Raw genomic sequence first — 111,056 nt, 5'->3', positions numbered from 1 at the left:
CAGCTGTGGACCGTGCTGCCGGAGTCCGACCGGCACGCGGAGCCGCACTTCGAGCACCACGGCGACCTGCCCGTGGCGACGACCGGCGGCGCGCGCGTGCAGGTCTTCATGGGCGCGCTCGGCGTCGCGGGAGAGCGGCTCGCGTCGCCGGCCCGCACGTACACGCCGCTGGTCGGCGCCCAGCTCGACCTGCCCGTCGGCGGGAGCGTCACCCTGGAGACCGACCCGACGTTCGAGCACGCCCTGCTCGTCGACGCCGGGGACGCGACGCTCGAGGGCGAGGTCGTGCCGCCCGCCGGGCTCGGCTACGTCGCCCCCGGCCGCGACCGGCTCGTCGTGACGGCGGGCGCCTCGCCCGTGCGCGCCGTCCTCATCGGCGGCGAGCCGTTCACCGAGGACGTGGTCATGTGGTGGAACTTCGTGGGCCGAACGCACGACGACGTCGCGCTGGCACGCGCCGACTGGATGGCGCAGGTCGCGGACGACCCTTCGACTGGCTCAGGGGCGTCCGGCGAGGCCACCCCGACCCGGTACGCCGCCGGGGCCGCCGCACGGCGGTTCGGCGAGGTGCACGGGTACGCGAGCGGGCCGCTGCGCGCGCCGGTGCTGCCCGACGTGCGGCTGCGCCCGCGCACCCGGCCCTGAGGGGCGTACGTCAGGCGTCAGGTCCGGGGGAAGGTCACACGCACCGTGGCGACACCGTCGCCGGCGGACTGCACGGTGAGCCGCAGCGCGCCCGAGCGGGTGGTGAACGACGAGCCCCGGCTGAGGTTCGAGTGCCGCCGGGACTCCTTGCCCATCGGCACGATCAGGTGCTCGCCGGGGTACGCCCACGTCGAGCCGACCCGTCCCAACCGGCTCACCGTGACCCCGTAGGCGACGGTGTAGTCGCTCGCCGCCCGCCACGGGATGCCGCCGAGCGACGGGTAGCGCGCGCCCGACGGGCGGCGGAACTCCACGTAGTAGTACTGCCCGGTCTTCGGGTCGACGGCGCGCAGCAGCCGGGGTCGGCTGTTGGCCACGTGCCGCTCGGAGATCCGCACCGTGCGCGCGCCGCCCTTCTTCGTCACGGTCACGACGTCGGAGGCCGGCAGCACGCCCAGGCGCTTCTTCTGCGCGCCGGACAGGGGCGCCGTGCCGACGGCGGCGAAGTCGGCGCCCATGAGGTCCATCGGGTCGAGCCCCTCGACCGCGCCGCAGCGTGAAGACGTGAACGGGCGGTCCGGGACGCTGCCGGTGCACCAGCCCACGCCGGAGTGCTCCAGGCCCATGTTGTGGCCGAGCTCGTGCGCCAGCGTCGACACCGCCGTCGCGTACTGGGGGTGCGTGAAGCGCGAGCTACGGGTCTCGCCGTTCGGTCCGCCGAACAACGAGAAGGACCAGCCGCCGGGGTTGTCGCGGCTCGCCTTGCTCGGCAGGGAGCCGAGGCCGAGCGTGCCGCCGCACGTGTCGGTCTCCCGCGGCCCGCCGGGGTAGTCGCCGCGCAGGTACGGGAACAGGACCACCAGGTGCTCCCGCTTGCCGGGCCCGCGCGTGCTCGACGTGAACCAGTCCGCGCCGTAGTGCGCGCGCCCGCCCCGCTTCACCTGCGTGAGGATGCGGCTCGTCGTCGTGCACGACCCGTCGCCCGTGTCGACGCGCTCGATGTCCGAGCTGCGCACGAACCGCACGCGGCCGCCCGACTGCTTGACCAGTACGCCGACACCTTCGCCAGCAGCGCGTCGACGTCGGCGTCGCGGACCAGCTGCCCGGCGCGGGTCCGGGACATCCAGTGCGGCGTCGCGACCGCGACGTCCACCCGGTGCACGCTCCGGTCCGTCTGGGCGCGCACCCCGGCGCGCGAGAGGTCCGGGCCGGGCACGGCGGACTGCCAGCGCACGACGTCGTCGACGGCGGAGTCCTCCACCGCCCTGCCGTCGAGGACGGGGTCGCGGGGGCCGGCGGCGACGCCCGCCGAGGTGGCGGCCGTGGCCGGCGCCGCGAGGGCGGGGGCTCCGACGGCCGCGAGCGGCTCCGCCAGCAGCGCGGTGGTGACGAGGGCGACGACGGTGACCGCGCGTGCCTGCATGATTCCCCCTGGAGCTCCGGATGCGCGCCAGGAGGGCGCGATCGGCCCGAGAAGCGTACGCACCAGCCCCGCTGCGCCGCCCCCCGGGGCGGGGGTGACGCGGGTCGGTCAGCGGGTGAAATCGTCGCCCAGGGCGCTCACCCCAGCCGCAGCTCGACCACCGGCACCACGCGCAGCCAGTCCGCCTCGCCCTGCTCGCGCGCGAGGGGCTCGGCCCACTCGGCGAGGACGGGTCCCAGCTGGGCCCACGGGCCGGGGTGCTCGCCGGTGTACGCGCGCAGGGTCGCGGCGCCCTCGTCCGGGGCCAGGACGACGGCGCGGGACGGCACCTCGCGCCGCGAGCCGATCGACACCAGCACGCGCGGGTCGGCCTGTACGTTGCGGAACCACTGGGACCGCGGGCCGAGCCCGGCGACCACGACGGCGCGGTCCGGCGCCGGTCGCGCGACGACCTCGAGCACCACGTACCGTCGCTGCCCGCTGCTGCGCCCGCGGTGCTGCATCATCAGCAGCCGCCCGCCCGCGAGGAAGCCGAGGCCCGCCCGGAACAGGCCGATCGGGGCGCGGACGAACCAGCGGGTGTGCAGCATGCGGGCGGCAAGGCTCATGCCCGCGAAGCTACCTTCGCCCGAGGCGACCTGCGCGGCTCCGCGCGTGGACGCGGGCGGGAGGAGCGGCGGACGGGTCGTCCACCCGGCCGATCGCGCGCCGCACGAGTACGTTCGTGCCTGTGAGACCGTCAGCGAACGGTGGGTCTGCGTCCCTCGACCGCTCCGACTACTGGTGGTACCGCACCCGCGCGCACCTGCTCCGGACCGTGCTGGGTGCGTACGCCGACGATGCGGCCGACGTCCTGGACGTGGGGAGCGCGGACGGGCCCAGCGTGGGGTGGCTGCAGGGGCAGCGCCACCACGTCACCCTGGACATCGATCCGCGGGGCCTCGCGTCCGGCTCGGGGGTGTGCGGGTCGGCGACGGCGCTCCCCTTCGAGGACTCCGTGTTCGACGTCGTCGGCGCCTTCGACGTCGTCGAGCACTGCGACCCCGAGGCCGTCGTCCTCGCCGAGGTCCGGCGGGTCCTCCGGCCCGGCGGGTGCTTCCTCCTGACCGTGCCCGCCTACCAGTGGCTGTGGAGCGACTTCGACGTCCGGAACGGGCACGTCCGGCGCTACACGCGCGGGCGCGCCGTGGCGGCCCTGGAGGGCGGCGGGTTCGAGGTGCTCCGTGCGACCTACGCGTTCGCCTCGACGTTCCCGGCCTTCGTCGTCGAACGGCTCGCGCGGCGCGCCCGCGGCCTGGTGCGGCGGGACGGCGGGCACGCCGCGGACATCGTCCGCCTCCCGCGGACGTCCCCCGTGGTCGACCGGGTCCTCACCGCGCTCGGGACCGTCGACGACCGGGTGCTGGCGCGGCGGGACCTGCCGTTCGGGTCATCGGTCGTCGTCGCCGCCCGCCGGCCCCTGTCCTGATCCCGGGTCCTGCTCGCGCGCGAGCGCGTCCGGGGGGCGTCGGAACGAGAAGTACAGGTGGGCGAAGTAGCTGGCGACCACCGTCAGAGCCAGGGCGAGCACCTGCGCCGGGAGCACGGGGAGGTGCGCGAGCTCGACGAAGGCCGGGAGGAGCGCGGCGTTGACCGCGAGCGCGCCGAGCTGCACGCCCACGAACCGGACGAGGTCGAGCCAGACGCCGCCCCGCACCTTGAACACGAAGCGGCGGTGCAGCGTGAAGCCGACCGCGATCCCCACGGCGTAGGCCAGCACGAGTGCGCCCAGGTACCCGATCACGTCGCCGAGGAGCCGCTCGAGGACGGCGAACGCCACCAGGCCGACCAGCGTGTTGATCGCGCCGACGACGAGGTACGCCGACTCGCGCCGGCGCAGGATCGCCACGATCCTTCCCCACCACGAGGGGCCGGTCACGGGCTGGGCCATGGTCGTCGGGTCTCCGTCCGGGTCAGCCGGCCACGAGGAACAGGGCGCCGACCACCACGACCCAGCCGACGGCGAGGGCCACCTGGGTCCGGCGGAGCGTCGTGCTCGACCTCGCGAGGTCGGCGGGCGCCAGCAGGCCGGCGATCGCGATCCCGAGCAACGGGGCGAAGACCGGCCAGTACCGCCCGCTGGAGACGTGGACGAACGGCTGGGACATGAGGAGCGCGAGCAGCAACGAGGCCACGATCACCATGACCTGGGCGTCCGTCCGCACGCGTCTCGCGGCCACGACCGCGACCGCGGCGACGCCGAGGGCGACGAGGTACGTCCAGAGGGTCACGGCGATGTTCAGCGTGTCGGGGGCCAGCTCGGGAGGATCCTGCGCCCGGGTGGCCCCGGGCCGGAACACGTGGTCGTACGAGGCGGGGGAGAAGGCGTACCGGCTGAAGTTGTCGAGCACCCCGGCGGCGTACCCCGACGGCGTGACGTCCCGCATCGCGTAGTCGCGCATCTGCCGCCGCACCTCCAGGGGGTTCTCCCCGGTCTGCTCGCCCACCGTCCTGGCGTAGCGGGCCATGTTCGTCCAGATGTTCCCCTCGACGCAGGGGCCGAAGCAGAGCTCGTCGCGGTCGCCGAAGGCATAGGCGACGGACAGTGACATCGTGGTGGTCGTCGTGACCCGTTCGCCGAAGGTGCGGCTCATGATCGCGGACCAGGGGGCCAGCAGCGCCACGACCACGGCCGCCGCGACGGCGCACGCGGCCAGCGAGCGGGCGAGCGCCCGGCCGCGCGTCCGTAGGAGGACCACCACGACCAGCAGGACGAGGACCGCCACCACCAGCGGGAGCGTGCTGGAGCGCAGGTACAGGACGACGACCAGGGCGAGCCCGAGCAGGGCTGCGTCGCGGAGGCGGACGGCGCCGTCGGAGTCGAGCCGGCGCCACATGACGACGAGCAGGGGGACCGTCGCCAGGATCACGAGCCCGGCCCAGACGTCGCCCCATGCGCTGAAGCCGAACAGGGCCCACATCGGGATGAGCCCCGGCACCACCAGCAGCACGGCCGCCGTGCGGAGCCCGAGCGTCCTGGCGACGACCGCCACGACGGCGAGGAAGACCGTCGTCGAGAGCACGCCGAGGTAGAAGCGGACGGTGAAGTCGCCGGCCGTCGGGTCCAGGAGGAAGAGCGGGGCGATCAGCAAGGGCATCCCGGGCATGAACCACCCGTTGCCGACGAGGCGTGCCTGGAGCTCGTCCGTCGGGACCTCGCCGCCCTGCAGCAGGGCGCGGACGGCGTCCGCGAGGACGCGCGCGCCGGTGGTGTAGGCGACCTCGTCGCCCGCGAGCGGGGCCGGCAGCGCCTTGTGCGCCATGACGACCCGGAGCCCCAGGTTCACGAGGGCCAGCGTGCCGACGACGATCAGGGGCAGGAGGGGCCGGCGCCAGCGCGTCCCGGACGGAGGCGTCGCCGATCCCTCGTGGTCTGCTGCGGTGCCGGACGACGGTGCGGACGCGGCGCCGGGCACCCGCTCGGAGTCGGTGTCGGTCACGACGCCTCTCCCATGACCGTCGCTCCCTCGGCCGGCGGGTCGACCTTCTGGATCGGCGTGCAGCCCGCCGTCGTCCGGGGGCGGGCTGCGTCCCGCGGGAGGTCCAGCCGGAAGGTGCCCTGGACCAGGGTCTCGGGCGTGGCGTCCTCGAGCGCGGTGACGTCGAACGCCACGGCGCCGTAGCCGGGGGCCTCGAAGCGGTGCCACCCGTCCTCGGCGCCCCGAGGGGTGAACCCGCCGTCGACCAGGCTCTCGGTGAGGCTCGCGGTGAAGTCGTCCGGGCTCAGCCGGTCCCACTGGGCGACCAGCACCCAGCGGTCGCCCACGACGTACTGCTGCATGACCTGGTAGCCGACATCTACGGTGACGGCGTCGGGCAGCGGCCAGCACGGACCGGCGAGCGGCGGGTCGAGCGCCGCGGGGCCCTGGTAGCCCGCCGACAGGTCGGCGCACGACGAGGTCCCGGCGACGCTCGCCACGACGCCCGTCACGGTGGCTGCCAGCGCGCACGCGCGGCGGAGCGGACGCCGCCCGCCGCGCGTCATCGAGGCCCTCCGGGGCGCCGCAGGGAGCGGGCGACGTCCGCGAACGTGGCCCCGATACCGCTCGCCAGGGTGGTGGTGGCGAGACGGTCGACCTCGGGCCATACGGTCGACCGGAAGCGGAGGTCGCGGGTCTGGAACGGGGTGCTCGCAGAGGTGCCCAGCACGATGGGCGCGCGACGCTTGGTGATGCGGGAGAGCTCGCCGACGATCGTCGCGAGGGTCACCGCGGTCTGCGAGGCGAGGATCTTGACGACGGCGGCGCCCGGCCCGACGTCGGAGAGCCGGTCCATCCCGGCCAGCACCATGCGCGCGGCGTCGCGCACGTAGACGTAGTCCCGGGCGGTGTCCAGGGACACGTAGATCAGCAGGGGAGAGCGCTGCACCTCGGCGCGGCAGAGCTGGGTGATCAGGCCCTGCGGCTTGGCCAGGTTCTGACCTGGCCCGTACAGGTTGGCGATCCGCCCGACCAGGACGGTGGCGCCGCAGCCCGTCAGGCGTCGCACCGCCGACTCGGCCGCCAGCTTCGCCGTGCCGTACGGCGACAGCGGCGACGGTGGCGTGGCCTCGGTGAAGGGCGGGTCCGCCGACCCTGCGTAGACCCCGCCCGCGGACGAGGCCAGGAACGCGCGGACGGTCGTCCCGGGGTGCCGGCCGCACGCGGCGAGCAGCTCGTCGACGACGGCACCGAGGACGGACACCTCACCGTCGAGCGCCTCCTGGCCGGTCGCGACGACGCCGGCCCCGGCGGCCCAGAGGAGGTCGACGGAACCGAACGCGCCCAGCAGCCGCTCGGCGTCGCGGGCGAGGGTCGACACGGCGGCGGCGGGGTCGTGCCAGGGCACCTTGCTGGCGTGGACGGTGTGGCCCGCCGCCGTCGCACCGGCGACGAGCTGCCCGCCCAGCAGGCCGCCCCCGCCGACCACCCAGGTCACAGCCCCGTCATGTGCCACGTCCGCTCCTGCCGAGGGGCCCGGCGTGGGGGTCGCTCATGATGAGGTACGGGGGTTTGCCCATCGCCATGTTGACCGCGACGCCGATGTACTCGGCGACGATCCCGAGGGCGTACAGGATGATGCCCGAGCACAGCAGGACGATGACGACGGTCGAGGTCCACCCCTCCGGGACGTTGCCGCCCGCGAGCCGGTCGACGGCCAGGACCACGGCGAGGGCGACGCCGAAGGTGGCGAAGGTGGCGCCGATGAGGCTGACGACCCGCAGGCCGCGGGTGCCGCTCGTCATGACCATCCGCCAGAAGTGGGAGACGAGGGTGCGCACGGAGTAGCCGGAGACGCGCTCGCCCTCCGAGCGCATCGACACCGGGCAGGTGGTCACCCGGTCGGCGACCCAGCTCAGCGCGACGTCGAGGTAGACCCCCTGGCCGGCGTAGGCCGCCACGCTCCGACCGATCTCGCCGAGCATGAGGCGGAAGCTGTGGAATTTCGTCGCGTCGGCGTCCCCGCCCGAGAGCATGTTGATGAGCAGCTTGGCGGCTCGTGAGGTCGTGTTGCGGAACGCGGTGTGCGGGGTCTCGTTCCTCGGCGCGGCATAGACGAGCGCCGACCGTTCCCGCAGAGCGGTATCGAGGAGCGCGCCGATGTCGGCCGGGTCGTGCTGTCCGTCCTCGTCCATCGTCACGACCCAGTCGCCGGACGAGCTCGCGATGCCGGCGATGGTCGCAGCATGCTGTCCGAAGTTCCGGCTGAGCCAGACCGGCCGCACCCAGGGGAGCGCCGCCGCGAGGTCGCGCATCACCCGGGCGGAGTCGTCGGGGCCGCAGTCGTTGACGAGGATCACCTCGGTCACGCGGTACAGGTGGCCGGCCGGGGAGCGCTGCGGCTCGGTGAGGGGGACGATCTCGTCGACGAGCCCGGGCAGATGACGCTCGCCCCGGTAGACGGGGATGACGACCGAGAGCGTGTGCTCCTGGTCGGCGCCTGGTCGGGTGGGCTCCGCCATGCCTCATCACTCTAGGGCGCGCGGGTCAGGGCGGCGAGGCCACGGGCCGTCGCTCGTGCGCAGCCCGGCGGCGATAATCGCCCGGGTGGACATGGAGAACGGGTGCCGGGCGTTCGTCGCGGTGAGCGAGCGGGGGAGCTTCACCGGCGCAGCCGCGGCGCTCGGCGTCCCGCAGCCGGTGATCAGCCGGCGGGTCGCCGGGCTCGAGGCACACCTCGGCGGGAGCCTGTTCGACCGCACGACGCGCGAGGTCTTCCTGACGCCACTGGGCCGGCGGCTGCTTCCCGTGGCGGCGCGGCTGGTCGGGTCGGCGGACGACCTCCGTGCCGCGGCGGCCATGCGCGAGACCGCTCTGGTGCGGCTGGCGGTACCGGAGGACATGTCGCCCTCGGCCGCGGCCACGCTGATCGCTGACGCCCAGGAGGTGGGGGTCAGGCTGCGCACGGAGCCCGTGCCGGCGGGCGGCAGGGTGGAGATGGTCCGGGACTCGCGCGCCGACGCCGCCCTCGTCGGCGCCGCGAGCGGCGCGGCGCGGTGGTCCGCGCCGCTCGGGGTGGGCACCTGCGGCCCCGTGGGAGGGGAACGGACCTTTCTCGACGAGCTGGCTCCGCGTCGGGGTGACGACGCACCGGGCCGTCGCGTCTGGGTCACGCCGGAGGACGACAACGCCGGCGTCGGGGACGTGCTGACCCGGCACCTGGTCGCGGCGGGCTGCCTCCCCCGGCAGGTGGAGGTCGCAGCCCTGGTGCCGGCGCTGGTGGCCGTGACGACGAGCACGGACCTGCTGCTGTGCACCCGGGCCCAGGCGCGCGAGCTCGGGCTCGCCTGGTCGCGCCTCGGCGGGGTCGACCTGGTCCGCACCCATCGGGTCGAGCTGCGAGCGGGCGACCCGGGCGGGGTCGGTGCGGCCATGGGTGCGCTGTCCGGCGCCGTCGCGCACGCGCTGGGGGCCACGGAGGTGGCCGGATGACCCCGCCGGCGCTGCCCGTCGGTGCGGCCGTCGCCCAGGAGGTCCGGGAGGTTCGGACCATGCTGGGCGACGCCGGGCTCTCCGCAGGCATCCTGGTGCGTGACCTGGCGTCCGGCCACGAGGCCGGGATCGACCCCGACCTGGAGATGCCCGCTGCCTCGCTGGTGAAGGTTCCCGTGGCCCTCGCCACGCTGGAGCGCATCCGCCGGGGAGAGCTCGACCCCGCGTCGCCGGTGGTGGTCGACCCGGGGCGGCTCGCCGGCAGCGGACCGCCGGGGATCACGCGGTTCCGGCACCCGGCGTCCGTGGCGCTGGAGGACCTCCTCTACCTGGCCGTGTCGCTCAGTGACAGCAGCGCGTGCGACGCGTTGCTCGCCCTGACCCCACCCGCTCAGGTCGGGCGCCTGCTCCGGGAGCTCGGTGTGCCCGAGGTCGAGGTCCGCCACGGGCTGGGCGAGCTGGGCAACACCCCGGCGGAGGCGCTGGAGCACCTGCACCCCGGTCTCGGCCACGTGTTCGCCGCGACGGCGACGACCGCCCACGGCGGCAGCGCCATCCGATCGCTCGACGTGTCGGTGACGACGACGGTGTCGGCGCGGGTCCTCGCCGACCTGCTGGGCGCTGTCTGGGGTAGCGGGCGGATCGGCCCCGAGGTGTCGGCCCGGCTACGCGAGCTCCTCGCCGCCAACGTGCACCGGCAGCGGTTGGCGCCGGAGTTCGAGCGCGACTCCAGCACGTGGTCGTCCAAGACCGGAACGGTGCTCAACCTCCGCCACGAGGCCGGGGTCGTGGAGCATGCCGACGGGGGCCGGGTCGTCGTGGTCGTGCTCAGCCGGTCCAGCGTGCCTGCCGGCGTCCAGCCCGCGGCGGAGATCGCGCTGGGGCGAGCCGCACGCCGGCTGCACGACGTCGTCCGACGGACCGCTCCCTCGCCGCGCGCCCTCTTCAGAGCAGGGTGAGCGTCCTCCGGTAGTCCGGCATGACGACCCGGGCATGCGGCGCCACCCTGTGGACGGTGGCGACCATGGACCGCAGCTGCTCGGCCGTCGCGTCGTCCTGCACGGTGGGCGGGGTCGTGGGCGGGGTCTCGAAGTGGTCCCAGTGCACGGGCACGACGACGCGCGGGCTGTCGAGGACGTCGAGGAGCCGCTCGACGTAGTCGTTCGTGACGTCGTTCGCCGGGACCGGCATGGTGACGACGTCCGGGCGCAGGCCTCGCAACGACGTGTCGTCGAAGTCGCTCGCACCCAGCAGCAGCACGCTCCTGCCCGTCGGCGCGCGGAGCAGGAAGGCGAGCGTGTCGCCCTCGGGCAGGTCGGCGATCGTCGCCGGTCGCCGCGGTACCTCGTGGCGGACGCCCGGGAACAGCACCCCGCCGTTCCGGGCGCGGCTGTGCAACGACCGGACGGCGCGGACCACGAGGTCGCCCACGACGATCTCCTCGCCGCCCTTCAGCACGGCGACCTGGGTGTCGTCCACGCCGAGCGACCGGGCGAGGTGGTACCCCGTCAGGGTCGTGAAGACCGTGCCGCCCCGGGTGGTGGCGATGTGCGGGACGTCGCCGAAGTGGTCCCAGTGGGTGTGGGTGACCAGGGTGGCGGTGACCCGGCCGGACTCGTCCGAACGCCCGAGCGCGTCGTCGACCGCGACGGGGTCCACCGTGAGACCTGTGGTGGGGCTGAAGCGGCCCTTCGCCAGGCCGGTGTCGAACCGCGTCAGATAGGGGTCCACCAGCAGGTGGGACCGCGGGGTGCGGATCTGCCAGCCTGCCACGCCCAGCCAACGGAACGTCGCGAAGCCGGTCGCCCCCGGTCCCGACACCGACCCCGGTGTGGCGGAGGACGGGGGAGCGGGGCGCGCCAGAGCTCCGGCGGCTGCGGTCCCCGCCGCGGCGAGAAGAGTCCGGCGGCGGACTGGGTGGGTCATGATCTCTCCCTGGGGTCGTCGTGGAGATGACCGTGCCAGGAGCAGATCGATGCGCACCAAGACGCCGGGCGCCGCACTCATGCGGACGGCGCATGAGTGGTCCCGACTCCTGCACGCCCGGCGCGAGGGGCCAGGGACGACGAAAGGCCCGGACCGAACGGTCCGGGCCTCGCGGTGGAGCGGGTGACGGGAATCGAACCCGCGCTATCAGCTTGGGAATCTCGTTGGACGCTGAATCTGACGATTGACGGGCCAGCGCAAATACCGCGTTGACCAGCGTCGATGATAGCGGACTCGTCGGTCCTGGCCGGTCCTTGTCGGTCGCTGTCGGTCCTCGTCGGCCGAACTTAGGTCACGTTAGGTCACGCCAAGGGGCAGCGACGGCGCACGAATCGCATCCCGGTCGGGAAGGTGGCTAGATGGATCACGGGTCGCTCCCGACCCAGCCCGTGCCCGCACAGGGGCAGGGCGGGAGCGGCCCGCGAGCCACGCTTCCGTGCAACGACGTTGACGTGTCGTTTTGGCGAGCCTAGGTCGTAGTTTCGGCCGGAAGGTCCGCGACCAAGATGATTTTTCGTGGGCTCGGTACTGGGTGCAGAAGGTCGTTACCTGAAGCTTCTACCTCGCGTCGGACTTGTTCAATAGCTTCGCGCCGATTCTGCACTGCGCCACTCTCCCAGGTGCGCGGAGAGGAGTTTGCGAATGTCGAACTACTCGACTTCGGGCCCACGGCGGCTAGTGCTTTGGGCATCTCAGCAAGGACATTGTATAGCGCGGTCTCATAATCGAAGAGATCGAGATGTGTGTCGCGAAAAAAGAGCACACCCATGTCCGGTGCGAACTGGCGTAACGGCACATGTCGAAGTGTGGAACCGGTTGCGTCTACGTCGTCGCCGTGGTGGTCTGCGAACCGTCCACCCACCACTACCCCGAAATCACTAACCGATGCGACATTGCCAGCCGCAACTAGCTCGTCGATCCGCTCGTCGAGATGCTCGATGGAATCCCGGACCTTGCGAATTGTTATCAACGGGGAGTCCTTGGCGACGTCTAGTAGCGTGCGCAATTGCACCGCTCGCCGTTCGCCGGCGTTCTTACGGGCTATTTGTGCGTCCCGCTGCGCCTTGCTCGCCTTCCTGGGGGGTCCCGGAATCTTAGGGTCGAACATTCTTGCGAGGATGATTCCAGCAAACATTGCACCTTGAAGGTGTGACCACACTTCGCTCTCGTCAAATCGATCGCGGTGAGCCCAGAAGTCGACGTTAGGAAGCGCGCCTTCCATCCTCCAGATGTTCAGTAAATGGCGGAGTCCAATGCGCGCCTGTTCAGAAATAGTGTCCAGGTAGAATTCTAATGGTGGCGAATGGACACTGGCGCCGGAGGTATCGGCGATCGAAGTCATCGGAAGGATGAGGCGTCGTTGCCCGCTGGATTCCTGCACGGCTCGGCTCCTGCGAAGGTCGGTTCGTGGTGCTGGATACCCAGCGTCGCGCGCAAATCGGTCCGCAGCCAGGCGAAGACTGGGAATTCACCCGTTCTTCGGAGGTGGGCTCTCGGGGGTTGGTGGTATCCCCTCATCGGGGAAGAGGGTTGCTTGAACTGGCGGAATTGCGGGCTTTCGAAGCTCTCGGCCACACTGCCAGGCGCGGTCGACTCGCGCGTGACATGACGCGCATCGCGACTCGTACCGGGCGACGTCGAGCGAATAGGTGGCGGGCCCGAAGTAGCGATGCTCGACCAGCTCGGCAGGGTCCGTGTGGTCATAGGACCAGTGCATTGCGGGTAGGCCGCAGTCAACGCACAGGTGCGCGCGGGCGGGCCCGCGTTCCCGCTTGACGCGCCAGTGCGCGTCGGCGTAAGTCACGACGGGCTGCCGGCGATGTTCCCACCGGTCGCCACACGTCAGCGTGCGGCCGGTGGTGAGCCCGGATCGGTCGAGCTCAACGGTGCGCCCGCAGTCGCAGCGGCACCGCACGGAGCGCAGGCCGGGCGCGGGGACGTCGTCAAGCACGACGACGGTGCCGAACCGCTGCCCGGTGAGATCTCGCCGGCGCATCGGGCAGCGGTTCGAGGTGTTGGCGGGCTGTCAGCGCTGGTGCAGGATGCCGGCGCCGACGTGCTCGCCGGGGTACACCACGAGCGGGATGCCGTTGTCCTGTGGGATGACGACGGGCTCGGGCGCGGCGGGCGCGGGGCGGTCTGGCAGCCCGAGCAGTGACCGGGCGTGCTCGGGGCTCATTCCGGCCGCGAGAGCTTGCGCGAACGTCTGCACCCGTCGGTGATCGGCGACGAGCCGGTCGATGTTGCCGGCGGTGCTCGCGCTGGCGGCGGCGAGATCGTCGAGCCGGCCGCCGAGCGCGCCGGCGAGCATGCGCCGCTGGTGCTCATCGTGGTCGTCGTGGGTGACGGTGTGCGCGGTGGGCCAGGGGGTGTATCCGGTGCTCATGAGCTCTTCCCTTCCAGGGTGCGCAGGTGGTCGGTGACGAGTTCGCGCCGGGGCCGGCCGTCGACGGTCTCGGCGTCGAGCAAGATCCGTTCGGCGTGCGCGCGGCACAGCGTGCACAGCCGGGCACGGGCCGCGACGGGGCCCGGGGCAGCGACGGGCAGGAGCTCGATTTCGTCGAGCTGGCCGCAGCTCGGACAGGTGTGCTCGCGTGTCCAGCGCTCGACTTCCGCGCGCCGGTGCGCCTCGCGCTCGGCGTCGGCGAGCCGGCGCCGCCGGGCGCGTGTGGCGAGCTCTAGCCGCTCGCCGTGCATCCATTCGGCGAACCCGTCGGGGCCGGTGACGCGCTCGCGCACCGTGAAGCTGCGTCCCCACTCGGGGCCGGCGACGAGCCCGCGCGGCAGCGGGTCTCCCTCGTCGCCGCCGGTCGGCCCGACAGACGACGACCCGTCGGCGGCGCTGACGACCTTTCGGTACAGCGGTGCGCCGTAGTTCCCGGTCCGAATCTGTGCGGCTTCCGATCCGGTGATGTGTCCGTGGTCGTGGGCCCACGCGACCATTTCGGCCCATCCGAACGTGTGCTCCCGTACGGCGCCCGAGCGCCAGTAAGCCTCGCGGAGATCGGCCGGTGGGATCGCCGCGGCGTAGTCGTCGCGCAGCTCGGGCGGAACGTGGAACGGGTCGGCGGTGTCGTCGGTCCAGTCGCGGTGTGGGTAGTGCGCCGGCGGGAACGGTGCCCCGTCGACGTCGACGGCCGGCTCGTCAACGTCGGGCCCGTCGACGTCGTGCTCGGTGGGCGGTGCGGGGTACGTCGTCGTCATGGGGTCGTCTCTCCCTCGGGGGTCGTGGTCGACGTCGGCGCGAGCTGGCGTTCGCGGCGCTTTCGGTAGAGCCGGGCGCGAGAGCGCTCGGCCCGTAGCTGGCTGGCGAGCTGGGCACGTTCGGCCGGGGTGCCGGGGTCCGGGGAACGTTCCAGCACGCCGAGCAACGCACGGTGCGGGTCGTCCAGCCACGGCGGCAGCAGCGCCGCCAGGGGGTCGCGGGCCCCGCGTGCTCCGTTCGGGGTGCGGTCGAGCTCGGCGAGCACGTCGGCCGGCCGAACGAACCACCGGCCGGCGCGGCGGCGTGCCGACGGCCACCGGCCGGTGCTCATGTGCCGGCGCACGGTGCGGTGCGGGGTGTCGGTCTGTTCTGCCACGTCGGCACTCGACCACCACCCGCCGGCGCCCGGCAATGGATCGTGGCCGCTACCGGCCATCCGGGCGAGCCGCTCGGCGTCGTGCAGCGCCGCGCGAGCTTGCGACCCGGCATCACGACGCGCACGCCAGCTTGGGTCGACGAGCCGGTCGACGAGCCACTCGACGACGACGGCGTGCACGCGGGCGGCGGTCTCGACGTCGAGTTCGACGCCGGCCCCGGGCTCGACGCCGGCGCTCACCACGACACCCCGTCTGGTCGACGTCCTCGTGTCCGAGCAGGTCGGACACACACCCCGACACAGGGGCCGGCCGGCACCCCGTCGCGCGGACGGGGATGCCGGCGCCGCGCGTCACCCCTTGAGACGCGCTGTGCGGCCCTCTCCCGGCCGCTCACTCGTTCCCAGACCGGAGGTACCAGACCGGTTGTCCGCCTGGCGCTGGCCGTCGAGCTCGTCGAGCCGGCGAGCCGCCCTCGGTTCTGGTGGGCCCGGGTCGTGTCGGGTCGCGCTCGGGCCCGCCGGTCAATCCCTACGAAATCGGCATGATTCTGCGGTTTTGTTGGGGCTTCCGGGAAAAACGAGAGAGCCGCAGGGTTGGCGTAGCCAGCCCGCGCCCCACAAAGAATCGGGGTCCCGGTCTCGCACGCGCCGATCACGATTCACGCTCTGACCACGCCGGTTCGCTCTCGCGCTCGGGGTCGCGCCCGTCGTCGAGCTTGGCACCGCCGGCCGGTCGAGCTGGTCGACCGCGTGAGCTGGCCGCGCGCTCGTCGCGCGCCCGACTCTCGGCGGCGCCGGGGAGCTGGTCGAGGTAGGCCAGGCGGCCGCCCGGACAGTGCGGGCAGCTCGCCACCGCGTAGCCGTGCACGCACGCCGGCGGGCGCCCCCGCTCGGCAGTAGCACGGCAGGCAGCACACCCCCCGGGGGATGCACCGTGCACGCAACCCCCGGGGGGTCCGTCGGGACCGGTGCCGGGGGGCGACATCACGACCACCCCCGGGGGGCGTCGAGCCCGGCGGGGCTGGGCCCGTCTTCGAGGTAGGCGAGGCGCCCGCCCGGACAGTGCGGGCACGTTTCGGAGTCGCGCCCGTGCGCGCACGGGCGCGCGTGCGTCTTCTGTTCTGTTCTGTTTAGTTCGGTGCGGGATATCCCGCGAGGTTCCCCGCGAGGTTCCCCGCGAGGTTCCCCGCGAGGTTCCCCGCGAGGTTGAGATGGCGAGCCTTGCGGGGTATCCCGCGAGACTCGATCGATGGGGAGCTCTTCGGTACGGCTCGGGCCGATCAACCGTTCGGCCGCTCGGCCTGATCGTTTCGCGCCGACGACGACGACGTGCCCGCTCGCTTCAAGTAGGTCGAGGGCGTTGCGCACGTCCCTCGTGGTGAGCGAGCACGCCTCGGCGACGGTGCGCGGCGACACGTTCGTTATGCCGCGCCAGTCCGCAAACGTCGCCAGCGCGGCGAGGACGACCTTGACGTTCCCGGCGCCGATGCGGCGGTCACTCGGTAGGTCGTTCTGCCGGAATGCCCAGTACACGACCGCATCGTTGAAGACGCGCGCGTCGGGATCGCGCCGGGTCTCGTGCCGGTCGCGTGTCCCGCGGCCGGCGTCGTTGGTGCCCGGCGGCGGGGTGGCGCGGCGTCGGTTGGTGAACACGGATGCCGCGGCCCCGATCCTCGTCGGCTCGGTGGTCACGACCGATCACCTCCACCGAGCCATGTCGACCGGCATACTGGTCCGGTCGTCGTGCCCGTTGGTAGCGGCCGAATTGACGTTGGCGGCGGTCCCGGTGCCCTCGGGACCGCCGCGCCCCGTTTCCGGGTGTGGCGGCCCGGTGTCGACGAGTTCGTACCCGGCGGCGAGGTAGCCGCGTAGCTGTTCGCCGGTCGGGGCGGGGTGCACCACCCACACGGTTACGTCGTCGTGCAGGTGCTCGGCTCGCTTCCGGGCGGCGTGCAGCGCCGCCAGCGCCACGAGGCGACCCGGGCCGGGCGTGCCGCCGACGGCGGCGTGCACGGCGTCGAGGTCGAGCACGACGTCGCCGGGCGCCCGTCGACGGGTGACGACAGCCGCAGCGTGTGCGCCCGTGACGAGCACTCGGTGTTGCCGGCAGGGCGGTTCGGAGGGGTTAGGGCGCGTCGTCGTCGCGCTCATCCGGCGTCCCGGACGGCGGGGATCGTCTGGGCGTCGATAAACGTGTCGAGATCCTGGCGGCGTAGCCGGTGAGCCCGCCCGAGCTTGACCACGGGTATCCGGCGATCCTTGATGAGCTCTCGCAGCGTGTCGACGTGTATGCCGATGTAGGCGGCGCCCTCTTCGACGCGCCACAGTCGGTCGTGCTCGCCGCACGCGGGACACGTCGGCGGCGGTGTCGGGGTGTTCGTCTTGTGGGTCGGGAGCTTGTCGCTCATGGATGGTGCCTCTCGGCTCGTCGGAGCCGGCCCTACGAAAATGGGGCAGGGCACAAGCGGGCGGCGGCGCGCGTGGGCGGGCCGGTCGTCGCTCAGGCAGCAATAGGTGCCGCCGCTCGCGCCCGGGGGCTCGGGGGAGCGGCGGTGAGTACGCAATCGGTGAGAACGGCCAGGTGCCGCGGGGGCGGGTCGGGCTCCCGCCACGGCTCGCCGTGGTCGAGCTCGTCGCGCCGGGCGTCGTCATGCTCGACAGCCGCGAGCGCGACCGCGAGCAGCGCGAGCAGCCGGCCGCGGGCGGCATCGTCGGCGGCAGCGACCGCGACGAGCAGCAGCGCCACGACGAGCAGCGCTCGCGCGTAGGCGGCGCTCTGGTCGGGCACGTTCACGGTCTCGTCCGGGCCGGCGCTCTCGCGCGCCGCGACGAGCTCGGCAAAAATAGTGTCGTTGAGCGCGTCGAGGTCTGCGGGGAACCGCCAAGGAAAGAGTCGGCTTGCCACCGCCCGCAGGTGGCCGGAATGGTGCCCGCGGCGCTCCTGCACGAGGTACGCGCGCGCGGCACGGGCGAGCGCGCCGGGCTCGCGTAGCGGCCCGGGCGCGAGCGGCGAGAGCACGGCATCGATCACGGCTACCGAAACCGCGGCGCTGGGGTCGTCGGCGAGCGGCCCGGCGAGGTTTGCCACCACGACCCCACGTGCGCACAACAGGTCGTCGCGCTCGTCGAGCTGCCTCAGCGCACCGATTAGCTCGCCGCAGTCGAGTTCTTCGAGGGGCAGCACGTCCCGCCCCGCTGCCGCGGCACCGTTGAGGATTGCGTCGAGCTGCCCGCCGAGCACGCGGCGAGCCCCCGCGGCATCCGTGACGGGCGACGTGCTCATGCGCTCGATCCTAGGGTCGTCGGGGTGGTGTCGTCTTGGCGCGCGGCATAGGCCGCCGGGGGTACACGCCGGTTCTCGTCCGGCGCCATGGGTCCTCATGCCGGCAGTCGGTAGACGTTCGAGGCGTCGGTCTCGCGGGTCGTCATCGCGGCCATGCGCTCGGCGAGACGGCGGTCGGCGTCGTCGCTGGCGTGCTGGTAGACCAGCGCCGCGGCGATGGTCGAGTGCCCGAGCCGGTTCTGTAGCTCGCGCAGCGTGGCGCCGGCTTCCGCGGCGCGGGTCGCTCCGGTGTGCCGCAGGTCGTGCCAGCGCAGGTCGTCGCGCCCGGCAGCTCGACGAGCTCGGGCGAACATCTGCGTGCGCTGGCTGGCGCGCACCGGCCGACCGCTCTCGGTGGCGAACACGAGCGCGTGTGCGCCCGGGCCGGTGAACGTGCGCAGGTGGTCCAACAGCGCCGCCGCGGCCGGACCGTGCACGTTCACCGTGCGCCGGCCGGCGTCGGACTTGGGCGGGCCGAACGTGACCGGCTGACCGGCGACGTCGACGAGCGCTTGCTCGACGCGCAGCCGCACCCCGCCGCCGGGCACCCGCTCGACGTGCCGCCGTTCGAGCGCGAACAGCTCACCGGCCCGCAGCGCCGACCACGCGGCCGCGACGACCGCGGCGCGGTAGCGCTCGGGCATCGCGGCGGCGATGGTGTCGACTTCCTCGGGCGTCGCCGGCACGCGCTCGGCCGGCTTCACCTGCCCGGCTCGGCGTACCTGGCACGGCGAGGCGTCGATGAGCCGTTCACGTACCGCGGCGTTACACACCGTGCGCAGCAGCCGGTACGCCTGAGCGGCTTGGGTGCGGCCGGCGTCCGGCGACGGGGCGGCGCCGGTCGCCGCGGCGGGCCGGCCCGCAGTCCGCCAGCCGGCGACGACCGCGGCCGGCAGCCGTCCGCTCGCACCGACGCTCATGCCCTGGGCCCGCGCCCACGCGCGGGCGTGCTGGGCGTCGGTCGCGCCGGCGGCACGCTCGGCCCGCGCGGTCGCCGACGCGCGCGCCGCACCGCTGACGGCGGCGAACCACTCGGCGACGCCGGTCGGGGTGAGCGCGCGCAGCTCGACCCGGCCTAGGTCGATCCGCGAGCTCGACCCGACGACGGGCAGCTCGGCCAGCACCCATCGGTCGAGCAGCCGGGCGTACAGGTCGACGGTGCGGGGGCGCAGCTCGGTTTGCTGGGCGAGCCACCGGCGGGCGTACGTCGCCAGCGTGACCGCGCCCCTCTCGGGCGCCCGGTAGGTGCCGCGGTAGACGTCGGAGAGCACCCCGGCGAGCGCGGCGTCGGCCTCGCCGCGGGTGGGGTAGGTGCCGATGGTGCGCCGCTTGCCGTCCGGGCCGGTGTAGCGGGCGCGCCAGCGCCCCGACGGGAGCTGGTTGACGTTCCCGTACCCGCGGCGCGTCTGGCGGCGCGCAGCGCGCCGCACGGGCCGGCCGGCGGGGAGCTCCCCCGGAGCGGCGAGCGGCACGGGGTGCGCGCCGGCGTCGAGCTCGACGGGGTGCTCGGGGGTGGGGGAGAGGGGTGCTGACGACACGTGGGCCTCGCTTCCGGCTGGGCCGACCCCCGAGAGGATCGGTCACGTTAGGTCACGCCAGACGAGATTTCCGGTGTGACCAGAGCCGGGCGGTACATGCCCATACGTGCTCTGACCTGCATGTTCAAGCTTGGAGCGGGTGACGGGAATCGAACCCGCGCTATCAGCTTGGGAAGCTGAAGTTCTACCATTGAACTACACCCGCGCAGCAGCACCGTGATGGTGTGCGCGCCCCGATCATACCCAACCAGGTCGGATGCTCCGAACCGGCCGGGTGTCCCGGGACAAACCGGTCGCCTGCACGCCGCGTGCGCGGCGTGCAGGCGCAGGCGTCAGAGCGGGCGGATGTTCGAGGCCTGCATGCCCTTGGGGCCCTGCGTGACCTCGAACTCGACCTGCTGGCCCTCGGCGAGGGAGCGGAAGCCGTCCGCGACGATCGCGCTGTAGTGCGCGAACACGTCGGCGGTGCCGTCGGAGGGGGCGATGAAGCCGAACCCCTTCTCCTCGTTGAACCACTTCACAGTTCCGGTGGTCATGGTGTCTTCTCTCGTTGATGCGACGGACCCGCGAACGTGGGTCCGGTCGTCGCACCCGGCCGGGTGCGGACGGTGTGGACGCGCGCTCGACGAGCGCGCGTGGTGCCGTGGCGGGACGGGGCGTGGAGCCTCGTCGCCTCGGCAAGGGTGGGGGCGACGGCGACCGGCTGTGTGAAGCGGTCGTGGACGTGAAAGCCGTCGGGACGTCGGGTGATCATGCCCCCGTACTCGCCGTCGACCGTCGCGACCCACAGGTCGTCGTCGGCCCGGCGCCACACAGGGGTCGGTCGTGAGCTGCCCGTGACCGCAGGTGCGGACGTGGGCCTTGCGATGGTGGAAGAAGTGATGCTCTCTGCTCTCGCTCCGCGCACTGTGGGCGGAGATCGTCGTGGACAGCGGGGCTGTCGTCTGCGCGCGGACCTGGCTTCGATGCGAGGTACCGAAGAGTGCCGGGGTCGGATCCCGCGGCGTGCGCGGCCTCTAGGGTACACGAGGATCCGCCGCGCCCCGCAACCGGGTCGGCGGAGCGCCCGCCCGCCGACCCGACTACCGTGTCCCCGTGCTGCTCTCCGACCGCGACATCCGGGCCGAGCTCGACGCCGGACGGGTCGTCCTCGACCCGTACGAGCCGTCGATGCTCCAGCCGTCCAGCATCGACGTCCGCCTCGACCGGTACTTCAGGCTCTTCGACAACCACAAGTACCCGTTCATCGACCCGTCGCAGGAGCAGCCCGAGCTGACGCGGCTCGTCGAGGTCTCCCCGGAGGAGCCGTTCGTGCTGCACCCGGGCGAGTTCGTGCTCGGCTCCACGTTCGAGTCCGTCACGCTGCCCGACGACGTCGCCGCGCGGCTCGAGGGCAAGTCGTCGCTCGGGCGGCTGGGGCTGCTCACGCACAGCACGGCCGGGTTCATCGACCCCGGGTTCTCGGGGCACGTGACGCTCGAGCTGAGCAACGTCGCGACGCTGCCGATCACGCTGTGGCCCGGTATGAAGATCGGCCAGATGTGCTTCTTCCGTCTCTCCTCCCCGGCGGAGCACCCGTACGGCTCGGACGCATACGGCTCGCGCTACCAGGGGCAGCGCGGCCCGACGGCCAGCCGGTCGTGGCAGTCGTTCCATCGGAGCGAGGTCTGAGCGCCGCGCGGCGCAGCGCCGGCGCGGGGGCCGACGGGCCGTTCCGCGGGGGGTCGGGACGTCGCTACGCTCGGTCCCGCCGCGCCGGCACCGGTGCGGGGCGCGGTGCGCCCAGGTCCCGGAAGGAGCTCCGCGAAGTGGCCCAGAACCGTTCGGCGCAGAACCAGCCCGCCCTGCCGCCGTTGCCTCGGGTGTCGGCGCAGGGGCACCAGGCGCGTCACCTGCTGGGGGTGCCTTCGGACGTCGTGGTCGACGAGATCGAGGTCCTCGCCCTGTCGCGCTTCGTGGGCACGCGCTGGGACGTGGTCCCCGCCGACCTGCCGGGAGCCGACGTCCCCGTGGGCCGGATGGCGAACCCGGGCGAGCCGGGCGTGCTGCGGCTGTCGCGGCACAGCGCCGTCTCCGGCCCGTACGCGCCGTCCGGCAACGGGATCGAGGCGGGCCTGCCCGCCGGCACCGCGATGGTGTTCGACGTCGTGTGCCCGCGCGAGCGGTGGGACGACGCGACCCGCTTCGGCGGTGACCGGGACGGCGTGGGGCGTGCCTTCCCGGCGGCGATGCCGAACCGTGAGGAGGAGCGCGTCGTCTCGTGGCTGGTGCAGGCGGCCCGCCGGCTGGGCGGCTCGGTGCGGCTCGACGTCGCCGGCACGTGGGACGACGCCGACGGCGGCCGCCGCGCGGCGGGGCCGGGCGCGGTCCTGACCCCGGACCCGGACCGGGCCGTGGACCTCACGGTGTACTCCGACATCTGGCTGGACCCGCAGGCCGCGTTCCGCGTGCTGCAGGCCGTGCACCCGCGCGTCGTGCTCGCGACGGAGGGCAAGCCGTACCAGGGCCCGCCCGCGGGCATCGCCGACCGCCCCCTGTACCCGGGCGAACCGCTGGACCCCGAGGTCCGCAAGGCGATCCACGAGCGCGCCGACGACGTCGACATCGACGCCCTGCAGGCGCCGATGGTGCTCGACGCCTACGGCCTGGCCACCGACCTGGGGCTCGACGGTTCCGTCACCGTCGAGGTGATCGGCGACGAGACCCTGCCGCTGCTGGTGCGCGAGCTGCCCTGGGCCGCGGCGGGCGCCGTCTGCTACCACGTGCGCTGGGACCCGCCGGACCTGTACGAGGCCAACCAGGAGTTCCCGCAGGCCGCCCACGTCGTCGCGCGACGGCGTGCGGCCGATCTCGTGGGGAAGATGGCGGTCGCGATCCACACGGCGGTGGGCGGCGAGATCGCGGACGAGGCGGACTTCCTGCTCGCCCCCGAAGACCTCTAGGAGGAGGCCGGCGAGCGAGCCAGGTCACACCCCCGTGTCATCTCGTCATCGCCGGACCATCGGTCGTTGCCGGTAAGGTAAAGCCGACGCCCCGCCCCTCGACCGGACGGAGTGCTGTGCTCTCAGTGCTGCTCTTCACCTTCCTGCTGGCCCTCGTGGCGCCGGCTCTGGTGGCATGGCTCGGCAGGCGGGCATTCTGGATCCTGGCGCTCGGCCCGGCCTCGGCCGCCGCGTACGCGCTGGCGATGACGCCCCGGGTGACGGCAGGCGACTTCCCGACCCAGGAGATCCCGTGGGTGCCCGGCCTGCACCTGTCGATCACCTTCCAGCTCGACACCCTCGCGTGGTTCATGCTGCTCGTGGTCGGCGGTGTCGGCGCCCTCGTGCTGCTCTACTGCTCGGCCTACTTCGCGCGGGACGCGTTCGGCCTGGGGCGGTTCGCCGCCGTGCTCACGGCGTTCGCCGCCGCGATGGTCGGCCTCGTCGCCGCCGACGACCTGCTGCTCCTGTTCGTGTTCTGGGAGCTCACCACCGTCTTCTCCTACCTGCTCATCGGCCACTACGCCGACCGCAAGGCGTCCCGGCGCGCGGCGATGCAGGCGATCGTCGTGACCACGGGGGGCGGCCTCGCGATGCTGGTGGGGCTCATCATCCTCGGCGTCGTCGGCGACACCTGGCGCGTCTCCGAGCTGGTCGCCGACCCGCCGTCGGGCACCGCGGTCACGTGGGCGGCGGTGTGCCTGCTCGCGGGCGCCGCGACCAAGTCCGCGCTCATCCCGTTCCACTTCTGGCTCCCCGCGGCGATGGCGGCCCCGACGCCCGTGTCCGCCTACCTGCACGCCGCGGCCATGGTCAAGGCCGGCGTCTACCTCGTGGCGCGCTTCGCCCCGGCGTTCGCGGACCTGCCCGTGTGGCGCTGGCTGGTGCTGGTCCTGGGGGGCGGCACCCTCCTGCTCGGCGGCTACCAGGCGCTGCGGCAGCACGACCTCAAGCTCGTCCTCGCGTTCGGCACCGTGTCCCAGCTCGGCCTGATCGTGCTGCTCCTGGGGCTCGGCAGCAGGGCCCTGGCGCTGGCCGGCCTGGCGATGCTGGGGGCGCACGCCATGTTCAAGGCGGCGCTGTTCCTGGTCGTCGGTGCCGTCGACGTCGCGACCGGCACCCGTGACCTGCGCAAGCTGTCGGGGCTGTGGCGCACCATGCCGTTCACCACCGTCGCCGGCGTCCTGGCGACCGCCTCGATGATCGGCTTCCCGCCGTTCGCCGGGTACGTCGCCAAGGAGGCCGCGCTCGAGGGCCTGTGGCACGACGTCACGCACGGCGCCGGGGCCGTCGAGTGGATCGCGCTGCTCGCCGTGGCCGTCGGCTCGGCGCTCACCGTGGCCTACGGCCTGCGCTTCGCGTGGGGTGCGTTCGGCACCAAGCGGCGCCCCGGCGTGGCCGCGGCGGGCGCCCCGGCGACGACGCGCGACGCCGGCGCGGAGCCCGCGCCCGCGACGCCGGTGCGCCGCCAGCCCTGGCTGCTCGTCACCCCGCCGCTCGTGCTCGCGGTGCTGGGCCTGGCCGTGGCGCTCGTCCCCGCGACGGGGGATCGGCTGCTGGCCCCGTACGCCGACACCTACCCCGCCGGGGAGCCCGGCCACCTCGTGCTCTGGGGCGGCTTCACGCCGGTCCTCGCGATCACCGTCCTGGTGCTGCTCGCCGGCTTCGTCCTCTTCTGGCAGCGCGCCCGGGTGGAGAAGGCCCAGGACTTCCTCTGGTCGCCGCGCTCGGCGGAGGTCACCTACCGCCGCACCATGCGCCGGCTCGACGACCTCGCGGCCGACGTCACTGCCGCCACCCAGCGTGGTTCCCTGCCGGTCTACCTCGGCATGATCCTCGTCGTGCTCGCCGTCGCGCCGGGCATGGTGATCGCCTCCGCGCTGATCAGCGGCACCCCGAAGCTCGCCGTCGTGCCCTGGGACCGGCCCGCGGACGCCGCGGTGGTCGCGATCGTCGTCATCTCCTGCGTGCTCGCCGCTCGCGCCCGGCGGCGCCTCAAGGCCGTCGTGCTCGTCGGGGTCGCCGGATACGCGAACGCGACGCTCTTCATGCTGCACGGCGCGCCCGACCTCGCGCTCACCCAGGTGCTGTGCGAGACGATCACGCTCGTCATCATGATGCTGGTGCTGCGGCGGATGCCGCCGTACTTCACCGACCGACCGCTGGCCGCCAGCCGCTGGCTGCGGCTCGTGCTGGGCGTGGTGACCGGCGTCGTCATGATGGCGTTCACCGTCGCCGCGCCGCTCGTGCGGGTGGCCGACCCCATCAGCACGCACTTCCCCGACGAGGCGGTCGAGTGGGGCGGCGGCAAGAACATCGTCAACGTGACGCTCGTCGACATCCGCGCCTGGGACACCGTCGGCGAGATCTCGGTGCTGCTCGTCGCCGCCACCGGCGTCGCGTCGTTGATCTTCCTGCGGCAGCGCAGCGGCGAGGTGCTGCGGCTCTCCCGGGTGAAGGACGACGTCAGCCAGTCCGACCCGCACACCCGCCGGGTGTGGCTCGCGGCCGGCAGCACGCTGGAGCCCGAGCGTCGCTCCGTCCTGTTCGAGGTCATCACCCGCGTCGTCTTCCACGCCATGATCGTGTTCGGGCTGTTCCTGCTGTTCAGCGGCCACAACGCGCCCGGCGGCGGGTTCGCCGCGGGCCTCGTGGTGGGCATCGCGTTCGCCGTGCGCTACCTCGCGGGCGGCCGGTACGAGCTCGGGGAGGCCGCGCCGATCAACCCCGGCGTGCTGCTCGGCACCGGCCTGTTCCTCTCCGCGGGCGTGGGCCTCGCGACCCTCGTCGCCGGCCAGGAGGTGCTGCAGAGCACGATCCTGCACTGGTACGCCGTCCCCGTGCTCGGCGACGTGCACCTCGTGACCTCGCTGTTCTTCGACATCGGCGTGATGCTCGTCGTCGTGGGCCTGGTGCTCGACCTGCTCCGGACGCTCGGTGCCGAGATCGACCGCCAGGACCCGCGGCCCGCGCGCACCGTGGTCGGCGAGGTGCGCACCCCCGACGGCTCTGCCGGCCGAGCGGAGAACCGGCGCGAGGAGGTGGCCCCATGACCGTGCTCGAGAACACCCCCTCGGCCGTGCTGGTCCTGGCCATCGGCGTGCTGTTCGCGACCGGCGTCTATCTGCTGCTGGAGCGCCCGCTCACCCGGGTGCTGCTCGGGTTCGTCCTCATCGGCAACGGCGTCAACCTCATGCTGCTCGTCATGGGCGGCCGCTCCGGCGCCTCGCCCATCGTCGGCAACGCCCCCGAGGGCGTGCGCATGAGCGACCCGCTCGCGCAGGCGATGGTGCTCACCTCGATCGTCATCACCCTGGCGCTCGTCGCGTTCGTGCTCGCCATGGCCTATCGCTCGTGGCAGCTGCACGGGCACGACGAGGTGGCCGACGACGTCGAGGACCGGCGTGTCGCCCGGCACGCCGCGCTCAACGCGCCCGCCTTCGAGGACGCGGACGCCGGTGGGCTCGACCAGACCCTCGACGAGGAAGCGGCCGACGTGCACGACGACGTCGACGACAGCGACGACGACGGCCCTTCCCGCAGCCACGACCGGGGCCACCACCGCCACGGTGAGGCGCGGACCGACGCCCGCACCGACCCCGAGGAGCGCCCGTGATCCCCTGGGACGCCGAGACGTTGGTGCCGCTGCCCGTCATGCTGCCGCTGTTCGCGGCCGGGCTGACGCTCGCCCTGCACCGGTACGCCCGCGTGCAGCGCATCATCAGCGTCACCGCGCTGGCCGCCGCCCTCGCGGCGTCCGTCGGGCTCCTGGTCGCCGCCGACGGCGGGCCGATCGTCGTCGAGGTCGGCAGCTGGGCGGTGCCCGTCGGCATCGACCTGGTCGCCGACCGCATCTCCGCGGTGATGCTCACGGTCTCGTTCGTGATGCTGCTGTGCGTGCTCCTGTACTCCCTGGGCCAGGGCGTGCCCGAGGGGGAGGACGAGCCGGGCACCACGCGCGGCGACATGATCCCCGTCGCGATCTTCCACCCGACCTTCCTCATCCTGGCTGCGGGCGTGGCGAACGCGTTCCTCACCGGCGACCTGTTCAACCTCTACGTCGGGTTCGAGATCCTGCTCGCGTCGTCCGCGGTGCTGCTCACCCTGGGTGGCACGGCCGAGCGCATCCGCGCCGGGTCGGTGTACATCATCGTCACGCTGGTGTCGTCGTTGCTGTTCCTCACGGCGATCGCGCTCATCTACGGCGCGACCGGCACGGTGAACATGGCGCAGCTCGCGGAGCGGCTGCCGGAGATCGACCCGACCGTGCGCACGGCGCTGCAGCTCCTGCTGCTGCTCGCGTTCGGCATCAAGGCCGCCATCTTCCCGCTGTCCGCGTGGCTGCCCGACTCCTACCCGACGGCGCCGGCGCCGGTCACCGCCGTGTTCGCGGGCCTGCTCACCAAGGTCGGCGTGTACTCCATCCTGCGCACCCAGACGCTGCTGTTCCCGGACAACCCCACCGTGGACCAGGTGCTCATGGTGCTCGCGCTGCTCACCATGGTCATCGGGATCCTGGGCGCCGTGGCGCAGAACGACGTCAAACGTCTGCTGTCGTTCACCCTGGTCAGCCACATCGGCTACATGATCTTCGGCATCGCGCTCGCCACCGAGGCGGGCACCGCCGCGGCCATCTACTACGTGGTGCACCACATCTCCGTCCAGACGGCCCTGTTCCTCGTGGTGGGTCTCGTCGAGTGGCGGGGCGGGTCGACGTCGCTCGACCGGCTGGGCGGCCTGGCCAAGCTCGCGCCAGGGCTGGCCGTGCTGTTCTTCGTGCCCGCGCTCAACCTGGCCGGCATCCCGCCGCTGTCCGGCTTCCTCGGCAAGGTCGGCCTGCTCACCGAGGGCGCGAGCGTGGGGACCGGGCTGGCGTGGGTGCTCGTCGTCGGGTCGGTCGTGACGTCGCTGCTCACCCTGTACGCCGTGGTCAAGACGTGGAACAAGGCCTTCTGGCAGGCGCCGGCGGAGGAGATCGAGTCCGACGTGCCGCTGCCGCGCGGCATGGTGCTGCCCACCGGCGCGCTCGTCGCGTTCGGGCTGCTCCTCACCGTGGCCGCCGGCCCGCTGTACGGCTACGCCGAGCGCGCCGCCACCGCGTCGATGGACGGCCACACCTACGTGGACGCCGTCTTCCCCGACGGGGCGGACCGGGGCCGGGGCGAGTCGGTCGTCGTGGGCGACGACGCCGACGCGCAGGAAGGTGGGCACGGATGAGCCCGCAGTCGCGCCGTCCCGCCCACCAGCTGCGCCGGCTGGGCTCGCAGTGGCACGCCCTCGCGCTCCTCACCCTGATCTGGGTGCTGCTGTGGGGTGACCTGTCGTGGGCCAACGTCATCGCGGGAGCCGTGATCGCCGTCGCGGTGGTCACGATGTTCCCGCTGCCGGCCATCGACATGCACGGCACGGTGCGGCCGTGGCCGGCCGTGGTCCTCGGGGCGCGGTTCGTGGCCGACCTGTTCGTCGCGTCCTTCGAGGTGGCATGGAAGGCGATCCGGCCGGGGCCGGTGCCGCACGGCGCCATCGTCGCGGTCCGGCTGCGCAACCCCGAGGACGCGTACCTCACCATCACGGCCGTGATGTCGTCGCTCGTGCCGGGGTCGCTGGTCGTCGAGGCGCGCCGCAGCACCGGCGTCGTCTACCTGCACGTGCTGGACATCGACGGTTCCGGCGGGCCGGAGGCCGTGCGTCGCGACACGCTCGCGCTCGAGGAGCGGGTGCTGCGGGCGTTCGCCAGCAACACCGTCCTGGCCCGGTGCGGCCTGGTTCCCGGCGACGCCGGCACGGCGCTCGACGCCGGCTCGACGCCGCCGTCCGGACGAGGGGAGGGGGACGCATGATGCTCGCCGCCGTGATGGCGGCCGCCGTGCTGGTGGCCGTCGCCGCGCTGCTCGCGCTCGTCCGGGTGGAGCGCGGGCCGTCGATGCTCGACCGGGCCGTCGCGCTGGACACCCTGACCGTCACGCTGGTGTGCGCCATCGCGATCGAGGCCATCTGGTCGCGGCGCACCGAGACCATCCCGATCCTCGTGGCGCTGTCGATGGTCGGCTTCGTCGGCTCGGTGACGATGGCCCGCTTCGCCGGCAAGGAACCCGAGGACGAGGGTCGCGTGCGCACCCCGGAGGAGGTCGCCGCCCAGGCGCGCGCCGCCGACGTGCCGCGCGGCGAGCAGCGCGACGGGGTGCGCGCGATCGATGCCGAGGACGACGCCGAGAGCGCGGGGGGTGCCCAGCGATGACCCACGTCGACCCGGGGCTGTGGACCACGATCGCCGACACCGTCGCCGCGGTGTTCCTGCTCGCCGGCGCGTTCCTCACGCTCGGCGCCGGCGTGGGCCTCCTGCGCTTCCCGTCCCTGCTCGCCCGCATGCACACCGTCACCAAGCCGCAGGTGCTGGGCCTCATCCTCCTGCTCACCGCGCTCGCGCTGCGGGTGCGCAGCTGGTCGGCCGTCGGGATGCTCGTGCTGGTGGTCGCGTTCCAGCTGGTCACGTCGCCCGTCGCCGCACACATGGTGGGCCGCGCCGGGTTCCGCACCGGCAAGGTCGACCCCGACGACCTGCGGCCGAACGAGTTCGGCGAGCCCGACTGACCCGCGGCTGGTAGACCGGGCGCATGGCACCTGCCGAGCCCGGACCCTCCCGCGAGCCGGACCCGACCACCGCACCCGACCCGTTCGAGGCGTTCACGCACCCTGCCGAGGCCGAGCCGGGGGCACCGCCGCCGCAGCCCGGCGTCAGCCCGCGCGTCGTGCAGGACACGCACGGCGGCGAGAGCACGGTCACGGTGATCATCGCGTTCGCCGCCAACGCGTTCGTCGCCGTCGCGAAGTCCGGGGCCGCGGTCGTCACCGGGTCGGCGTCGATGCTCGCGGAGGCCGTGCACTCGTGGGCGGACACCGGGAACGAGATCTTCCTGCTCGTCGCCGACCGGCGCTCGCGCCGCCCCGCCGACCGGGAGCACCCCCTCGGCTTCGGCCGGGAGGCATACGTCTGGTCGATGTTCGCCGCCATCGGGCTGTTCGCCGTCGGCGCCGGGGTGTCCATCACGCACGGCATCCAGGAGCTGGTGCACCCCGAGCCCGCGAGCGACTTCGGGGTCGCGTACGCGGTGCTCGGCCTCGCGCTCGTGCTCGAGGGTTTCTCGTTCCTGCAGGCCTCGCGGCAGGCGCGCGCCGAGGCGAAGAAGGCGGAGCACGACGTGCTGCACCACGTGCTGGTCACCTCCGACCCCACCCTGCGCGCCGTCTTCGCCGAGGACGCCGCGGCCCTGGTCGGCCTCGTGGTCGCCTTCTCGGGGGTGCTCGCGCACCAGCTCACGGGCTCGCCCGTGCCCGACGCCGTCGGGTCGATCGTCGTGGGCGTCGTGCTGGCCGTGGTGTCCCTCGTCCTCGTCGACCGCAACCGCCGCTTCCTCGTCGGCGAGGCGGCCCGGCCCGAGACGCGGGCCGCCGTGCTCGCGCACCTCGTGAGCATGCCGCAGGTCGAGCGTGTCACCTACCTGCGGCTCGAGTACGTCGGGCCGCGGTCGCTGTACCTCGTCGCCAGCGTCGACCTGAGCGGCAACGAGCCGGAGGAGACGGTCGCGCGGCGGCTCGACGACCTCGAGCGGACCGCCACGCGGGTGCCCGCCGTCGCGGGGGCGGTGTTCACGGTCTCGACGCCGGAGGAGCCGTCGCTCTGACCGCCGCCGGTCGCTCCGGGCTCAGTCCGTGTGGCGCGCCTCGTGCGCGAGGAGGCTGCGCTTGACGTCGAGGCCGTAGCGGAAGCCGCCGAGGCTGCCGTCGGTGCGCAGCACGCGGTGGCACGGCACGAACAGGGCGGCCGCGTTCATCGCGCAGGCGCCGGCGGCCGCGCGGACGGCGGCAGACCGGCCGGAGAGCTCCGCGTAACGGGTGTAGGTGACGGGTTCGCCCGCCTCGACGGTGCGCAGCACGTCCCACGCGTGGGCGCGGTACGGGCCGGAGACCTGGCGCACCGGCACGTCGTCGATCGCGTGCACGTCACCCCCGTAGTAGGCGCGCACGGCCGCGACGGCGGTCGTGACGGCGGGGTCGTCGTCGGGCACCGGGGTCGTGGCGGCCGGCCGGAGGTCGGGGTGGGTGAGGCCGACGAGGGCATCCGCGTCGGTCGTCCAGCCGGAGGCGAGCACCGTGCCGTCCGGGTCGACGACGACGGTGAACGGGCCGTCCGGCGTGGGGACGGTGGTGGTGCGGGCGGTCGTGGCGGTCGTGGTGGTCGTCGCGGTCATCGGAACCTCCGGGGGTGTCGGGTCGGGTGCCGAGCAGGCAGTTGCGCTCGGAAGGCGGGCGGAGAGCGAGCGCTACTGCATGCTCGGCGGGAGGGCGGCGCGCCACAGGTGCATCGCGGCGTACGAGCGCCACGGCGCCCAGCGCTCCGCGCGGGCGGCGAGGGCGCGGGACCGGGCGGCGCGGGAGGCGTCGTCGGGCAGGCCGGGGAGGCCGACGCCTGCCGCCGCGGCGCCCGCGAGGAGGGCGACGTCGCCGTCGAGCCAGGAGTCCGGGTCGCGCAGCACGCGCATCGCGACGTAGGCGGCGGTCCACGGCCCGATGCCCCGCCGGGCGACGAGCGCGGCGCGCAGCGCGTCGCCGTCGTCGCCCACCCCGACGCTCAGGGTGCCGTCGGCCAGCGCGCCGGCGGTGTCGACGACCGTCGCGACGGACCGGGCCGGCAGGCGCAGGTGGTCCGCCGCCGAGGTCGCGATCTGCGCGGGCGTGGGGAACAGCCGGGTCAGGCCGGGCACGGCCGACTCGTACGGCGTGCCCACGCCGGCGGCGAGGCGGCTCAGGTGCGTGCGGGCGGCGGCCACGCTGATCTGCTGCCCGACGATCGCGCGCACCACGATCTCGTGGGGGTCCACCGTGCCGGGCACCCGCAGGCCGGGGGCGCGTGCGACCAGCGGCGCGAGCGCCGGGTCGTCCGCGAGGGCGGTGTCGACGGCGGCCGGGTCGGCGTCCAGGTCGAGCAGCCGGCGCAGGCGGGCGACGGCGACCGAGACGTCGGTGGCCGACGCGAGCTCGAGCCGCACGGCGACCCGGCCGGGTCCCACGCCCGGCCCGGCCACGACCTCCGCAGCGCCCGGCCCGTGGGGGAGCAGCAGCGTGCGGGCGTACCGCACGTCGTCGCCGTCGAGGTCGGCGACCTCGACCCCGTCGACGGCGCGCGCCGCGAGGAACGCCACCACGCCGCGGGCGTCGAACGGCTCGCGCACCGGCAGCTCGAGGTCGAGGCGCACCCGTGCGACGTCGCAGCCACCATCGGCTGCCAGCACGCGGTCCCGCGCGTCGAGGGGCCACGGGACGGGGGAGGCCCCGCGCCGGACGGCGGCCTCGGGGCGGCCGCGACGGCGGGCGCGGGCGCGCAGGTCGCTCGGCGCCGTGTCGAACACCCCGGTCATCGTGTCGTTGAACTGGCGGATGGAGCCGAAGCCGGCCGCGAACGCGACGTCCGACAGCGGCAGGTCCGTGCCGACGACCAGGCTGCGCGCCGTCTGGGCCCGCTGCGCGCGGGCGAGGGCGAGCGGCCCGGCGCCGAGCTCCGTCGTCAGCAGCCGGTGCACGTGCCGGGTGCTGTAGCCGAGGCGGGCCGCGAGCCCGTCCGTGCCCTCGCGGTCGACGACGCCGTCCGCGATGAGGCGCATCGCGCGGCCGGCGAGGTCGTGCCGCAGGTCCCACGCGGGTGTGCCGGGCGCGGCCTCGGGCAGGCACCGCTTGCAGGCGCGGTAGCCGGCCTCGTGCGCCGCGGCCGAGGTGAGGTAGAAGGTGACGTTCTCCGGCTTGGGGGTGCGCGCCGGGCAGGACGGGCGGCAGTAGATGCCGGTGGACCGCACGGCCGTGAAGAACTGTCCGTCGAACCGGGTGTCCCGCGCCGCGATGGCGCGGTAGCGCTCGTCGAAGTCCCGCGCGTCGGGGGCGCTCGGGGCCGGGACGTCGGGCCGGGCTGTCGTCGTCATGCCCTCATCCTCGCGCGCGCCACCGACGGCGGCTAGCGGGAATCGGACACGACCGTGGGGCGCCTGTTCGGCACTAGGGCAGGGCCTCGATCCAGTCGAGGACGGCGGTGAGGTACGCGTCGCGGGCGGGGCGCGGGGACAGGGCGAGGTCGTGCGTGCCGCCCGCGACGGTGCGGACGGTGACGTCGTCGCCGAGCCGCCGTGCCCGGGCACGCATGTGCGCGACGTCGAGCACGGTGTCGGTGGTGAGGTGCTGGTCGGCGGTGGAGCGGTCCGACGTGAGCACGAGCACGGGGATGTCCAGCGCCAGCCCGCGGGCGAGTCGGCGCTGGGCCCGCAGCACCGACCGCAGCCAGGCGGCCCGGACAGGGAACGGCTCGTGCGGCTTCCACGCCGGGTCGAAGTCCCACTCGCCGTCGTGGGTGCGGTGCAGGGCGCGCGCGTACCCGTCGTCGAGGTGGTTCACGACGGCGCGGGGCGCGACGACGCCGAGCGCCTCGACGAGCGCCGTGGCCGCCAACCGCACGGGGCCCGGCTTGTTGAGCTGGACCCACGGGCTGTTGAGCGCCAGCGCGTCCGCCCGGCCGGGGCGGGCCGCCGCCCACAGGGGAGCCACGAGCCCGCCGGTGGAGTGGCCGAGGACGACGAGGCGCTCGTGCCCGACAGCCCGGACGGCGGCGGCCGCGGCGTCGAGGTCCTGCGCGTACACGGCGATGTCGCGGACCTGGTTCGGGTCGCCCCCGGCGGTCACCTGCGCGTCCCAGGCGCGCCCGTGCCCGCGCAGGTCGACGGCGTAGAAGGCGAGCCCGCGACCGGCGACGGCCGCCGCGAGGTGCGGGTGGAAGAAGTAGTCCGCGAAGCCGTGCACGTACAGCACGGCGGTGCGCGCCGGCGTGCCGCCTTCGCCGGGCGTGGACGGCACGTGGCGCACCAGCACCGCCTCCGCGCCGCGGGGCAGCGGCAGGGTGCGCGCCTGGAAGTCCGGACCGAGGACGTCCTCGCGCCATGCCCCGGCGTCGGGGCGTGGCGCGGCCGGCGCGTCAGGCACCCTGCGTCGGGCCGGACGGGCGGTCCTCGTCGCCGGGCTCGGCCTGGGGTGCGGCCTCGGGCTCGGGCGCGGCGGGAGGAGCGGCCTCGGGCTCCGGTGCGGCCGGGGGAGCGGCGTCCTGGACGGGCTCCTGGCGGAGCGTGTCCTCCGCACCCGGGCGCTCGGGCTCGAGGGGCTCCGCGACGGGGCCTGTCGTCGGGCCGGCCGGCGGTGCGGTCTCGGGCGCGGCCTCCGGCTCGAGCGGCTCGGCCACGGGGCCGGTCGTGGGCTCGCCGGCGTGCGGCGCGCCGAAGACCTGCTCCTCGGGCGTCGGCCCGGCGGCGGGCACGGATCCGGGTGCCGCCTGCGCGGCGAAGGTGGCGTCGCCCGCCGAGGTGCCGGTGACGGCGGCCGGACGACGGTTGTTCCGCACCACGAACCACACCACGAGGCCGATGACGACCAGCCCGACGACGAGCCCGACGATCCACCAGGGGAAGCCTCCCGCACCCTCTTCGGCCGCGCCGACGGCGTGGATCTCCGTGTCCTCGCCGACCTTCGGGGTCCAGGTGACGGTGTTGCCGTCGATGGTGCCGGTGGCGTCGCTGACGGGCCCGGGGAAGGTGATGGCGAGCCGCACGTCGAAGGCGTCCTGCACGTTCTGCGGCAGGGACTCGAGCTGGTCCGCGCCCTCGGAGAGGTTCATGGTGCCGTCGACGACGTAGTCGTCGCCGTCGCGGGTGATCGTGAGGTCCTCGCCGCCCTCCCCGGAGATCTGGCTGATCGGCGCGTCGGTGAAGGTGTACTTGGTGCCCGTGTACTCGTCGTCGGAGTACGGCTCCTGGGTGGCGCCCTCGGGCAGGTTCTGCGACAGCTCCCCGCCGGCCTGGTTCCACAGCTCGCCGGGTTCCATCCCCATGGTCTCGGCGAGGCTGTTGGAGACGGCCATGACGATCGTGCCGGAGACGGTGTCGTCCTCGGAGAGCGTCATGTCCATGTCGACCTTCATGCACCCGGCGAGGGCGAGGAGGCCGACGGCGGCCAGGGCCGCCGCGATCGCGGTGCGGAGGCGGCGCACGGGGCCGCGGGCTGGAGTGGTCACCGCCCCAGCATCCCGCAGCCGCCGTCGGGCAGCCACCCGGCACCCGGGGCGGCTTGCGATCAAAGTTGAGCGGAATAGACTCAACTTTGGCGACGTTCCCCCCGACAGACGTTCTACCCGTGTCATCGCACGTCATCCCGGAGGTCCCATGGACATCAAGCTCACGACCATGTCGCAGCAGGCCCTCGGCGACGCCGTCCAGTCGGCGGCCGCCGCGGGCAACCCCCAGCTCGAGCCGGTGCACCTGCTGCAGGCGATGCTCCAGCAGACCGGCGGCGTCGCCGTCGGTCTGCTCGACGCCGTCGGCGCCAACGCCCAGCAGATCGGCCAGCGCACCCGCGCGGCCCTCGTCGCCCTGCCGCAGGCGAGCGGTTCCGCCGTCGCCCAGCCCTCGCCGTCGCGCGCCATGAGCGCCGTCCTGGAGAACGCGGGCAAGGAGGCCGAGGCCCTCGGCGACGAGTACGTCTCGACCGAGCACCTGCTCATCGCGCTCGCCGCCGGGCAGTCCGCCGCCGCGCAGGCGCTCACCGAGGCGGGTGCCACCGCCGACGCCCTGCGCGCCGCGCTGCCCGCCGTCCGCGGGTCGAGCCGCGTCACCAGCCCCAACCCCGAGGGCACGTACAAGGCGCTGGAGCAGTACGGCACCGACCTCACGCAGGCCGCCCGCGACGGCAAGCTCGACCCGGTCATCGGGCGCGACGCCGAGATCCGCCGCGTCGTGCAGGTGCTGAGCCGCCGCACCAAGAACAACCCCGTGCTCATCGGCGAGCCCGGCGTCGGCAAGACCGCCGTCGTCGAGGGGCTGGCCCAGCGCATCGTCGCGGGCGACGTCCCGACCTCGCTGCAGGGCAAGCGCCTCGTCGCGCTCGACCTGGCCGCGATGGTCGCGGGCGCCAAGTACCGCGGCGAGTTCGAGGAGCGGCTCAAGGCCGTGCTCGAGGAGATCACCGCGTCCGACGGCGAGGTCATCACCTTCATCGACGAGCTGCACACCGTGGTCGGTGCGGGCGCCGGCGGCGAGGGCGCCATGGATGCCGGCAACATGCTCAAGCCGATGCTCGCCCGCGGCGAGCTGCGCCTGGTCGGCGCCACGACGCTCGACGAGTACCGCGAGCACATCGAGAAGGACCCGGCCCTCGAGCGTCGCTTCCAGCAGGTGTTCGTCGGCGAGCCGTCCGTGGAGGACACCGTCGCCATCCTGCGCGGGCTCAAGGAGCGGTACGAGGCGCACCACAAGGTGACGATCGCGGACTCCGCGCTCGTCGCCGCCGCCGCGCTGTCCGACCGGTACATCTCCGGACGCCAGCTCCCCGACAAGGCGATCGACCTGGTCGACGAGGCGGCGTCGCGCCTGCGCATGGAGATGGACTCATCGCCCGTCGAGATCGACGAGCTGCAGCGCGCGGTCACCCGCCTCGAGATGGAGGAGGTCGTGCTCAAGGAGTCCGACGACGCGGGGTCGAAGGACCGCCTGGAGCGGCTGCGCGCCGACCTCGCGGACACCCGCGAGCAGCTGGCCGCGCTCACCGCGCGGTGGGAGTCGGAGAAGGCCGGCCACAACCGCGTCGGCGACCTGCGTGCCCGCATCGACGAGCTGCGCACCGAGTCCGACCGCCTGCAGCGCGAGGGCGACCTCGAGGCCGCCGCCCGCCTGCTGTACGGGGAGATCCCGCAGGTCGAGCGCCAGCTCGTCGAGGCCGAGCAGGCCGAGGCGTCGCAGGATGCCGACGGCACCGCGACGGCGCACGAGGCGCCGATGATCGCCGACAAGGTGGGCTCGGACGAGATCGCCGAGGTGGTCTCCGCCTGGACGGGCATCCCGGCCGGGCGCCTGCTGCAGGGCGAGTCCGAGAAGCTTCTGCACATGGAGGACGTGCTCGGCGAGCGCCTCATCGGTCAGACGACGGCGGTGCGCGCGGTCTCCGACGCCGTCCGGCGCTCGCGGGCCGGTGTGGCCGACCCCGACCGCCCGACCGGGTCGTTCCTCTTCCTCGGCCCGACCGGCGTCGGCAAGACGGAGCTGGCCAAGTCGCTCGCGGACTTCCTCTTCGACGACGAGCGCGCCATGGTGCGCATCGACATGTCGGAGTACGCGGAGAAGCACTCCGTGTCGCGGCTCGTCGGCGCCCCTCCGGGCTACGTCGGCTACGAGGAGGGCGGCCAGCTCACGGAGGCCGTGCGGCGGCGCCCGTACTCCGTCGTCCTGCTGGACGAGGTGGAGAAGGCGCACCCCGAGGTCTTCGACATCCTGCTGCAGGTGCTCGACGACGGCCGCCTCACCGACGGCCAGGGCCGCACGGTGGACTTCCGCAACGTCATCCTGGTGCTGACGTCGAACCTGGGGTCGCAGTTCCTCGTGGACCCGGCGCTCGACGACGCCGCCCGCCGCGAGGCCGTCATGGCGGCCGTGCGCGCGTCGTTCAAGCCGGAGTTCCTCAACCGGCTCGACGACGTGGTGGTCTTCGACGCCCTCAGCGTCGAGGAGCTCGGCGAGATCGTCGACCTGCAGGTCGCGGCGTTCGCCGCCCGGCTGGCCGACCGGCGCATCGGGGTCGACGTCACGCCCGCCGCGCGCGAGTGGCTGGCGCTCGAGGGCTTCGACCCCGCGTACGGCGCCCGCCCCTTGCGTCGCCTGGTGCAGCGCGAGATCGGCGACCGTCTCGCCAGGGAGCTGCTGTCGGGGGCGGTGACCGACGGCGACACCGTCGTCGTCGACCTCGGCCCCGACGCCGCGGGGCTGGTCGTGACGCGGCAGGCATGACGTCGAGGTAGCTCGAAGGGGGCGGCCCGCATCAGATGCGGACCGCCCCCTCGAACTACCTCGGCGATTCTCGAACTACCTCGGCAGGAGTCAGACGGCCTTGCTGCTGACCCGGATGAAGGTCGGGTTCGACTGCCAGATGTTGCGCTTGACGACACCGACGCCCGGGCGGCCGGCGTCGATCTGCTTGCCGTTGCCGATGTAGATGGCGACGTGGCCGGGGGTCCAGATCAGGTCGCCGGGCTTGGCGTTGGCGCGCGAGACGCGCTTGCCCACGTGCTTCTGCGCGGACGAGGTGCGCGGCATGGTCTTGCCGATCGCCTTCTTGTACACGTACGACGTGAAGCCCGAGCAGTCGAACGCGTTCGGGCCGGTGGCGCCGTGCACGTAGCGGGCGCCGACCTTGGAGCTGGCGATCCGCACGACGGGCGAGCCGGGCTTCTTCGCGGTGACGCCGGTGGTGCGCGACGACTTGTTCGCGAGGTTGTCCGAAGTCGGCGCCACGAGGATGCGGACCTTGTTCTTGCCGACCTTGTACTGGCCCCAGACCGGCTTGAAGGTGGCCTTGCCGGAGTGCAGGCGCTTGGTCGAGACGACCTTGCCGTTCATGACGAGCTTGGCGCGGCCGGAGATCGCCTTGCCGGAGTGCGTGGCCTTCATGGTGAACGCCGGGCGGTGCCGGCCGGAGTTCTTCACCATCGTGTGCTTGGACGCGCTGAAGACGGTGCGGGGCTTGACCTTGCCCTTGGCCGCGTGGACGGCGACGGTGCTCACGCCCGCGGACGTGGAGCCGGTCGAGGCGGAGGCGTGGGGGGCGACGGCGATGAGCGTGCCGCCGGTGAGGGCGCCGGCGACGGCGAGGGCGATGATCGCCCGGCGGGGCCGGCGGGCGGCCACGGCGGCGGTGCCGGGGCGCGCGGGAGCGTGGGACGTGGGCATGGACGTGACCTCCAGCCTGCGAGATGAGCTGTCGGGTGAGGCCGAGATCGTTGGCCCGCCACCAAGGTGGCTGAACCCCAAGGCCGGGAGCGTCCGGGCGGTGTGCCCGGGCGGCCGGCCGGAAGTGGGTCTCCCGCTGCTGCCGTCGGTGTCGTGGTCACCGGGACGCCGGCAGCACTCGGCTGCGTCCCGGTCGGCCGGCACCCGTGCTGGGTGCGGTCGAGGGACGCTAACCCTCGCGAGCCCCGCAGGTCACGCTGAGATAACGACGACGGCGTGTCGGCCGAGCAACCGTCGGGGTGCGTCGGTGCTGGACGAGTCGGGGCATCCCAGTCCGAACCGGGCGTGCTCGCGTGATACCGAATGTGACGAAGGTCACTGTAGGAATCCACCCGTGGGTGGATCCGGCGGCCGTGCCCTGCGTCGGGCCGCGAGCCGATCAGCGCAGCAGGTCGACCGACCCGGGGGAGACCGTCGTCGCGAGGCACAGCCCGGTGCGGTCGCCGGACTCCCAGCCGGCCTCGGACGGGGTCAGGACGACGAAGGTCACGCCCTCGGCATCGCGGCTCGCGGCGCCCAGCAGCTCCGGCCCGCAGGTGGCGGACACCGTGCGGACCAGCGCGTCCTGGCCGGGCCAGACGGCGCCGGCGGCGGAGTCGGTGCGGCCCACCACCTGGGCCGCGTGCTCGTCGTCGCACGGCACGACCGTCACCCGGCCGACGTCGCCCGCCGGCAGGTCGCGCAGGCAGGAGCCCAGCACGAGCTGGACCGCGTTCACCTCCTGCGGGCCGGGCACCGCGGCCGGGACGGGGGTGCGGGCCCGGTCGCGCGCCGCCGTGACCCCGAGCGCGACCGCGCCGCCGACGACGGCGACGGCGATGATCCCCACGCCCGTGCGGACCGCGAGACGCCGCGAGCGGGCACGGTCCGCGCCCGTCGGGCGAGCGCCCGTCCCGGCACCGCCCGGGCGAGCCGGCCCCTCGGGCGGCGGCGCCGTGCCGGGCAGCCCCAGGTCGGCCAGGCCCTCGGCGGGCAGCGCGCCCCGCGGCGTGGGCGCCGCGAAGACGGGCTCCGACGGCGGTGCCGTGGCCGGCTCGGGTCGTGCCGGCTCGGGTCGTGCCGGGTCGGTGCCCGGGGGCGTGGCGGGGTGGTCGCTGCCGTTCGGCTCGGTGGTCACGACGTGCTCCTCGCCCGCCGTCAGGCCGGGTCGGCGAGGTCGAGGATGACCGGGACGTGGTCGCTGGCGCCTTTGCCCTTGCGCTCGTCGCGGTCGATGACGACGCCGGTGATGCGCTCGCGCACCGCGGGGGAGGTGTACGCGAAGTCGATGCGCAGGCCCTTGTTCCGCGGGAACGCGAGCTGCTGGTAGTCCCAGTACGTGTAGGTGTGCTCGGCGGGCAGGTGCTCGCGAGTCACCTCCGTGTACCCGGCGGTGGCGAACGCGGTGAACGCCTGCCGCTCCGCCGGGGTGACGTGCGTGTGCCCGGCGAACGCGGCCGGGTCGTAGACGTCCGTGTCGAGGGGGATGACGTTCCAGTCCCCGACGAGCGCGACCTGCGTGCGCGGGTCGTCGTCGAGCCAGCCGGCCGCGGCGTCGTGCAGCGCGCCCAGCCAGGCGAGCTTGTAGGCGTAGTGCGGGTCGTCGACGGCGCGACCGTGCGGCACGTACAGCGACCAGACCCGCACGCCGGCGCAGGTGGCGCCGAGCGCCCGAGCCTCGACGGGCGGCGGCACCTCCAGCAGGGTGGCCGGTGCCTCGTCGGGGGACGCGTCGGGGGCTTCGGCGGGCGCGTCGTCGGCGGGCGCCGGAGCGGCCGGCTTGGCGAAGCCGGGCTGGCCGGGGAACGACGTCTCCACGTCCGCGATCCCGACCCGCGACGCGATCGCGACGCCGTTCCACGCGGAGTGCCCGACGTGCGCCACCTCGTAACCCGCGGCCTCGAACGCCGCGACGGGGAACTGCTCGTCGCGGCACTTGGTCTCCTGGATCGCGAGGACGTCGGTCTGGGACCGCTCCAGGAAGGCGATCACCCGGTCGACGCGGGCACGGACGGAGTTGACGTTCCAGGTGGCGAGACGCACGGGCGACAGGCTACCTGCGGACCCGGTCGGGACGGCGGGGCGTCGTCACTCCCAGGTGGCGGTGGCCGGGTCGACGCCGTGCGCGCGGGCGTTCGCGTCGACGACCTCCCGCAGCCACGCGGTCAGGCCGGGCCGGTAGGCGTCGTGGTTGGCGGCGAAGTCGGCTTCGGACGCGTACATCCGCGCGATGACGACGTGCATCGCGTGCGTGACGTCGAAGTACGCGCCGAGCGACGCCCGGTGCCGCTCGGCGAGCGTGTCCGCCTCGTCGCTGCCCGGGCGTACGCCGCGGCCCATCGCGTCGGCGAGCGCGGCGAGGACGGCCTCGGCTTCCGTCGCGACGGCCTGCCACTGCTCGGGGGTGCGCTCGGCCGCCCGCTCGGCGAACTGGGCCCACTGGTCGGTGTCGCCCCACCGCTCGCGGGCCCCGGCGGCCCAGGTCGGCTGCCAGCGGTCGCCGAACAGGGCGACCTGCTCCTCGGGGGGCAGCAGGACGCCGCGTTCGCGGGCCTCGACCAGCCGGTCAAGGGCGTCGGCCGCGTGCCCCAGCCGGCGCTGCCGCTCGCGCACCAGGTCGCGCTGGCGGCGGAGGGAGGCGTCCGCGCCCTCGGGGGCGTCGAGCAGCGCGCGGATCTCCTCGAGCGGCACGTCGAGCTCGCGGTAGAGGGCCACGCGGTGCACGCGGGCGAGGTCCGACGCCGTGTACACGCGGTAGCCCGCGGGCGTGCGCGCCGACGGGCGGACCAGCCCCACCGCGTCCCAGTGGTGCAGGGTGCGGACGGTGATGCCCGCGGCCCGCGCCGTGGCTCCGACGGTGAGGCCGTCGGCGTCGGGCGCGGGTACGGGTCGGGAAGCCATGGCGCCCAGTCTGCCCCGGTGACGTCGCGGTTCCTTCTCGTCCTGGCGCGGGACGACGAGGAGTCGCGACGTCACCGCGCTGTCGGGCTGCCGGGCGCGCCCTCGGCGCCGAAGCCCAGCTCGTCGCGGACGTGCTGGGCCTCCGGGCTGGTCGGGTCCCACGGCCGTGCCGCGGTCATGACGACGCGCGTCCGCTCGGGTGTCACGACCTCCAGGTCGAGCGTGCCCCACGGCTGCACCCGCGGGCCGGTGGTCGAGCCGGGGGCCACGCGCTCGCAGGCCGCCGCGATCGCCTCGATCTCGCCCTGCACGCACGAGAAGCTCACGCTCAGCGGGCCGGCCCCCGCGGCGGGCTCTGCAGGCACGAGCAGCACGTCCTGGAACGCCCACCGGCGCAGGTGCACCACGGTGCCCGGGGCGGCGAAGAACTCGAAGAAGCCGAGGCCGTTCACCCAGAAGTCGGTGGAGGCCTCGAGGTCGTCGGTCGGGACGTTGACGAACATCGGCATGCCGTAGATGCCGCGGAACAGCTCGGGCGGCTGCACGCCGGCGCCGGGCTGCGGGACGGGGCTGATGCTGAACGCGGGAAAGGTGTCGTCGGTCATGCGGCCAGCCTGGAGCCTGACGTCGCGTGAGGGTCAAGCCCGGGCGCGCCGAGGGCCGACGGCGGCCGGGCCGTCCTCCGGACGCTCTAGGCTGCCCCCATGGGTACCGCGCTCGTCACCGGCGCCACCGCCGGCCTCGGCCTGGAGTTCGTCTGGCAGCTCGCCACCGCGCGACACGACGTGGTCGTCGTCGCGCGCGACGCCGACCGCCTGGAGCAGCTCGCCGCGCAGGTGCGCGCGGCGGCCGGCGTCCGGGTGGAGGTGCTGCCTGCGGACCTGTCCGTCCCCGCGGAGCTGGAGCGCGTCGCCGCCCGGCTCGCCGTCACGGGCGAGGAGGCCGGCGACGACCGGCGCCCCGTGGGCCTGCTCGTCAACAACGCCGGCTTCGCCACCGCGCAGTCGTTCGTGCGCGGGGAGCTCGCCGTCGAGCTGTCGGCCCTGGACGTCATGGTGCGCGCGGTGCTCGTGCTCTCCCACGCCGCCGCGGGACAGATGACCTCCCGCGGGCGTGGCGCGATCCTCAACGTGGCGTCGGTCGCCGCGCTCACGGCGGGCGGCACGTACGCCGCGGCGAAGGCGTACGTGCGGTCGTTCACCGAGGGTCTGGCCGTCGAGCTCCGGGGCACGGGCGTCACCGCCACCGTGCTCTGCCCCGGGTTCGTGCACACCGAGTTCCACGACCGGGCGGGCGTCGACATGACCAGCGTCCCGGAGATCGGCTGGCTGGACGCCCCGACCGTCGTCGCCGAGGCGCTCGCGGAGGTGCGCCGGGGGGTCGTCATCTCCACCCCGTCCGTCCGGTACAAGGCGGCGTCGGCGCTGCTGCGGCTCGCCCCCCGCTTCGCGGTCCGGGCGGTCGGCAAGTACCGCTGACGGACCGTCGTCCCGGCGGGTCGCGCCCCGTACCCTGGTGCCCGTGACGACCACCGACCCCGCCTTCGGCCCGACGCCCCGCGAGCAGCTCCGGGACCTGATCACCGAGCTCGCCGTCGTGCACGGCAAGGTGACGCTGTCCTCCGGCAAGGAGGCCGACTACTACGTCGACCTGCGCCGTATCACGCTGCACCACCGCGCGGCCCCTCTGGTGGGCCACGTGCTGCTCGACCACCTCGAGGAGGTCGGCCTGGGCACCGCAGAGGTGGACGCCGTCGGCGGGCTGACGCTCGGCGCGGACCCCATCGCCGACGCCCTCCTGCACGCCGCGGCGTCGCGGGGCCAGGACCTCGACGCGTTCGTCGTCCGCAAGTCCGCGAAGACGCACGGCATGCAGCGCCAGATCGAGGGCCCGGAGGTCGCGGGCCGCAAGGTGGTCGTCCTCGAGGACACGACGACGACCGGCGGGTCGCCGATCACTGCCATCGAGGCGCTGCGCGCCGCCGGGGCCGAGGTGGTCGGCTGCGCCACGATCGTCGACCGCGCCACCGGTGCGGGCGAGAAGATCGAGGCGCTCGGCGTGCCCTATCACTACCTCTACGACCTGGCGGACCTGGGCCTGGCGTGAGCCGCCCGGCCGCGCCGCGGCCGAGCCTCGCGATCCTGGCCGTCCCGATGGCGTTCGTGGTCGCGGCGGCACTGCTGGCGGGCTTCGGGGTGATCGACCTGTGGGTCGTGTACGTGCTCGTGCCCGTGGCCGCCGTCGTCGGCGGGCTGGGCTTCGTCCGGGCCCAGCGCCGCTTCGTCGTGCAGCGGGGCGAGGACGTCGACCGGCTCGTCGCGGCCGGGCAGTGGACGGCGTACGGCGGCGCCGGGAACCCCGAGGCGCCGCGGGACGCGCGGTCGTTCCCGAAGCGCAAGCCGTTCGAGAGCGCCGTCGGGCACACGTTCGGCGAGGTGCTGCGCACGCGGGTGGACGGGCGCGACGTGTGGTCGCTCGAGCTGGGCGTGCAGTACCGCTCCGCCGGCACGGTCACGGAGACGGGGGCCCGGGAGTCCGGCCCGGCGACGCTGTCCGACCCGTTCCACGTCGTCCTCACGCGCCTCGACCACCGTCACGGGCAGGTGGAGGTGGCGGTCGCGGGCGTCGCCGACGCGCTGCGGGGCGACGTCGAGGTCGGGGTCGCGGACTTCGATCGCGCGTTCCGCGTGACCACCGAGAGCGAGCGCACCGCCCGCGCGTGGCTCGGCGACGGGTGCGGCGCGGACCTGGCCCGGCAGGGCACGGAGGCGCTGCGCGGCGGCCGGTTACGGCTCGACGGCGACACGCTGCTGTGGTGGCGCAAGGGTCACCAGGACCTGGACGTCGCCGACGACGTCGCCCGCCTCGTCGCGCGGGCCGCGGCGTTCGCGCCGCGCTGAGCAGGCGGCGGGTCAGCCTCGGCGGCGGCCGAGCAGGAACCCGCCGCCCAGGCCGACGAGCGTCGCGCCGACGCCGATCAGGGCGGGCGGGACCCAGAAGTTCGGTATGCGGGGATGGAACGTCGTGTCGGACAGCGGCGCATAGGCGAACCAGCCGAACGCGAAGCTCCAGGTGGACGCCTGGTACACCCCGAGGACCACCAGGACTGCACCGACGATGATCGCCGTCCACATGAGACGGCGCTCCCGGCGCGTCATACCCGGCCGACGAGGTCCGCGATCGAGTCGACCACGTGCGACGGGCGGAACGGGTACGTGTCCACCTCGGCGGCGGTGGTGGAGCCGGTCATGACGAGGAACGTCTCCAGCCCGGCCTCGATGCCGGCGACCACGTCGGTGTCCATGCGGTCGCCGATCATCGCCGTCACCTCGGAGTGGGCGTCGATCCGGTTGAGCGCGGAGCGGAACATCATCGGGTTCGGCTTGCCCACGTAGTACGGGGAGCGGCCGGTCGCGGCCTGGATCATCGCGGCGACGGCGCCCGTCGCGGGGAGCGGCCCCTCGGCGGACGGGCCGGTGGTGTCCGGGTTGGTGGCGATGAACCGGGCGCCGTCGCGCACGAGCCGGATCGCCTTGGTGATGGCGGTGAACGAGTAGGTGCGGGTCTCGCCGAGCACCACGTAGTCCGGGTTCGACTCGGTGAGCGTGTATCCCGCCTCGTAGAGCGCGGTCGTGAGGCCGGCCTCGCCGATCACGTAGGCCGAGCCGTGGGGGATCTGGTCGGCGAGGAACTGCCCGGTCGCGAGAGCGGACGTCCAGATCGCCTCCTCCGGCACGTCGATGCCGGACGTCGCGAGGCGGGCGCGCAGGTCGCGCGGCGTGAAGATCGAGTTGTTCGTGAGGACGAGGAACGGGCGTTCCGCGTCGCGCAGGGCGCGGATGAACTCCGGTGCCCCGGGGATGGCCTGCCCCTCGTGCACGAGGACGCCGTCCATGTCGGTCAGCCAGCTCTCGATCCGTCGTTCGCTCACGCGGCTCACCCTAGTGCGCGGGCCGGCACCCCGCGTGCGCCAGGATGAGCGCATGGGCTCGACGATCGCGGTGGTGGGCGGCACCGGTCAGGCGGGGCGCGCCGTGGTGCGCGAGGCGGTGGCGCGTGGGCACGCGGTGCGCGTCGTCTCGCGCCGCCGGCCCGGGGACCTCGAACCCAGCCCGGCCGGCGTGGCGCACCATGCCGCGGACCTCCTGGCCGACGACGAGGCGCAGGTCGCGGACGCGCTCGCGGCGGCCTTCGACGGCGCCCACGCCGTGGTCGACACGAGCAACGGGATGACGCCGGGCGCGCGGGCCACACAGTTCCACGAGTTCCTCGACCTCTTCTTCGGCCGTGACAGCCGGCTCGGCGCGTGGTCGCGGCTCGGGCTGCTGCCCTACCCGCGCCGCTGCCGCTTCCAGACGATCGACCTGCGCGACGTCGCCCGCGCGCTCGTGGACGCGGCCGAGGGCGTCGACCCGCTCGGCGTCGTGCCGGTCCCCGGGCCGTCGGACGCGCTGACGGCGACCGTCGGCGGGCCGCAGGTGCTCGCCGCGCGGGACACGGCGCGCGCGTGGCGGCGGTCGCACGACTCGCACCGGCTGCCCGTCGGGGTGGTGCTTCCGGGCGCGCTGGGCGAGTTCTTCCGCGCCGGCCGCAACCTGGTACCCGACGCCGCGGTCGGCACGATCACGTACGACCAGTGGCTGGCCGAGCAGTGAGCGGGGACGAGGCACGCGACGAGGTCGGCGTCGGGCCCTGGCCGGGCGGTCCGGCCGCCTGGCCGCGCCTGCCCGACGGCGCACCGGACCCTCGCTACGACCCCGAGCTGCTGGCGCACGGCGACCGGCGCAACGTCGTCGACCGCTATCGCTACCGGACGGTCGAGGCCGTCGTCGCCGACCTCGACGCCCGCCGCCCGGCCGGCCGACAGCTGCACGTCGCCATCGAGAACTGGGCGCACGACCTCAACATCGGCTCCGTGGTGCGCACGGCCAACGCGTTCAACGCGGCGGGCGTGCACGTCGTGGGGCGGCGGCGCTGGAACCGGCGCGGGGCGATGGTCACCGACCGCTACCTGCACGTCCACCACCACCCGGACGCGGCGGCGCTCGTGGCCTGGGCGGCAGGGGTACCGGCGGTCGAGCCGGTCGAGACCCCGGCCACCGGCATCCCCGTGATCGGGATCGACAACGTGCCCGGGTCGGTGCCGCTGGAGGCCTACGACCTGCCCGCCCGCTGCGTGCTGCTGTTCGGCCAGGAGTCCACAGGCTTGACGCCGGAGGCGCAGGAGGCCTGCGCGGACGTCCTGCACATCACGCAGCACGGCTCCACGCGGTCGCTCAACGCGGGCGCCGCGGGCGCGATCGCGATGCACGCGTGGGCGTCGCGCTGGCTCTCTCCGACGACGTCCTGAGGACCCCCGCCGTCTCACGGAGCCGACGGAGGTGACTCCGATGACCCGGACGTGAGAAAATCTGGTTGCATGCGGGTCGCACGGCGCCCGTCGCGACGAAGCATCCCGCTGCATCCTCGTACGCCCCGTCATTGGAGTACCGCAGATGCCTATCGCAACCCCCGAGGTCTACGCCGAGATGATCGACCGGGCGAAGGCCGGCAAGTTCGCCTACCCCGCCGTCAACATCACGTCGTCGCAGACCGTGACCGCCGCGCTCCAGGGCTTCGCCGAGGCCGAGTCGGACGGCATCATCCAGGTCTCGGTGGGTGGCGCCGAGTACGCCTCGGGCTCCACCGTGAAGGACCGCGTCGTGGGCTCGCTCGCCCTGGCGGCCTACGCGACCGAGGTCGCGAAGAACTACTCGGTGAACATCGCGATCCACACCGACCACTGCGTCAAGAAGAACCTCGACTCCTGGGTCCGCCCGCTGCTCGCCCTCGAGGCGGAGCAGGTCAAGGCCGGCAAGAACCCGACCTTCCAGTCGCACATGTTCGACGGCTCGGACATCCCGCTGGACGAGAACCTCGTCATCGCCGCGGAGCTGCTCGAGCTGTCGCAGGCCGCGCGCACCATCCTCGAGATCGAGGTCGGCGTCGTGGGTGGCGAGGAGGACGGCCACGAGGCCGAGATCAACGAGAAGCTCTACACGACGGCCGAGGACGGCCTCGCCACCGTGCGCGCGCTGGGCGCCGGCGAGAAGGGCCGCTACCTCACGGCCCTCACCTTCGGCAACGTGCACGGCGTGTACAAGCCGGGTGCGGTGAAGCTGCGCCCGTCGATCCTCGCGGACATCCAGAAGTCCGTCGGCGCCGAGATCGGCCAGGAGAACCCGTTCGACCTCGTGTTCCACGGCGGCTCGGGCTCCACGGCCGCGGAGATCGCCGAGGCGGTCGACAACGGCGTCATCAAGATGAACATCGACACCGACACGCAGTACGCGTTCACGCGCCCCGTCGTGGAGCACATGTTCAAGAACTACGACGGCGTCCTGAAGATCGACGGCGAGGTGGGCAACAAGAAGGCCTACGACCCGCGCGCCTGGGGCAAGCAGGCCGAGGCCGGCATGGCCGCCCGCATCGTCGAGGCCGCGCAGCAGCTGCGCTCCGCCGGCCACAAGATGTGACCCTGTCGCCGAGATAGAGCGCGCGCCCTGCCGAGATAGAGCGCGTGTCTCCTCGAGATAGAGAGGGACGGACCGCACCCGGTGCGGTCCGTCCCTCTCTATCTCGAGGAGACACGCGCTCTATCCCGGCATTCCTGCCTACTTCGGCGAGTCTCGAACTACCTCGGCACTAGCGGGGCGCGGGGGTCTCGAGGTCGAAGCCGGGGTCGACGTCCACGATCTCCAGCAGCTCACCGATGCGCGTGACCTCGAGGAGGAACCGGACGGTGGGCGGGGCGCGCAGCACCCGCACGCGGTGCGGGCTGCGCGAGGCGAGCCGAGCGAGGAACGCCACACCCGAGGAGTCCATGAAGGTGACGTGGTGGGCGTCGATCTCGACGGGGAGGCCGGAGCCCTCGGCGTCGGAGATGGCCTCGCCCAGCTCGGCACCGATGTCGGCGTCGATCTCGCCGGACAGCACGACACGGGCGCGGGACGCGCCCACGATGACATGCACGCTCGCGGGGTCTCCCAGCTCAGGCACCGCGTCTGCCTCCTTCACGTCCGCACGCCGCAGATCACGTGGGGTCGTGTTCGATCCATCGTGCACGGTGCTCCTTCCACGCGCGGGGCGTTCACCTCGAGTCTCGGCGGACACCAATCTACGGTTGAATGACCAGCAAGAACACCAACCAGGGCGGGGAATCTCGGCAGTGGAGGCATTATGACCGAATCATCCGGTCCTGTGCCGCCCCTCCCCTCCGGATTCCTCGACGCGGCGATCGCTGTCGCCGTGGTCCCGGCGTTCGTCACCGGGGCATGGGGCGACGGGATGCCGGTGCTGTGGGTCAACGACGCCTTCGCCCGCGAGTCGGGGATCGGCGTCAACGACCTCGCCGTGCTCGGCAAGCACCCGCTGCTGGAGCTCGTGGACGACGACGCCGAGCGGGAACGCAGCCAGACCGACCTGCGCTCCGGGCGCCCCACCACGCGCATGGTCAGCGGTCGTCTGCTCGACGGCCGGGACACCTGGTGGCAGGTCACGATGACGCCGGTGCCGGGCGACGAGGGCCCGGCGCAGCGCTGGTTCGGCACCGCCACCGACGTCTCGACGCACGTCGAGCGGCAGGCCAACCAGCTCGCCTCCCTCGAGGTGGAGCGCCGCGAGCGCGCCGACCTCGACCTCATCGCGCAGACCACGGAGCTGCTGGGCGACCTGGAGTACCCGTACGCGTTGCGCGACATCGCCGACCTGCTGCGCGCGCTCGTGCCCTGGGCCGGCTTCTACGTCAACGACGACGGTCTCCTCTTCGCCGACGGCGTCGACGTCGCGTCGCCGCCGAGCGGGCGCGGCCGGCGGCACGCGCGCTACGTGCCGGAGCCGCCGGAGGACGCCGCGGGGGAGCGGCCCGTCGCGCAGGAGACCCGCGAGCCCGCCCGCGACGAGATCCAGGACCTGCTCGAGGGCGTCGTCGAGGGTCCGGTCATGCTGCGGCTCGACGCGGGTTTCCCGGCGCACTCCGCCTCCGGCTGGCTCCGCCGCGACCTGTTGCGGCGCGTGGTCGAGGAGACCGGGGCGCTGCCGCGCGCCGTCGTCGTGCACGCCGTGGCCGGGCGCCGGCGGGTGCTCGGGCTGCTCGCCACCTGGCACGGCGTGGGGGTGGCCGCCGACGGCACCGTCACCCAGGAGGTGCGGCCCGCCCCCGGCGAGCCGCAGCACGTGCACACCGTGATCGAGGTGGTGGCGCGCCGGGCCGGCACCGCCATCGACAACGCGCGCCTGTACGCCCGCGAGCACCGGCTCGCCGAGGCGCTGCAGCGCGCGATGCTGCCCGAGCAGGCCGACGTCTCCGGGCTCGACGTGTGGACCTACTACGCGCCCAACGCCGAGCACGCCCAGGTGGGCGGCGACTGGTACGACGTGCTGCAGATCAAGGACGGCACCGTCGGGCTCGTGGTGGGGGACGTCGTCGGGCACGACGTCGAGGCCGCGGCGGCCATGGGCCAGCTGCGGTCGGTGGTGCGGTCGTACGCGTTCGAGCTCGCCACGCCGGGGATCGTCGTGGACCGCGTCGACCAGCTCGTCACCGGCATGCGCATCCCGCGCTCCGCGTCGATGGTCTACGCCACGCTGAAGCATCAGCAGGACGGCGACGCCTGGACCGTGCAGTACACGCGCGCCGGCCACCTGCCGCCGCTGCTGCTGCGCGACGGCACCGTCACCCAGCTCGCCGGCGGTGCCGGCTCGCTCATCGGGTTCGGGTCGAAGCCGCGCACCACCGGGCAGGCGGAGCTGCGCCGCGGCGACGTGCTCCTCTTCTACACCGACGGCCTCATCGAGCGCCGCGACCGGTCGCTCAAGGTCGGGCTCGACGCCCTCGTGGAGGCGTCCGCCCGCATCACCGCGCGCGACGCCGCCGGGGTGGGGGAGGAGCTGCTGTCCCGGCTCGCCGACGCCCCCGAGGACGACGTCGCGCTCGTCGTCGTGCGCGTGCCCGACCCGGTCGCGGACGCGGAGATCCAGCCGCTCAGCCCTCGGTCGCGGCGCTGGCTGCTGCCCAGCGAGCCCGCGTCGATCGGCCGTGCCCGGCACGCCGTGCTGCGCACCTGCCAGGCGTGGGGGCTGCCCGAGTCGGCGTCGGCCGAGCTCGTCGTCTCGGAGCTGGTGGCCAACGGCGTGCTGCACGGCTGGGGCAACATCGCGCTGCGGCTCTTCGACACGGGTGACGGGCTGCGCATCGAGGTGGAGGACTCCAACCCGGCGCCGCCCGTCACCACCGACGGCCACCCCAACCGGGTCGGCGGGTTCGGGATGCAGATCGTCGAGCGGCTCGCCGACTGGGGGTGGCGACCCGCCGGCTCCGGCAAGCTCGTGTGGGCCAAGCTGCACGCGACGGCCGTCGGCTGACGCCCTCGTCGGTCGAGCCTTGTCGAGGCCACGAACCGGTTTCGACGGGCTCGACCAGCGGGTGCGGGCCAGGCTCAACCGGCGAGCGTGCGCACCTCGTCGGCCGACGTGCCGGAGTCGCGCAGGAAGGCCTCGCAGCGCTCCGCCTCCTCGGTCTCGCCGATCTGCGCGGCCGCCGTCGCGAGGGCGGTGAGGGCACGGAGGAAGCCCTGGTTCGGCACGTGGTCGGCGGGGATCGCGCCCTGGCCGCGCCACCCCGCCCGCCGCAGCGCGTCGAGGCCGCGGTGGTAGCCGGTCCGCGCGTAGGCGTACGCCGTCACGGAGCGGGCCGCGCTGGGCTCGGCGCCGCCGGCGTCCAGCGTCGCCTCCGCGAGCACCGCCCACGGGAGCGACGAGGCGGGGTGGTCGGCGGCCAGCCGGGCCGGGTCCTCGCCGGCGTCCAGGCCGTCGCGCACCTGGGGGTGGTCGTCGGGCAGGCGGGTCGGGGGCGGGCCGGCGAGCAGGTCGTCCACGGGGGAGGTCATGGCCCCATTCTGGCCCGGCCGGGTGAACGGCGCCTCGAGCGTCGCGCGCGGCCCGTCGCGGGTACGCTCGCACCATGATCGAGATCGCGACGTCTTCGACGACGACGACGCTCGTGATCGCCGGTGACCTCGACCTCGCGGAGCGCGACCAGTTCCCGGAGATCGCCACCCGGGTGGTCGGGCTGCGGCGGCAGCTGCTGGTGATCGACATGTGCCGCGTCACGTTCATGGACTCCACCGGTGCCGCATTCCTCATCTCCCTCGCCGACGCCGGCCGCAAGCGCGGCGGTGCCACCGTGCTGCGCGGCGCGGACGAGCGCGACCTGTTCGTCCTGGAGGTGTGCGGGGCGCTCGACCTGTTCCGCATCGACCGCGACCACCGGTGCGAGTCGGCGCCGGCGCCGTCCGCCCCCGCCTCGCACCACCCCGGCTGAGGTCGCGCGGGCCCGCGGGTTGAGCCTGTCGAGACCATGCCGAGGGGTTCCGGCAGGCTCTACCAGCTTCCGGACCACGGGCAGGTAAACTCGGGCGCGGCCCGGCCCAGGAGGCCCGCCCGTTCGGGCGACGTGGGTGACACGCCGGGCCTCGTCGACGCGAGGAGATTTCATGCCAGCCGTGGTGCTCGTCGGTGCCCAGTGGGGCGATGAGGGCAAGGGGAAGGCGACGGACCTGCTCGGGTCCCGGGTCGACTACGTCGTGAAGTTCAACGGCGGCAACAATGCGGGTCACACCGTCGTCATCGGCGACGAGAAGTACGCGCTGCACCTGCTGCCGTCCGGCATCCTCTCGCCCGGCGTCGTCCCCGTCATCGGCAACGGCGTGGTCGTCGACATCGACGTGCTCTTCGAGGAGCTCGACGACCTGATCGCCCGCGGTGTGGACGTCTCGCGACTGCTGGTCTCGAGCCAGGCGCACGTCATCGCCGGGTACCACCGCACGCTCGACAAGGTCACCGAGCGCTTCCTCGGCAAGCGCCGCATCGGCACCACCGGGCGCGGCATCGGGCCGGCGTACGCGGACAAGATCAACCGTGTCGGCATCCGCATCGCCGACCTGTTCGACCCCAAGATCCTGCGGGAGAAGGTCGAGGGCTCCCTCGACCAGAAGAACCACCTGCTGGTGAAGGTCTACAACCGCCGTGCCGTCGAGATCGACGAGACCGTGGACGAGCTGCTCGCCCACGCGGAGCGGCTGCGCCCCATGGTCGCGAACACGCCGCTGGTCCTGAACGAGGCGCTCGACGCCGGCAAGAACGTCCTCTTCGAGGCCGGCCAGGCCACGATGCTCGACATCGACCACGGCACGTACCCGTTCGTCACGTCGTCCAGCGCCACCGCGGGCGGCGCGGTGACCGGTTCCGGCATCGGGCCCACCCGCGTGGACTCCGTCATCGGCGTCATCAAGGCGTACACGACGCGCGTCGGCGAGGGCCCGTTCCCCACCGAGCTCTTCGACGACATGGGCGAGTACCTGCTCAAGACCGGCGGCGAGTACGGCGTCACCACGGGCCGCGCGCGCCGTTGCGGCTGGTACGACTCGGTCATCGCGCGCTACGCGGCCCGCATCAACGGCCTCACGGACCTGGTGGTCACCAAGCTGGACGTGCTGACCGGGCTGGAGAAGGTGCCCGTCTGCGTGGCGTACGACGTGGACGGCACGCGGTACGACGAGATGCCCGACGACCAGTCGGCCTTCCACCACGCGAAGCCGATCTACGAGGAGATGCCCGGGTGGTGGGAGGACATCTCCCACGCGCGCACCATCGAGGACCTGCCCGCCAACGCGCAGGCCTACCTCGCCCGCCTCGAGGAGCTCTCCGGCTGCCGCATCTCCGCGGTGGGCGTGGGCCCGCGTCGCGACGAGATCATCCCGGTGCACGACCTCATCCACACGCGCTGACGCCGCGATGACGACGCCGGCTCCCGTGCCCCCCGAGGTCGTCGCCGCGCTCGCCCCCCAGGGCGTGCTCCACGCGGTGATCAACCTCGGCAACCCCGTGCTCGCGCAGGGCACGCCGGACGCCCCGTCGGGCGTGACGGCGGACCTCGCCCGGGAGCTGGCGCGTCGGCTCGGCGTGCCCGTCGGGCTGGAGTGCGTGGACGCCGCGCGGCTGTCGTTCGCGGCCGTCGCCGAGGGCCGGGTCGACGTCGGCTTCCTCGCCGTCGAGCCGGAGCGGGCCGCGCAGGTGGCGTTCACCGAGCCCTACGTGCTCATCGAGGGCGTGTTCGCCGTCCCCGAGGGCTCGCCGGTGCGCGCGGCCGACGACGTCGACCGGGCGGGCGTGCGGGTCGGGGTGAAGCAGGGCTCGGCCTACGACCTGTTCCTCACCCGCACGCTGACTCACGCCGAGGTCGTCCGCGGCGCCGACGGCACGCAGGCGTTCGAGGAGCACGGGCTCGAGGTCGCGGCCGGCATTCGGCAGCCGCTCACCCGCTACGTGGCCGAGCACCCGGGCCTGCGCGTCGTCGAGCCGCGCTTCACCGAGATCCGCCAGGCGGTCGCGACCGGCCGCGACCGCGACCCCGCCGCCGTCGCCTGGCTGCGCGACGTCGTCGCGACACTCACGGCGGACGGCTTCGTCGCGGCATCGCTCGCACGCTCCGGGCAGGACGCGTCCGTCCCCGGGGGAACAACGGTCTGACCTGGCGAGTTGTCCCGGCATGACGACGTCGAGGACGACCGAGAGGGACGACCGGCCGGCGCTGCTCGCGCTGGTGGCGGACGGCAACAAGGGGGTCCTCACGACCCTGCGGCGGGCCGGGCGACCCCAGCTGTCCAACGTGCTCTACGCGTGGGACGAGGAGTCGCGGACGGCGCGCGTGTCGGTCACGGCCGACCGCGCGAAGACCCGCAACGCGGCGCGCGACCCGCGCGTGTCGCTGCACGTGAGCGCCCCCGACTTCTGGAGCTACGCCGTCCTCGACGGCACGGCGGAGCTGAGCGACGTGGCGGACGACCCCCACGACGCCGCCGCCGACGAGCTGGTCAAGACGTTCCGTACCGCGGCCCGGCAGGAGCACCCCGACTGGGAGGAGTTCCGGCGGGCGATGGTGGCCGAGCGACGCCAGGTGCTGCGCCTGCGCGTCGACCGCGTGTACGGGATGGCACGCCTGCCGCAGCCCTGAGCAGGTCGGACGCCGGGCCGCGCGGACGTCGGGCCGACGTGGCCGTCGGGGTCGTTAGCATGGTCGCCCGTGAAGATCCTCGTCGTCGGGACCGGTGCCCGCGAGCACGCCATCGTCCACGCCCTCGCGTCGGAGGAGCCGGCGCACGAGCTGCACGCGGCCCCCGGCAACCCGGGCATGGCCGCGCAGGCCGCGCTGCACCTCGTCGACCCGATGGACGGCCGCGCCGTCGCCGCGCTCGCGCGGTCGCTCGGCGTCGACCTGGTGGTCGTGGGACCGGAGGCACCGCTCGTGGCGGGGGTCGCCGACGTCGTGCACGAGGCCGGGATCCCGTGCTTCGGCCCGTCCGCGGAGGCCGCCCGCCTCGAGGGCTCGAAGGCCTTCGCCAAGGACGTCATGGCCGCGGCGAACGTGCCGACCGCGATGGCGCACGTGTGCACCTCCGTCGAGCAGGTCGCCGACGCGCTGGACGCCTTCGGCGCGCCCCACGTCGTGAAGGACGACGGGCTGGCCGCCGGCAAGGGCGTCGTCGTGACGTCGGACCGCGAGGCCGCCCTCGCCCACGCCCGCGAGGCGCTCGAGGCGCGCGGCTCCGACGGCCGGGTGGTCGTCGAGGAGTACCTCGACGGCCCCGAGGTCTCGGTGTTCTGCGTGTGCGACGGCGTCACGGTGGTGCCGATGGTGCCGGCCCAGGACTTCAAGCGGGTGGGCGACGACGACGCGGGCCCCAACACCGGCGGCATGGGCGCGTACACCCCGCTCGACTGGGCGCCGTCCGGCCTGGTCGCCGAGGTGGTCGACCGGATCGCGCAGCCCACCGTGGACGAGATGGCCCGCCGCGGCACCCCGTTCTCCGGCGTGCTGTACGTGGGGCTGGCGCTGACCAGCCGCGGCACGCGCGTGGTCGAGTTCAACGCCCGCTTCGGCGACCCGGAGATCCAGGCCGTGCTCGCGCGGCTGCGCACGCCGCTGTCCGGCGTGCTGCTCGCCGCCGCGACCGGCCGCCTCGACGGCATCGAGCCGCTGCGCTGGTCGGACGACGCCGTGGTGAACGTCGTCGTCGCGTCGCAGGGCTACCCCGAGTCGCCGCGCAAGGGCGACCCGATCACCGGCATCGCCGCCGCCGAGGCGCTGGACGGCGTGCACGTGCTGCACGCCGGCACCGCGGTGGCAGACGACGGCACCCTCGTGTCCGCGGGCGGGCGCGTGCTGTCCGTCGTGGGCCGGGGCACGGACCTGGCCGCCGCGCGGGCGGCGTCGTACGCCGGGATCGCCGAGATCGGGCTGGACGGCTCGCACCACCGCAGCGACATCGCCCTCAAGGCCGAGCGCGGCGAGGTCGCCGTCCCCTGACGCCGCAGTCGGTTCGGCGGCTCGGCCTCGATTCGGCAGTCCTGACTGCCGAATCGAGGCCGAACTGCCGAACCGGGCGTGAGCGTCAGCCGACCAGGAGCTCCTCGCGGACGTCGCGGATCTCGCGCGGGCTGAGGCCCAGGCCCTGTCGGAGGTAGCCGCCGAACGAGCGGTACTCGTCGCGGACCTCGTCGAAGCCCGCGGCCAGGTACTCCGGCCGCACGTCCATGAGGGGCTTGTAGATCGCGGCCTGCTCCGCCGGCATCGAGGCCAGCGCGGCGGCGTTCGCCTCGGCGCGGTAGTCGTTGCTCAGCAGGTAGTCGTCCTCGACGACGTCGCGCGGCACGCCCGCGGTGGTGAGTAGCGCGGCGGCCGCCCACCCGGTGCGGTCCTTGCCCGCGGTGCAGTGGAAGAGGACGGCACCCTTGTCGTCGACGGCGTCGAACAGCGTCTCGTAGGCCGCGCGGCCGGTGTCGCTGGACACCATGGAGCGCTCGCCGTCGACCATCATCTGGGCCGCCGCCTCGGGCGTGGAGAGGTCGGGCACGGTCGCGCCGCCGCCGCCGATCACGTCCGCCACCTCGTAGCGGGCGCCCTCGGGCACGCGGTCGGGCGCGGTGGTGCGCTCGGACTCGGTGCGCAGGTCGACGACCGTGCGCACGTCGAGGGCCTCGAGGGCGTCGAGGTCGTCCTCGCTCAGCCTGTCGAGCGCGTCGGACCGGTAGGCCTCGCCCATCGCGACCCACTGGCCGGTGACCGTGCGGTAGCCGCCCATGTCACGGAGGTTCACGGTGCCGTCCAGCTGCACGAGGCGGTCGGCGAGGGTCAGGCCCTGCCCGCGCTCCGGCACGAGGCGGAACCAGCGGCGGTCGGCGTCCTGCAGGCCGCGCACCGTGACCGTGCCCGAGCTGTCGCCGCGCGCGACGACGTGGCGGGTGTCGATGCGGTCCCGGGACGTGCCGGTGTAGAGGCGGACGTCGCCGGCGCCGCGGGGGGCGGACCAGGTGACGGTGAACGAGCCGTCGTCCTCGGCGGTGACCGTCGCGGCGGTGAACGGGATGGCGCCGTGGGCGGCGACGGCGTGGCGGCCGGTCGTGGCGGCGGTGGTGTGGGGCGCCGCGATGGACGCGGCGACGGGGGCGGCGGCGAGCCCGGCGACCAGCACGGACGTGGCGACACAGCGGGTGAGGCGATTCATGAGGTGCACGGTGGACGCCGCACACGAACCCCGGGTGAACGGACAGGGTTGTCCGGTGAGGCGGGCGCTGAACTCTCGTCGCGCCGGGGGAGCGCCCGCGGTCAGGGGGCGTCGACGGGGAGCAGGCCGCGCTCGGCGAAGACCTTCTTGGCGACGAACGTGGCGTTGAGCGCCTTCGGCATCCCGCAGTAGACCGCGGAGTGGAGCAGGGCCTCCGCGATCTCGGCGGGCGTGAGCCCCACGTTCAGCGCCGCGTTGACGTGCACCTCCAGCTGCGGCTCGCACCCGCCGAGGGCGGTCAGCATGCCCAGCGTCACGAGCTGGCGGTCGCGCGGCGGCAGGCCCGGTCGGTCGTAGACCTCCCCGAACGCCCATGCGACCACCTGGTGGCCCAGCTCCGGGCTGACGTCGGCGAGCGAGTCGATCACACGGCGGCCGCCCTCGCCGTCGACGCGGGAGAGCACCTCCATGCCCCGGTCGAAGCGCTCCTGACGGGACTCGGCGGAGGTGCTGGTGCTCATGCGTGGTCCGTCCCGGGCTGCGTGGACAGCAGCCCTTCGTAGTGGGTGATCTTGTCGTGCAGCGCGTCCTCGTGGTCGCGGAGCCGGCGGATGCGGGCGGCGAGGTCGTCGCGGTGCTCGCGCAGCAGGGTGAGCCGCTCGCCCAGGGTGGCGTCCCCCTCGGCCCGCAGCCGGGCGTACCGCTGCATGCCGCTGATCGGCATTCCGGTCTCGCGCAGCCGCAGGAGGAACTCCAGCCACACGAGATCGGCCGCCGAGTACCGGCGCTGGTTGCCGGTGCTGCGCCCCACCCGCTCGATGAGGCACGCGCGCTCGTAGTAGCGGAGCGTGTCGGCGGTGAGCCCGGTCCGGTCCGCGACCTGGGCGATCGTGAGGCCGGGCTCGTGCTCGGGAACGGGGTCGGCGTCGCGCATGGCACGACCCTAGAACTTGGAGTGCGCTCCAGGTCAAGGGCGCCGCGATGTCACGCCGGACGAGGGCGACGCGCCGCCGCGCACGGATGGGACACTGGGCGCCGTGACCGAGACGCGCGACGCCGACCAGCCCGACGCCTTCGCCGGAGGACCGCTCGACCTGCGGGGGTGGCGACACGTGTACTCCGGCAAGGTCCGCGACCTGTACGAGCCGGACCTGCCGGCCCTGGGCGGCGTGCACCCGCTGGGCGACGTCGTCCTCGTCGTCGCGTCGGACCGCGTCTCCGCGTACGACCACGCGCTCGCCCCCGGCATCCCCGACAAGGGCGTGGTGCTCACCCAGCTCAGCCTGTGGTGGTTCGACCAGCTCGCGGACCTCGTGCCGAACCACGTCGTGTCCACGGAGGCCAGCGCCGAGCCGGGCGACGGCCTCGTCCCCGACGTCGTCGCGGGCCGCGCGATGATCTGCCGCCGGCTCGAGATGTTCCCGGTCGAGTGCGTGGCGCGCGGCTACCTCACCGGCTCCGGGCTGGCCGAGTATCGCGAGTCCGGGGAGGTCACGGGCATCCCGCTGCCCTCAGGCCTGGTCGACGGCTCGCGTCTGCCGGAGCCGATCTTCACGCCCGCCACCAAGGCCGAGGCCGGCGAGCACGACGAGAACGTGCCGTTCGCGGAGGTGGCCCGCCGGATCGGCGACGACGCCGCGGCCCGGTTGCGCGACCTCACGCTCGCCGTCTACTCCCGCGCCGAGCAGGTCGCCCGCGAGCGTGGCGTGATCCTCGCGGACACCAAGCTGGAGTTCGGCGTCGACCCGGTCACCGGGGTCACGGTGCTGGGCGACGAGGTGCTCACGCCCGACTCGTCGCGGTTCTGGCCCGCCGCGGAGTGGGAGCCGGGCCACGCGCAGCCGAGCTTCGACAAGCAGTTCGTGCGCGACTGGCTGACGTCCCCGGAGTCGGGGTGGGACCGCGCTTCCGACGTGCCGCCGCCCGCGCTGCCGGCCGACGTCGTCGAGCGCACCCGCGAGCGCTACCTCGAGGCGTACGAGCGGTTGACGGGGGCGACCCTGCGCTGAGACGCCCCCGCCGTCCGGGGCGGAGGTCTCAGAGCCCGGAGCCCTGGACGCTGCCCTCGAGGGGGGAGCCGTCCGGGTTCTGCGCCCAGCACAGGAGGCGCCGGTCGCCGAACGTCCAGGACGCCTGGGTGGGGTAGAGGTACATCATGTCGAGGCCGGAGGAGTCGTAGTCGGTCCCGACATAGTCGGCGAACTGCGCGTAGCAGAACTCCTGTGTGGTGGCCACGACCGAGTCCTCGCCGGGGTACTCGGTGTCCGTGAGCTCGTCGACGCCCACCAGCTCGGCACCGTGCGCGGACGCGCAGTCGATGGCGACGATACCGGTGAGGTCGGTGGAGTCCGCGGGCAGCTCGAAGCAGTCGCCGAGCTGGAGGTTCGCGCCCGTCTGGTCGGCGAACGACTCCTGGAAGCCCTCGCTGAAGCCCTCCTGGAGGTCTTCGCTCGTCATGGCCAGCACGACCAGGCCGGCGAAGATCAGCCCGCCCAGGATGCCCAGCGCGCCCAGCACGATGCCCGCGATCGCGAGGCCCTGGCCGTCGCGACCGGTACGGCGCGTGCGGCGCAGCCCCGCGATGCCGAAGCCCAGGGCGACGGGGCCGATGCCGAGGATCCCGGTGACCAGGGCGGTGATCGAGAAGCCGTCCGTGCCCGGCGGCCGCTGGGCGTAGGGGTACGCGCCCTGCGCGTCGTACGGGGTGGGCTGCGCGTACGGAGTGGCCGGGCCGCCGTGCGGGCCCTGGGCGTCAGGGCCCTGGTCGTACGGGGTGGCCGGGCCGGGCGCCTGGGCGTACGGCGCCGGCGGGTCGGTCGGCGCCGGGCCGGGCCGGGGCGTCGCGCCGGCGTCAGGGGAGGCGTAGGGGTCGGGCGTGCCGCCGGCGGGCGGAGGGGTGGCTGCGGACATGCTTCCTCGGGGTGGTTGCGGTGGTGGACGGCGCGGCGTCGGCGGCGCCGTCGTCCGGCTGCGCTCCGCGGCGTCAGAAGGCTAGCGCGCGGGCGGTAGACTCGTCGCGGAATCCCGCCGTCGTGCTCCCGCCCTCACGCGCGCGCCCCCCGCGGCGCCGCCCGTGCCGGGATCCCGGAGCGGCGGCCGCTGGACCACCCGGCCAGCTACCGGTCACGATCCAAGGAGCACCCGTGGGACGCGTCGTCGTCGAGGTCATGCCCAAGCCCGAGATCCTGGACCCCCAGGGCAAGGCCGTCGTCGGGGCCCTGCCCCGCCTCGGCTTCACCCAGTTCAGCGGGGTGCGCCAGGGCAAGCGGTTCGAGCTCGAGGTGGACGGTGACGTCACCCCCGAGGTGCTCGCCGCCGCCCAGCAGGCCGCGGAGACGCTGCTGTCGAACCCGGTCATCGAGGACGTCGTGCGGGTCGCGGACGCCGCGACCGACGCCGCCGGGACGATCACCGCCGAGGGCGTCGCCTGATGACCGCCGGCACCCTCGCGTCGGCGCGGATCGGCGTCATCACGTTCCCCGGCACGCTGGACGACCGCGACGCCGCCCGCGCGGTGCGCCTCGCGGGCGGCGAGCCCGTGTCGCTCTGGCACGCCGACGGCGACCTGCGCGGCGTGGACGCCGTCGTCCTGCCCGGCGGGTTCTCCTACGGCGACTACCTCCGGGCCGGTGCCATCTCGCGCTTCGCGCCCGCGATGGATGCCGTCGTGGACGCCGCGAAGGGCGGGATGCCGGTGCTCGGCATCTGCAACGGGTTCCAGGTGCTGACCGAGGCGCACCTGCTGCCCGGCTCCATGGTGAAGAACGACCACCTGCACTTCGTGTGCCGCGAGCAGGTCCTGGCGGTCGAGAGCACGTCGACGGCGTGGACCAACCAGTACCTGGCCGGTCAGCACATCACCATCCCGCTGAAGAACCAGGACGGCCAGTTCGTGGCCGACGACCGCATCCTCGACGAGCTCGAGGGCGAGGGCCGCGTCGTGTTCCGCTACCAGGGCTGGAACCCGAACGGCTCGCGTCGCGACATCGCGGGCATCTCCAACGAGCGCGGCAACGTGGTCGGCCTCATGCCGCACCCCGAGCACGCCGTCGAGGCCGGATTCGGCCCCGACGGGGAGCACGGACCGCGCACCGGCACGGACGGGCTCGGCTTCTTCACGTCGGTGCTGGCGTCGCTCGTCTCGGCATGACCGCCACCGCCACCCTGCCGGCGCCGACCGGGCCCGAGGGTCTGACGGTCGACGCCGTCGCGTGGGACGACCCCGTCGCCGCGGGGCTGCGCGCCGCCCAGGAGGCGGAGATGGCGATGCGGTACGGCGGCGTCGACGAGGCGCCGGCGATCGACCCGCGGTCGATCGTCGTCACGCTCGTCGCACGGCTGGACGGCCGTCCGGTGGGCAGCGTCGCCGTGCGCGACGTCTCCGGCACCGACGACCGGCGCGGTCGCGGCACGACGCACCCGGCGGCGACCGGCGAGGTCAAGCGCCTGTACGTGGACGGCGACGCCCGTGGCCGCGGCGTCGCACGACGCCTGATGGGGGAGCTGGAACGCTCCGCCCGCCAGGTCGGCTTCCGACGGTTCGTCCTCGAGACCGGCACTGCGCAGCCCGAGGCGATCGCCCTGTACGAGGCCATCGGCTACGAGCCGATCGAGTCCTTCGGCGACCACACCGGGTTCGAGCAGCAGCGCTGCTACGGCAAGCGGATCTGACCTCTCCCGTCGGTCGAGCCTGTCGAGACCACGGCGCGGGTCTCGGCAGGCTCAACCACCGGCGCCCGCGGACCACGCGGGCAGCTGCTGCAGCGTCCACGCGTTGCCGTCCGGGTCGGCGAACGTGACGAACCGGCCCCACGGCTGCTCGTCCACGCCCTGCGCCTCCACGCCCGCGCTCCGCAGGTGCGCCAGCGCCTCGTCGGCATCGGGCACCACCACCTGGATGGTGTCCTGCTGCCCCGGCTGCAGGCTGCCGCCGACGCCGGTGCCGAACGCGATGGAGCACGCGGAGCCGGGCGGCGTCATCTGGACGAACCGCAGGTCGTCGTTCACCTGCTGGTCATGGTCGGCGTGGAAGCCGACCCGCTCGTAGAACTCCTTCGCCCGGTCCACGTCGCTCACCGGCACGTGGATCAGCTCGATCTTCCAGTCCATGGTCTGCTCCTCGGTCTACCTCGGGTGGTCCAGGGTCATGCCTGGTCGAGCAGCGGCCGCACCTCGCGACCGAGCAGCTCGACGAACCCGGCCAGGTCGGGCTCGTCGGCGGTGGGCTGCACGGCGACGGCGGAGGCCCCGGCGGCGGCCAGGCGCAGCACGCCGTCCGCGATGGCGCGGGCGTCCCCGGCCGCGCCGATGCCGCGACCAGGCTCAGCGCCCCACAGCGGCAGCTCGGCGTCGAGCCGCTGCTGCGCGTCGTCGCCGGTCGCGGCGATGAGCGTGGCGTACACGCCGGGCGCCGGCCGACCCGCGGCCTGCGCGGCGCCGCCGGCCGTCTCCGCCGCCGCGCGGACGTCGTCGGGCGTGAGCGCGTTGGCGAGGATGACGCCGTCGCCCAGCTCCCCCGCCAGGGCGAGGGAACGAGGGCCGACGCCGCCCAGCACCAGGGGGACCTGCGGGGCCGGCCAGTCGAGGCGGACGTGGTCGAGGGTCACGTAGCGGCCCGACGTCGTCACCTCCTCGCCCGCGAGCAGCCGCCGCAGCGCGTCGGCGTGCTCGCGCAGCAGGGTGAGCGGCGACTTCACCCGCACGCCCGCCTGCTCCATCCACTCCTGCACGCCGTGGCCCACGGCCGGCACGAACCGGCCCGGGAACATCCGCGCGACGGTGGCGAGCTCCATCGCCGTCCCGGCGGTGCTGCGCAGCGGCGCGGGCATGAGGCCGAGGCCCACGCGGATCCGTGCTGTCCAGGCGAGCGCGGCGGTGGCCGAGGCGACGCCGCTCTGCTTGAAGCAGTCCTCCCACACCCACAGGTCGTCGAGGCCGGCTGCCTCCGCGGCGGTGGCCAGGGAGCGCAGGGACTCCGGCGCCATCGTGGGGACGAAGGCGATGCCGAGGCGGACGGCGGGGCGGGCTTCCGGGCGTGGGGCAGGGGTGACCGTCATCACGCCATCGTGCCGCGGGACACCGACACCCGCCCGCGTCAGATCAGGCGGGCTCGTCGCGCAGGTACGCGAGCTGGGCGACGACGGACTGCCGTGCCGCGCGGCGCACGGACGGGTCGACGTCCGCATAGACGTGCGCGACGACGGCGTCGGCGTCCGCGGCGGGACCGAGCGCGGCCAGCGCCTCCCGGACCTGCGCCAGGCGCTCCAGGCGGTGGGTGCGGTACGCACGGACGGCGTCGCCGAGGTCGTCGAGCGCCGGGCCGTGCGCGGGCAGCCCGACCCGCCCGTCGCCCACGCGCTCCAGCATGTCCAGGCTGGCGAGATAGTCGCGCAGCGACCCGTCCGGCTCGGCGATGACGGTGGTGCCACGGCCGAGCACGGTGTCGCCCGTGAGTACGACGGGTGCCTCGCCCGGCGCTGTCACGACGAACGACACGGAGTCGGCGGTGTGCCCCGGCGTGGCCAGGACGTCGACCCGCACGCCGGCGGCGTCGATCCGCTCGCCGCCGCGCAGCGGCTCGCCGCCGTGGCAGTGCTCCGGGTCGACGGCGCGCACCGGGGCGCCGGTGAGTGCGCGCAGCCGGGCCGAGCCCGCCGTGTGGTCGGCGTGGCGGTGCGTGATCAGCACCAGCCCGACGGGGCCCTCCGCGGCGAGCGTGGCGAGGTGCCGCTCGTCGTCGGGGCCCGGGTCCACGACCACGCTCGACGGCGAACCCGGCGCACGCAGCACGTACGAGCGCGTGCCGTCGAGCGTCATCGGGCCGGGGTTGTCGGCGCGGACGACGGTGACCTGGGGCATCGGGTGGTGCTCCTCTCGGGCCGCACTCAGCTGCGGCGGGCGACGTGGCGGATCGGTCCCTGGTAGGTGGCGATCGTGGCATCGCTCGTGAGCAGGGTCGAGCCGGTCATGATCGCCTGGGCGATCAGCATCCGGTCGAAGGGGTCGCGGTGGACCGCGGGGAGTCGGTTCGCCGCGACGGCGTGGGCACCGTCGACGGCGAGCTCGACGAAACCCAGGGCCAGGGTGGTCGCACGGGCGACGTGCGGGTCGAGGTCGAACTCGGGGCGGCCGAGGGCGGACTTGACGCCGATCTCCCAGATGTTGACGGCACTGAACCAGATCTCGGGCTCGGGGTCCGCGAGGATCTCCGCGACGTCGTCGGGCAGCCGCTCGGGGAACCCGAGCGTCCAGACGAGGACGTTCGTGTCGAGCAGGTACCTCACCGGTGACCGTCCGCGCGGTCGCCCTCGAACAAGGCCACCACCTCGTCCTGCGCCCAGTGGTCGAGGTCGTCGGGCACCGTGAACCCGCCGCGCAGAGGGCCGAGCTCCCGCCGTGGCCGGGTCGTGGGCCCGGTGCCTACCAGGCGGGCGACCGGCCGGCCGGCACGGGCGATGACGATCTCCTCGCCCTCCTCGACCGCCGCGAGAAGGCGGGAAAGGTGGGTCTTGGCGTCGTGGACGTTCACGGTCCGCACGGCGACCTCCTGGACCAGGGTGGACTAAGTCGAGGTTAGTCCCCGCACGCCGGGCGGCAACGGCGGCGGACCGCCCCTGGGGTGCGACGCGCACCAGCGTCGTCAGGCGGCGAGCGCCTCGGCGAGCAGCTCGAGGGTGCGGATGCGGCCGGGGGTCGCGTCCAGCGGCTCGGACTCGTAGGAGCCCGCGACCGGCACGACCATGACCTCGTCCACGCCGTGCCGGGTGGCGAGGTCGCGGAGCTGGGCCGCGGCCTGGTGCGGCTCACCGATCACCCAGCGCGAACGCATGTCCTCGATGATCTGCTGCGCCATGCCGTCCAGCGGGGTGGCGAGGGACTCCTCGACCGTCTCGGCCCGGCCCATCGGCTTGCCGGTGCGCAGCCGGGCCATCGAGCGCAGCTGGGGCAGGGCCCGCTCGTGCGCCTCGGCGGCGGTGGGCGCGACGACGACGTTCGCCGTGAGGAAGGTCTGCGGCTCCGGGTGTCCGGGGCTGGGCCGGTAGCCGTCGCGGTACAGGGCGAGCACCTGGTCGATGCCCGCGCCCGAGAAGTGGTTCGCGAACACGTACGGCAGGCCCAGCTCCGCTGCGAGCCGGGCGGAGTAGTCGCTGGAGCCCAGCAGCCACACGGTCGGGGTGCCGTCGGCGGCGGGGGTGGCGTGCACGTCGTAGAGGTTGCCGTCGCCGAGGCGGAGGGAGGCGCCGTCGGGGCTCATCAGGGCGAGGATGTCGCGCACGTGCTGCGGGAACCGCTCGACGTCCGACGTCGGGCCCGACTGTCGCAGGAGGGCCGTGACCACGGGGTCGGAGCCGGGGGCGCGACCGATGCCGAGGTCGACGCGGCCGGGCGCGAGCGCCTCGAGGGCGGCAAACTGCTCCGCGACCACGAGGGGCGCGTGGTTGGGGAGCATGACGCCGCCCGACCCCACGCGGATGCGCTCGGTGGCCGCAGTCGCCGCCGCGATCATCACCGGCGGCGTCGACGCCGCCACGGCGGGCATGTTGTGGTGCTCCGCGAACCAGTACCGCTCGAAGCCGAGCTCGTCCGCCCGGCGCACCAGGGCGAGAGAGGCGGCCAGCGCCTGGGGGCTGGACTGTCCCGTGCGGACCGGGACGAGGTCCAGCACGGACAGGCGGGGGGAGGTGGGCGCGGGGGTGGAGGCGTCGGCGTTCATCGCCTGGGACAACCCGCGGGGGCGTTGTGCCTATTCCTCGGGGTCTCCGGCCCGGGCTGTGGCGTCTCCGAGGGACGCGAGCGCGTCGGCCAGCCGGAGGCCCGGGGTCCAGTGGACGGCATGCCACCCCGCCTCCCGGGCCGTCTCGACGTTGCCGGGGCTGTCGTCGATCAGGCAGTGCGACCTGGGTGCCATACCGGTGCGCGTCTCGACGGCGCGGTAGAACTCGGGCTCGCCCTTGCGGTGTCCGATGTCCGCCGCGTAGTGGATCGCGGAGAAGCGACCGCGCAGCCCCAGGTCGTGCCACAGGTAGCGGGCCCGGTGGTGCTCCTGCACGGTCGCGAGCTGGAGATCGATCCCCCGCGTCCGTAGCTCCGCGAGGTCGTCGAGAAGCACGGTGTCGAGTGTGGCGTCGTGGGTGAACCAGTAGTCGACGAGCTCCTGCGAGGTCACAGGCCCGAGCCCAGGCAGCACCTGGTCCAGGCGCTCGAACAAGTCCGCGCGTCCCGCGAGGACGTCGTCGAAGTGCGCGCGGAAGAACACGTCCTGGAGATCGGCAGGGTCGATCCCCAGGTCGGCGAGGAGGTCTGCGTCCCAGCGGCGCCCGTCGGGGCGGCGAACGAGCACGCCGTCGACGTCGACCATCAGCGCGCGCACCGTCATGACGGCCCTCCTGGCAGCGGCTCGCGCAGCCCGCTCGCGCGGCGGACCGGGTGGGCCACGGCGGCGCGGACGGCGTCGGCGCTGCCCACGACGCGTACGAACTCCTGTGCGCGGGTGACGGCCGTGTACAGCAGCTCGCGGGTGAGCAGCGGCGAGATCGGCGGCGGCAGCACCAGGGAGACGCGGCGGAACTGGCTGCCCTGCGCGCGGTGCACGGTCATGGCGTGCACCGTCTCGACCGGCGGCAGCCGGTGGGTGCGTACCCGGAGCGGGGCGCGCGGGTCGCCGAAGACCGCGACGACCGCCCCGTCGGCGAGGTCTCCCTCCGCGACGAGCACGCCGGTGTCGCCGTTGTAGAGGCCGACATCGGCGTCGTTGCTCGTGACGAGCAGCGGCCGACCCACGACCCACGGCGACCCCGGGACGGAGGGGGTGACGGATCCGTCGGCAGCGGCGTCCTCCACCCATGCCTCGACCTGCGCGGCCCAGCGGGCCACGCCGACCGGCCCTCGCCGGTGCGCGACCATGACGCGGTGCTCGGAGAGGGCCTCCAGGGCTCCCGCCGCGTCGCCCGCGCGGGCCGCGGCCACGAGCCGCCGGCCGGCGTCGACCGCGTCGTCGTGCAGTCCCCGCACGGCGTGCTCGTCCAGGCGCTCCGTGTCCGCCTCGACCAGCTCGACACCACCGGTGCCGGCGCGCAGCACGTCGAGCACGGCGTCCGCGTCGCCGTCCCGGATCGCCGCGGCGAGCGGCAGGATCGCAGAGTCCTCGTCCTGGCGGTGCACCGTCACGAGCCGCACCACGCCATTGGCGAGCGCTGCGCGCTCGGCACCGTCGTTGGTCGAGCCCGTCGAAGCCCGGGACGTGGCCTCGACAGGCTCGACCGACGGGACCGAGGCCTCGAACGTCGCGACCGGCGGCCGCGCGACGAGATCGCCCAGGACGGCCCCCGCCTCGACCGACGCGAGCTGGTCCGGGTCGCCCACGAGCACGAGCCGGGCCTCGGGCCGCAGCGCCTCCAGCAGGCGCGCCATCAGCGACAACGGCACCATCGACGTCTCGTCGACCACGACGACGTCGTGCGGCAGGTGGTGGCCCGCGTGGTGCCGGAACCGGGTGGCGCTGCGGTAGCCCAGCAGGCGGTGCACGGTCGTCGCCTCCGGCCGGCCGGTGCGCTCGCGGTCCTCGGGCGCGAGGGAGCCGACCACGTCGCGCACCGCCTCCTGCAGCCGGGCGGCGGCCTTGCCCGTCGGTGCGGCGAGCGCCACCCGCAGCCCGGGCCCGGCCGCCTGCGTCCCGGTGTCGGCGACGTCCTGCAGCACGGCGAGCAGCCGCGCGACCGTCGTCGTCTTGCCCGTGCCCGGCCCGCCGGTGAGCACCGTGAGCCGGCGGCCCGCGGCGTGCGCGGCCGCGAGCCGCTGACGGACGTCGCCCGCCGCGGGGAACAGCCGGGACAGCGTCGCCTCCAGCCGGTCCGCTCCCGCCGGCTCGAGCGGGGGCGCCTGCAGCCGGGCGTCGACCAGCCGCCGCACGGTGAGCTCGTCGCGCCAGTACCGGTCCAGGTACAGGCGGCCGCCGACCCAACGGGCGGGGCGGTCGTCGGGACCGCCCGCGCCCAGAGCCACGAGCGGGCTCGCCTCGATCGCCCGCACCCACGCTGCGTGCTCCGGCCACGGCGGGGGAGTGGCCTCGGCGCCCCCGTCGCCGAGGGGGTCGCCCCGGTCGGCGTCCTCGGGCAGGGAGAGCGCCGCGAGCTCCACCTCGTCGTCGAGCCGCACGCACACCGACCCGCCGCGCAGCGCCCGGACGGTGAGCGCGACGGCGAGCAGCACCGTCGGGTCCTCCTCCCCGGTGAGCCGGCCGAGCCGGTCGGCGACGTGCACGTCCGTCGCGGCGACCAGGCCTGCGGCGTTGAACTCCCGCAGCAGGTCGGGGCCCGCGACGGCGAGGCGGACGTCGCCGTCGCTGGTCGAGCCCGTCGAGAGCCGGGTCCCGGCAGTCCCGGCCGACGAGGTCGTCCCGGCGGGCCCTGTCTGCGAGGTGGTCATGCGTCGCCTCCGTCCAGCAGCGCGGACAGTGCAGGGACGAGCCCGCGCGGCGGGGTCCACGACACGACGCCGTACGGGGCGCCGTCGGGCCCCGTCGGCGTGGCCGGGCCGCACATGCCGCGCACGAACAGGTACAGGCCGCCGCCGAGGTGCACGTCCGGGTCGTAGCCGGGCAGCCGCCACGCCAGGTAGCGGTGCAGCGCCACGAGGTAGAGCACGAGCTGCAGGGGATAGTGCGCGTGCAGCATCGCCTCGACCGTGGCCTCGGGCCGGTAGTCGTGCGCCGTCAGGGGCGTGTCGAACGTGCCGAGACGGTTGGACTTGTAGTCGACGACGAGGAAGCGCGGCGTGCCGCCGTCGCCGGGCACGCGCAGCACCGCGTCGATCGACCCGGTGAGGTAGCCGCGCAACGGCCGGGCCGTGGGGTCCGCCGCCGCGAGATCGGCGAGCGCGGCCGGGTAGGCGGCGAATGCGTCGTCGTCGCCGAGGAAGGTGGCCAGGAGGGCGGCGATCCCGGCGAGGGACGCGCCCTCCGTGGCGGCGGCCGAGCCGCCGTGCGCGTCGCCGTCGCCGCCGGCCAGCGGGAGCTCGAACTCCAGCTCGGCGAGCCGGTCGCGCGGCGTGATGTCGGCGAGCGTGCGCCCGCCGGCCAGCGGGCCGAGCGGGGTGCGCGCCACGACGCCGAGCGCGGCGGCCAGCTCGCCCGGGTCCGCGCCGGGCACCCGGGCGGTCGCCGCCGCGGCGCAGCGGGCGAGCAGCTCGGCGTCGAGGTCGGGTGCGGCCGTGTCCGCGTACTCCAGCACCTCGTGCACGAGCGTGCCGAAGCCCGTGCCTGCGGGCAGCCCCGACATGGGGGACGGCAGGTCGACCCCGGGCGCCTCGGCGGCCGCGACGTCGGCTCCGCCCGGCCGGACGGCCGTGGGTGCTGCCTCGGCAGGCTCGTCCTGGACGCCTCCGCCCTCGGGCTCCGACTCGATGCCGCCGGGCCCGGCACCGGTCGGCGCGGTGGGCGACGCGGCGAGGCCGCCCGGCCGTCCCGTGTGCGCTGCGGCCGTGAGCGCGGAGTACGACGCGCGCCGCCACGTCGGGTCCGGCACCCGGTCGAGGTGCGCGACGGCGAGCGCGGGCTCCGCCGTGGCGGGCGGACGCCAGGGCTCGGTCGACGGCGTGCCGGGCACCTCCTCGACGGCGATCGTGCCGCCGGAGCGCTGGGCGAGCGCCCCGAGCGTCCCGCGCACCGCGTCGTCGCGCATCGCCTGCTGAGACGCGTGCGGCGAGGGCTCCCCGCCCAGGGTGCGCTCGCCCAGCGCCACGCGCGTCAGCCCGCTCTTCGCCGTGTTCGCCTTCGACGGGGCCCAGTGCGCCACGACCTGGTGCCGGGCGCGGGTCAACGCCACGTACAGCAGGCGCAGGTCCTCGCCGCCCTCCTCCCGGCGGTGCCGCTCGAGCGCGGCGTCGTACCCGAACGAGCCCGGGCCGCCCACGTGCAGGATGCGTCGGCCGTCGCCGGCGTGGAAGCGCAGCACGTCCGGCTGGCGGGGCTCGAACCGGTCCCACGCGAACGGCACGTACACGACGCCGAACTCGAGCCCCTTGCTGGCGTGCACGGTGACGACCTGCACCGCCGCCGCGTCCGTCTCCAGGCGGCGGCTGCGCTCCTCGTCGTAGTCCTGCGCGGCCTCACGGATGCGCCGCCGCAGCCACGCGGTGAGCGCGGACGCGCCCAGACCCTCCGTCACCGCGGCGACGTGCAGCACCTCGCCCACGTGCCGCAGGTCGGTGAGGCGGCGCTCGCCCGCGGTGGTGCGCATGAGCCGCTCCGCCAGCCCGTCGCGCGTCACGGCCTCCTGCAGCGCCGCCACCCCTCGAGACCACAGCAGCCGGGACCAGCGGCGCACCGTGTCGGCGAGCGCGTCGTGCGCGGCGTCGTCCGCGGTCGCGAGGTGCTCGGCGTCCCAGCCGACGAACGGGGTGAGGGCCAGCGCCGCCGCGCGCCCGTGCGCCCCCGGTTGCTCCAGCGCGGCGAGCAGGGTGAGCCAGTCCCGTGCCGACGGCGTGGCGAACACGCTCGACAGCCCGGAGACGACGGCGGGCACGCCGCGCTTCGTGAGCTCCGACCGCACCGCCTCGGCCTGCGCGTTCGTGCGGGTCAGCACCGCGACGTCGCGCGGCTCGAGGGGCCTCCAGGCGCCGGCGGTCGAGCCTGTCGGGACCCCGGTCCCGACAGGCTCGACCAGCGCGGCGTCCACCAGCCGGTCGCGGCCCAGGCGTGCGGCGATGTCCGCCGCGACGTCCGCGGCCACGAGCTGGCGCGGAGGGCCGACCGGCGGCGTCTCGCCGGGGGACAGGCCGAGCGCCGCGCGCGTCACCTGTCGCAGCCGCAGCGGCGCTCCGCCGTCGAACCGCGACGCGCCGTGCGCGGCGTCCACCGGCCGCACGACGATCCGCTCGTCGCCCAGCGCCGCGCCGCCCAGCACCGTGTCGAGGGCGCGCAGCAGCGGCTCGTCGCTGCGCCAGCTGGTGCCGAGGGTGGCGACGGCGGTCGCGTCCCGCTGCGCGTCGAGGTACGCGACGACGTCGGCGCCGCGGAAGGCGTAGATCGCCTGCTTCGGGTCGCCGATCAGCACGAGGGTGCGGTGACCGTGGAACGCGGTGCGCAGGATCTCCCACTGCACGGGGTCGGTGTCCTGGAACTCGTCGACCATGACGACGCGGAACCGGGAGCGCACGCGCTGGGCCGCCGTGGGCCCGTGCACGGGGTCGGCGAGGGCCTCGCGCAGCATGACCAGCAGGTCGTCGTAGTCCATGAGGTGCTGCGCGCGCTTGCGGCGCAGCGTCTCGGTGCGGGTCTCCAGCGCGACCGCCTGACGCAGCGCACCGGGCGTGGTCGGCGCGCCGCCGCCCTGCTCGGCGGGCTCGACGAGGGCCTGGTGGTCGCTCACGGCGGCGCGGCCGAGGTCGGCCGCCATCGACGGTGTCAGGGCGGGGCGCGCCTCGTCCGCGAAGCGGCGCACGTACAGGTCGTCGGAGACCTCGCGGGCCAGGTCGGCGACGTCGGCGACGAACGACGCGGCGGGGTCGACGTCGGCCGCGATGCCGAGGGACGTGAGCATCTGCTGGCAGAAGCCGTGCGTGGTGGTGATGGTCGCGGCGTCGAGCTGTGACAGGGCCGCCGCGAGGCGGGCGCGGCGGCGGTCGAGCTCGGCCGCGTCGACGTCCGCGAGCAACGCGATCACCGGGTCGTCGCTGGATGCCGGGTCCGGGCCGCGCAGCGCCCGCTCGGCGCTCACCAGGCGCTCGCGCACGCGGTCGCGCAGCTCGGATGTCGCCGCCCGGCCGAAGGTGACGAGCATGAGCTCGCGGAGCTCGGCGCGGCCCTCGGCGACGAACCGGGTCGCGAGAGCGGCGATGGTGAACGTCTTGCCCGTGCCGGCGCTCGCCTCCAGCACCGTGGTGCCCTCCGGCAACGGCCCGCACACGTCGAAGACGGGCCGTTCCGGGGCGCCGGCCAGGCCGCCCGTCGGGTCGGTGCCGAGGCCCGTCGTGCCGCCCGCCGTCATGAGGTGCCCTTCTGCTCGTGCGCCAGCAACGGGTCCCACACCCGCCGGGCGAGCGCCCCCAGCCGGGACGGCTCGTCGGGGAACCGTCGGCGGTCGTCGTCGTCCGGCGTGCCGGCGACCACGTCGAACGACGCCCCGTCACCCCACACCATGAGGTGGTACGGGTCGGTCTTCTCGAAGCCGCCGGTCCACGTGTACCGGGCCTCGCTCGTCGCCTGGCCGGGGTCTCCTGTGCCCCCGCCACGGGAGACGGCGTACGCGTGCGCGGCGTCCGGGGGCAGAGGGAGAGGGGCGCGGACCGCCTCGGCCCGGAGCGCGACGAGGTCGTCGAGGAGCCGGGCGGCGTCCGCCGCCTCGGGGGCCTGGATCAGGCTCCATGCGGCCTTGGCGCCGCGACCCGGCGCGCGCCCGACCGTGCCGGCGTGCCACCGCTCTCCCGCGGGCAGGCCTCCGTCGCCGCCGGATGCTGCGAGCGCGAGCGTCTGCACCCAGGCCCGCAGCCGGTGCTTCGGCCCGAGCTTCGAGTACTCGGCGCGCACCACGCGGCCGCCGTGCACACCGGGGACCGTGCCCGTGACGAGGACGCCGGACGGCAGCGCCGCGGACACGTCGACGGCGCGGGCGGACAGGTCGGCCCGGACCTGCCGCGCCATCGTCTCCACCGGCTGCACCCGCTCGACGACGTCGCGCAGCGCGGTGCGCCCCAGCTCGCGCGGCGGTGCCTGGCCGCGGCGCCACTCCGCCTGGAACGCGCGCCCGGGGTCGGTGCCGCCGAGCACGGCGGTGAGCATGCGGTCGCCGGCGCCCCACGCCGCGAGCGGCGGCATCGTCAGCGGGAGCCGGTCGTCCACCTCGTCCTCGTCCTGCGCGACGCGGACGTCGAGCGTGGTCCGCAGGAACCACCGCACGGGGTGCTCGAGCATCGCGACGAGGTCGTCGAGGTCGACCTCGCCCGGCGCGGAGGCGCCGAGCGTGAGGGGCTCGGGCACGAGCAGCCCCTGCTCGACGCGGTCGCCACGCCCCGCCTCCGCGCCGCGGAACGCCGCCGAGTCGAAGCTGAACGGCCCGGGCGCGCCCAGCGCACCGGCCTCGAAGTTGCGCTCGCCCACCACCTGAAGCGGGTGCCGCACCACGACCTGCCGCCGCACGGGCAGGCCGTCGTCGGCGGCGCCGACCCGGTCGAGCGCGTCCAGCAGCTCGGCGACGGGGACGGCGGGCGGCCGCGCGGCTCCGGTGCGCTCGTCGGCGCCCGAGTGCAGCACTACCAGGTGCTCGCGGGCGGCGGTGAGCGCGTCGAGGAAGATCTGCCGGTCCTCGCTGCGGCGGTCCCGTTCGCCCAGGCGGGCGTCGCGGGCGAGCAGGTCGTCGCCGTCCGGCGTGGCCGAGCGGGGGAACGCGCCGTCCTCCATGCCGAGCAGGCAGACCACCCGGTGCGGCACCGCGCGCATGGGCTCGAGCGAGCACACGGTGAGCGCGCCGGTGCGGAAGCCCGCGCGCGTCGGCCGGCCGGCCAGACGGTCCGCGAGCAGGGCGCGCACGTCCTCCAGCCGCAGCCCTGCGCCCACGGCGGCCCGCCCGGCACCCGCGGCCCGCACGTCGCCCAGCACCCGGCGCGCCTGGACCGACTGCCACGCGTCGTCCTGGGCCGGGTCGGTGAGCAGCGTGACGGCGCGTTCGAGCGTGTCGAGCCAGTGCTCCAGCGGGTGGGTGCCGTCCAGGTCGGCGAGCAGCCCCGTCAGCCGTGACACCAGCTCGGCGAACCGGCCCGCGACGTCCACGTCGGTGGACCCGACGTCGTCCAGCGGCAGCGCCGGGCCCACGAACCGGGAGTCCTCCTCCGCCATCGCGACGCCCAGCAGCACCCGGTCCAGCGCGGCGTCCCAGGTGCCCTGCCGCACGCGCCGGTCGATGCCGAACCGGGCGCGGCGCGACCCGTCCTCGCCCCAGCGGACACCCACCTCGACGGCCCAGTCGCGCCACCGGTCGAGGTCGTCGTCAGAGAGGCGGAAGCGGCGGCGCACCGGCTCCGTCGTGGCCAGGTCGAGCACCTCCGACGCGGTGACGCGACCGTCGGCCAGCCGCAGCAGCGTGGCCAGCATGCCCAGCACGGGGTTGACGACACCCGGCCCGCGGTCGGCCAGGCTGACCCGCAGCCGCTGGCCGGGGTGCACCTGCGTGACGCCGTCGGGCGCGGCGCCGAACGTGGCGGTCACCAGGGGCGCGAACGACTCGACGTCGGGGCACATGACGATGACGTCGCGCGGCTCGAGCGTCGGGTCGGCGGCGAACAGCCCGGTGAGCACCTCGCGCAGCACCTCGACCTGGCGGGCACGGCCGTGGCACGCGTGCACCTGCACGCTGCGGTCGGCGGGGTCGACCGGGCTGGGCGTCGCGTCCGGGTCGTCCGCGCGCAGCGCCGACTGGAGCGCGCCGAGCAGCGTGTCCGGGGGTGGCGGCGCGGGGTGGGACGTGACGCGCACAGCAGGCCGCTCCTCGCTGGCGGCCGGGTCGTCGACGGCCCCCGACAGCCGCAGCTGCAGCTCGACGGAGTCGCGCGCGGTGGAGGCCAGCAGCGCGTGCCGCGCGGCCGGGGGCAGGGCGTCCCGACGCGGGTCCACCATGCCGCCGGTCGCCGCTGGCCCTGTCGCAGGGGCGGGCACGAATGCCTCGACCGACTCCCACAGCGCGGGGGAGGGGTGCGGCAGCCAGAGGTGGACGTCGCGGTGCAGCGCGAGCGCCCGCAGCACGCGGAGCTGGTCCTCGGGCAGGCGGGTGGGGCCGAAGACGGACAGGCGCGCGGGCAGGTCGACCGCGCCCGGGTCGGCGCGCAGCGCGGCGACGGCCTCCGTCAGCACCTCCGCCGGACCGGGCTCGTCCACGCGCTCGCGCACCAGCCGCCACAACCGCGGCTGCCACGCCAGGTCGTCGGGGGCGTCGTCGTCGCGGCCCTCCCGCCACCCGGTCAGCAGGCCGGGCCGCTGCTGCGCGTAGGCGGCGAACAGCTCGGCCACGCGCTGCGCGAGCGCGACGCGGCGCGAGCGCCGCACGCCGTCGCCGGCCTCCCCGACGTACCGCGCGAGCGGTGCCGCCCAGCCCTCGTCCAGCGAGGCGTCGATCGTCTCCAGCACGGGCCACACGAGGCGGGCGCGCCGCCACGGGTCGGCGTCGGGCTCGACGCCGGTCACCGCCGTCACCGCGGACGCGACCAGCCGCGACGGCGAGGAGAAGTCCACGTTGGCGCACACCCCCGCGCCCGACCGGCCGACCACACCCAGCCGGTGCGACAGCCGCTGAGCCAGCCAGCGCTCGATGCCGCGCGTGGGCACCGCGACGACGTCGGGGGTGAACGGGTCGTCCGGCGGCTCGGCGAGCACGTCGGCGAGGGGCGCGACGAGCGCGTCGGAGCGCTCGGACCGGTGGACGTGCAGCACGTCGGCCAGGTTACGGCCCCGCGCCGACAGCGACACCCGGTTCTCCACAGGGATCGACGCCCGGGGGGACGCGAGGGAGATCGGCCGAGCGGGCGCGGGTCGTCAGTCGGCGTAGTGCCCCAGCCACGTGGCGCCGGTCCACAGCTCGTACTGCCCCGGGCGATGCGGTGAGGGATACATCCCGGGCGGGTCGATGCTGCGGTCGGGGGCACGGAGCACGTGCCCGTCGCGGTGGTTCAGGTGCCAGGTGCCGCGGTAGTCCCAGGCGGCGCGCATGTCGCCGGAGAGGGTCAGCGGGCCCTCGCCGACCCAGAACCCTCCGAAGTCCAGGACCAGCGTGGTGTACCCGCGCTGCAGCTCGGCGGCGGACTGCCGCCCGACGGCGGCCAGCCGGCGGAACAGCAGCACGAACCAGGTCAGGCCGAGGACGCCGAACACCGGCGCCTGCCACGCGCCGGGGACTCCGAGCGGGTCCATCAGCAGGACGACCGCGAGGATCGCGACCAGGCCGCCGGCGGCGAACGCCACGAAGCGGAGGAACAGGCCGTTGGCCGTCGGCCGGACGGCCAGCTCCGGGGGCTGGTCGGGGACGACCGGCAGGCCCCCGGCGCGACGCGCTTCCGCGTAGCCGGGGACCTGCCGGGGATGAGGGCCGCCTTGCGGGCGGCCTCGGCGTGCGTTCACTGTCAGTCGGACCAGATTCCGTCGTCGGGGATGGCCACCGCGCTGTCCCACAGCCGGTCGCCGACGTCGCCGACGGCGATCACGACGTCGACCGCGACGCCCGGGTCCACGGGCACCGCACACTCGAGCGGGACCGTGAGGCCGTCGAACGCCGTGTCGTATCCCGGCGCGCCGGCGGCGTTGTCGACGAAGTACTGCGCGTTCGTGTCGGCGTTGACGGTCGCGACGGAGACCGGACTGGTGGTGCCCGGCACGGTAGCGCAGTTCTGGCCGTCCACGAACACCCCCATCGCGTCGTTGAACCTGCTGCCGACGAACTCCGGGTACTCCTCGCTCGCGAAGACGTACCGGACACGGAGCGTGTCGCCCGTCGGGACGAGCCGCACGCGGTAGGCGGCCGCGTCGCGGGTGTCGACGCCGGCCAGCGCGCTCAGTGCGTCGTTGCCAGGCCCGTCGAGGTCGGTGCTCGCCAGGTTGCCGGGGTCGCCCTTGGCGTCCTCGACGGAGCCGGTGCTGAGCACCCACGCCGTCGTGTCCGGGACGTAGCCCCCGACGTGGCCCCACTGCCCGGCATCGCCGACGACCTCGTCGTCGACCATGGTCACGCCGTCTCCGAGCAGGTCGCCGGTGGGGTCGGGCGCCTCGTTGCAGCCGCTCGGGAAGTGCCACGGGCTGCCCGCGTACTGGAACACCTTGCTCAGCAGCTCCGTCTCGGCCTTGGCCTCGAAGACACCCAGCCACGCCCGGGCGGTCAGGATCATCGCGATCTTGCCGCCGAGGCCGAGCTCGACGCACGGATCGCCGCCCGGGAACGAGATCATGGCCTTCGCGCTGAGCGGGGCGATGGTGCCGCCGATCCCGGCGATCACACCGGCGTCGGTGGTGCCGGCCCCGGGCCCGAAGACCAGGTCCCCGGCGACGTCGGCCTGGATGGTCGCGGCCCCGCCCTCGGCCTTCGGGACGAGCGGCTCCGTCTCGGCGATGAGGTCCGTGTCGAAGTGGTTGTCGCCCTCGAGCCCGACGTAGCCGTCGGCCGCGAAGCCGATCGTCGTCGCGGCGCCGACGTTGGAGATCTTGAGCTCGCCCGAGACCCCGATCTTCACCGCCGGCTTGATGAGGAGCGCCAGGGGCACGGGCCCCGCGGTGAACGTCTTCATCAGCGAGGGAAGCGTGATCTCGCACTCGTAGGCCGCCTTCGCCGTCGCGCTGAGGGCGCCGGAGAGCGTCACCGCGACCTCGGTGTCGATGCCGAGGCCGGTCGGGACGTCCACCCCGAGGACGTTGTACTTGTCGACGGTGACGTCGATGTGGCCGTCCATCTCGAACCCCGGGTCGAAGCCGATGCTGCCGAGCTCGGCGCCGAGCTTGTTGCACTCGCCGATCGCCTGGGTGCCGGGCTCGGCGGCCGGCGCGCCGGCCCGTGCGCGATCGGTGGCGAGGGGCTCGGGCGCGGTCGCGGTCGGGTCGTCGGGCGGCGGGATCTCCTGCAGCGGCACGGCGCCGAGGTCCGGCACCGTCATGTCCAGGTAGTCGAGGCCGTCGCCGACGCCGCCCGCCGCGAGCGCCAGCGTGCGGCCGTCGAGCGACACGTCGTCGACGACGCCGACGAACCCGCCCGGGAGGGAGTCGGTGGCCGGGAGCACGACGGCGGCGCCCGGCGCCGGGGCGTCGACGCCCTCGGCGAGCACGACGCGGACGCCGTCACCGGTCTGCTGCGCGGAGACGACGTCGTCGGCCGTCGCGAGCATGGTCATCTGCCTGACGGTGTAGCTGGCGGTCTCGGGGCGCTCGGGGTCGGGCGTGCCCACCGTGAGCGCCACCGGGCCGGCCCGGTTCGCGACGCCGTGCGCGCTGTCGCCGGGCCGCGCCCACAGGGAGTACGTGTACTGCGTGCCGGGCTCGAGCCCGGTGTCGACCAGGCCGTCGCCGTCCGTCTCGACGCGCACGCCCTCGGACGGGCTGGTGGCAGGCTCGTCGCCCAGCGTCCGCCGCACCTGCACCGAGGTGTGCGGCGGCGCGTCCCAGGCGAGGGTCACCCGGTCGGGCTCCGCACCCACCTGGTGCACCTCCTGGACACCCTGGGAGCGGAAGTACGTGACGGTGACGTCGGTGGTCGCGCCGGGCTTGACCTGGATGTTGCGCAGCTTCTCCGCGATCCCGACGTAGCGGAGCTTGCCCGCCATGACCGGGTCGACCTCGACGGAGTAGCGGCCCGACGGCGCGTCCCACTCGACGACGCTCCCGGTGCCCTCGACGCCCTTCGAGGCGACGTACTGCTGCTCCTTGCTCGTCAGGTTGAGCTGGCCGGGCACGTCGTCGGGCGTGCTGAACGTGACCCGGATCGTGCCGGTGCCCGGGGGCGCGGCGTGCGCCCCGACGGCCGCGCCGGCGACCAGGGCTGCGCTCGTGAGCGCAGCGATTCCGTACCGCAACAGGTGGCGCATGAGAGTTCCTCCGACGGCCGCGGGACGCGGCCCGTTGCACGGTCCGCACGGTGCGGGCCGTTCCGAACTTCATGGCTGTGGGGAGGGAAGGGCGCCGGGTTCGGGACACCGGGGCGACAGTTCCCCCGGGAGACGTAACCCAGGTTCCGCCCTCCGCCTCAAGACCCGTCGGCCCTCTCCCGGGAAGGCTCGGGGTACCGGCGCAGGCGACACGACGAGAGCGCCGGACGACGAGGGAGGGACGGATGACCACCATCCGGATCGAAGGGCTGCACAAGTCCTACGGCGGCTTCGAGGCCGTGCACGACGTCAGCTTCACGGCTGAGCCGGGGAAGGTCGTCGGCCTGCTGGGGCCGAACGGGGCGGGCAAGAGCACGACGCTGCACGTGCTGCTCGGGCTGGCCCGGGCGGGGGCGGGCACGGCGACGTTCGACGACCGCCGCTACGCCGAGCTGGAGCACCCGGCGCAGGTCGTCGGCGCGCTGCTGGACGCGGGCGGGCTGCACCCCGGCCGCACCGGCCGCGACCACCTGCGGGTGCACGCGGCCGCGTCGCGCCTGCCGGGCCGCCGCGTGGACGAGGTGCTCGCCGCCGTCGGCATGACTCCGGCCGCGGACCGCCGCGTGCGCACCTACTCCCTCGGCATGAAGCAGCGCCTCGGCATCGCGACCGCGTTGCTCGGCAGGCCGCAGGTGCTCGTGCTCGACGAGCCCGCCAACGGCCTCGACCCCGCCGGGATGCGCTGGCTGCGGGAGCTGCTGCGCTCCTTCGCCGACGACGGCGGCACGGTGCTGCTCGCCAGCCACGTGCTGGGGGAGGTCGCGCAGGTGGCCGACGACCTGGTCGTGATCGGCCAGGGGCGCGTCGTCGCCGCGGGAGCGCTGGACGAGCTCGTCACCACCGACCGGAGCCTCGAGGACGTGTACCTCGACCTCACCGCCGCCACCGAAGGAGTGCGCTGATGTACCGCGCCGTGTTCCGTGCCGAGCTGCTCAAGCTGCGCACCACCCGGACGCCCTGGGTCATCGGGGCCGTCGCCGTCGCGGGGATGCTTCTCACGCAGGTCCTCACGCTCGTGCTGCCGCGCACGCTACGCACGCTGGAGGCCCTGAGCGGGTCGGACGCCGGGTTCCACGCCGGGGTCCAGATGTCCCCGGCGGACACGAGCGAGCTCCTGTCGGGGCTCGCCGCCGCCACCGACCTCGGGTCCGCCACGGCCCAGCGCTCCCTGCTCGACCTCATGGGCAACGGGCCCGCCGGGTCCGGCTCCAGCGGCGTCACCGCGCTGTGCGTGCTCCTGCTCGGTGCGCTCGCGGCGACCATCGACTTCCGCACGGGCGGCATCGTGCCGACCGCGCTCGCCGTCCCCGACCGGCTCCGGATCCTCGCGGGCAAGGCGGGCGCGACGGCGACGGCGGCGCTCGCCGTCGGCGCGGCGCTCGCCCTGGTCACCGCCGTCGGGCTGGTCGTCGCGGTCGCCACGACGCCCGGCGCGAGCCTGGCGATCGGCGCCGGTGAGGCGCTCGGCGTGTGGGTGCGCGGCCTGGCGGTCATGGTCCTGCTCTCGTGGCTGGGGCTCGCCGTCGGTACCCTCGTGCGGGGGCAGGTCGCGGCGATCGTCGTGGTCGTCGGGCTCGCCCTCGTGGAACCGATGGTCCAGGCCGCCGCGCTCGTCCTCACGGGCGGTGCGACGACGGCGACGTCGTGGCTGCCGATCACCCTCGGCTCGCTCGCGTCGGCGGGTCAGGGCGCGGCCCAGCTGTTCGGCGCGACGACGGACGCCGCGGCGGGCGTCGGCGCCGCGGCGGCGCTGGCGGGGCTGCTCGCCTGGGCGGCCGTGCTGCTGGTCGCCGCGGGCGCGGCGTTCCGGCGTCGCGACCTCGCCTGACAGCGCCTGATCGGTGTCTGACCAGCGATGACGCGTCTCGTCCGGCCCCGGACGGCGTACCGTGGGCCGGGCGGCACGCGCCCTTCCGGGGCGGCCTCACCGCCCCGGGACGACCCGTCCCGCATCATCTCGACTTCGACGGAGGACCTGTGCTCGACGTGCTGCGCCGGCGGCTCGACGCCCTCGGCGTCCGGACCCCCACGGGCCGCGACGCGCTGCTCGGAGCCGTGGTCGCGGTGATGTCCGTCGGCCTGTTCGTGGCCGTGCTGCAGCTGGTGTCCTCCAACCTCGGCGAGACGTTCGGCGCCCGGGCGTCGCTCGACGGCATGAGCACCGGGGCGACGGTGGCGGCGTGCGTCGTCATCGTCGGTCAGGCGATGGCGCTGACGCTGCGCCGCCGGTGGCCGATGCTGTGCCTGGCGCTCACGCTGCTCGGCCAGCTGGCGCTGGCACCGCTGCTGCCGGCGTTCATGAGCTTCCAGGCGCCGGCGGGGCTGATGGCCGCGTACTCCGTGGGTGTCTACGCCCCGCGCCGCCCGGCCCTCGGAGCGGCGGCCGCGACCGCCGTCGTGCAGGTGCTGCTCGGGTACGTGCTCGGCGGCCCGGCGTCGGCCGCGGAGCTCGGCGTGCCCGTCGGCACCCAGCTGTGGGGCGGGCTGGTGTCCGCGCTCGTCACGTACCTCGGCGCCGTGCTGGTGGGCGCGTACGTCGGCACCCGCCGGGAGCTGCTGGCGCAGCTGCGGGCGCGCGTCGCGCAGGCGGAGCGCGAGCGCGAGGCGCTCGCGGCGCAGGCGGTCCTCGCCGAGCGGGGGCGGATGGCCCGTGAGCTGCACGACGTCGCGGCGCACCACCTCTCCGGGATCGTCGTGCAGGCCGCCGCCGCCGAACGGCTCGTGACCGGCGACCCGGAGCGGGCGAAGGAGTCGCTGCGCTGGATCCGCGGGCAGGGACGCGAGACGCTCGAGAACCTGCGGCTCGTCGTCGGCATCCTGCGGGACACCGGCGACGGCGACGACGCACCCTCCGCCCCGCAGCCGACCCTCGCGGACGTGCCCGCCCTGCTCGACCTCGCCCGCAGCACCGGCACGCGGGTGCAGGAGACGCGCCGGGGCGACCCCTACGACCTGCCGCCGACGGCGCAGCTCACCGTGTACCGGGTGCTGCAGGAGTCGCTCGCCAACGCCCGCCGGCACGCGCCGGGCAGCGCGGTGGACGTCGAGACGGTGTACGACGAGGACGAGCTCGCGGTGACGGTCCGCAACGGCCCGGCCGACCGGCCGGCGGCGATCGCGCCGCCCGAGGAGGCAGGGCCCGGTCACGGCGTCATCGGCATGACCGAGCGTGCGGAGCTCGTCGGCGGCCGGCTGACCGCGCGCCGCACCTCCGGCGGCGGCTGGCTGGTGCGCCTGACCGTGCCGCGTCCCGAGAGCGCGGCCCCCGCCCGCCAGCGCGCCGGACAGGTCGCCCGGTGACGCGCGTCGTGCTGGTGGACGACCAGGCGGTGGTGCGCGCCGGGTTCACCGTGATCCTGCAGAGCGAGGGCCTCGAGGTGGTGGGCGAGGCCTCGAACGGGGCCGACGCCGTGCGGGTGGCGCGCCGCGAGCGGCCCGACGTCGTGTGCATGGACGTGCGGATGCCCGGCGGCGACGGCATCACCGCGACGCGTGAGCTCGCCGGGCCCGGCGTCGTCGACCCCGTCCCCGTCCTCGTGGTGAGCACGTTCGACCTGGACGACTACGTGTTCGGCGCCCTCGAGGCGGGCGCCTCCGGGTTCCTGCTCAAGGACGCCGAGCCGGACGTGCTGGTCGACGCCGTGCGCCGCGTCGCCGCGGGTGACGGGCTCGTGGACCAGACCCTCACGCGACGCGTCATCGACGAGTTCGCGCGGCGCCGGGGCCCCGTCGTCGCCGACCCGGCCGCGTCCGGGCTGCTCACGGGGCGTGAGCAGGAGATCGTCGCGTTGCTGTGCCGCGGGTCGTCCAACGCCGAGATCGCCGCGGCCCTGTTCCTCGAGCCGAGCACGGTGAAGTCGCACCTCAGCCGGATCATGACCAAGACGGGGGCACGCGACCGCGTGCAGCTCGTGGTGTGGGCGTACGACGCGGGGCTGGCCGTCCCGGGGGCCTGACCTGCGTCCGTCTCATCTTTCTCTCATGAGCGCTGGTTAGCGTGCGGCCGGCGGCCCGACGACGTGGCGGTCTTCGAGAGGAGAACGGTCATGGCGATGCTGCGCGGGGCGGTCACGCTCCTGGGGCTGCGCGGCGGCCCTGCCGCGACTCTCGCGGTGATGCTCCTGGCGGTCGTGGGCGGCCTCGTGGTCGCTCACCTCGGGCGCCGGACGATCGGTCGGCCGTCGCACCTGGCGTTCGGGCTGGCGCAGGAGACGGGCTACGGCGAGATGTTCTTCTCGGTCCTGACCGTCTGGGCGGCGGCCCTCCTGGTGTGGGCCGCGGTCCGGTGGCGGCAGGTCGTGCTGACGCTCCACCTGCGCGCCGGACCTGACGCGCGGGCCGTCTCCGGCGTCCTCGTCCTGCTCGCCGGCGGGCTCTTCGCCACGGGCGTCGTCCTCGACCTCCTGCACCGGTTCACGGACGGCGGGTTCCCCGACGCTCTCCTCACGGCCCTGGAGGACGGCGGCGAGATCGCGGTGATGAGCGTGCTGGTGGCGTTCCTGTTCGCCGTGGTCGCCTGCGGTCACCGGCCTCGGCCGGGGCCACGGCTGGCGCGGCTGATGGGCGTGCGCCCGGCCCCCGTGATCGCGGCGCCGCCGGACGTCCGGCCGGGTGTCGCCGTCCCGGCGAGGGCCCCGTGAGTCGGCCGGCGGGCGGGCGCCGGCGCGTCGCCGATGCGGTCGGGGTGCGCCGCGGACCTGCCGCCGTCCTGCTCGTGATGCTCCTTGCGCTGGTCGGGGCGCTGGTGTCGGCGTACCTCGGGCACCGGCTTGCCGGGTGGCCCGCCGAGCCAGGGTTCCGCCTCGGGCGTGAGTGGGGGTACGGGGAGGTGCTCTTCGCGGTCCAGGTGGCCTGGGCGGCCGGGCTCCTGGGCTGGGTCGCCGTGCGGCTGCGCTGGCCGGTCATGGCGGCCTGGGCGCTCGGGTTCGTCGTCGTGCTCGTCGACGACCGCCTCATGCTGCACGAGCGCGCCGGTGCCTGGCTCGCGCGCAGCCCGGCACCCGTCGCCGGACCCGCGATCGGCGAGCTGGTGTGGCTCGCGGGGCTCGCGCTCGTGCTGGGCGCCGTGCTCCTGGCCGCGCACCTGCGATCGAGCCCCGCCGCGCGCGCCGCCTCGATCGTGCTCCTGCTCCTGACCGTGGCGCTCGCCGGCTTCGGTGTCCTGGTCGACCAGCTGCACGTCGTGGTGGAGGGTCGTGCGCCCCACACGTACCTCGTGACGGCGGTCGAGGAGGGCGGCGAGCTCGCCGTGCTGAGCGTGATCGTGGCCTACCTGTTCGCCGTCGCGTGCGACGGCCACCGGCCCGGACACGACATGGCCGGGACGCGGGCCGTGGCCCCGTCCGGCATGCGTCAGCCGTTGCCGGCGTCGCTGACCCGCCACCCCTCGGGGCCGCGGGTGAGGTAGTAGGTCCAGCCCCAGCCGTCCTCGGGGACGGAGACGTCCTCGGCGAACAGTCGCCGGTCGATGTCGAAGCTGGCATGGACGGCACCCGTGCCCACGGTCTGGAGTTCAGTGGTCGTCAGGCTCGCGGCGTCGTGGCACATGGATTCGGTGACGGCGGCGAACGACGGTGCGGTGAGGTCCTGCGCGGTGTCACAGTCGTGCGCGTCGATCGCCTCCAGATAGGCGCGCACGACCTCCTCGGCCGTGGCGTCGGCGGGTGGCGACAGGACGTCGGCGGTGCGGGGCAGCGGGTACAGCTGTGCCATCCCGACCACGGCGACCACGGTGACGGCGGCGATCGCCACCCACCCGACGCGTCGTCGACGGCGAGTGCGCGCGGGGACCGTCTCGGCCGACATGGTCGGACCGTACCCCTGGTGCGGGGCCGCGGCCACGGGCGCGCACGAGCGAGCCCGGCCCGCGTCCGTCGACGCGGGCCGGGCTCGTCGTGCTCGTGCCGGCTGCCGTCAGTCGGCGTCCTCCCACCCGTAGTCCGGGAGCTCGAAGAACGCGTCGCCGTCGAGGCTGTCGACCTCGCCGGTGGCCATCGCGTCGATGAGGGACTCCACGCCGGTGCGCACGCTCTGCACGAGCATGCCGTGCAGCTTCTGGCCGAGGTCGTCCTGCTGGCCGCGCACCTCGAACAGCACGGTCGCCGACCCGTTGAGGGCGAACGCGGACCGCCCCTGGCCGGCGTACTCGCGCGCGTCGGGGTGGAAGTAGCGCCCGACGGCGGCCAGCGGCGACTGCGTGCCGTACTGCGCCTGGATGCCGTTCGCGACGGCAAGCGCGTAGCGCCGTGACCTGTCCTGGTCGAGCAGCGGCCAGTCCGCCTGGTAGGCGGCGCCGTCGTTCACGCCCAGCGGCGGGTAGTCCAGCGACACGGAGATGGGCTTGCCGTCCTGGGGGCCGCCCGTCAGGTCGTCGCACGGGCCCATGTGGTGCAGGTCGACGACGGCGTCGACGGTGCCGAACTCCTCCTGCAGCCCGACGTAGACGTCGCGGATCGTCTGCGACTCCGGGGACAGGAAGAACCCGGCGTCGACCTGCTGCCCGGGCAGGTCCTCCGGCTGTGGTACGTAGTCCAGGTCGGGGTTGAAGTCGCGGTTGAGGTCGAAGCCGGGCTGGTCGATGCCGTCGCCGGTCAGCGAGTGGTACCAGGCGCGCGGAGCACCGGCGAGCTGCGGGAAGTCGGCCACGACGTCGTCCCACGGGACGACGTTCATGCGGCGGTTCAGCTCGCCGCCGTCGGGGTTGACCATGGGCATCGCGACCAGGGTGACGTTCTCCAGCGCCCGGCGGGTCGCGGCGTCGTTCCCGCTGCCGAGCTTCTTGAGGATGCCGAGGAGCGCCTCGGTGCCGGTGCGCTCGTTGCCGTGGATGGCGCTCTGCACCAGCAGCACGCGGTCGCCCGTGCCGACGCGCGCGGTGTACAGCTCGCGGCCCTGGTGGGTGTGGCCGGCGACGTCGACCTGGACGCGGCCGTTGCTGGTCCGCTCGAGCTGCGCGAGCTCCCGCTTCAGCTCCGCGTGGGTGGTCCAGCCGTTGAACTGCGGGTCGTCGAAGGTCTTGCAGGTGCCCTGCTCGTCGGGCGCGGGCGGGGCCGTCCGCACCGGCGCCGCAGCGGCCGACGTGGCGGCGAGACCGGCGACGGTGGCGCCGGCCGCGAGGGCGGCGACGAGACGTCGGGGTCGAGGGGAAGAAAGACGCACGTGAAACCTCCGGTGGTGGTTGTCCGTGGTGCAGCCCGGCACTCCGTCGTGCCGGTGAGCAGCATCCTTGCGCCGAAGGCGGCGTTCGGCGCGCTGAGGTCGCCCGGACAGACAGTTTCTCGAGTATTCGCCATGTTGCTGCACGGAGACGGGGGCGCACTCTGCTGCGGGCGCCGACTCCTGATCCACCGACGAGCCTGTCGAGACCGGGCTCGACCCGCGGGCGCTCAGCCGGGCGGGGTCAGTGCTTGAGCACGTCGACGGCGGTGTCCAGGCAGTGCAGCGCGCTCGGCGGGTCCACCCGCACGAGGGTGAAGGCGCTGATCACGAGGGCCGTGCAGACGTCGGCGAGCCGGTCGGCGTCCGCCTCCGGTGCGTCCGGGCGCATCGCGACGACCCCGCGCCGGAGGGCGGCGCGCAGCTCCGCTCGGTAGTCGGCGACGGTCTGCCGGACGGCGTCGTCGCTCGCGAGGGGGGAGCTGGACGTGTTGACCAGCAGGCAGCCCGCGGCGCCCTGGATCTCCTCCGCCCGGGCGAGCGCGGCGCGCAGGCCGGTCAGGTAGCCGACGAGGGCGTCGGGGGCGACGGCGTCGGCGACCAGGGGGCGCAGCCGGGGGCGGACGACCTCGTCGAGGTAGCTCTGCACGGCGGCATCGAAGAGCCCGCGCTTGGAGCCGAAGGCGTGGTAGATGCTCGACCGGTTCAGGCCCGTGGCGCGCTCGAGCGCGGGGACGGACGCCTCCGCGTAGCCGTCGCGCCAGAACACCTCGCGCGCCGCCCGGACCGCCTGCCCGGTCTCGAACCCCTGCGCCCTGCCCATCCTGCCTCCAAGTTGTGTAACGCTCGTTGCAGTATATACAGTGGACCGACCGTTACAGAATCAGCCCGGCCTCGCGCCGGGCAGGCAACAGGGAGAACCGATGGTCGCCGTAGGGCTCGTCCTGGCGGGGGTCGCCGCCGCGCTCCACGTGTTCATCTTCTGGCTCGAGTCCGTCGCGTGGACCACGCCCCGGGCGCGTGCCACGTTCGGCACCACCGAGCAGGAGGCCGCCGCCACGCGTGAGCTGGCCTTCAACCAGGGCTTCTACAACCTGTTCCTCGCCGTCGTGACGGCGGTCGGCATCGTGCTCGTCGCGGCCGGGACCACGGGTGCCGGCGCGGCGCTCGTGCTGGCCGGCACCGGCAGCATGCTCGCCGCGGCCCTCGTCCTGTTCCTGTCCTCGCCCGGCAAGCGAGGCGCGGCGATCAAGCAGGGCGCCGTGCCGCTGCTCGCCGTCGTCGCGCTCGTCGCCGGCCTCGCGCTCTGACCACCCGCTCCACCGGAAGAAGGCACCACCCGCATGTCCTCGATCGTCAGCACCCAGGTCCAGCTCGCCGCCCGCCCCTCCGGGTGGCCGACGCCGGACGACTTCCGCACCGTCCAGGTCACGTACGGCGACCTCGAGCCGGGCCAGGTCCGCGTCGCCAACGAGTTCGTCTCCGTCGACCCCTACATGCGGGGGCGCATGAACGACGTGAAGAGCTACACCCCGCCGTTCGCCCTGGGGGAGACCATGACGGGCGGTGCGATCGGGCGCGTCGTCGAGTCCGCGTCGGACGACGTCCCCGTCGGCGCGATCGTGCTGCACCAGCACGGCTGGCGCGACGTCGTGCAGGAGGACGCGCGCGGGTTCCGCGTCGTGCCGGAGCTGCCGGGCGTGCCCCTGTCGCTGCACCTGGGCATCCTCGGCATGACGGGCCTCACCGGCTACGTCGGCCTCACCGCCATCGCGGGCATGAAGCCCGGCGACACCGTGTTCGTCTCGGGCGCCGCGGGCGCCGTCGGCACCGCCGCGGGCCAGATCGCGCGGCTGCTCGGCGCGGGTCGGGTCGTCGGGTCGGCGGGGTCGGCGGAGAAGGTCGAGCTGCTCACCTCGAAGTACGGCTACGACGCCGCCCTGAACTACAAGGACGCACCCGTGCGCGAGCAGCTGCCCGGGCTGGTGCCGGGCGGCGTCGACGTCTTCTTCGACAACGTCGGCGGCGACCACCTCACCGCGGCGCTCGACGTGATGAACGACGGCGGCCGGGTCGCGCTGTGCGGCGCCATCGCCGGCTACAACACCACCGACCGCCTGCCCGGGCCGGACAACATGGCGAACCTCATCACCCGCGGGCTCATGCTCAAGGGCTTCACGCTCGCCGGCTACCTCGACCACGCGCCCGCGTTCCGCGAGCTCATGACCGGCTGGTTCGCCGACGGGAAGATCGCCTACGACGAGACCGTGGTCGACGGCATCGAGAACGCCCCGCAGGCGTTCGTCGACATGATGCGCGGCGCCAACACCGGGAAGATGGTCGTCCGCACGGCAGGTTGAGCTCAACCGGCGGCGCGGGCGACGAACACCCACTCCAGCCCCGGGCGGTCGGGGGCGTCGCGCACCTGCTCGACGACGTACCCGCACTGATCGAGCGACGCCTCGATCTCGTCGTGCTCGCGGAAGCGCAGCGTGGAGTCGGAGTGCAGCACGCGCCCGTCCGGCAGCGCGATGGTGCCGTGGAAGGTGACGAAGGGCGCGGAGACGTCGGTCAGGTCGGTCCACGTCTCGACGATGCCGACCCCGGGCACGTCGGTACGTGCGAAGGTGTGCTCCCGCGTCCAGCGCTCCCAGTAGCGGCGTGCCGGGTCGCGGGTCTCGAAGACGAGGTACCCACCCGGGGCGAGCGCCGCGCGGACACCGCGGAGCGTCGCCGTCCACGCGGCGTCGGTGAGGAAGACCTGCGCGACGTTGCCCGTCATCGTGGCGAGGTCCACCTGGAGGGCCGGGAGGGAGGTGGCGTCGCCGTGCAGCCAGCGCACGCGCTCGGCGCCGGGCTTGGCCCGGGCGACGTCGAGCGACGCGGCCGCCGGGTCGACGCCCACGACGTCGACCCCTTCCGCCGCGAGCAGCAGGGCGAACGTGCCGGTGCCGCAACCGACGTCGAGCACCTGGCGCGCGCTCAGCTCGCGCGCGAGCGCCAGGTAGGCGTCGAGGTCGCCGCGGTCCGGGTCCAGGGGGTCGTAGAGCCGGGCGAGCGTGGGGTCGTCGAAGATCGCGTCGGGCACCCACCGACCGTAGGCCGACGTGACCCGGCGGGCACCAGGCAGTTCCCGGTGACGCGTGCACCCCGACCGGTCATGCTGGCCGTCATGATCGGGTTGCGGCGGTTCACGGACGCCGACGTGGAGGCGCACAACGCAGGCGAGGACGAGCAGACGGTCCGGTGGCTCACGGAGGGGACGGCGTCGACGCCCGAAAGCACCGCGCGATGGATCGAGCGGGGACGGCGGGTGCACGCCGGCCTGGAGCCCGGGGAGCTCGCCAACGCCGTGGAGCTCGACGGTCGCCTGGCGGCGGCCGGCGGGCGAGGTGACGTGCGCCGACGGCCGCCGGCTGTCCCTCTTCCGGCTCTCGCTCGACACCCTCGACGGGTGACGGCGGTCAGGCCTGCAGCGCCTGCTCGACGTCCTCGACGATGTCCCGCGGGTCCTCGAGCCCGATCGACAGGCGCACCGTGGTCTCGGCGATGCCCACCTTGGCGCGGCCCTCGGGGCCGAGCTTGCGGTGGGTCGTCGTGGCGGGGTGCGTGATGATCGACTTCGCGTCGCCGAGGTTGTTGGAGATGTCCACGATCTGCAGGGCGTCGAGGAACGCGAACGTCCGCTTCTTGGCCGCCTCCGGCTCCGTCCCCTCCGGGACCGCCAGGTCGAAGGTCACGACCGTGCCGCCGCCGGACTGCTGCGACCTCGCCAGCTCGTGCTGCGGGTGCGAGGGCAGGTACGGGTAGCGCACGGCCGCGATCTCGGGGAAGCCCTCGAGGGCGGTCGCGATCTCCAGGGCCGCGGCGTTCTGGGCGCGCACCCGCAGGTCGAGCGTCTCCAGACCCTTGGCGAGCACCCACGCGTTGAACGGGCTGAGCGACGGCCCGGTGTTGCGGATGAACGTCTGCACGGGGCCCTCGAGGAACTCCTTCGGGCCCAGGATGGCGCCGCCGAGCACGCGGCCCTGGCCGTCGATGTGCTTGGTCGCGGAGTACACCACGATGTCGGCGCCCAGCGTCAGCGGCTGCTGCAGGATCGGCGTGGCGAAGACGTTGTCCACCACGACCTGCGCGCCGGCGGCGTGCGCCAGCTCGGCGACGCGCCGCACGTCCACGAGGTCCTGCATCGGGTTGGACGGCGACTCGAAGAAGACGACGTCGGTCGGCGTCGCGAGCGCCTCCTCCCACTGGGAGAGCACGTGCCCGTCCACGTAGTCGACCCGCACGCCCCACTTGGCGAAGATCTCCTCGTAGATGACGTTGGTGGAGCCGAAGAGGGCCCGCGCGCTGACGATGCGCGAGCCGCTGGAGACCAGCGCGGCGAGCGTCGTGAAGACGGCCGACATGCCGGACGCCGTCGCGTAGCAGGCCTCGGCGCCCTCGAGCAGCCGCAGCCGCTCCTCGAACGTGTGCACGGTCGGGTTGCCGTAGCGGGAGTAGACGAACCGCGACAGGTCGCCGCTGAACGACGCCTCGGCGTCGGCGGCGGTGTCGTAGACGTAGCCCTGCGTGAGGAACAGCGCCTCGGACGTCTCCTGGTACTCCGAGCGGCGGTGCCCGCCGCGGACGGCGAGCGTGGCCGGGCGTGCGGTGGCGGGCAGAGGCCCGCGGCCGGACCCGCCGTACGTGACCTCGTCCGCGGCCGGGCCGGTGGGGATGTCCTGCTGCGGGCGCGCGGCGTTCATGCGCGGGTCTCCGTCGCGGTGCTCCCGGCGGCCGCGGCGTCGTCGTAGGCGCCCCACGGCAGGCCGCGCACCTTCCAGCCCTCCCGGTCGCGGATGCCGTCGAAGCCGGGGCCGCCCTCGAAGCCCTCGAGCACGTTGTACGCCGGGCCCAGGCCGGACGACGTCGCGAGGCGGGCCGCGCCGATGGAGCGCTGGCCGGAGCGGCACAGGAAGACGATCGGGCGCTCGGCGGTCACGCCGGCGGCGGCGAGCTCCGCGAGGAAACCGGCGTTCGGGCGCCCGCCCGCCTGCACCCACTCCACGAAGAGCGGCGGCCTGCCGGCCGTCGTGGTGTCCGGGACGCCGATCGCGCGCCACTCGCCCTCGGTGCGCACGTCCACCAGGACGGCGTCGCTGTCGGTGGCGAGCAGGTCCCACGCCTGCTGCGGGGTGAGGTCGCCGGCGTAGCCCTCGGCGGGGCGGGGATCGATCTGGGTGCTCATGGCAGTCCTCCCATCGGTCGTGGCGGTAGCACCCTCGTCCGGACCGCCCGTCGCCATAGGCGACGACCGGCCCGCGGGTTGCTGCGGCGTCGACGTGCCACGTCACTCGGCCGCTCGGGATGGTCGTGGCGATCGTACGCCCGCCGTCCGCCTGCTGGTCACCCCGTCTCGCGACGTGAACGGTGCGCGCCACGAAGCGGGCGTTCGGCGCGCCGGGTAAAGCCTCGGTCAAGCTTCCGGCATGAGAATGACGGTCAGCTGCCGTAGCGGATCTCGACGCGACGGTTCTCCGCGCGCGCATGGGCCACGGCCTCGCCGTCGCCCGTCTCGGGCTCCTTGAGCTGCGTCTCGCCGTACCCGTGCACGTCGAGCTTCAGGTCGCCGCGGGCGTCGCCGACGGCACCGGCCACGGCCTTCGCCCGTCGTTCGGACAGGTCCTGGTTGAACGCGTCGGTGTCGACCGTGTCGGTGTGGCCGTCGATCGTCACGGCGGCGCCCTCCGGCGCGTCCTCGACGAGGGAGGCGATCTTGGCCTTGGCGGCCTTCGACAGCGAGGCGTCGCTCGAGTCGAAGAGGATGTCGGACGAGAGGGTCACGACGGTCTCGCCGCCGTCCGTCGTGGTGTCGTCGACCGGGTCGACCGAGCCCTCGACCACGTACCGCGTGACGGAGCCGTCGGCGACATAGGCCGTCACGGAGGCCACGCGCTGCTCCTGGGCGGGCTCGCCGAGGTCGAGGGAGTCGATGGTCGGCCAGTCGTAGGAGTCCGCGGACGTGGCGGACGTGGCGGAAGCTGCGGAGCCGAGGGTGGCCGTGGTGAGCGCGAGGGTCAGGACCGTCGCGAGCGGCGCCGTCCGGCGCGCGAGAGGTGGGCGTCGCACGTCAGTCCTCGAAGGTCAGGGGGACGTCCTCGAACACCGGCCACGAGTCGGTCAGCTTGACGTCGACCGTCGTGACGTCGTCCTCCGGCGCGGCGAAGAACGACTGGTAGCCCACGGACTGGCCGGGCAGTGCCTTGGCGTACACCGGGTCGGTCCGGTACCACCGGCCGCCCCCGTCCGCCTCGAGCACCTGGTACTCCTTGAGGTTCTCCCGGTCGATCAGCGCGACGCTCATCTGCTCGCCGAACGTGTCGTAGACGGACGCGGCCCTGCCGCCGTCGTCGTACTCGGGGGTCACGACGAGGCGCAGCTCCATGGTCCCGCCCGACACCACGATCGACTCGACCCCGATGCGGACCTCGTCCTTCTCCGTCCCCGGCACCGTGAACGTCGCGTCCGCGACCACGTCCTCCGGGTCCGGGAAGTCGACTCCCGCGGTGCCCTCTGAGGCGTCGGTGCCGCCGTCGTCGGCGGCCGCGGTGGCGTCGTCAGTGGCGGCGTCGTCGGACTTCGGCGCGGCGTCGGCGGTCGAGCCGGCGTCGTCGAACTCGGCATCGGTGCCGCCCGGCGAGCAGGCTCCGAGGGCGAGCAGGCCGACGACGGCGATCGGTGCCAGTCGGCGGGGCAGGTGTCGCATGATCTCTCCTGACCGGAAGGGGTCGAGCTGCTGGTGTCTGACAGGGGTGAGTCGTGCGGGACGGCGAAAGAGTTGCACGGCGGCCCAAACCTTTTTCGACGTGCTCTGCCGCGCGGGCACCCGGTGTCGGCGCGGTGTGTCAGCCCGGTGTGTCAGCCCTGGTCGATCACGTCGAGGCGGTGCACGGCCGTGAGGGCCGTCCCGTCGGGGGCTCGTGCCTCGAGCACCACCTCGGCGCGTCCGGGGGTGCTCGCGGTGAGCTCGACCGAGCCGTCGTCGGCCGTGTAGGCCCCGGTGGGCAGGGTCCACACCCAGTGGTCGGCGCCGGTGACCTGGGCCGTGAGCGTGACGGGCTCCCCGACGACGGCGGACGCGGGCCCGGAGATCGCGACGCCGGCCGCGCCGGCGCTCGCACGCGGCCGGTCGTCGAGCCAGGCGGCGGCGCCCAGCCCGGCGCCGAGGCCGACCCCGGCACCCAGCACGACGGCGACGACGGCCGCCGTCGCCGTGCGCCGCCGTCGTCCGGCCCGCGGGGCCGCCGGGCCGGCGGGCGTGCCGGGCGCCTCGTCCGCGGGGCCGAGCGCGGCCTCCACGTCCGCGAGCCACGCGGCGACGTCGGGGTGCCGCCTCGCCGGAGCCTCCGCGAGGCTGCGGCGCAGCGCCCGCGGCAGCGCCCGCGGCAGGTCGGCGCCGTCGGAGAGCCAGGCGAGCAGCGCGGACATCGCCCACAGGTCCGCGCGGGTGTCGACCGTGCCCGGGCCGTCCTGCTCGGGCGGCCGGAAGCCGCTGGTGCCGCCAGCGACGGTGAGCCCCGAGCTGAGGGCCAGGTCCTTGCACATGCCGAGGTCGGCGACGACGAGCCGCTCGTCGGGGCGCACGACGGCCGACGGCGCGTCATCGGGCAGGGTGCCGCCGGGCAGGGGGTCGGCGGCGGGCGCGTCCGGGCCGGTGCGCAGCAGCACGTTGCCGGGGCTGAGGTCGCGGTGCACCAGGCGGGCGGCGTGCACCGCCTCGACCGCCGCGGCGAGCCCGCGGGCCACGGCGAGCACGTCCGCCCGCTCGGCGGTCCAGCCGGCCGCCCGCAGCTCGCGCACCCGCTCGGCGAGCGTGCCGCGGTCGGCGTGCTCGAGCACGAGGTACGGCTGCTGGCGGTCGCTCTCGCCGATGTCGTAGACGGTGACGACGTGCGGGCTCGCGACCCGGCGCAGCGCCCGCCCCTCGGCGATGAAGCGCTCGCGGATCTCCGGGTTGAGGCTGTGGTTCTCCGCGAGGACCTTCACGACCACGGTGTCGTCGAGCCGCTCGTCGACGGCGCGGTGCACGGTGGCGAACGACCCGACGCCGATGACGTCCCCGACCCGGTACCGTCCCATCAGCTCCCGGCCGGCCATCAGAGCGCGCCCCCGAGCGCGGCGGCGACCAGCGCCCGGCCGCGCGACACCTGGGACTTCACGGTCCCCAGGCTGCGGCCCAGCCGGTCGGCGACCTCGGCGTACGGCAGGCCCTCGATGTCTCGGAGCGTCACGGGCTCACGGTAGAGGTCCGGGAGGGCCGCGAGGGCGTCGCGCACCGTGGCCCGCGTGGCGATGAGCGAGCTCATGCGCGCGCCGGGCGCGACGTCGTCGTCGGGCAGGGGTGCCGTGGCCCGCTGCCGGCGCAGGTGGTCGACCACCCGGTGGCGCACGATCCCGTGCACCCAGGTGGTGACCTTCGAGGCGCCGGCGAACGACCCCAGCGAGCCCGCGACGGAGATCAGCACGTCCTGGCAGACGTCGTCCACCGCCGACTCGTCGAGGAGCGCCCCGCGCACGAACCGGCGCACCACGCCCGACTCGTCCAGCAGCTCGACCAGCAGCTCGGTGCCGAGCACGGAGCCCGCGGCGGCGTGCCTGCCGAGCACGTCGAGCACGTCGTCCGGCCCGGCGGTGGCCACTGCCTCGGCCACGGCGCGGCGGCACGCGTGCGGGTCTCCGGACCGCAGCGCGGCGTCGAGCTCCGCGCCGAGCGGGCCGTCGGCCCCACCACCGATCCTGGACATCGCCGAGCCCTCAGCCGAGGGGGAGGCGGTACGTGACGAACTCGCGCTCGCGCTCGAACCCCTCGGCCTCGTAGAGCGACTGCGCCCGGGTGTTGTCCCACGCGATGCTGAGCTGGAGGTGGATCGCGCCGACGTCGAGAGTCGTCGCGCGGCGGACGGAGATCATGCGCGGACTCTCTCGGGCGCGGGCCCGCGGGGCCACCCCGTGCCCGCATCGTGAGAAGGCCGTCCCAGCGCTTGACGACGCGCGCCGGTCACCGCACGATGGGCGGCAGGTCAAGAGCGCCAGCGTCAAGCCCCGGCTCGCTGGCCGGCAACCCTCCTCTCGCGGCGGGGTGCCCCGGGTGACGACCTGGCCCCGCGCCGTCCGGCGTGCGGGCAAGCGCGGGGAGCCACCTCCCCGGCACGACCGAGGAGGACCACGCATGACCACGCTCACCACCGCGCCCGCCCCGGCGCCCGTCGCCGCCCCGGTGCACGACGTCGCACCCGTGCTGCCCGTCGTCGGGGCCGACACGCTCGTGCCCCTCGTCGACGGCCGCCAGGTGCCGTACGCCAACCTCGACGTCGCGGCGTCGGCCCCCGCCCTGGAGGCGGTCGCCGACCGCGTCACGCGCGTGCTGCCGCTGTACGCCAGCGTGCACCGCGGCGCCGGCTACCTGTCGCAGGTCTCGACCGCCCTGTACGAGACGGCACGCCGCACCATCGGCGCGTTCGTCGGCGCCCGGGACGACGACCTGACGATCGTCACGCGCAACACCACGGACTCGCTCAACCTGCTCGCGGGCTGCGTGCCCGCCGACCCGGTGACGGGCGAGCCGGGGCGGGTGCTCGTGCTCGACATCGAGCACCACGCCAACCTTCTGCCCTGGCAGCGGTCCACGGACGCCACGGTCGTGACCGGCGGCCCCTCGGTCGCCGCGACGCTCGCGGAGATCACGGAGGAGCTCGCCGCGGGGGTCGCCACCGGCCGGCCCTACGCGCTCCTCGCGCTCACCGGCGCGTCGAACGTCACGGGCGAGGCTCTGCCGGTGGCCGACGTCGTCGCCGCGGCGCACGGCGCGGGCGCGCGCGTGGTCCTCGACGGCGCACAGCTCGTGCCGCACCGCCGGTTCTCCCTCGCGGAGACCGGGGTCGACTACGTCGCGTTCTCCGGGCACAAGACGTACGCGCCGTTCGGCGCCGGCGCCCTGGTCGGGCGGCGCGACTGGCTCGACGGCGGCACCCCGTACCTGGCCGGCGGCGGTGCGGTGCGCCGGGTGCGCACGGCGGGCACCGACTGGCACGAGGGGCCGGCGCGGCACGAGGCCGGGTCGCCCAACGTGATCGGCGCGGTGGCGCTCGCCGCCGCGTGCGACGAGCTCGCCGCCCTCGACCCGCGGGTCGCCGGCGAGCACGAGGACGCGCTGCGGCGCCGGCTCGTGGACGGCCTCGGCGCGCTGGACCGGGTGGAGGTCGTGCACGTCTGGGACGACGCCGTCGACCCGGTCGGCGTCGTGACGTTCACCGTCTCCGGCTACGACCCGGGGCTGGTCGCCGCGTACCTGTCGGCCGAGCACGGCATCGGCGTGCGCGACGGGCGGTTCTGCGCGCACCCGCTGCTGGGGCGGCTCGGGTTCGACGCCGGCGCGGTGCGCGCCTCGGTGGGCCTCGGTACCGCGGGGGAGGAGGTCGAGCGCCTCGTGGGCGCCGTCCGGTCGCTCGTCATCGAGGGGCCGCAGGCGCGGTACGACGTGGTCGACGGCCTGTGGGTCGTCGTCGACGACCCGCGCCCCGTGCCCGAGGGCTCGGGCCTCGAAGGGCTGCTCGCCACCGCCGCGCTGGGCGCTGACGAGGCGTTCGGCTGCCTGCCCGACGACGTCTGACCGCGCCCGGCGTCGAGGCCCGGACATGACGACGGGGCGCCACCGTGCGGTGGCGCCCCGTCGTCGTCAGCGGGTCACTTCTTGAATGCGTCCTTGGCGTCGTCGCCCGCCTGCTTGAGGTTGGCGCTGGACTGCTGGGCCTTGCCCTCGGCCTCTTTCGCCTCGTCGTCGGTGAGCTTGCCCTTTGCCTCCTTGACCTTGCCCTCGGCCTCTTCTGCGAGGTGCTTGGCCTTGTCTCCGAGTCCCATGGGGCTCCTTCCGTCGTCGATCGACCTCAAGAAACGACATTAGGCGTGGGAGCGCGGACTCGCACCCGCCCGTCCCGGGCCGTCGTCCGGGGCCGGCCGTCGGGGCAGGTCAGGGCGTCGGCCTGCCGAACTCCTCGATCAGCACCGGGTACTGCTCGGACCCGTGCCCCGCGGCGATCGCCCTGTCCGCCAGTGCCTTGAACAGCCTCGGCAGCTCGGTGCTCACGCCGAGTGCCGCACTCTCGTGCAGCAGGTGCGACATCGCCCGCGCGTCGGTCTCCAGGGCCGAGACCTCCGCGGGGAACGAGCCGCGGTCGACCTGCTCCGCGTACCCCGGCAGCCAGCCGGCCACGCCCACCGCGATCTGCTGGGCGAAGGGCGCGTACGACGCGGCGTCCACACCGGCCGCGCGGAGCATGGCGGTGCCGTGCAGCCAGGCGTTGAGCACGCTCCACATCATCGTGAGGCCGGCCGCGTCGTAGAGCGACGCGAGCCCGGGGTCGTCGCCGAGGTACGTGACGGTGCCGAGCGCGGCGAGGGTCGGCTCGTGCGCCTCGAAGTCGGTCCTCGGGCCGCTGTGCAGGATGACGGCCTCGGCCGTCCCGATCGCCGGGGGGACGGCCATGATCGCGCCGTCGAGGTAGCGCGCGCCGCGCTGCTCGGCCCATCGGGCGGTCTCCCGGGCCTGCGCCGAGCCGGCGGACGTGAGGTTGACCAGTGTGGTGCCCGCCAGGACGACGCCGTCCTGACCGAGCAGCCCGCGCACGGCCTCGTCGTCGGTGAGGCAGAGGATCGTCAGGTCGGCGGAGCGGAGCGCGGCGCCCGCCGAGGGAGCCAGGCGCGCGCCGTCCGCCACGAGCGCGGCGGCCTTGGCGGGGGTGCGGTTCCAGACGGTGACGTGGTGCCCGGCCCGCAGGAGGGCCTGGGCGAGGGCGCGGCCCATGAGGCCGAGGCCGACGACGGAGACGGCCGTGGGGGACGAGTGGTGGATTCCGGTGGTCATGGCAGCATCGTCGACGTTCATACCGGTGTGAAGGTCAAGGGGGACAGGATGCGGATCGGGGAGCTGAGCCGACGCACGGGCGTCCGGGCCCACCAGCTGCGCTACTACGAGTCCCAGGGTCTCCTGGAGGCGGCGCGGAGCGCGAACGGCTACCGCGTGTTCGACGAGGGCGCCGTGCTGCGCGTGCGGCAGATCCGGCACCTGCTCGACGCGGGGCTGTCGTCCGAGGACATCGCCTTCGTGCTCCCCTGTGCGGTCGGGGAGGCGCCGGAGCTGCTCGGATGCCCCGAGCTCGTGACGGCGATGCGCGCACGGCTGCAGCGGGTGGAGGACCAGATGTCCAGGCTCGCCCGGTCTCGCTCCGCGCTGGCCGGGTACATCGCCGCGGCGGAGCAGACCGGCGGCGAGGGCTGCGCGTCGCTGGGCAGCACCGCACCGGAGCCGGTCCACGCCTGAGGCGCGCCGGCGGCCGCCCGGGCGGGCAGGGAAGGGGCCGTCGTCACGCCGGCCTGCGGGTCACCACACGGGCGGGTGCCGGTCCGCCCAGTGCAGCCGGTCCTCGAGCTGTGCGGCGAGCGCGAGCAGCGTCGCTTCCCCGCCGGGCCGGCCGATCAGCTGGATGCCCATGGGGAGGCCGTCGTCGGTCGGGCGCGTCGGCACGGTGATCGCGGGCAGGCCGGCCACGTTGAGCATCGACGTCCACGGCGTGTACTGGCACTGCTGCTCGAAGTTGCGCTCCGGGTCCTCGGGGTCGAACCAGCCGAGCGGCCGCGGCGTCATCGCCAGCGCCGGGGTCACGACGGCGTCGAACCGCGACACCTGCGCCACGAGCCGGCGCTCGAACCCGGTGAGCGCACGCAGGGCCTCCGCGAGCTCGCGCGCGGGCACCTGCCGGCCGCGGGCGATCAGCCAGCGGGTGAGGGGCTCGAGCCGGTCGAGGCGCCCGGGGTCGTCGAGGGGCACCGCCGACGCGCCGGCCATCCACAGGGTGCGGAACGCCGGTCCGTAGGCCGGGTCCGGCTGGAGGGCGAGTTCCTCGACCTCGTGCCCGAGGCCGGCGAGCTCGCGGACCCCGGCGTCCAGCGCCGCGCGCGCGGCGTCCGACGTCGTGATCGCGTAGAAGTCGTCCCACGCCGAGTCGGTCGTCGCGGCCACCCGGAACCGGCCTCGAACGTCCTCCCCGCCGCTGCCCGCGACCTCGCCGCGGCGCGCCGCCGCCAGGTAGTCCCCGGCGCGGGCCGACGGCGCGCGCAGCGTCAGGGGGTGCGCCACCCGGCCGTCGGGCGTCCACGTGAGCATGCCCTCGAGCAGCAGCGCCGTGTCCTCGGTCGTGCGCGCGAGCGGGCCGTTCACCACCAGCCCGCCCAGGGACTCCTGCCCCGATCCCGCCGGGACGAGGCCCCGGCTGGGCTTGAGCCCCACCACGCCGCAGGCGGCCGCGGGGATGCGCACCGACCCGCCGCCGTCCGACCCGGGCGCGCACGGCAGCAGCCCGGCCGCGACGGCCACGGCCGCGCCGCCGCTCGACCCGCCGGCGCCCAGCCCCAGGTCCCAGGGGTTGCGTGCCACGGGCCCGGCGAGCGGCTCCGTGTACGCGGGGAAGCCGAGCTCGGGCGCCGTCGTGCGGCCGAGGCTCACGACCCCAGCCGCGTCGAGCACCTCGACGATCTCGTCGCTCACGGGCGGCACGACGGCGTCGTCCCCGGCGAAGGCACGCGAGCCGAGGCCGGCCGGCACGCCGGCCCGCATCCACAGGTCCTTGTCGCCGCCGGGCAGCCCCCACAGGGGCGCCCGGCCCTGCACGCCGTCGCGCTCGAGGCGCGCCGCCCGCTCCCGCGCGGCCCCCGGCGTGACCGAGACGAACGCACCCAGCTCCGGGTTGGCGCGCTCGATGCGCGCCAGGAAGTGGTCGGCCACCTCGGTGGGGGTGAGCTCGCCCGACCGCAGGAGGTCGCGCAGGCGGGCGGCGGTCAGCTCGTGCAGGGCGTCCATGCTCCGCACGCTACCCACCCTGCCCGGCGTCCGAGGCCGGCCGGTGACGCCGAGCCGGGCGCGAGGCCGCCGGCGGACGCACAACCCTCGGTGCCCGAAGGTCGTGTCCCGGGCGATCGGCCACCCCCGACGGGGATCGCGGGGTGTGGTTGACTGTGTGAGGTTTCGAGAACGCACAGAGTCACACACGCGGAGGTCGCCATGGTCGCTGCCGCCCGGCACGACGCCATCCTGCGGGAGCTCGAGCTGCGGGGCTCGCTCCGGATCGCCGCGCTGTCCCCGCGGCTGCACGTGTCCGAGATGACCCTGCGGCGCGACCTGGCCGAGCTGGAGTCCCGCGGCCTGCTCGTGCGCGTGCACGGCGGGGCGGTCTCGAGCGCCGTGGCTCGGCAGCAGGAGCGGGCGACCGACCGCGCCGGACGTCGGCAGGAGCGCCCGGTCGCCACGATCGGCATGATCGCGCCCTCGGCGAGCTACTACTACCCGCAGGTGATCCGGGGGGCGAGCGACGCGGCCCGGGAGCTCAACTGCCGGCTCGTCCTCGGCACGACGAACTACTCCGAGCGCGAGGAGCTGCGCCAGGCCGAGCGCATGATCGCCGGCGGGGTCGACGCACTGATGATCACGCCGCGGGGCAGCCTCGTGGAGGGCTCGGGCCTGCACACGCTGCTGACCGGGGCGACGATCCCGGTCGTGGTCGTCGAGCGTGCCATCGACGAGCGTGGCGCGGGACGGCTCGAGTGGGTGCGCAGCGACCACGCCTACGGCGCCGAGCTCGCGGTCCGCCACCTCGCCGAGCTGGGGCACCGTCGCATCGCTCTCGCCGCGCGCGAGACGCCGACCACCGATCCCCTCGGCGAGGGGTACGAGAGCACGATGGCGCGCCTGGGCCTGCAGGAGCACGCGCTCCAGCGGGTGCTGCCCGCGCCGGGGGTCGGCGAGGACGTGACGATCGAGGAGATCGAGCGGTTCCTCGACGTCTGCGTGGAGCGGGAGGTGACCGCGGCGCTGGTGCTGGGCGACGTGGACTCGATGGCGTTCGCGGACCTCGCGGCGGAGCGCGGGATCCGGATCCCGGAGGACTTCGCGCTCGTCGCCTACGACGACGAGTTCTCCGCCCTCGCGGCCGTGCCGCTCACCGCGGTGGCCCCGCCGAAGCACGACCTCGGGTACGCCGCGCTGCGCCTGTGCGTCGACCACCTCCGCCAGGCGGAGCGGGCCAGCCGTGCGGTCGTGCGGATGATGCTGCTGCCGACCCTCGTCGAGCGGGAGTCCACTCGTATCGCCTCATAGATGTGCGGTAATGTTCGAATGTCTCCTTCTGCTTGTGATGCGGAGCCCTGCTCGGGTTCAGTGGCGACTGCACGCTTCACATTCAAAGGAGAATCCCATGAGCCTGCGTCGCGCTCCGCTCACCGCGGCAGCCTTCCTGGCCGCCGGCGCCCTGCTTGCCGGCTGCACCTCCGGCTCCGCGGCCACGCCCGTGGCCTCGAAGCCCACCGGTGAGATCACGTTCTGGTCGTCGCTGAGCGGCATGGCCGACGTCGCCGCCGCGTTCAACGCGAGCCAGGACGACGTCAAGGTCGACTTCGAGGAGATCCCGAACGGCGCCAACGGCGGCTACACCAAGCTCTCCGCGGCGATCGACTCCGGGACCGGTCCCGACGTGGTCGGCGTCGAGTACTACCGGCTCCCCGGCTTCGCCGCCTCCGGCCAGGTCGTCCCCGTCGACGACCTCGTCCCCGCGGCGACGCTGGACGAGTACTCCGACCAGGTGCGCGGTCTCGTCACCTTCGGCGACGAGACCTACGGCATGCCCTACGACGCGCCGCCGCTGGTCATGTGGTATCGCCAGGACGTCCTCGACGCCGCGGGCGTCGAGGTCCCGACGACGTGGGACGAGTTCGAGGCCGCGGCGCGTGCCGTGCGCAAGGCGGACCCCGACGCCTACCTCACGAGCTTCTTCACGAACGAGCCCCCGCTCGCGCCGCTGGCGTGGCAGGCGGGCGCGAGCTGGTTCGGCGTGGACGGCGACCACTGGAAGGTCTCGATCGACGACGAGGCCAGCACGAAGGTCGCCGACTACTGGCAGAAGCTCGTCGACGAGGACCTCGTCAAGGAGCAGGTCGGGTTCAGCGACGAGTGGAACGCGGACCTCAACAACGGCGTCGTGAACGGCTGGGTGGGCGGCTCGTGGAGCGCGTCGGGCCTGATGACCCGCACCGAGGCCGCGGGGCAGAAGGGCAAGTGGATCGCGGCGGTGCCGCCGTCGTGGGACGGCGAGCCGTCCGGCGCCCTCAGCGGCGGCACGAGCTTCGCCGTCACGAAGAACTCCGAGAACCCTGCCGCGGCCGCGAAGTTCCTCGAGTTCCTCACCACCGACCCGGCCGCCGTCGAGGCGCGCGGCGACGTCGGCACGGCCTACCTCGCCTACCCCGGCCTGAACGACGTCGCCGAGAAGGTGGCGCCCACCGGCTACTACGGGAACGACATCTACCAGGTCTTCGACGAGGCGTCCGCGCAGGTCGCGCCCGGCTGGGCATGGGGGCCGGACTACGACATCACCAACACGGCGCTGGTCGACGCGGTGACCACCGCGCCGACGCTCGGAGCCGCGCTCGAGAAGACGCAGGGCGCGACCGTCGGCGGTCTCGAGCAGCTCGGGCTCGACGTCACCGAGTAGGCCGACCGGTGCCGGCGCGGCGCGGCCGCGCCGGCACCACTCATCGAAAGGCACCACCATGACCGTGCGCGTCGACGACTCGCCGCAGCGCCTGCGGCGCCGGCCGATCCGGGGCACCGGGGGCCGCACCGCCGCACTCTTCCTGACCCCGTTCTTCCTGGTCTTCCTCGTGGCCATGATCGCGCCCGTGATCTACGCGATCGGCCTGAGCCTGTTCGCCGAGCGGCGCAGCGGGCTCGGGTTCGGCGGCGCCGAGAAGGTCTTCGTCGGGCTCGGCAACTACGCCGACGTCCTCGCGAGCGAGACGTTCGTCGCCGGCTTCGGGCGGCTCGCGCTCTACTGCGTGCTCTACGTCCCGACGCTGCTGTGCGTCGCCCTCGCCCTCGCGCTCCTGCTCGACGCGGCCGTGGCGAAGGCCCGGCGGCTGTTCCAGGTCCTGCTGTTCCTGCCGCACGCCGTCCCGGGCGTCATCGCGGCCCTGATCTGGGCCTACCTCTACACGCCCGGCGTGAGCCCCATCGTCTCCGCGCTCGCGTCCGGGGGGATCCAGGTCGACTTCCTCTCAGTGCACCTGGTGCTGCCGTCGATGGTGAACGTCGCCGTGTGGGAGTGGGCGGGCTACAACGTCATCATCCTGTTCACGGCCCTGCAGGCCGTGCCGCGCGAGGTGCTCGAGGCCGCCCGCGTCGACGGGGCCGGGGAGATCCGCGCCGCCCTCGCGATCAAGGCGCCCCTCATCGGTCCCGCGCTCGGGGTCGCGCTGCTGTTCACGATCATCGGGTCCCTCCAGCTCTTCACCGAGCCCAAGATCCTCTCGACCGCGACGACCGCGGTCACGAGCACCTGGGTCCCGAACATGTGGGCCTACGACGCGGCGTTCAACCGCAACAACCTTCCCCAGGCGGCGGCCGCGTCGATCGTCCTCGCGCTCCTCGCGGGCGCGCTGTCCTGGGTGGTCAGCCACCTCACCTCGAAGGGAGGCACGCGATGAGCGCGACCGTCGCGGCGTCGCCGCGCACCACCGACGGCGCCGCCGTCGTCCGACCGCCGACGCCCGCCGGCCGCCACCGCACCCGCCGACCGCGACGCCGGCTCGGGGCGACGCTCGGCACGAACGGGATCCTGGTCGTGGGCGCGGCGTACATGGTGCTGCCGCTGCTGTGGCTCGTCTTCGCCACCACCAAGGACGCCTCGACGCTCTACGGCGCGAGCGTCTTCACCCCCGGCGGGTCGTTCGTCGCGAACCTCCAGCGGCTCCTGGCAGAGGACGGCGGGATCTTCCTCCGCTGGCTCGGCAACAGCATCCTGTACGCGGGCGCGGGCGCCCTGGTGGCCGCCTTCATCTCCCTCCTGGCGGGGTACGCCTTCGACAAGCTCGCGTTCCGCGGCAAGAGCGCCCTGTACAGCACGGTGCTGGTCGGGGTGCTCATCCCGAACACCGCCACCGTGATCCCGCTCTACCTGCTCGCCGCGTCGGTCGGCCTGACGAACACGATGTGGGCGGTGCTGATCCCCGCGTTCTGCAACCCGTTCAGCGTGTACCTGGCCCGCGTGTTCAGCTCCGGCTACCTGCCGGACGCGGTGCTCGAGGCCGCGCGGGTCGACGGCGCGGGGCCCGTGCGCAGCTTCCTGAGCGTCGGGCTGCCGATGCTCGTGCCCGGGTTCGTGACGATCGCGCTGTTCCAGTTCGTCGCGATCTGGAACAACTTCATGCTGCCGCTGATCATGCTGCAGGACCGCAGCCTCTTCCCGACGAGCGTGGGCATCTTCCTCTGGCAGAGCCAGGTGCAGCAGAACCCGGAGTACTCGCCGCTCGTGATCGCCGGGTCGTTCCTGTCGATCGTGCCCCTGGTGGTCGCCTTCGTGCTGCTGCAGCGCTTCTGGCGGGCCGGCCTGGCGGCGGGGAGCGTCAAGTGAGCGCGCGGGTCACGGTCGCCTTCGCGATGGCCCCCGAGGCGCGCGAGCGGGTCTTCCCCCCGGCGCGGACCGCGCAGTTCGAGGAGGTCGCCGACGTCCGCGGGTTCCTCACCGAGCTCGAGTCCCCCGAGGCGCTCCGCGTGCTGGCCGACGTGGACGTGCTCGTCACGGGCTGGGGCGCCCCGTTCGTCGACGCGGCCGTGCTCGACGCCGCGCCGCGGCTGCGGGCGGTGCTGCACGCCGCCGGCACCGTGAAGCCGTACGTCGCGGACGAGGTGCTCCGCCGGGGCGTCCGGGTCAGCTCCGCGGCGGAGGCGAACGCGGTGCCGGTCGCCGAGTACACGGTCGCGATGATCGTCCTCGCGAACAAGAAGGTGCTGCCGATCGCGGCCCGCTACCAGGAGTCGCGGCGGGAGTTCGACGTCGAGCAGGCCTTTCCGGGCCTGGGGAACTTCGGCCAGCGGGTCGGCATCGTGGGCGCGTCGAAGATCGGGCGCAAGGTCGTCGAGCTGCTGCGGCCGTACGAGCTCGAGGTCGTCGCCTACGACCCCTACCTGACGGAGGCGGACGCGGCCGGGCTCGGGGTCGAGCGGCTCGGGCTCGACGAGCTCCTGTCCACGTCGGACGTCGTCTCGGTGCACGCCCCGTCCCTGCCCTCGACGCGGCACCTGCTCGACGCGCGCGGCATCGGCCTGATGCGCGCCGGGTCGACACTCGTGAACACGGCGCGCGGCGAGATCGTGGACCAGGACGCGCTGACGGCACGGGTCGTGGCCGGGGACCTGTTCGCGATCCTCGACGTCACCACCCCGTGGGTGCTCGACGACGACCACCCCCTGTACGCCCACGACCACGCGCTGCTGACCCCGCACATCGCCGGGTCGCTCGGCGTCGAGCTCGGGCGGCTCGCGGCCGTCGTCCTCGAGGAGCTGCAGCGCCTCGTGCACGGGCGCCCGCTCGGGTACGAGATCCAGGCCGACCAGATGGCGATCACGGCCTGACCCTCGGGCCTGACGCCCGAGGAGTCCCGCACCATCCGCTGACGAACGAAGGAGTTCAGATGACCACGCACCCCACGCCCTCCCGACGGGTGGTCCTGCAGGCCGGCGGGGTCGGCGTCCTGGCCGCGGTCGCCACGGCCGTCGCGGGGAGCCCCGCCGGCGCGTTCGGACTCTCCGCGGCACGCCCCGCCGGGCCGACGGTCGTCGACCTCGGCCCCGCCGTGGAGCAGTTCGCGCTGATGAGCGCCGAGCTCGTCGGCGACACGGTGTACATCGGCACGCGCAACGTCGAGCCGGCGCGGGTGGTCGCGTTCCACCTGCCGACGCGCACCGTGACGGCGACGACGACGGTGGCGACCGGGTACGCGATCCAGGCGATGGCCGGGGACCCGACGGGCCGGTACCTGTACTTCGGGATGCTCAAGAAGTCGGACGGTCCCGAGGCCAACCTCTACCGCTGGGACCTGACGACGCCGGACGGCCCCGCCGAGGAGCTCGGCCGGATCGGCGACCGCGACGTGCGGGCCGTGGCGGTGGCTCCCGACGGCACCGTGTTCGCCGTCGGCGGCGGGAGCCCCACCCCGCCGGAGCTGTGGCAGTACGACCCCGCGACGCGCGAGGTGACCTCCCTCGGCGTCCCCGACGCGGCCTCCACGCTCGCGCGGGCGGTCGCCGCGACCGACGCGACGGTCTACGTCGGCGCCGGCACCACCTTCGGCGGGGGCGGGGGCACGAGCCGCGCGTCGCTCGTGGCGTACGACCGGGCGTCCGGGGCCTTCAGCCAGGTCGTGCCCGACGAGCTGACCGTCGACCCGAGCATCCGCGACCTGGCCGTCGTGGGCGACCGGCTCGTCGCCTCGACCGCCGCGTCGACCGCCAGCTCGAAGGTCGCGCTGATCGACCTGTCGGACCCGGCGTCGGCCACGGTCACGACCTCGATCGGGAAGACGGCGAAGAACTTCGCGGCCGACGGCGACACGCTCTACTTCGCCAACGAGACCGGCATCCTCGTCCGCAGGGCGGACGGCACGATCGCGCAGCTCGACCTCGGCACCCTGGAGCTCGGGGAGATCTGGGGCGTGGACCTGCGGGACGGCAGGCTCCACGTCACGTCGGCCTTCGGCTTCGTGGCGGAGATCGACCTCGCGACCCGGGAGTGGACGACGACCGACCTCGCGGAGGCCGGCGCGCCGGTCTCCGCGCAGACGTGCATGGGGATCGCCGCCGGCGCGGGTTACGTGTACGTCGGCGGCAACGGCGTGATCGCCCGGCACTCCGTCGCGACCGGCGAGGTCGTGAACTTCCGCGTGCCGGGGGAGGCGAAGGACGCCGACGTCGTCGACGGCGTGCTGTACACCGGCCAGTACAACTCCCAGGGGATCTGGTCCTACGACCCTCGCGGCGGCGACGGCCCGGCGCAGGTCGCCGCCTTCTCGTCGGAGCAGAACCGCCCCCTCGACACGGCGTGGGACGACGTCAACCGGCTCCTGCTGGTCGGCGTGCAGTCGGACACCGAGGGCGGCGGGTCGCTCTGGACCTACCGCCCGGGCACCGGCGGGTCGTCGATCGCGACCGACCCGATCGACGACATCCAGCTCGTGCGCGCGGTCGCGACCGCGGACGGCGTCGCCTACCTCGGCGGCGACAACGCCCAGAAGACCGGCCCTCGCGGCACCGTCGTCGCGTGGGACCCGGTCGCAGGCACCGAGCTCTGGCGGATCGAGACGGGGCAGCCGAAGGGTATCGCCGCCCTCGCCGTCCAGGGGCGTCATCTGTACGCGCTCACCATCGGCGGCACGCTCGTCGTCGTCGACCGGGTCCGGCGGCGGGTCGTCCACACGGCGAGCCACAAGGCGCTCGTGCCGGGCTTCGCGGCGATGGTCACGAACCGCGGCGTCGTCTACGCGGTCTCCGACACCACGCTGTTCCGGTTCGACCCCCGCTCGTTCGCGGCCGCGGTCGTGATCGCGGAGACCGCCGGCGGCTGGTACAGCGGGTCCCACCTCAACGTCGACGAGGACGGGCGGATCTATACCCTGCGCGGCCGGAACCTGGTGCGCGTGGACGACCACCCGAGTCGCTGACGGCAAACGGGGCCGCCGCCCTGGCCGTGCCGCCCGCATCCTGGCACGCGGACGGGCGCAGGTGCACGGTCGGCGAGGATGAGCGCGTGAACCACGATCTCGTCCTCGCCGGCCACGGCGTGCGCCTGGAGCCGCTCGGCCCGCAGCACGCCGCCGCCCTGTTCCCGCTCGTCGACGCCGACCTGTGGTTCGGCATGACCTCGCCCGTCCCGGCCGGCGTCGCGGACCTCGAGGCGTGGATCGCCGCAGGCGTCGCCACCGCAGGCACGATGGCGTTCGCCGTCGTGGGCGACGACGGCGCAGGCGGTCGTGGGACGGTACGGGGGTCCACCCGCTTCTACGACCTCGCCCTCGGACCGGGCCGCGTGGAGATCGGCACGACGTTCTACGGCCGCGACTGGTGGGGCGGCGCCACGAACCCGGCGTGCAAGCTCCTGCTGCTGCGGCATGCGTTCGAGGAGTGGGGGCTGCGCCGGGTGGCGCTGCGCGCCGACTCCCGCAACGCCCGGTCGTGCGCGGCCATCCAGCGGCTCGGGGCCAAGCCGGAGGGCGTGCTGCGCAAGCACCGCGTCGCCGCCGACGGCACCGTGGGGGACACCGCCTACTTCTCGATCGTCGACGACGAGTGGCCGGACGTGCGCGACAGGCTCGAGCGGCGGCTCGCGGCGGGCTGACCCGTTCGACGGGTCCCGGCAGCCGGGCGGTGAGACCCTGGCGGGAGGACGACAGGTAGGGTCGACGGCCGGCCCGGGCCAGGCGCGACGTCGTCGGCTCGTCGCCAGACCTGTCCCCGAGCCCTGGAGAGCCTGTGACCACCGAGGACGCCCCCGCCGTCGACCCGGCACCCGAACGCGAGCAGCACGAGGGCCGGACCTTCTTCGGCCATCCGCGCGGCCTCGCCACGCTGTTCAGCCTCGAGGTGTGGGAGCGGTTCTCGTTCCTCGGGATGCAGGCCATCCTGGTCCTGTACTTCACCGCGTCGGTCGCCGACGACGGCCTCGCGATGGAGCCCGGCAACGCGGCGTCGATCGCCGCCGGCTACGGCACGATGGTCTACCTCGTGTCGGTGGGCGGCGGGTGGATCGCGGACCGGGTCCTCGGCTCCTACCGGAGCGTGCTGTGGGGCGGCATCCTCATCGCCGCGGGCCACTACACGATGGCGATCCCGGCGGAGTTCTCCACGTGGGTGGGCCTGGTGCTCATCAGCCTCGGCACCGGGCTGCTCAAGCCCAACGTGTCGACGCTCGTCGGCAAGCTCTACTCGACCGACGACGAGCGGCGCGACGCCGGGTTCGCCCTCTACTACATGGGCATCAACGTGGGCGCCTTCTTCGGCCCGCTGGTCACCGGGTGGCTGGGCGCCGAGGTCGGCTGGCACTGGGGCTTCTCCGCCGCGGCGATCGGCATGACGGCGGGGCTGATCCAGTACGTCGCGGGCCGGCGTCGCATCCCCGGGTACGGGCGGGGTGCGGAGGCGCCGCTGCCCCCGGACGCCGCGCGCCGCACGCGCTGGATCCTCGGGGGCTCGGCCGCCGCCGTGGTCGTCGTCCTCGTCGTGCTCGGCCTCCTGGGCCGTCTCAGCATCGCGGGCGTGGTGGACGCCCTCACCGTGATCGCGATGGTCGCGCCGATCGTCTACTTCACCGTGATGTTCCGCAGCCCGCGCGTGACGGGGGAGGAGCGCGGCCGGCTGCGCCCGTTCCTCGTGCTGTGGGTCGCGTCGGTCGCGTTCAACTTCGTGCTGTTCCAGGCGTACTCGGTGCTCATCCTGCTGGCCGAGGACCACGTGGACCGCACCATCTTCGGCTGGGACGTCCCGTCGTCCTGGTTCAGCTCCTACCTCGGCGCGGCTGAGGTGCTGGTCGCCCCGCTCGTCGCCGCCCTGTGGACCTGGCTGGGGCCGCGGCAGCCGCACGCCTCGAAGAAGGTCGCGTTCGGCGCGCTGCTCGGCGGCCTGTCCTACCTGATCCTCGTCCCGGCCGTCAGCGGGCAGTCCGGCGACTGGCGGATCGCCGTCTGGTGGATGCTCGTCTCGCTGCTCCTGCTGGGCCTCGGCGACGTGCTGCTGCAGACCACCGGCCTGTCCGCCACCACCAAGCTCGCCCCGGCCGCCTTCTCCAGCCAGTCGATGGCGGTCTGGTTCCTGTCCATCGCGCTGGCCAACGGCATCCAGGCGCAGACGGTCCGCTTCTACGGAGAGGTCCCCGAGAGCGTGTACTTCGCGGTCAACGGCGCCGTGCCCGTGGTCGTCGCCGTCGTCGTGCTCGCCCTGTCGCCGTGGATGAAGCGCACCATGCACCCCGTGCACTAGCGACCGCCGAGCCGCCGCCCACCCGTCGTCGAGCGCCCCGGAGGACACCATGCGCCACGTGACCGACCTGCCCTACGAGACCACCGTCGAGGACCACTGGATCCCGCTGGCCGACGGCACCCGGCTCGCCGCCAGGGTCTGGCGGCCCGTCGACCCGGCTCCCGTCCCGGCGATCCTCGAGTACCTGCCCTACCGGCTGTCCGACTGGACGGCACCGCGCGACGCGCAGCGGCATCCCTACTACGCCGGGCACGGGTACGCGTCCGTCCGGGTCGACATCCGGGGCAGCGGCAACTCCGACGGGTACCAGGACGACGAGTACTCGCCCACCGAGCTCGCCGACGGCGTGACCGTCGTCGAGTGGCTGGCGGCGCAGGACTGGTGCGACGGCGCGGTCGGCATGTTCGGCATCTCGTGGGGCGGCTTCAACTCCCTGCAGATCGCCGCGCTCGCGCCGGAGCCGCTCAAGGCGATCGTCACGGTCTGCTCCACCGACGACCGGTACGACAACGACGTGCACTTCACCGGCGGCTCCGTGCTCGCCGTCGACATGCACGCCTGGGCGGCCACCATGCTCGCGTTCTGCTCGCGACCGCCCGACCCGGCGCACGTCGGCGAGGGCTGGCGCGAGCAGTGGCTCGACCGGCTGGAGCACACCGAGCCCTTCGTGCACACCTGGCTCGACCACCAGACGCGCGACGACTACTGGCGGCACGGCAGCGTCATCGAGGACTACTCGGCGATCTCCGCGGCCGTGCTCGCCGTGGGGGGCTGGAACGACCCCTACCGCGACACCGTGCTGCGGCTGGCCGCCGCCGGCGACGAGGGCACGCTCCGCGCCCCGGTGCGCGGGCTCCTCGGGCCCTGGTCGCACCAGTACCCCGACCGCGGCCTGCCGCCCGGCCCGGCCATCGGCTTCCTGCAGGAGACGCTGCGCTGGTGGGACCACTGGCTCAAGGGCACCGACCGCGGCGTCCTGGACGACCCGCCGCTGCGCGCGTGGATCAGCGAGTCCGTGCCGCCGGCCACCGTCTACGACGAGCTCCCCGGCCGGTGGGTCGGCGAGCCGTCGTGGCCGTCGCCGCACGTGTTCGCCCGCGACCTGCCGCTCGTCGCGGACCGTTCGGACGACCAGCCCGAGGACGCGCTGCGGACGACGGCGCCGACGGTCGAGGCGCTCGCGGGCGGGCACCCCGTGCCGACGTCGTGGCTCGTGGACTCGCCGTCGCACACCGGGGTCGACGCCGGCCGGTTCTTCCCGTTCGGCAACGACGCCGACCTGCCGCCCGACCAGCGGGAGGAGGACGGGCGGTCGCTCTGCTTCGACTCCGCGCCGCTGACCGCGCCCCTGGAGATCCTCGGCCGGGCACGCGTGCGGCTGCGGCTCACGTGCTCGGCCGCGAAGGGGCAGGTCGTGGCGCGGCTGTGCGACGTCGGCCCTGACGGGTCGTCGACGCTCGTCACGCGCGGCGTGCTCAACCTGTCGGCCCGGCACGGCCGCGACCGGGCGGTGGCGTGGACGCCGGGCGCCACCGAGGAGGTGTCGTTCGAGCTCACCGGCACGGGGTACGCGCTCGCGCCGGGCCACCGGCTGCGGCTCGCGGTGTCGTCCGCGTACTGGCCGTGGGTGTGGCCGCAGC

The 111,056-nt window shown here is 74.3% G+C and carries 110 protein-coding genes, 1 tRNA gene and 1 riboswitch (2 of these 112 only partly in view); of the genes, 49 read left to right on the top strand and 62 right to left on the bottom strand.

Features of this window, described 5'->3' with window-relative positions; translation table 11 throughout:
• Positions 1-645 carry the 3' portion of a pirin family protein gene (locus B5Y66_RS17700; RefSeq protein ID WP_079575927.1) on the top strand. It extends 411 nt beyond the left edge of the window, so only the last 645 of its 1,056 coding nucleotides appear in the window; its start codon lies beyond the left edge, outside the window; its stop codon occupies positions 643-645.
• 17 nt (positions 646-662) lie between these two features.
• On the opposite strand, the gene B5Y66_RS17695 is transcribed toward B5Y66_RS17700, so the two are convergent.
• The 3 genes from B5Y66_RS17695 to B5Y66_RS17685 form a co-directional block, all read right to left on the bottom strand.
• Positions 663-1,661, bottom strand: a complete 999-nt coding sequence (locus B5Y66_RS17695; RefSeq protein ID WP_139820959.1) for a zinc-dependent metalloprotease family protein — start codon at positions 1,659-1,661, stop codon at positions 663-665.
• Positions 1,583-2,068: a hypothetical protein gene (locus B5Y66_RS17690; protein ID WP_079575925.1), complete on the bottom strand. Its 486-nt coding sequence runs from the start codon at positions 2,066-2,068 to the stop codon at positions 1,583-1,585. The genes B5Y66_RS17695 and B5Y66_RS17690 overlap by 79 nt, the downstream gene beginning before the upstream one ends.
• Positions 2,069-2,205: 137 nt before the next feature.
• Positions 2,206-2,676 (bottom strand): nitroreductase family deazaflavin-dependent oxidoreductase, encoded by a 471-nt coding sequence (locus B5Y66_RS17685; RefSeq protein ID WP_079575924.1) that lies wholly within the window; start codon positions 2,674-2,676, stop codon positions 2,206-2,208.
• 122 nt (positions 2,677-2,798) lie between these two features.
• On the opposite strand from B5Y66_RS17685, the gene B5Y66_RS17680 reads away from it, so the two are divergent.
• A complete protein-coding gene (locus B5Y66_RS17680) occupies positions 2,799-3,536 on the top strand; it encodes a class I SAM-dependent methyltransferase (protein ID WP_079575923.1) in 738 nt (245 codons plus the stop codon).
• On the opposite strand, the gene B5Y66_RS17675 is transcribed toward B5Y66_RS17680, so the two are convergent.
• The 5 genes from B5Y66_RS17675 to B5Y66_RS17655 are packed head-to-tail and all read right to left on the bottom strand — an operon-like array spanning position 3,498 to position 8,048.
• A complete protein-coding gene (locus B5Y66_RS17675; protein WP_079575922.1) occupies positions 3,498-3,998 on the bottom strand; it encodes a GtrA family protein in 501 nt (166 codons plus the stop codon). The genes B5Y66_RS17680 and B5Y66_RS17675 overlap by 39 nt on opposite strands.
• A gap of 22 nt (positions 3,999-4,020) precedes the next feature.
• Positions 4,021-5,547: a hypothetical protein gene (locus tag B5Y66_RS17670; protein ID WP_079575921.1), complete on the bottom strand. Its 1,527-nt coding sequence runs from the start codon at positions 5,545-5,547 to the stop codon at positions 4,021-4,023.
• On the bottom strand, positions 5,544-6,092 hold the full coding sequence (locus tag B5Y66_RS17665) for a hypothetical protein (protein WP_079575920.1): 549 nt from the start codon (positions 6,090-6,092) through the stop codon (positions 5,544-5,546). The genes B5Y66_RS17670 and B5Y66_RS17665 overlap by 4 nt, the downstream gene beginning before the upstream one ends.
• Positions 6,089-7,042 (bottom strand): NAD-dependent epimerase/dehydratase family protein, encoded by a 954-nt coding sequence (locus tag B5Y66_RS17660; RefSeq protein WP_079575919.1) that lies wholly within the window; start codon positions 7,040-7,042, stop codon positions 6,089-6,091. The genes B5Y66_RS17665 and B5Y66_RS17660 overlap by 4 nt, the downstream gene beginning before the upstream one ends.
• Positions 7,032-8,048 carry a glycosyltransferase family 2 protein gene (locus B5Y66_RS17655; protein WP_079575918.1) on the bottom strand — a complete coding sequence of 339 codons (1,017 nt, stop codon included), beginning with the start codon at positions 8,046-8,048 and terminating at the stop codon, positions 7,032-7,034. Before B5Y66_RS17655 ends, B5Y66_RS17660 begins: the two co-directional genes overlap by 11 nt.
• A 91-nt stretch (positions 8,049-8,139) precedes the next feature.
• On the opposite strand from B5Y66_RS17655, the gene B5Y66_RS17650 reads away from it, so the two are divergent.
• Positions 8,140-9,018 (top strand): LysR family transcriptional regulator, encoded by an 879-nt coding sequence (locus tag B5Y66_RS17650; RefSeq protein ID WP_245807204.1) that lies wholly within the window; start codon positions 8,140-8,142, stop codon positions 9,016-9,018.
• Positions 9,015-9,977 (top strand): serine hydrolase, encoded by a 963-nt coding sequence (locus B5Y66_RS17645; protein ID WP_176168919.1) that lies wholly within the window; start codon positions 9,015-9,017, stop codon positions 9,975-9,977. Before B5Y66_RS17650 ends, B5Y66_RS17645 begins: the two co-directional genes overlap by 4 nt.
• Here B5Y66_RS17645 and B5Y66_RS17640 read toward each other — a convergent pair.
• The 11 genes from B5Y66_RS17640 to B5Y66_RS17595 form a co-directional block, all read right to left on the bottom strand.
• On the bottom strand, positions 9,964-10,944 hold the full coding sequence (locus tag B5Y66_RS17640) for an MBL fold metallo-hydrolase (RefSeq protein ID WP_079575916.1): 981 nt from the start codon (positions 10,942-10,944) through the stop codon (positions 9,964-9,966). The two genes, B5Y66_RS17645 and B5Y66_RS17640, sit on opposite strands and share 14 nt — an antisense overlap.
• 529 nt (positions 10,945-11,473) lie before the next feature.
• A complete protein-coding gene (locus B5Y66_RS22335; RefSeq protein ID WP_139820958.1) occupies positions 11,474-12,385 on the bottom strand; it encodes a hypothetical protein in 912 nt (303 codons plus the stop codon).
• 645 nt (positions 12,386-13,030) lie between these two features.
• On the bottom strand, positions 13,031-13,390 hold the full coding sequence (locus tag B5Y66_RS17635) for a hypothetical protein (RefSeq protein WP_079575915.1): 360 nt from the start codon (positions 13,388-13,390) through the stop codon (positions 13,031-13,033).
• Positions 13,387-14,208: a hypothetical protein gene (locus B5Y66_RS17630; protein WP_079575914.1), complete on the bottom strand. Its 822-nt coding sequence runs from the start codon at positions 14,206-14,208 to the stop codon at positions 13,387-13,389. Before B5Y66_RS17630 ends, B5Y66_RS17635 begins: the two co-directional genes overlap by 4 nt.
• Positions 14,205-14,825 (bottom strand): hypothetical protein, encoded by a 621-nt coding sequence (locus B5Y66_RS17625; RefSeq protein WP_139820957.1) that lies wholly within the window; start codon positions 14,823-14,825, stop codon positions 14,205-14,207. Before B5Y66_RS17625 ends, B5Y66_RS17630 begins: the two co-directional genes overlap by 4 nt.
• A 1,458-nt stretch (positions 14,826-16,283) precedes the next feature.
• On the bottom strand, positions 16,284-16,736 hold the full coding sequence (locus B5Y66_RS17620) for a hypothetical protein (protein ID WP_139820956.1): 453 nt from the start codon (positions 16,734-16,736) through the stop codon (positions 16,284-16,286).
• A complete protein-coding gene (locus B5Y66_RS17615) occupies positions 16,733-16,993 on the bottom strand; it encodes an excisionase family DNA-binding protein (RefSeq protein ID WP_079575911.1) in 261 nt (86 codons plus the stop codon). Before B5Y66_RS17615 ends, B5Y66_RS17620 begins: the two co-directional genes overlap by 4 nt.
• Positions 16,994-17,085: 92 nt before the next feature.
• Positions 17,086-17,868 (bottom strand): hypothetical protein, encoded by a 783-nt coding sequence (locus B5Y66_RS17610; RefSeq protein ID WP_079575910.1) that lies wholly within the window; start codon positions 17,866-17,868, stop codon positions 17,086-17,088.
• Positions 17,869-17,963: 95 nt separating this feature from the next.
• Positions 17,964-19,445: a tyrosine-type recombinase/integrase gene (locus B5Y66_RS17605; protein WP_079575909.1), complete on the bottom strand. Its 1,482-nt coding sequence runs from the start codon at positions 19,443-19,445 to the stop codon at positions 17,964-17,966.
• 131 nt (positions 19,446-19,576) lie between these two features.
• Positions 19,577-19,650: transfer RNA gene (locus tag B5Y66_RS17600), tRNA-Gly, on the bottom strand.
• Between the two features lie 127 nt (positions 19,651-19,777).
• Positions 19,778-19,981 carry a cold-shock protein gene (locus B5Y66_RS17595; RefSeq protein WP_079575908.1) on the bottom strand — a complete coding sequence of 68 codons (204 nt, stop codon included), beginning with the start codon at positions 19,979-19,981 and terminating at the stop codon, positions 19,778-19,780.
• Positions 19,982-20,540: 559 nt separating this feature from the next.
• Between B5Y66_RS17595 and dcd the strand changes: the two genes are divergently transcribed.
• The 9 genes from dcd (at position 20,541) to B5Y66_RS17545 (ending at position 30,108) form a co-directional block, all read left to right on the top strand.
• The gene (dcd, locus tag B5Y66_RS17585) at positions 20,541-21,116 is read left to right on the top strand and encodes a dCTP deaminase (protein WP_079575906.1); all 576 of its coding nucleotides are present in this window, start codon (positions 20,541-20,543) and stop codon (positions 21,114-21,116) included.
• A gap of 137 nt (positions 21,117-21,253) precedes the next feature.
• Positions 21,254-22,387, top strand: a complete 1,134-nt coding sequence (locus B5Y66_RS17580) for a hypothetical protein (RefSeq protein WP_079575904.1) — start codon at positions 21,254-21,256, stop codon at positions 22,385-22,387.
• 116 nt (positions 22,388-22,503) lie between these two features.
• Positions 22,504-25,479 carry a Na+/H+ antiporter subunit A gene (locus B5Y66_RS17575; protein ID WP_079575902.1) on the top strand — a complete coding sequence of 992 codons (2,976 nt, stop codon included), beginning with the start codon at positions 22,504-22,506 and terminating at the stop codon, positions 25,477-25,479.
• Complete coding sequence (locus tag B5Y66_RS17570) at positions 25,476-26,042, top strand: Na(+)/H(+) antiporter subunit C (RefSeq protein WP_079575901.1); 567 nt, start codon at positions 25,476-25,478, stop codon at positions 26,040-26,042. Before B5Y66_RS17575 ends, B5Y66_RS17570 begins: the two co-directional genes overlap by 4 nt.
• Positions 26,039-27,643, top strand: coding sequence for a Na+/H+ antiporter subunit D (locus B5Y66_RS17565; RefSeq protein ID WP_079575900.1), 1,605 nt, complete (start codon positions 26,039-26,041; stop codon positions 27,641-27,643). The genes B5Y66_RS17570 and B5Y66_RS17565 overlap by 4 nt, the downstream gene beginning before the upstream one ends.
• Complete coding sequence (locus B5Y66_RS17560; RefSeq protein ID WP_079575899.1) at positions 27,640-28,266, top strand: Na+/H+ antiporter subunit E; 627 nt, start codon at positions 27,640-27,642, stop codon at positions 28,264-28,266. Before B5Y66_RS17565 ends, B5Y66_RS17560 begins: the two co-directional genes overlap by 4 nt.
• Positions 28,263-28,664, top strand: a complete 402-nt coding sequence (locus B5Y66_RS17555; RefSeq protein ID WP_079575898.1) for a monovalent cation/H+ antiporter complex subunit F — start codon at positions 28,263-28,265, stop codon at positions 28,662-28,664. The genes B5Y66_RS17560 and B5Y66_RS17555 overlap by 4 nt, the downstream gene beginning before the upstream one ends.
• The gene (mnhG, locus tag B5Y66_RS17550; RefSeq protein ID WP_079575897.1) at positions 28,661-29,017 is read left to right on the top strand and encodes a monovalent cation/H(+) antiporter subunit G; all 357 of its coding nucleotides are present in this window, start codon (positions 28,661-28,663) and stop codon (positions 29,015-29,017) included. The genes B5Y66_RS17555 and mnhG overlap by 4 nt, the downstream gene beginning before the upstream one ends.
• A 23-nt stretch (positions 29,018-29,040) precedes the next feature.
• A complete protein-coding gene (locus B5Y66_RS17545) occupies positions 29,041-30,108 on the top strand; it encodes a cation diffusion facilitator family transporter (RefSeq protein WP_079575896.1) in 1,068 nt (355 codons plus the stop codon).
• 21 nt (positions 30,109-30,129) lie between these two features.
• Here the strand turns inward: B5Y66_RS17545 and B5Y66_RS17540 are convergent, their stop codons facing one another.
• From B5Y66_RS17540 to B5Y66_RS17525, 4 genes are all read right to left on the bottom strand, one after another.
• Positions 30,130-30,675 carry a methylated-DNA--[protein]-cysteine S-methyltransferase gene (locus tag B5Y66_RS17540; RefSeq protein ID WP_079575894.1) on the bottom strand — a complete coding sequence of 182 codons (546 nt, stop codon included), beginning with the start codon at positions 30,673-30,675 and terminating at the stop codon, positions 30,130-30,132.
• Positions 30,676-30,747: 72 nt separating this feature from the next.
• The gene (locus B5Y66_RS17535) at positions 30,748-32,397 is read right to left on the bottom strand and encodes an AlkA N-terminal domain-containing protein (protein WP_079575892.1); all 1,650 of its coding nucleotides are present in this window, start codon (positions 32,395-32,397) and stop codon (positions 30,748-30,750) included.
• Positions 32,398-32,470: 73 nt separating this feature from the next.
• Positions 32,471-33,445, bottom strand: a complete 975-nt coding sequence (locus B5Y66_RS17530) for an alpha/beta hydrolase (RefSeq protein WP_079575891.1) — start codon at positions 33,443-33,445, stop codon at positions 32,471-32,473.
• Positions 33,438-34,526 (bottom strand): LppM family (lipo)protein, encoded by a 1,089-nt coding sequence (locus B5Y66_RS17525; protein WP_139820955.1) that lies wholly within the window; start codon positions 34,524-34,526, stop codon positions 33,438-33,440. Before B5Y66_RS17525 ends, B5Y66_RS17530 begins: the two co-directional genes overlap by 8 nt.
• A 148-nt stretch (positions 34,527-34,674) precedes the next feature.
• Here B5Y66_RS17525 and clpB point away from each other — a divergent pair, with 148 nt between their 5' ends.
• Positions 34,675-37,287, top strand: coding sequence for an ATP-dependent chaperone ClpB (gene clpB, locus B5Y66_RS17520; RefSeq protein ID WP_079575889.1), 2,613 nt, complete (start codon positions 34,675-34,677; stop codon positions 37,285-37,287).
• A 90-nt stretch (positions 37,288-37,377) separates the two neighbouring features.
• Here clpB and B5Y66_RS17515 read toward each other — a convergent pair whose 3' ends face one another.
• The 5 genes from B5Y66_RS17515 to B5Y66_RS17495 form a co-directional block, all read right to left on the bottom strand.
• Entirely contained in the window at positions 37,378-38,226 is an 849-nt protein-coding gene (locus B5Y66_RS17515) for a C40 family peptidase (protein ID WP_245807195.1), read from the bottom strand.
• Positions 38,227-38,665: 439 nt separating this feature from the next.
• Entirely contained in the window at positions 38,666-39,403 is a 738-nt protein-coding gene (locus B5Y66_RS23050; protein WP_245807194.1) for a septum formation family protein, read from the bottom strand.
• A 20-nt stretch (positions 39,404-39,423) separates the two neighbouring features.
• Complete coding sequence (locus B5Y66_RS17505) at positions 39,424-40,308, bottom strand: exodeoxyribonuclease III (protein WP_079575888.1); 885 nt, start codon at positions 40,306-40,308, stop codon at positions 39,424-39,426.
• Positions 40,309-40,353: 45 nt separating this feature from the next.
• Positions 40,354-41,166: a MerR family transcriptional regulator gene (locus B5Y66_RS17500; protein ID WP_079575886.1), complete on the bottom strand. Its 813-nt coding sequence runs from the start codon at positions 41,164-41,166 to the stop codon at positions 40,354-40,356.
• A 71-nt stretch (positions 41,167-41,237) separates the two neighbouring features.
• Complete coding sequence (locus B5Y66_RS17495) at positions 41,238-41,771, bottom strand: VOC family protein (protein ID WP_079575885.1); 534 nt, start codon at positions 41,769-41,771, stop codon at positions 41,238-41,240.
• A 99-nt stretch (positions 41,772-41,870) separates the two neighbouring features.
• Between B5Y66_RS17495 and B5Y66_RS17490 the strand changes: the two genes are divergently transcribed.
• Genes B5Y66_RS17490 through B5Y66_RS17480 form a run of 3 tightly spaced genes read left to right on the top strand, consistent with a single transcriptional unit; the run spans position 41,871 to position 44,066 of the window.
• Positions 41,871-42,644 (top strand): SDR family NAD(P)-dependent oxidoreductase, encoded by a 774-nt coding sequence (locus tag B5Y66_RS17490; protein ID WP_079575883.1) that lies wholly within the window; start codon positions 41,871-41,873, stop codon positions 42,642-42,644.
• A gap of 43 nt (positions 42,645-42,687) precedes the next feature.
• Positions 42,688-43,272 (top strand): orotate phosphoribosyltransferase, encoded by a 585-nt coding sequence (gene pyrE / locus B5Y66_RS17485; protein WP_079576010.1) that lies wholly within the window; start codon positions 42,688-42,690, stop codon positions 43,270-43,272.
• Entirely contained in the window at positions 43,269-44,066 is a 798-nt protein-coding gene (locus tag B5Y66_RS17480) for a hypothetical protein (RefSeq protein ID WP_079575881.1), read from the top strand. The genes pyrE and B5Y66_RS17480 overlap by 4 nt, the downstream gene beginning before the upstream one ends.
• 12 nt (positions 44,067-44,078) lie before the next feature.
• Here B5Y66_RS17480 and B5Y66_RS17475 read toward each other — a convergent pair whose 3' ends face one another.
• Complete coding sequence (locus B5Y66_RS17475; protein ID WP_176168917.1) at positions 44,079-44,300, bottom strand: hypothetical protein; 222 nt, start codon at positions 44,298-44,300, stop codon at positions 44,079-44,081.
• Between the two features lie 20 nt (positions 44,301-44,320).
• The gene (locus B5Y66_RS17470; protein WP_245807202.1) at positions 44,321-45,061 is read right to left on the bottom strand and encodes an HAD-IIA family hydrolase; all 741 of its coding nucleotides are present in this window, start codon (positions 45,059-45,061) and stop codon (positions 44,321-44,323) included.
• 88 nt (positions 45,062-45,149) lie between these two features.
• Between B5Y66_RS17470 and B5Y66_RS17465 the strand changes: the two genes are divergently transcribed.
• From B5Y66_RS17465 to fbaA, 3 genes are all read left to right on the top strand, one after another.
• Positions 45,150-45,821 (top strand): SDR family oxidoreductase, encoded by a 672-nt coding sequence (locus B5Y66_RS17465; protein WP_079575875.1) that lies wholly within the window; start codon positions 45,150-45,152, stop codon positions 45,819-45,821.
• Positions 45,818-46,516, top strand: a complete 699-nt coding sequence (locus B5Y66_RS17460; RefSeq protein ID WP_245807193.1) for a TrmH family RNA methyltransferase — start codon at positions 45,818-45,820, stop codon at positions 46,514-46,516. The genes B5Y66_RS17465 and B5Y66_RS17460 overlap by 4 nt, the downstream gene beginning before the upstream one ends.
• A 145-nt stretch (positions 46,517-46,661) precedes the next feature.
• A complete protein-coding gene (fbaA, locus tag B5Y66_RS17455; protein ID WP_079575871.1) occupies positions 46,662-47,681 on the top strand; it encodes a class II fructose-bisphosphate aldolase in 1,020 nt (339 codons plus the stop codon).
• 169 nt (positions 47,682-47,850) lie between these two features.
• Here fbaA and B5Y66_RS17450 read toward each other — a convergent pair whose 3' ends face one another.
• The gene (locus B5Y66_RS17450; protein ID WP_245807192.1) at positions 47,851-48,204 is read right to left on the bottom strand and encodes an STAS domain-containing protein; all 354 of its coding nucleotides are present in this window, start codon (positions 48,202-48,204) and stop codon (positions 47,851-47,853) included.
• 201 nt (positions 48,205-48,405) lie between these two features.
• On the opposite strand from B5Y66_RS17450, the gene B5Y66_RS17445 reads away from it, so the two are divergent.
• Positions 48,406-50,568 (top strand): ATP-binding SpoIIE family protein phosphatase, encoded by a 2,163-nt coding sequence (locus B5Y66_RS17445; protein ID WP_245807191.1) that lies wholly within the window; start codon positions 48,406-48,408, stop codon positions 50,566-50,568.
• Positions 50,569-50,642: 74 nt separating this feature from the next.
• Here B5Y66_RS17445 and B5Y66_RS17440 read toward each other — a convergent pair whose 3' ends face one another.
• The gene (locus tag B5Y66_RS17440) at positions 50,643-51,092 is read right to left on the bottom strand and encodes a DUF3151 domain-containing protein (RefSeq protein ID WP_079575868.1); all 450 of its coding nucleotides are present in this window, start codon (positions 51,090-51,092) and stop codon (positions 50,643-50,645) included.
• Positions 51,093-51,166: 74 nt separating this feature from the next.
• Between B5Y66_RS17440 and B5Y66_RS17435 the strand changes: the two genes are divergently transcribed.
• The 5 genes from B5Y66_RS17435 (at position 51,167) to purD (ending at position 55,570) form a co-directional block, all read left to right on the top strand.
• On the top strand, positions 51,167-51,526 hold the full coding sequence (locus B5Y66_RS17435) for an STAS domain-containing protein (RefSeq protein ID WP_079575867.1): 360 nt from the start codon (positions 51,167-51,169) through the stop codon (positions 51,524-51,526).
• 172 nt (positions 51,527-51,698) lie between these two features.
• A complete protein-coding gene (locus tag B5Y66_RS17430) occupies positions 51,699-52,991 on the top strand; it encodes an adenylosuccinate synthase (RefSeq protein WP_079575866.1) in 1,293 nt (430 codons plus the stop codon).
• Positions 52,992-52,998: 7 nt separating this feature from the next.
• The gene (locus tag B5Y66_RS17425) at positions 52,999-53,733 is read left to right on the top strand and encodes a transporter substrate-binding domain-containing protein (protein WP_079575864.1); all 735 of its coding nucleotides are present in this window, start codon (positions 52,999-53,001) and stop codon (positions 53,731-53,733) included.
• Positions 53,734-53,752: 19 nt separating this feature from the next.
• On the top strand, positions 53,753-54,217 hold the full coding sequence (locus tag B5Y66_RS17420) for a PPOX class F420-dependent oxidoreductase (RefSeq protein ID WP_079575863.1): 465 nt from the start codon (positions 53,753-53,755) through the stop codon (positions 54,215-54,217).
• A gap of 69 nt (positions 54,218-54,286) precedes the next feature.
• Complete coding sequence (purD, locus tag B5Y66_RS17415; RefSeq protein ID WP_079575860.1) at positions 54,287-55,570, top strand: phosphoribosylamine--glycine ligase; 1,284 nt, start codon at positions 54,287-54,289, stop codon at positions 55,568-55,570.
• Between the two features lie 85 nt (positions 55,571-55,655).
• On the opposite strand, the gene B5Y66_RS17410 is transcribed toward purD, so the two are convergent.
• The 3 genes from B5Y66_RS17410 to B5Y66_RS17400 all read right to left on the bottom strand — a co-directional run bounded on the left by B5Y66_RS17410 (position 55,656) and on the right by B5Y66_RS17400 (position 57,702).
• Entirely contained in the window at positions 55,656-56,768 is a 1,113-nt protein-coding gene (locus tag B5Y66_RS17410; RefSeq protein ID WP_079575858.1) for a tyrosine-protein phosphatase, read from the bottom strand.
• A 101-nt stretch (positions 56,769-56,869) separates the two neighbouring features.
• Positions 56,870-57,289 (bottom strand): carboxymuconolactone decarboxylase family protein, encoded by a 420-nt coding sequence (locus B5Y66_RS17405; protein WP_079575856.1) that lies wholly within the window; start codon positions 57,287-57,289, stop codon positions 56,870-56,872.
• Positions 57,286-57,702 (bottom strand): MerR family transcriptional regulator, encoded by a 417-nt coding sequence (locus B5Y66_RS17400; protein ID WP_079575854.1) that lies wholly within the window; start codon positions 57,700-57,702, stop codon positions 57,286-57,288. Before B5Y66_RS17400 ends, B5Y66_RS17405 begins: the two co-directional genes overlap by 4 nt.
• A 103-nt stretch (positions 57,703-57,805) precedes the next feature.
• Between B5Y66_RS17400 and B5Y66_RS17395 the strand changes: the two genes are divergently transcribed.
• Positions 57,806-58,777, top strand: a complete 972-nt coding sequence (locus B5Y66_RS17395) for a phosphoribosylaminoimidazolesuccinocarboxamide synthase (RefSeq protein WP_079575853.1) — start codon at positions 57,806-57,808, stop codon at positions 58,775-58,777.
• A gap of 28 nt (positions 58,778-58,805) precedes the next feature.
• Here B5Y66_RS17395 and B5Y66_RS17390 read toward each other — a convergent pair whose 3' ends face one another.
• On the bottom strand, positions 58,806-59,678 hold the full coding sequence (locus tag B5Y66_RS17390) for a DUF4190 domain-containing protein (RefSeq protein WP_079575852.1): 873 nt from the start codon (positions 59,676-59,678) through the stop codon (positions 58,806-58,808).
• 233 nt (positions 59,679-59,911) lie between these two features.
• Here B5Y66_RS17390 and purS point away from each other — a divergent pair, with 233 nt between their 5' ends.
• The 3 genes from purS to B5Y66_RS17375 are packed head-to-tail and all read left to right on the top strand — an operon-like array spanning position 59,912 to position 61,439.
• A complete protein-coding gene (gene purS / locus B5Y66_RS17385) occupies positions 59,912-60,199 on the top strand; it encodes a phosphoribosylformylglycinamidine synthase subunit PurS (RefSeq protein ID WP_079575850.1) in 288 nt (95 codons plus the stop codon).
• Positions 60,199-60,918, top strand: coding sequence for a phosphoribosylformylglycinamidine synthase subunit PurQ (gene purQ, locus B5Y66_RS17380; RefSeq protein WP_079575848.1), 720 nt, complete (start codon positions 60,199-60,201; stop codon positions 60,916-60,918). The genes purS and purQ overlap by 1 nt, the downstream gene beginning before the upstream one ends.
• The gene (locus tag B5Y66_RS17375) at positions 60,915-61,439 is read left to right on the top strand and encodes a GNAT family N-acetyltransferase (RefSeq protein ID WP_079575845.1); all 525 of its coding nucleotides are present in this window, start codon (positions 60,915-60,917) and stop codon (positions 61,437-61,439) included. The genes purQ and B5Y66_RS17375 overlap by 4 nt, the downstream gene beginning before the upstream one ends.
• 51 nt (positions 61,440-61,490) lie before the next feature.
• Here B5Y66_RS17375 and B5Y66_RS17370 read toward each other — a convergent pair whose 3' ends face one another.
• The 12 genes from B5Y66_RS17370 to B5Y66_RS17315 form a co-directional block, all read right to left on the bottom strand.
• Complete coding sequence (locus B5Y66_RS17370) at positions 61,491-61,877, bottom strand: GNAT family N-acetyltransferase (RefSeq protein ID WP_079575843.1); 387 nt, start codon at positions 61,875-61,877, stop codon at positions 61,491-61,493.
• Between the two features lie 35 nt (positions 61,878-61,912).
• Positions 61,913-62,824, bottom strand: a complete 912-nt coding sequence (locus B5Y66_RS17365; protein WP_079575841.1) for an LLM class flavin-dependent oxidoreductase — start codon at positions 62,822-62,824, stop codon at positions 61,913-61,915.
• 43 nt (positions 62,825-62,867) lie between these two features.
• Complete coding sequence (locus B5Y66_RS17360) at positions 62,868-63,626, bottom strand: MBL fold metallo-hydrolase (RefSeq protein WP_079575839.1); 759 nt, start codon at positions 63,624-63,626, stop codon at positions 62,868-62,870.
• A 26-nt stretch (positions 63,627-63,652) separates the two neighbouring features.
• Positions 63,653-64,051, bottom strand: coding sequence for a type II toxin-antitoxin system VapC family toxin (locus B5Y66_RS17355; protein ID WP_079575837.1), 399 nt, complete (start codon positions 64,049-64,051; stop codon positions 63,653-63,655).
• Positions 64,048-64,305, bottom strand: a complete 258-nt coding sequence (locus B5Y66_RS17350) for a type II toxin-antitoxin system Phd/YefM family antitoxin (protein ID WP_079575835.1) — start codon at positions 64,303-64,305, stop codon at positions 64,048-64,050. Before B5Y66_RS17350 ends, B5Y66_RS17355 begins: the two co-directional genes overlap by 4 nt.
• Before the next feature lie 102 nt (positions 64,306-64,407).
• The gene (locus B5Y66_RS17345) at positions 64,408-65,481 is read right to left on the bottom strand and encodes an LLM class flavin-dependent oxidoreductase (RefSeq protein ID WP_079575833.1); all 1,074 of its coding nucleotides are present in this window, start codon (positions 65,479-65,481) and stop codon (positions 64,408-64,410) included.
• A 30-nt stretch (positions 65,482-65,511) separates the two neighbouring features.
• Complete coding sequence (locus B5Y66_RS17340) at positions 65,512-66,144, bottom strand: HAD-IA family hydrolase (RefSeq protein ID WP_079575831.1); 633 nt, start codon at positions 66,142-66,144, stop codon at positions 65,512-65,514.
• Positions 66,141-68,192 carry an exodeoxyribonuclease V subunit alpha gene (recD, locus tag B5Y66_RS17335; protein ID WP_079575829.1) on the bottom strand — a complete coding sequence of 684 codons (2,052 nt, stop codon included), beginning with the start codon at positions 68,190-68,192 and terminating at the stop codon, positions 66,141-66,143. Before recD ends, B5Y66_RS17340 begins: the two co-directional genes overlap by 4 nt.
• Positions 68,189-71,752 carry a UvrD-helicase domain-containing protein gene (locus B5Y66_RS17330; protein ID WP_079575828.1) on the bottom strand — a complete coding sequence of 1,188 codons (3,564 nt, stop codon included), beginning with the start codon at positions 71,750-71,752 and terminating at the stop codon, positions 68,189-68,191. The genes recD and B5Y66_RS17330 overlap by 4 nt, the downstream gene beginning before the upstream one ends.
• Positions 71,749-75,183 (bottom strand): exodeoxyribonuclease V subunit gamma, encoded by a 3,435-nt coding sequence (recC, locus tag B5Y66_RS17325; protein WP_079576009.1) that lies wholly within the window; start codon positions 75,181-75,183, stop codon positions 71,749-71,751. The genes B5Y66_RS17330 and recC overlap by 4 nt, the downstream gene beginning before the upstream one ends.
• A 102-nt stretch (positions 75,184-75,285) precedes the next feature.
• The gene (locus tag B5Y66_RS17320) at positions 75,286-75,867 is read right to left on the bottom strand and encodes a hypothetical protein (protein ID WP_079575826.1); all 582 of its coding nucleotides are present in this window, start codon (positions 75,865-75,867) and stop codon (positions 75,286-75,288) included.
• A gap of 2 nt (positions 75,868-75,869) precedes the next feature.
• Positions 75,870-78,311 carry a choice-of-anchor L domain-containing protein gene (locus tag B5Y66_RS17315; protein WP_079575824.1) on the bottom strand — a complete coding sequence of 814 codons (2,442 nt, stop codon included), beginning with the start codon at positions 78,309-78,311 and terminating at the stop codon, positions 75,870-75,872.
• Between the two features lie 245 nt (positions 78,312-78,556).
• Here B5Y66_RS17315 and B5Y66_RS17310 point away from each other — a divergent pair, with 245 nt between their 5' ends.
• The 6 genes from B5Y66_RS17310 (at position 78,557) to B5Y66_RS17290 (ending at position 83,778) form a co-directional block, all read left to right on the top strand.
• Positions 78,557-79,273 (top strand): ABC transporter ATP-binding protein, encoded by a 717-nt coding sequence (locus B5Y66_RS17310; protein ID WP_079575822.1) that lies wholly within the window; start codon positions 78,557-78,559, stop codon positions 79,271-79,273.
• Complete coding sequence (locus B5Y66_RS22330; RefSeq protein ID WP_139820953.1) at positions 79,273-80,199, top strand: hypothetical protein; 927 nt, start codon at positions 79,273-79,275, stop codon at positions 80,197-80,199. The genes B5Y66_RS17310 and B5Y66_RS22330 overlap by 1 nt, the downstream gene beginning before the upstream one ends.
• A gap of 149 nt (positions 80,200-80,348) precedes the next feature.
• Positions 80,349-81,671, top strand: coding sequence for a sensor histidine kinase (locus B5Y66_RS17305; RefSeq protein WP_139820952.1), 1,323 nt, complete (start codon positions 80,349-80,351; stop codon positions 81,669-81,671).
• Complete coding sequence (locus tag B5Y66_RS17300; RefSeq protein ID WP_079575818.1) at positions 81,668-82,327, top strand: response regulator transcription factor; 660 nt, start codon at positions 81,668-81,670, stop codon at positions 82,325-82,327. Before B5Y66_RS17305 ends, B5Y66_RS17300 begins: the two co-directional genes overlap by 4 nt.
• 90 nt (positions 82,328-82,417) lie before the next feature.
• The gene (locus B5Y66_RS17295; RefSeq protein WP_079575816.1) at positions 82,418-83,011 is read left to right on the top strand and encodes a hypothetical protein; all 594 of its coding nucleotides are present in this window, start codon (positions 82,418-82,420) and stop codon (positions 83,009-83,011) included.
• Between the two features lie 44 nt (positions 83,012-83,055).
• Entirely contained in the window at positions 83,056-83,778 is a 723-nt protein-coding gene (locus tag B5Y66_RS17290) for a hypothetical protein (protein WP_079575814.1), read from the top strand.
• On the opposite strand, the gene B5Y66_RS17285 is transcribed toward B5Y66_RS17290, so the two are convergent.
• From B5Y66_RS17285 to B5Y66_RS17275, 3 genes are all read right to left on the bottom strand, one after another.
• A complete protein-coding gene (locus B5Y66_RS17285) occupies positions 83,724-84,176 on the bottom strand; it encodes a hypothetical protein (RefSeq protein WP_139820951.1) in 453 nt (150 codons plus the stop codon). The genes B5Y66_RS17290 and B5Y66_RS17285 overlap by 55 nt on opposite strands.
• 108 nt (positions 84,177-84,284) lie before the next feature.
• Positions 84,285-85,529, bottom strand: a complete 1,245-nt coding sequence (locus tag B5Y66_RS17280; protein WP_079575810.1) for a M14 family zinc carboxypeptidase — start codon at positions 85,527-85,529, stop codon at positions 84,285-84,287.
• A gap of 241 nt (positions 85,530-85,770) precedes the next feature.
• A complete protein-coding gene (locus B5Y66_RS17275; protein WP_079575808.1) occupies positions 85,771-86,349 on the bottom strand; it encodes a TetR/AcrR family transcriptional regulator in 579 nt (192 codons plus the stop codon).
• Positions 86,350-86,449: 100 nt separating this feature from the next.
• Here B5Y66_RS17275 and B5Y66_RS17270 point away from each other — a divergent pair, with 100 nt between their 5' ends.
• On the top strand, positions 86,450-86,836 hold the full coding sequence (locus B5Y66_RS17270; RefSeq protein ID WP_079575806.1) for a DUF1304 domain-containing protein: 387 nt from the start codon (positions 86,450-86,452) through the stop codon (positions 86,834-86,836).
• A gap of 33 nt (positions 86,837-86,869) precedes the next feature.
• Positions 86,870-87,886, top strand: coding sequence for an NADP-dependent oxidoreductase (locus B5Y66_RS17265; RefSeq protein WP_079575804.1), 1,017 nt, complete (start codon positions 86,870-86,872; stop codon positions 87,884-87,886).
• Between the two features lie 2 nt (positions 87,887-87,888).
• On the opposite strand, the gene B5Y66_RS17260 is transcribed toward B5Y66_RS17265, so the two are convergent.
• The 8 genes from B5Y66_RS17260 to B5Y66_RS22600 all read right to left on the bottom strand — a co-directional run bounded on the left by B5Y66_RS17260 (position 87,889) and on the right by B5Y66_RS22600 (position 94,478).
• Entirely contained in the window at positions 87,889-88,614 is a 726-nt protein-coding gene (locus tag B5Y66_RS17260) for a class I SAM-dependent methyltransferase (protein WP_079575802.1), read from the bottom strand.
• Positions 88,615-88,990: 376 nt separating this feature from the next.
• Positions 88,991-90,274 carry an O-succinylhomoserine sulfhydrylase gene (locus B5Y66_RS17255; protein WP_079575800.1) on the bottom strand — a complete coding sequence of 428 codons (1,284 nt, stop codon included), beginning with the start codon at positions 90,272-90,274 and terminating at the stop codon, positions 88,991-88,993.
• Positions 90,271-90,756, bottom strand: coding sequence for a rhodanese-like domain-containing protein (locus B5Y66_RS17250; RefSeq protein WP_079575798.1), 486 nt, complete (start codon positions 90,754-90,756; stop codon positions 90,271-90,273). The genes B5Y66_RS17255 and B5Y66_RS17250 overlap by 4 nt, the downstream gene beginning before the upstream one ends.
• A 254-nt stretch (positions 90,757-91,010) precedes the next feature.
• Entirely contained in the window at positions 91,011-91,637 is a 627-nt protein-coding gene (locus B5Y66_RS17245; RefSeq protein ID WP_079575796.1) for an OmpA family protein, read from the bottom strand.
• A 1-nt stretch (position 91,638) separates the two neighbouring features.
• A complete protein-coding gene (locus tag B5Y66_RS17240) occupies positions 91,639-92,274 on the bottom strand; it encodes a hypothetical protein (protein ID WP_079575795.1) in 636 nt (211 codons plus the stop codon).
• Between the two features lie 152 nt (positions 92,275-92,426).
• Positions 92,427-93,665: a serine/threonine-protein kinase gene (locus B5Y66_RS17235; RefSeq protein WP_079575794.1), complete on the bottom strand. Its 1,239-nt coding sequence runs from the start codon at positions 93,663-93,665 to the stop codon at positions 92,427-92,429.
• Positions 93,665-94,312: an RNA polymerase sigma factor gene (locus tag B5Y66_RS17230; RefSeq protein ID WP_079575793.1), complete on the bottom strand. Its 648-nt coding sequence runs from the start codon at positions 94,310-94,312 to the stop codon at positions 93,665-93,667. The genes B5Y66_RS17235 and B5Y66_RS17230 overlap by 1 nt, the downstream gene beginning before the upstream one ends.
• A gap of 10 nt (positions 94,313-94,322) precedes the next feature.
• A complete protein-coding gene (locus B5Y66_RS22600; protein WP_176168916.1) occupies positions 94,323-94,478 on the bottom strand; it encodes an N-acetyltransferase in 156 nt (51 codons plus the stop codon).
• Positions 94,479-94,586: 108 nt separating this feature from the next.
• A riboswitch (SAM riboswitch) is annotated at positions 94,587-94,703 on the top strand.
• 34 nt (positions 94,704-94,737) lie between these two features.
• On the opposite strand from B5Y66_RS22600, the gene B5Y66_RS17225 reads away from it, so the two are divergent.
• Positions 94,738-96,177 (top strand): aminotransferase class V-fold PLP-dependent enzyme, encoded by a 1,440-nt coding sequence (locus tag B5Y66_RS17225; protein ID WP_079575792.1) that lies wholly within the window; start codon positions 94,738-94,740, stop codon positions 96,175-96,177.
• 74 nt (positions 96,178-96,251) lie between these two features.
• On the opposite strand, the gene B5Y66_RS17220 is transcribed toward B5Y66_RS17225, so the two are convergent.
• Both B5Y66_RS17220 and B5Y66_RS17215 read right to left on the bottom strand, forming a co-directional pair.
• The gene (locus B5Y66_RS17220; protein ID WP_079575790.1) at positions 96,252-96,425 is read right to left on the bottom strand and encodes a CsbD family protein; all 174 of its coding nucleotides are present in this window, start codon (positions 96,423-96,425) and stop codon (positions 96,252-96,254) included.
• A gap of 109 nt (positions 96,426-96,534) precedes the next feature.
• The gene (locus B5Y66_RS17215) at positions 96,535-97,428 is read right to left on the bottom strand and encodes an NAD(P)-dependent oxidoreductase (protein WP_079575788.1); all 894 of its coding nucleotides are present in this window, start codon (positions 97,426-97,428) and stop codon (positions 96,535-96,537) included.
• A gap of 48 nt (positions 97,429-97,476) precedes the next feature.
• Here B5Y66_RS17215 and B5Y66_RS17210 point away from each other — a divergent pair, with 48 nt between their 5' ends.
• Positions 97,477-97,884, top strand: a complete 408-nt coding sequence (locus B5Y66_RS17210; protein WP_079575786.1) for a MerR family transcriptional regulator — start codon at positions 97,477-97,479, stop codon at positions 97,882-97,884.
• A 60-nt stretch (positions 97,885-97,944) separates the two neighbouring features.
• Here B5Y66_RS17210 and B5Y66_RS17205 read toward each other — a convergent pair whose 3' ends face one another.
• Positions 97,945-99,420, bottom strand: a complete 1,476-nt coding sequence (locus tag B5Y66_RS17205; protein WP_079575785.1) for an amidase — start codon at positions 99,418-99,420, stop codon at positions 97,945-97,947.
• Positions 99,421-99,621: 201 nt separating this feature from the next.
• Between B5Y66_RS17205 and B5Y66_RS17200 the strand changes: the two genes are divergently transcribed.
• The 9 genes from B5Y66_RS17200 to B5Y66_RS17160 form a co-directional block, all read left to right on the top strand.
• A complete protein-coding gene (locus B5Y66_RS17200; protein ID WP_079575784.1) occupies positions 99,622-100,713 on the top strand; it encodes a LacI family DNA-binding transcriptional regulator in 1,092 nt (363 codons plus the stop codon).
• A 97-nt stretch (positions 100,714-100,810) separates the two neighbouring features.
• Positions 100,811-102,103: an ABC transporter substrate-binding protein gene (locus B5Y66_RS17195; protein ID WP_079575782.1), complete on the top strand. Its 1,293-nt coding sequence runs from the start codon at positions 100,811-100,813 to the stop codon at positions 102,101-102,103.
• A gap of 58 nt (positions 102,104-102,161) precedes the next feature.
• Positions 102,162-103,094, top strand: a complete 933-nt coding sequence (locus B5Y66_RS17190) for a carbohydrate ABC transporter permease (RefSeq protein WP_079575781.1) — start codon at positions 102,162-102,164, stop codon at positions 103,092-103,094.
• Positions 103,091-104,020: a carbohydrate ABC transporter permease gene (locus tag B5Y66_RS17185; protein WP_079575779.1), complete on the top strand. Its 930-nt coding sequence runs from the start codon at positions 103,091-103,093 to the stop codon at positions 104,018-104,020. The genes B5Y66_RS17190 and B5Y66_RS17185 overlap by 4 nt, the downstream gene beginning before the upstream one ends.
• Complete coding sequence (locus B5Y66_RS17180) at positions 104,017-105,021, top strand: hydroxyacid dehydrogenase (protein WP_245807190.1); 1,005 nt, start codon at positions 104,017-104,019, stop codon at positions 105,019-105,021. The genes B5Y66_RS17185 and B5Y66_RS17180 overlap by 4 nt, the downstream gene beginning before the upstream one ends.
• Positions 105,022-105,080: 59 nt before the next feature.
• Entirely contained in the window at positions 105,081-107,105 is a 2,025-nt protein-coding gene (locus B5Y66_RS17175; protein ID WP_079575777.1) for an outer membrane protein assembly factor BamB family protein, read from the top strand.
• Positions 107,106-107,191: 86 nt separating this feature from the next.
• Positions 107,192-107,779: a GNAT family N-acetyltransferase gene (locus tag B5Y66_RS17170; protein WP_079575775.1), complete on the top strand. Its 588-nt coding sequence runs from the start codon at positions 107,192-107,194 to the stop codon at positions 107,777-107,779.
• A gap of 134 nt (positions 107,780-107,913) precedes the next feature.
• Positions 107,914-109,416, top strand: coding sequence for a peptide MFS transporter (locus B5Y66_RS17165; RefSeq protein ID WP_079575772.1), 1,503 nt, complete (start codon positions 107,914-107,916; stop codon positions 109,414-109,416).
• Positions 109,417-109,465: 49 nt separating this feature from the next.
• On the top strand, positions 109,466-111,056 hold the 5' portion of the coding sequence (locus B5Y66_RS17160; protein WP_079575771.1) for a CocE/NonD family hydrolase. 524 nt of this gene lie beyond the right edge of the window; 1,591 of the gene's 2,115 nt are visible here — the first part of the coding sequence; it begins with the start codon at positions 109,466-109,468; the stop codon falls past the right edge of the window.

The organism is Krasilnikoviella flava (genome assembly GCF_900167525.1).
Taxonomy (GTDB): domain Bacteria; phylum Actinomycetota; class Actinomycetes; order Actinomycetales; family Cellulomonadaceae; genus Isoptericola; species Isoptericola flavus.
Note: the sequence above shows the minus strand (reverse complement) of the source record. Positions and strands in the feature narration are given on the sequence as shown.

Bases quoted from the DNA above. Each gene is read 5' to 3' on its own strand.
- B5Y66_RS17640 (WP_079575916.1), bottom strand. From the start codon at position 10,944: ATGACCCACCCAGTCCGCCGCCGGACTCTTCTCGCCGCGGCGGGGACC.
- B5Y66_RS17675 (WP_079575922.1), bottom strand. From the start codon at position 3,998: ATGGCCCAGCCCGTGACCGGCCCCTCGTGGTGGGGAAGGATCGTGGCG.
- B5Y66_RS17365 (WP_079575841.1), bottom strand. From the start codon at position 62,824: ATGACGGTCACCCCTGCCCCACGCCCGGAAGCCCGCCCCGCCGTCCGC.
- B5Y66_RS17340 (WP_079575831.1), bottom strand. From the start codon at position 66,144: ATGACGGTGCGCGCGCTGATGGTCGACGTCGACGGCGTGCTCGTTCGC.
- B5Y66_RS17435 (WP_079575867.1), top strand. From the start codon at position 51,167: ATGATCGAGATCGCGACGTCTTCGACGACGACGACGCTCGTGATCGCC.
- B5Y66_RS17220 (WP_079575790.1), bottom strand. From the start codon at position 96,425: ATGGGACTCGGAGACAAGGCCAAGCACCTCGCAGAAGAGGCCGAGGGC.
- B5Y66_RS17400 (WP_079575854.1), bottom strand. From the start codon at position 57,702: ATGCGCGACGCCGACCCCGTTCCCGAGCACGAGCCCGGCCTCACGATC.
- B5Y66_RS17225 (WP_079575792.1), top strand. From the start codon at position 94,738: ATGACCACGCTCACCACCGCGCCCGCCCCGGCGCCCGTCGCCGCCCCG.
- B5Y66_RS22330 (WP_139820953.1), top strand. From the start codon at position 79,273: ATGTACCGCGCCGTGTTCCGTGCCGAGCTGCTCAAGCTGCGCACCACC.
- B5Y66_RS17560 (WP_079575899.1), top strand. From the start codon at position 27,640: ATGAGCCCGCAGTCGCGCCGTCCCGCCCACCAGCTGCGCCGGCTGGGC.
- B5Y66_RS17295 (WP_079575816.1), top strand. From the start codon at position 82,418: ATGGCGATGCTGCGCGGGGCGGTCACGCTCCTGGGGCTGCGCGGCGGC.
- B5Y66_RS17620 (WP_139820956.1), bottom strand. From the start codon at position 16,736: ATGAGCGCGACGACGACGCGCCCTAACCCCTCCGAACCGCCCTGCCGG.
- B5Y66_RS17205 (WP_079575785.1), bottom strand. From the start codon at position 99,420: ATGGACGCCCTGCACGAGCTGACCGCCGCCCGCCTGCGCGACCTCCTG.
- B5Y66_RS17500 (WP_079575886.1), bottom strand. From the start codon at position 41,166: ATGGCTTCCCGACCCGTACCCGCGCCCGACGCCGACGGCCTCACCGTC.
- B5Y66_RS17310 (WP_079575822.1), top strand. From the start codon at position 78,557: ATGACCACCATCCGGATCGAAGGGCTGCACAAGTCCTACGGCGGCTTC.
- B5Y66_RS17390 (WP_079575852.1), bottom strand. From the start codon at position 59,678: ATGTCCGCAGCCACCCCTCCGCCCGCCGGCGGCACGCCCGACCCCTAC.
- purQ (WP_079575848.1), top strand. From the start codon at position 60,199: ATGACCGCCGGCACCCTCGCGTCGGCGCGGATCGGCGTCATCACGTTC.
- B5Y66_RS17330 (WP_079575828.1), bottom strand. From the start codon at position 71,752: ATGACGGCGGGCGGCACGACGGGCCTCGGCACCGACCCGACGGGCGGC.
- B5Y66_RS17345 (WP_079575833.1), bottom strand. From the start codon at position 65,481: ATGAACGCCGACGCCTCCACCCCCGCGCCCACCTCCCCCCGCCTGTCC.
- B5Y66_RS17540 (WP_079575894.1), bottom strand. From the start codon at position 30,675: ATGACCGCGACGACCACCACGACCGCCACGACCGCCCGCACCACCACC.
- B5Y66_RS17465 (WP_079575875.1), top strand. From the start codon at position 45,150: ATGGGCTCGACGATCGCGGTGGTGGGCGGCACCGGTCAGGCGGGGCGC.
- B5Y66_RS17440 (WP_079575868.1), bottom strand. From the start codon at position 51,092: ATGACCTCCCCCGTGGACGACCTGCTCGCCGGCCCGCCCCCGACCCGC.
- B5Y66_RS17595 (WP_079575908.1), bottom strand. From the start codon at position 19,981: ATGACCACCGGAACTGTGAAGTGGTTCAACGAGGAGAAGGGGTTCGGC.
- B5Y66_RS17570 (WP_079575901.1), top strand. From the start codon at position 25,476: ATGACCGTGCTCGAGAACACCCCCTCGGCCGTGCTGGTCCTGGCCATC.
- B5Y66_RS17635 (WP_079575915.1), bottom strand. From the start codon at position 13,390: ATGAGCACCGGATACACCCCCTGGCCCACCGCGCACACCGTCACCCAC.
- fbaA (WP_079575871.1), top strand. From the start codon at position 46,662: ATGCCTATCGCAACCCCCGAGGTCTACGCCGAGATGATCGACCGGGCG.
- B5Y66_RS17175 (WP_079575777.1), top strand. From the start codon at position 105,081: ATGACCACGCACCCCACGCCCTCCCGACGGGTGGTCCTGCAGGCCGGC.
- B5Y66_RS17430 (WP_079575866.1), top strand. From the start codon at position 51,699: ATGCCAGCCGTGGTGCTCGTCGGTGCCCAGTGGGGCGATGAGGGCAAG.
- B5Y66_RS17655 (WP_079575918.1), bottom strand. From the start codon at position 8,048: ATGGCGGAGCCCACCCGACCAGGCGCCGACCAGGAGCACACGCTCTCG.
- B5Y66_RS17275 (WP_079575808.1), bottom strand. From the start codon at position 86,349: ATGGGCAGGGCGCAGGGGTTCGAGACCGGGCAGGCGGTCCGGGCGGCG.
- B5Y66_RS17515 (WP_245807195.1), bottom strand. From the start codon at position 38,226: ATGCCCACGTCCCACGCTCCCGCGCGCCCCGGCACCGCCGCCGTGGCC.
- B5Y66_RS17405 (WP_079575856.1), bottom strand. From the start codon at position 57,289: ATGAGCACCAGCACCTCCGCCGAGTCCCGTCAGGAGCGCTTCGACCGG.
- B5Y66_RS17210 (WP_079575786.1), top strand. From the start codon at position 97,477: ATGCGGATCGGGGAGCTGAGCCGACGCACGGGCGTCCGGGCCCACCAG.
- B5Y66_RS17185 (WP_079575779.1), top strand. From the start codon at position 103,091: ATGAGCGCGACCGTCGCGGCGTCGCCGCGCACCACCGACGGCGCCGCC.
- B5Y66_RS17410 (WP_079575858.1), bottom strand. From the start codon at position 56,768: ATGAATCGCCTCACCCGCTGTGTCGCCACGTCCGTGCTGGTCGCCGGG.
- B5Y66_RS17195 (WP_079575782.1), top strand. From the start codon at position 100,811: ATGAGCCTGCGTCGCGCTCCGCTCACCGCGGCAGCCTTCCTGGCCGCC.
- B5Y66_RS17545 (WP_079575896.1), top strand. From the start codon at position 29,041: ATGGCACCTGCCGAGCCCGGACCCTCCCGCGAGCCGGACCCGACCACC.
- mnhG (WP_079575897.1), top strand. From the start codon at position 28,661: ATGACCCACGTCGACCCGGGGCTGTGGACCACGATCGCCGACACCGTC.
- B5Y66_RS17420 (WP_079575863.1), top strand. From the start codon at position 53,753: ATGACGACGTCGAGGACGACCGAGAGGGACGACCGGCCGGCGCTGCTC.
- B5Y66_RS17255 (WP_079575800.1), bottom strand. From the start codon at position 90,274: ATGAACGCCGCGCGCCCGCAGCAGGACATCCCCACCGGCCCGGCCGCG.
- B5Y66_RS17250 (WP_079575798.1), bottom strand. From the start codon at position 90,756: ATGAGCACCCAGATCGATCCCCGCCCCGCCGAGGGCTACGCCGGCGAC.
- B5Y66_RS17475 (WP_176168917.1), bottom strand. From the start codon at position 44,300: ATGTGGACGGCGATCATCGTCGGTGCAGTCCTGGTGGTCCTCGGGGTG.
- B5Y66_RS17690 (WP_079575925.1), bottom strand. From the start codon at position 2,068: ATGCAGGCACGCGCGGTCACCGTCGTCGCCCTCGTCACCACCGCGCTG.
- B5Y66_RS17650 (WP_245807204.1), top strand. From the start codon at position 8,140: ATGGAGAACGGGTGCCGGGCGTTCGTCGCGGTGAGCGAGCGGGGGAGC.
- B5Y66_RS17495 (WP_079575885.1), bottom strand. From the start codon at position 41,771: ATGACCGACGACACCTTTCCCGCGTTCAGCATCAGCCCCGTCCCGCAG.
- B5Y66_RS17375 (WP_079575845.1), top strand. From the start codon at position 60,915: ATGACCGCCACCGCCACCCTGCCGGCGCCGACCGGGCCCGAGGGTCTG.
- B5Y66_RS17370 (WP_079575843.1), bottom strand. From the start codon at position 61,877: ATGGACTGGAAGATCGAGCTGATCCACGTGCCGGTGAGCGACGTGGAC.
- B5Y66_RS17685 (WP_079575924.1), bottom strand. From the start codon at position 2,676: ATGAGCCTTGCCGCCCGCATGCTGCACACCCGCTGGTTCGTCCGCGCC.
- B5Y66_RS17190 (WP_079575781.1), top strand. From the start codon at position 102,162: ATGACCGTGCGCGTCGACGACTCGCCGCAGCGCCTGCGGCGCCGGCCG.
- B5Y66_RS17270 (WP_079575806.1), top strand. From the start codon at position 86,450: ATGGTCGCCGTAGGGCTCGTCCTGGCGGGGGTCGCCGCCGCGCTCCAC.
- B5Y66_RS17200 (WP_079575784.1), top strand. From the start codon at position 99,622: ATGGTCGCTGCCGCCCGGCACGACGCCATCCTGCGGGAGCTCGAGCTG.
- clpB (WP_079575889.1), top strand. From the start codon at position 34,675: ATGGACATCAAGCTCACGACCATGTCGCAGCAGGCCCTCGGCGACGCC.
- B5Y66_RS17615 (WP_079575911.1), bottom strand. From the start codon at position 16,993: ATGAGCGACAAGCTCCCGACCCACAAGACGAACACCCCGACACCGCCG.
- B5Y66_RS17555 (WP_079575898.1), top strand. From the start codon at position 28,263: ATGATGCTCGCCGCCGTGATGGCGGCCGCCGTGCTGGTGGCCGTCGCC.
- B5Y66_RS17215 (WP_079575788.1), bottom strand. From the start codon at position 97,428: ATGACCACCGGAATCCACCACTCGTCCCCCACGGCCGTCTCCGTCGTC.
- B5Y66_RS17235 (WP_079575794.1), bottom strand. From the start codon at position 93,665: ATGGCCGGCCGGGAGCTGATGGGACGGTACCGGGTCGGGGACGTCATC.
- B5Y66_RS17265 (WP_079575804.1), top strand. From the start codon at position 86,870: ATGTCCTCGATCGTCAGCACCCAGGTCCAGCTCGCCGCCCGCCCCTCC.
- B5Y66_RS17490 (WP_079575883.1), top strand. From the start codon at position 41,871: ATGGGTACCGCGCTCGTCACCGGCGCCACCGCCGGCCTCGGCCTGGAG.
- B5Y66_RS17645 (WP_176168919.1), top strand. From the start codon at position 9,015: ATGACCCCGCCGGCGCTGCCCGTCGGTGCGGCCGTCGCCCAGGAGGTC.
- recD (WP_079575829.1), bottom strand. From the start codon at position 68,192: ATGACCACCTCGCAGACAGGGCCCGCCGGGACGACCTCGTCGGCCGGG.
- B5Y66_RS17425 (WP_079575864.1), top strand. From the start codon at position 52,999: ATGACGACGCCGGCTCCCGTGCCCCCCGAGGTCGTCGCCGCGCTCGCC.
- B5Y66_RS17665 (WP_079575920.1), bottom strand. From the start codon at position 6,092: ATGACGCGCGGCGGGCGGCGTCCGCTCCGCCGCGCGTGCGCGCTGGCA.
- B5Y66_RS22600 (WP_176168916.1), bottom strand. From the start codon at position 94,478: ATGATCTCCGTCCGCCGCGCGACGACTCTCGACGTCGGCGCGATCCAC.
- B5Y66_RS17360 (WP_079575839.1), bottom strand. From the start codon at position 63,626: ATGCCCCAGGTCACCGTCGTCCGCGCCGACAACCCCGGCCCGATGACG.
- B5Y66_RS17315 (WP_079575824.1), bottom strand. From the start codon at position 78,311: ATGCGCCACCTGTTGCGGTACGGAATCGCTGCGCTCACGAGCGCAGCC.
- B5Y66_RS17535 (WP_079575892.1), bottom strand. From the start codon at position 32,397: ATGACGACGACAGCCCGGCCCGACGTCCCGGCCCCGAGCGCCCCCGAC.
- B5Y66_RS17610 (WP_079575910.1), bottom strand. From the start codon at position 17,868: ATGAGCACGTCGCCCGTCACGGATGCCGCGGGGGCTCGCCGCGTGCTC.
- B5Y66_RS17470 (WP_245807202.1), bottom strand. From the start codon at position 45,061: ATGGACGGCGTCCTCGTGCACGAGGGGCAGGCCATCCCCGGGGCACCG.
- B5Y66_RS17285 (WP_139820951.1), bottom strand. From the start codon at position 84,176: ATGTCGGCCGAGACGGTCCCCGCGCGCACTCGCCGTCGACGACGCGTC.
- B5Y66_RS17240 (WP_079575795.1), bottom strand. From the start codon at position 92,274: ATGCGACACCTGCCCCGCCGACTGGCACCGATCGCCGTCGTCGGCCTG.
- B5Y66_RS17230 (WP_079575793.1), bottom strand. From the start codon at position 94,312: ATGTCCAGGATCGGTGGTGGGGCCGACGGCCCGCTCGGCGCGGAGCTC.
- B5Y66_RS17630 (WP_079575914.1), bottom strand. From the start codon at position 14,208: ATGACGACGACGTACCCCGCACCGCCCACCGAGCACGACGTCGACGGG.